The 115,343-nt window shown below is 69.4% G+C and carries 98 protein-coding genes, 2 tRNA genes and 3 pseudogenes (1 of these 103 running past the window's edge); 64 read left to right on the forward strand and 39 right to left on the reverse strand.

What is annotated here, in order from left to right:
* Positions 1–873: hypothetical protein (locus AB0368_RS32895; RefSeq protein WP_366158019.1), on the reverse strand; the 873-nt coding region annotated here is incomplete at its 3' end.
* On the opposite strand from AB0368_RS32895, the gene AB0368_RS32900 reads away from it, so the two are divergent.
* Complete coding sequence (locus AB0368_RS32900) at positions 778–1,833, forward strand: hypothetical protein (RefSeq protein WP_366158009.1); 1,056 nt, start codon at positions 778–780, stop codon at positions 1,831–1,833. The genes AB0368_RS32895 and AB0368_RS32900 overlap by 96 nt on opposite strands.
* On the forward strand, positions 1,830–2,813 hold the full coding sequence (locus AB0368_RS32905) for an HAD-IIA family hydrolase (RefSeq protein WP_366157918.1): 984 nt from the start codon (positions 1,830–1,832) through the stop codon (positions 2,811–2,813). The genes AB0368_RS32900 and AB0368_RS32905 overlap by 4 nt, the downstream gene beginning before the upstream one ends.
* Positions 2,814–2,900: 87 nt before the next feature.
* Here the strand turns inward: AB0368_RS32905 and AB0368_RS32910 are convergent, their stop codons facing one another.
* Positions 2,901–3,236, reverse strand: a complete 336-nt coding sequence (locus AB0368_RS32910; RefSeq protein ID WP_366157919.1) for an alkyl sulfatase C-terminal domain-containing protein — start codon at positions 3,234–3,236, stop codon at positions 2,901–2,903.
* A gap of 118 nt (positions 3,237–3,354) precedes the next feature.
* Between AB0368_RS32910 and AB0368_RS32915 the strand changes: the two genes are divergently transcribed.
* The 20 genes from AB0368_RS32915 to AB0368_RS33010 all read left to right on the forward strand — a co-directional run bounded on the left by AB0368_RS32915 (position 3,355) and on the right by AB0368_RS33010 (position 26,295).
* On the forward strand, positions 3,355–4,188 hold the full coding sequence (locus AB0368_RS32915; RefSeq protein ID WP_366157920.1) for a hypothetical protein: 834 nt from the start codon (positions 3,355–3,357) through the stop codon (positions 4,186–4,188).
* Complete coding sequence (locus AB0368_RS32920; RefSeq protein WP_366158020.1) at positions 4,185–4,565, forward strand: hypothetical protein; 381 nt, start codon at positions 4,185–4,187, stop codon at positions 4,563–4,565. Before AB0368_RS32915 ends, AB0368_RS32920 begins: the two co-directional genes overlap by 4 nt.
* Positions 4,566–4,596: 31 nt before the next feature.
* Positions 4,597–5,457, forward strand: a complete 861-nt coding sequence (locus AB0368_RS32925) for a TlyA family RNA methyltransferase (RefSeq protein WP_366157921.1) — start codon at positions 4,597–4,599, stop codon at positions 5,455–5,457.
* Positions 5,458–5,515: 58 nt separating this feature from the next.
* Positions 5,516–6,403: an NAD kinase gene (locus tag AB0368_RS32930; RefSeq protein WP_366157922.1), complete on the forward strand. Its 888-nt coding sequence runs from the start codon at positions 5,516–5,518 to the stop codon at positions 6,401–6,403.
* A gap of 52 nt (positions 6,404–6,455) precedes the next feature.
* Entirely contained in the window at positions 6,456–8,204 is a 1,749-nt protein-coding gene (gene recN / locus AB0368_RS32935) for a DNA repair protein RecN (RefSeq protein WP_366157923.1), read from the forward strand.
* Between the two features lie 74 nt (positions 8,205–8,278).
* On the forward strand, positions 8,279–9,457 hold the full coding sequence (gene steA / locus AB0368_RS32940) for a putative cytokinetic ring protein SteA (RefSeq protein ID WP_366157924.1): 1,179 nt from the start codon (positions 8,279–8,281) through the stop codon (positions 9,455–9,457).
* Positions 9,458–9,472: 15 nt separating this feature from the next.
* A complete protein-coding gene (locus AB0368_RS32945; protein WP_366157925.1) occupies positions 9,473–10,402 on the forward strand; it encodes a copper transporter in 930 nt (309 codons plus the stop codon).
* A 107-nt stretch (positions 10,403–10,509) separates the two neighbouring features.
* Entirely contained in the window at positions 10,510–11,370 is an 861-nt protein-coding gene (locus AB0368_RS32950) for a hypothetical protein (RefSeq protein WP_366157926.1), read from the forward strand.
* Positions 11,367–12,941 carry a lipid II flippase MurJ gene (locus tag AB0368_RS32955; RefSeq protein ID WP_366157927.1) on the forward strand — a complete coding sequence of 525 codons (1,575 nt, stop codon included), beginning with the start codon at positions 11,367–11,369 and terminating at the stop codon, positions 12,939–12,941. The genes AB0368_RS32950 and AB0368_RS32955 overlap by 4 nt, the downstream gene beginning before the upstream one ends.
* Complete coding sequence (locus AB0368_RS32960) at positions 12,938–14,068, forward strand: glycosyltransferase family 4 protein (protein WP_366157928.1); 1,131 nt, start codon at positions 12,938–12,940, stop codon at positions 14,066–14,068. Before AB0368_RS32955 ends, AB0368_RS32960 begins: the two co-directional genes overlap by 4 nt.
* Before the next feature lie 134 nt (positions 14,069–14,202).
* Positions 14,203–16,341: a hypothetical protein gene (locus AB0368_RS32965; protein ID WP_366158010.1), complete on the forward strand. Its 2,139-nt coding sequence runs from the start codon at positions 14,203–14,205 to the stop codon at positions 16,339–16,341.
* A gap of 132 nt (positions 16,342–16,473) precedes the next feature.
* A complete protein-coding gene (locus AB0368_RS32970) occupies positions 16,474–18,198 on the forward strand; it encodes a CTP synthase (protein WP_366157929.1) in 1,725 nt (574 codons plus the stop codon).
* Positions 18,195–18,794, forward strand: a complete 600-nt coding sequence (locus AB0368_RS32975) for an NUDIX hydrolase (RefSeq protein ID WP_366157930.1) — start codon at positions 18,195–18,197, stop codon at positions 18,792–18,794. The genes AB0368_RS32970 and AB0368_RS32975 overlap by 4 nt, the downstream gene beginning before the upstream one ends.
* A gap of 238 nt (positions 18,795–19,032) precedes the next feature.
* Positions 19,033–20,148: an alanine dehydrogenase gene (ald, locus tag AB0368_RS32980; protein WP_366157931.1), complete on the forward strand. Its 1,116-nt coding sequence runs from the start codon at positions 19,033–19,035 to the stop codon at positions 20,146–20,148.
* Between the two features lie 35 nt (positions 20,149–20,183).
* The gene (locus AB0368_RS32985) at positions 20,184–21,086 is read left to right on the forward strand and encodes a site-specific tyrosine recombinase XerD (protein WP_366157932.1); all 903 of its coding nucleotides are present in this window, start codon (positions 20,184–20,186) and stop codon (positions 21,084–21,086) included.
* Positions 21,087–21,185: 99 nt separating this feature from the next.
* Positions 21,186–22,118: a ParA family protein gene (locus AB0368_RS32990; protein WP_366157933.1), complete on the forward strand. Its 933-nt coding sequence runs from the start codon at positions 21,186–21,188 to the stop codon at positions 22,116–22,118.
* Position 22,119: 1 nt separating this feature from the next.
* On the forward strand, positions 22,120–22,788 hold the full coding sequence (locus AB0368_RS32995) for a hypothetical protein (RefSeq protein ID WP_366157934.1): 669 nt from the start codon (positions 22,120–22,122) through the stop codon (positions 22,786–22,788).
* Positions 22,789–22,908: 120 nt separating this feature from the next.
* Complete coding sequence (locus AB0368_RS33000; protein WP_366157935.1) at positions 22,909–24,699, forward strand: hypothetical protein; 1,791 nt, start codon at positions 22,909–22,911, stop codon at positions 24,697–24,699.
* Between the two features lie 43 nt (positions 24,700–24,742).
* A complete protein-coding gene (locus tag AB0368_RS33005) occupies positions 24,743–25,108 on the forward strand; it encodes a PadR family transcriptional regulator (protein WP_366157936.1) in 366 nt (121 codons plus the stop codon).
* Between the two features lie 218 nt (positions 25,109–25,326).
* Positions 25,327–26,295 (forward strand): aldo/keto reductase, encoded by a 969-nt coding sequence (locus AB0368_RS33010; RefSeq protein ID WP_366157937.1) that lies wholly within the window; start codon positions 25,327–25,329, stop codon positions 26,293–26,295.
* Between the two features lie 21 nt (positions 26,296–26,316).
* Here AB0368_RS33010 and AB0368_RS33015 read toward each other — a convergent pair whose 3' ends face one another.
* Together AB0368_RS33015 and AB0368_RS33020 are read right to left on the reverse strand one after the other, a co-directional pair.
* Positions 26,317–27,057, reverse strand: a complete 741-nt coding sequence (locus tag AB0368_RS33015; RefSeq protein WP_366157938.1) for a class I SAM-dependent methyltransferase — start codon at positions 27,055–27,057, stop codon at positions 26,317–26,319.
* Positions 27,058–27,139: 82 nt separating this feature from the next.
* A complete protein-coding gene (locus tag AB0368_RS33020; protein WP_366157939.1) occupies positions 27,140–27,967 on the reverse strand; it encodes a DUF72 domain-containing protein in 828 nt (275 codons plus the stop codon).
* A gap of 324 nt (positions 27,968–28,291) precedes the next feature.
* On the opposite strand from AB0368_RS33020, the gene AB0368_RS33025 reads away from it, so the two are divergent.
* The 4 genes from AB0368_RS33025 to AB0368_RS33040 all read left to right on the forward strand — a co-directional run bounded on the left by AB0368_RS33025 (position 28,292) and on the right by AB0368_RS33040 (position 32,469).
* On the forward strand, positions 28,292–29,401 hold the full coding sequence (locus AB0368_RS33025; RefSeq protein ID WP_366158011.1) for a segregation/condensation protein A: 1,110 nt from the start codon (positions 28,292–28,294) through the stop codon (positions 29,399–29,401).
* Positions 29,402–29,808: 407 nt separating this feature from the next.
* Positions 29,809–30,804 carry an SMC-Scp complex subunit ScpB gene (scpB, locus tag AB0368_RS33030; protein WP_366158012.1) on the forward strand — a complete coding sequence of 332 codons (996 nt, stop codon included), beginning with the start codon at positions 29,809–29,811 and terminating at the stop codon, positions 30,802–30,804.
* Positions 30,791–31,531: a pseudouridine synthase gene (locus tag AB0368_RS33035; RefSeq protein ID WP_366157940.1), complete on the forward strand. Its 741-nt coding sequence runs from the start codon at positions 30,791–30,793 to the stop codon at positions 31,529–31,531. Before scpB ends, AB0368_RS33035 begins: the two co-directional genes overlap by 14 nt.
* Before the next feature lie 158 nt (positions 31,532–31,689).
* Positions 31,690–32,469: an alpha/beta hydrolase gene (locus tag AB0368_RS33040; protein ID WP_366157941.1), complete on the forward strand. Its 780-nt coding sequence runs from the start codon at positions 31,690–31,692 to the stop codon at positions 32,467–32,469.
* Here AB0368_RS33040 and AB0368_RS33045 read toward each other — a convergent pair.
* A complete protein-coding gene (locus AB0368_RS33045; RefSeq protein WP_366157942.1) occupies positions 32,426–33,292 on the reverse strand; it encodes a TetR/AcrR family transcriptional regulator C-terminal domain-containing protein in 867 nt (288 codons plus the stop codon). The two genes, AB0368_RS33040 and AB0368_RS33045, sit on opposite strands and share 44 nt — an antisense overlap.
* 330 nt (positions 33,293–33,622) lie before the next feature.
* On the opposite strand from AB0368_RS33045, the gene cmk reads away from it, so the two are divergent.
* The 9 genes from cmk to AB0368_RS33090 all read left to right on the forward strand — a co-directional run bounded on the left by cmk (position 33,623) and on the right by AB0368_RS33090 (position 43,252).
* Positions 33,623–34,303 (forward strand): (d)CMP kinase, encoded by a 681-nt coding sequence (gene cmk, locus AB0368_RS33050; RefSeq protein ID WP_366157943.1) that lies wholly within the window; start codon positions 33,623–33,625, stop codon positions 34,301–34,303.
* Positions 34,304–34,338: 35 nt separating this feature from the next.
* Positions 34,339–35,724 (forward strand): ribosome biogenesis GTPase Der, encoded by a 1,386-nt coding sequence (gene der, locus AB0368_RS33055; RefSeq protein ID WP_366158013.1) that lies wholly within the window; start codon positions 34,339–34,341, stop codon positions 35,722–35,724.
* An 86-nt stretch (positions 35,725–35,810) separates the two neighbouring features.
* Positions 35,811–35,887 (forward strand) — tRNA-Pro (locus AB0368_RS33060).
* 169 nt (positions 35,888–36,056) lie between these two features.
* Positions 36,057–37,184, forward strand: a complete 1,128-nt coding sequence (locus AB0368_RS33065) for a tyrosine-type recombinase/integrase (protein WP_366157944.1) — start codon at positions 36,057–36,059, stop codon at positions 37,182–37,184.
* Between the two features lie 190 nt (positions 37,185–37,374).
* Positions 37,375–37,623 (forward strand): helix-turn-helix domain-containing protein, encoded by a 249-nt coding sequence (locus AB0368_RS33070; protein WP_366157945.1) that lies wholly within the window; start codon positions 37,375–37,377, stop codon positions 37,621–37,623.
* 63 nt (positions 37,624–37,686) lie between these two features.
* Positions 37,687–38,364, forward strand: coding sequence for a hypothetical protein (locus AB0368_RS33075; protein ID WP_366157946.1), 678 nt, complete (start codon positions 37,687–37,689; stop codon positions 38,362–38,364).
* 115 nt (positions 38,365–38,479) lie between these two features.
* Positions 38,480–38,546 (forward strand) — tRNA-Ala (locus AB0368_RS33080).
* A gap of 1,058 nt (positions 38,547–39,604) precedes the next feature.
* Positions 39,605–42,049: a phage/plasmid primase, P4 family gene (locus tag AB0368_RS33085; protein WP_366157947.1), complete on the forward strand. Its 2,445-nt coding sequence runs from the start codon at positions 39,605–39,607 to the stop codon at positions 42,047–42,049.
* Positions 42,050–42,295: 246 nt separating this feature from the next.
* Entirely contained in the window at positions 42,296–43,252 is a 957-nt protein-coding gene (locus AB0368_RS33090) for an MBL fold metallo-hydrolase (protein WP_366157948.1), read from the forward strand.
* Between the two features lie 9 nt (positions 43,253–43,261).
* Here the strand turns inward: AB0368_RS33090 and AB0368_RS33095 are convergent, their stop codons facing one another.
* Complete coding sequence (locus AB0368_RS33095) at positions 43,262–44,149, reverse strand: helix-turn-helix transcriptional regulator (RefSeq protein WP_366157949.1); 888 nt, start codon at positions 44,147–44,149, stop codon at positions 43,262–43,264.
* A gap of 265 nt (positions 44,150–44,414) precedes the next feature.
* Positions 44,415–45,182: a methyltransferase domain-containing protein gene (locus AB0368_RS33100; protein WP_366157950.1), complete on the reverse strand. Its 768-nt coding sequence runs from the start codon at positions 45,180–45,182 to the stop codon at positions 44,415–44,417.
* A gap of 303 nt (positions 45,183–45,485) precedes the next feature.
* Between AB0368_RS33100 and AB0368_RS33105 the strand changes: the two genes are divergently transcribed.
* The 3 genes from AB0368_RS33105 to AB0368_RS33115 all read left to right on the forward strand — a co-directional run bounded on the left by AB0368_RS33105 (position 45,486) and on the right by AB0368_RS33115 (position 49,181).
* Positions 45,486–47,753, forward strand: coding sequence for a LuxR C-terminal-related transcriptional regulator (locus AB0368_RS33105; RefSeq protein WP_366157951.1), 2,268 nt, complete (start codon positions 45,486–45,488; stop codon positions 47,751–47,753).
* A gap of 271 nt (positions 47,754–48,024) precedes the next feature.
* On the forward strand, positions 48,025–48,729 hold the full coding sequence (fabG, locus tag AB0368_RS33110) for a 3-oxoacyl-ACP reductase FabG (RefSeq protein ID WP_366157952.1): 705 nt from the start codon (positions 48,025–48,027) through the stop codon (positions 48,727–48,729).
* A gap of 230 nt (positions 48,730–48,959) precedes the next feature.
* Complete coding sequence (locus AB0368_RS33115) at positions 48,960–49,181, forward strand: helix-turn-helix transcriptional regulator (protein WP_366157953.1); 222 nt, start codon at positions 48,960–48,962, stop codon at positions 49,179–49,181.
* A 55-nt stretch (positions 49,182–49,236) separates the two neighbouring features.
* Here the strand turns inward: AB0368_RS33115 and AB0368_RS33120 are convergent, their stop codons facing one another.
* Positions 49,237–49,926, reverse strand: coding sequence for a hypothetical protein (locus AB0368_RS33120; protein WP_366157954.1), 690 nt, complete (start codon positions 49,924–49,926; stop codon positions 49,237–49,239).
* Between the two features lie 1,126 nt (positions 49,927–51,052).
* Between AB0368_RS33120 and AB0368_RS33125 the strand changes: the two genes are divergently transcribed.
* A complete protein-coding gene (locus AB0368_RS33125; protein ID WP_366157955.1) occupies positions 51,053–52,306 on the forward strand; it encodes a cytochrome P450 in 1,254 nt (417 codons plus the stop codon).
* Between the two features lie 142 nt (positions 52,307–52,448).
* On the opposite strand, the gene AB0368_RS33130 is transcribed toward AB0368_RS33125, so the two are convergent.
* Both AB0368_RS33130 and AB0368_RS33135 read right to left on the reverse strand, forming a co-directional pair.
* The gene (locus AB0368_RS33130; protein ID WP_366157956.1) at positions 52,449–53,156 is read right to left on the reverse strand and encodes a hypothetical protein; all 708 of its coding nucleotides are present in this window, start codon (positions 53,154–53,156) and stop codon (positions 52,449–52,451) included.
* A gap of 465 nt (positions 53,157–53,621) precedes the next feature.
* Entirely contained in the window at positions 53,622–54,545 is a 924-nt protein-coding gene (locus AB0368_RS33135) for a hypothetical protein (protein WP_366157957.1), read from the reverse strand.
* 328 nt (positions 54,546–54,873) lie between these two features.
* On the opposite strand from AB0368_RS33135, the gene AB0368_RS33140 reads away from it, so the two are divergent.
* The gene (locus AB0368_RS33140) at positions 54,874–55,962 is read left to right on the forward strand and encodes a hypothetical protein (protein WP_366157958.1); all 1,089 of its coding nucleotides are present in this window, start codon (positions 54,874–54,876) and stop codon (positions 55,960–55,962) included.
* A 93-nt stretch (positions 55,963–56,055) separates the two neighbouring features.
* Here AB0368_RS33140 and AB0368_RS33145 read toward each other — a convergent pair whose 3' ends face one another.
* Positions 56,056–60,069, reverse strand: coding sequence for a hypothetical protein (locus AB0368_RS33145; protein ID WP_366157959.1), 4,014 nt, complete (start codon positions 60,067–60,069; stop codon positions 56,056–56,058).
* 972 nt (positions 60,070–61,041) lie between these two features.
* Here AB0368_RS33145 and AB0368_RS33150 point away from each other — a divergent pair.
* From AB0368_RS33150 to AB0368_RS33235, 18 genes are all read left to right on the forward strand, one after another.
* Entirely contained in the window at positions 61,042–61,890 is an 849-nt protein-coding gene (locus tag AB0368_RS33150) for a hypothetical protein (RefSeq protein ID WP_366157960.1), read from the forward strand.
* Positions 61,890–62,261, forward strand: coding sequence for a hypothetical protein (locus AB0368_RS33155; RefSeq protein WP_366158014.1), 372 nt, complete (start codon positions 61,890–61,892; stop codon positions 62,259–62,261). Before AB0368_RS33150 ends, AB0368_RS33155 begins: the two co-directional genes overlap by 1 nt.
* A gap of 104 nt (positions 62,262–62,365) precedes the next feature.
* Complete coding sequence (locus AB0368_RS33160; protein WP_366157961.1) at positions 62,366–64,507, forward strand: hypothetical protein; 2,142 nt, start codon at positions 62,366–62,368, stop codon at positions 64,505–64,507.
* Positions 64,508–64,534: 27 nt separating this feature from the next.
* Positions 64,535–66,052, forward strand: a complete 1,518-nt coding sequence (locus tag AB0368_RS33165) for an SCO6880 family protein (RefSeq protein WP_366157962.1) — start codon at positions 64,535–64,537, stop codon at positions 66,050–66,052.
* On the forward strand, positions 66,049–67,617 hold the full coding sequence (locus AB0368_RS33170) for a hypothetical protein (RefSeq protein ID WP_366157963.1): 1,569 nt from the start codon (positions 66,049–66,051) through the stop codon (positions 67,615–67,617). The genes AB0368_RS33165 and AB0368_RS33170 overlap by 4 nt, the downstream gene beginning before the upstream one ends.
* Positions 67,617–69,473: a TraM recognition domain-containing protein gene (locus AB0368_RS33175; RefSeq protein ID WP_366158015.1), complete on the forward strand. Its 1,857-nt coding sequence runs from the start codon at positions 67,617–67,619 to the stop codon at positions 69,471–69,473. The genes AB0368_RS33170 and AB0368_RS33175 overlap by 1 nt, the downstream gene beginning before the upstream one ends.
* Positions 69,473–70,087 carry a hypothetical protein gene (locus AB0368_RS33180; protein ID WP_366157964.1) on the forward strand — a complete coding sequence of 205 codons (615 nt, stop codon included), beginning with the start codon at positions 69,473–69,475 and terminating at the stop codon, positions 70,085–70,087. The genes AB0368_RS33175 and AB0368_RS33180 overlap by 1 nt, the downstream gene beginning before the upstream one ends.
* The gene (locus AB0368_RS33185) at positions 70,084–70,392 is read left to right on the forward strand and encodes a hypothetical protein (RefSeq protein WP_366157965.1); all 309 of its coding nucleotides are present in this window, start codon (positions 70,084–70,086) and stop codon (positions 70,390–70,392) included. The genes AB0368_RS33180 and AB0368_RS33185 overlap by 4 nt, the downstream gene beginning before the upstream one ends.
* 45 nt (positions 70,393–70,437) lie before the next feature.
* Entirely contained in the window at positions 70,438–70,674 is a 237-nt protein-coding gene (locus AB0368_RS33190) for a hypothetical protein (protein ID WP_366157966.1), read from the forward strand.
* The gene (locus tag AB0368_RS33195) at positions 70,671–71,120 is read left to right on the forward strand and encodes a hypothetical protein (RefSeq protein WP_366157967.1); all 450 of its coding nucleotides are present in this window, start codon (positions 70,671–70,673) and stop codon (positions 71,118–71,120) included. Before AB0368_RS33190 ends, AB0368_RS33195 begins: the two co-directional genes overlap by 4 nt.
* Positions 71,121–71,202: 82 nt before the next feature.
* Entirely contained in the window at positions 71,203–72,192 is a 990-nt protein-coding gene (locus AB0368_RS33200) for a hypothetical protein (protein WP_366157968.1), read from the forward strand.
* 229 nt (positions 72,193–72,421) lie between these two features.
* Complete coding sequence (locus tag AB0368_RS33205) at positions 72,422–73,357, forward strand: alpha/beta hydrolase (protein WP_366157969.1); 936 nt, start codon at positions 72,422–72,424, stop codon at positions 73,355–73,357.
* Between the two features lie 265 nt (positions 73,358–73,622).
* The gene (locus AB0368_RS33210) at positions 73,623–74,153 is read left to right on the forward strand and encodes a MarR family transcriptional regulator (RefSeq protein WP_366157970.1); all 531 of its coding nucleotides are present in this window, start codon (positions 73,623–73,625) and stop codon (positions 74,151–74,153) included.
* Positions 74,150–74,848: a DUF981 family protein gene (locus tag AB0368_RS33215; RefSeq protein WP_366157971.1), complete on the forward strand. Its 699-nt coding sequence runs from the start codon at positions 74,150–74,152 to the stop codon at positions 74,846–74,848. Before AB0368_RS33210 ends, AB0368_RS33215 begins: the two co-directional genes overlap by 4 nt.
* Positions 74,849–74,889: 41 nt before the next feature.
* The gene (locus AB0368_RS33220; protein ID WP_366157972.1) at positions 74,890–75,537 is read left to right on the forward strand and encodes a hypothetical protein; all 648 of its coding nucleotides are present in this window, start codon (positions 74,890–74,892) and stop codon (positions 75,535–75,537) included.
* Between the two features lie 234 nt (positions 75,538–75,771).
* Complete coding sequence (locus AB0368_RS33225; protein WP_366157973.1) at positions 75,772–75,963, forward strand: hypothetical protein; 192 nt, start codon at positions 75,772–75,774, stop codon at positions 75,961–75,963.
* Complete coding sequence (locus AB0368_RS33230) at positions 75,963–77,282, forward strand: hypothetical protein (protein WP_366157974.1); 1,320 nt, start codon at positions 75,963–75,965, stop codon at positions 77,280–77,282. Before AB0368_RS33225 ends, AB0368_RS33230 begins: the two co-directional genes overlap by 1 nt.
* A 97-nt stretch (positions 77,283–77,379) precedes the next feature.
* A complete protein-coding gene (locus tag AB0368_RS33235) occupies positions 77,380–81,360 on the forward strand; it encodes a hypothetical protein (protein ID WP_366157975.1) in 3,981 nt (1,326 codons plus the stop codon).
* Between the two features lie 52 nt (positions 81,361–81,412).
* On the opposite strand, the gene mobF is transcribed toward AB0368_RS33235, so the two are convergent.
* The gene (mobF, locus tag AB0368_RS33240; protein ID WP_366157976.1) at positions 81,413–85,837 is read right to left on the reverse strand and encodes a MobF family relaxase; all 4,425 of its coding nucleotides are present in this window, start codon (positions 85,835–85,837) and stop codon (positions 81,413–81,415) included.
* 89 nt (positions 85,838–85,926) lie between these two features.
* On the opposite strand from mobF, the gene AB0368_RS33245 reads away from it, so the two are divergent.
* On the forward strand, positions 85,927–86,370 hold the full coding sequence (locus tag AB0368_RS33245) for a hypothetical protein (protein ID WP_366157977.1): 444 nt from the start codon (positions 85,927–85,929) through the stop codon (positions 86,368–86,370).
* 36 nt (positions 86,371–86,406) lie between these two features.
* Here the strand turns inward: AB0368_RS33245 and AB0368_RS33250 are convergent, their stop codons facing one another.
* From AB0368_RS33250 to AB0368_RS33345, 20 genes and pseudogenes are all read right to left on the reverse strand, one after another.
* Positions 86,407–86,529: a hypothetical protein gene (locus AB0368_RS33250; protein ID WP_366157978.1), complete on the reverse strand. Its 123-nt coding sequence runs from the start codon at positions 86,527–86,529 to the stop codon at positions 86,407–86,409.
* Positions 86,529–86,729 (reverse strand): hypothetical protein, encoded by a 201-nt coding sequence (locus AB0368_RS33255; RefSeq protein WP_366157979.1) that lies wholly within the window; start codon positions 86,727–86,729, stop codon positions 86,529–86,531. The genes AB0368_RS33250 and AB0368_RS33255 overlap by 1 nt, the downstream gene beginning before the upstream one ends.
* A 364-nt stretch (positions 86,730–87,093) precedes the next feature.
* Positions 87,094–87,435: a hypothetical protein gene (locus tag AB0368_RS33260; protein ID WP_366157980.1), complete on the reverse strand. Its 342-nt coding sequence runs from the start codon at positions 87,433–87,435 to the stop codon at positions 87,094–87,096.
* 537 nt (positions 87,436–87,972) lie between these two features.
* Positions 87,973–88,137, reverse strand: a complete 165-nt coding sequence (locus AB0368_RS33265) for a hypothetical protein (RefSeq protein ID WP_366157981.1) — start codon at positions 88,135–88,137, stop codon at positions 87,973–87,975.
* 710 nt (positions 88,138–88,847) lie between these two features.
* Positions 88,848–89,993, reverse strand: coding sequence for an FAD-dependent monooxygenase (locus tag AB0368_RS33270; protein WP_366157982.1), 1,146 nt, complete (start codon positions 89,991–89,993; stop codon positions 88,848–88,850).
* A gap of 482 nt (positions 89,994–90,475) precedes the next feature.
* Positions 90,476–90,886, reverse strand: coding sequence for a hypothetical protein (locus tag AB0368_RS33275; protein ID WP_366157983.1), 411 nt, complete (start codon positions 90,884–90,886; stop codon positions 90,476–90,478).
* A 382-nt stretch (positions 90,887–91,268) separates the two neighbouring features.
* The gene (locus AB0368_RS33280) at positions 91,269–91,490 is read right to left on the reverse strand and encodes a hypothetical protein (protein ID WP_366157984.1); all 222 of its coding nucleotides are present in this window, start codon (positions 91,488–91,490) and stop codon (positions 91,269–91,271) included.
* Positions 91,491–91,624: 134 nt separating this feature from the next.
* Positions 91,625–92,095, reverse strand: coding sequence for a hypothetical protein (locus tag AB0368_RS33285; protein ID WP_366157985.1), 471 nt, complete (start codon positions 92,093–92,095; stop codon positions 91,625–91,627).
* Between the two features lie 76 nt (positions 92,096–92,171).
* Positions 92,172–92,609, reverse strand: a complete 438-nt coding sequence (locus AB0368_RS33290; RefSeq protein WP_366157986.1) for a single-stranded DNA-binding protein — start codon at positions 92,607–92,609, stop codon at positions 92,172–92,174.
* A gap of 486 nt (positions 92,610–93,095) precedes the next feature.
* The gene (locus AB0368_RS33295; protein ID WP_366157987.1) at positions 93,096–94,034 is read right to left on the reverse strand and encodes a bifunctional DNA primase/polymerase; all 939 of its coding nucleotides are present in this window, start codon (positions 94,032–94,034) and stop codon (positions 93,096–93,098) included.
* 672 nt (positions 94,035–94,706) lie between these two features.
* Positions 94,707–95,519 (reverse strand): hypothetical protein, encoded by an 813-nt coding sequence (locus AB0368_RS33300; protein ID WP_366157988.1) that lies wholly within the window; start codon positions 95,517–95,519, stop codon positions 94,707–94,709.
* Positions 95,520–95,933: 414 nt separating this feature from the next.
* A complete protein-coding gene (locus AB0368_RS33305; protein ID WP_366157989.1) occupies positions 95,934–97,754 on the reverse strand; it encodes a ParB N-terminal domain-containing protein in 1,821 nt (606 codons plus the stop codon).
* Positions 97,755–98,085: 331 nt separating this feature from the next.
* Positions 98,086–99,003: a DUF4192 domain-containing protein gene (locus AB0368_RS33310; protein ID WP_366158016.1), complete on the reverse strand. Its 918-nt coding sequence runs from the start codon at positions 99,001–99,003 to the stop codon at positions 98,086–98,088.
* A 191-nt stretch (positions 99,004–99,194) separates the two neighbouring features.
* Complete coding sequence (locus AB0368_RS33315) at positions 99,195–100,613, reverse strand: hypothetical protein (protein ID WP_366157990.1); 1,419 nt, start codon at positions 100,611–100,613, stop codon at positions 99,195–99,197.
* Between the two features lie 90 nt (positions 100,614–100,703).
* Entirely contained in the window at positions 100,704–101,855 is a 1,152-nt protein-coding gene (locus AB0368_RS33320; protein ID WP_366157991.1) for a DUF932 domain-containing protein, read from the reverse strand.
* A gap of 415 nt (positions 101,856–102,270) precedes the next feature.
* Positions 102,271–102,891: a hypothetical protein gene (locus tag AB0368_RS33325; protein WP_366157992.1), complete on the reverse strand. Its 621-nt coding sequence runs from the start codon at positions 102,889–102,891 to the stop codon at positions 102,271–102,273.
* A 90-nt stretch (positions 102,892–102,981) separates the two neighbouring features.
* Positions 102,982–103,470 (reverse strand): hypothetical protein, encoded by a 489-nt coding sequence (locus AB0368_RS33330; RefSeq protein ID WP_366157993.1) that lies wholly within the window; start codon positions 103,468–103,470, stop codon positions 102,982–102,984.
* A gap of 110 nt (positions 103,471–103,580) precedes the next feature.
* Entirely contained in the window at positions 103,581–103,919 is a 339-nt protein-coding gene (locus AB0368_RS33335; protein WP_366158017.1) for a hypothetical protein, read from the reverse strand.
* Between the two features lie 208 nt (positions 103,920–104,127).
* Positions 104,128–104,775 (reverse strand): annotated as a pseudogene (locus AB0368_RS33340) (GGDEF domain-containing protein).
* 404 nt (positions 104,776–105,179) lie between these two features.
* The gene (locus AB0368_RS33345) at positions 105,180–105,374 is read right to left on the reverse strand and encodes a hypothetical protein (protein ID WP_366157994.1); all 195 of its coding nucleotides are present in this window, start codon (positions 105,372–105,374) and stop codon (positions 105,180–105,182) included.
* On the opposite strand from AB0368_RS33345, the pseudogene AB0368_RS33350 reads away from it, so the two are divergent.
* Positions 105,286–105,621 (forward strand): annotated as a pseudogene (locus AB0368_RS33350) (hypothetical protein); the annotation flags it as partial. The gene AB0368_RS33345 and the pseudogene AB0368_RS33350 sit on opposite strands and share 89 nt — an antisense overlap.
* A 131-nt stretch (positions 105,622–105,752) precedes the next feature.
* On the forward strand, positions 105,753–105,959 hold the full coding sequence (locus AB0368_RS33355; protein ID WP_366158021.1) for a hypothetical protein: 207 nt from the start codon (positions 105,753–105,755) through the stop codon (positions 105,957–105,959).
* Between the two features lie 62 nt (positions 105,960–106,021).
* Here AB0368_RS33355 and AB0368_RS33360 read toward each other — a convergent pair whose 3' ends face one another.
* Entirely contained in the window at positions 106,022–106,978 is a 957-nt protein-coding gene (locus AB0368_RS33360; protein WP_366157995.1) for a hypothetical protein, read from the reverse strand.
* A gap of 300 nt (positions 106,979–107,278) precedes the next feature.
* Here AB0368_RS33360 and AB0368_RS33365 point away from each other — a divergent pair, with 300 nt between their 5' ends.
* Positions 107,279–108,301 carry an ATP-dependent DNA ligase gene (locus AB0368_RS33365; protein WP_366157996.1) on the forward strand — a complete coding sequence of 341 codons (1,023 nt, stop codon included), beginning with the start codon at positions 107,279–107,281 and terminating at the stop codon, positions 108,299–108,301.
* Between the two features lie 73 nt (positions 108,302–108,374).
* On the opposite strand, the pseudogene AB0368_RS33370 reads toward AB0368_RS33365, so the two are convergent.
* From AB0368_RS33370 to AB0368_RS33395, 6 genes and pseudogenes are all read right to left on the reverse strand, one after another.
* Positions 108,375–108,830: pseudogene (locus AB0368_RS33370) on the reverse strand (HAD-IIIA family hydrolase); the annotation flags it as partial.
* Positions 108,824–109,696: an SAM-dependent methyltransferase gene (locus AB0368_RS33375; RefSeq protein WP_366157997.1), complete on the reverse strand. Its 873-nt coding sequence runs from the start codon at positions 109,694–109,696 to the stop codon at positions 108,824–108,826. The pseudogene AB0368_RS33370 and the gene AB0368_RS33375, both read right to left, overlap by 7 nt.
* A gap of 212 nt (positions 109,697–109,908) precedes the next feature.
* Entirely contained in the window at positions 109,909–110,631 is a 723-nt protein-coding gene (locus tag AB0368_RS33380; protein WP_366157998.1) for a GPP34 family phosphoprotein, read from the reverse strand.
* Positions 110,628–111,632 (reverse strand): acetamidase/formamidase family protein, encoded by a 1,005-nt coding sequence (locus tag AB0368_RS33385; RefSeq protein WP_366157999.1) that lies wholly within the window; start codon positions 111,630–111,632, stop codon positions 110,628–110,630. Before AB0368_RS33385 ends, AB0368_RS33380 begins: the two co-directional genes overlap by 4 nt.
* Positions 111,625–113,079, reverse strand: coding sequence for an APC family permease (locus tag AB0368_RS33390; RefSeq protein WP_366158000.1), 1,455 nt, complete (start codon positions 113,077–113,079; stop codon positions 111,625–111,627). The genes AB0368_RS33385 and AB0368_RS33390 overlap by 8 nt, the downstream gene beginning before the upstream one ends.
* 98 nt (positions 113,080–113,177) lie before the next feature.
* On the reverse strand, positions 113,178–113,336 hold the full coding sequence (locus tag AB0368_RS33395) for a hypothetical protein (protein WP_366158001.1): 159 nt from the start codon (positions 113,334–113,336) through the stop codon (positions 113,178–113,180).
* Positions 113,337–113,597: 261 nt separating this feature from the next.
* On the opposite strand from AB0368_RS33395, the gene AB0368_RS33400 reads away from it, so the two are divergent.
* Positions 113,598–114,995, forward strand: a complete 1,398-nt coding sequence (locus AB0368_RS33400; RefSeq protein ID WP_366158018.1) for a helix-turn-helix transcriptional regulator — start codon at positions 113,598–113,600, stop codon at positions 114,993–114,995.
* Between the two features lie 14 nt (positions 114,996–115,009).
* On the forward strand, positions 115,010–115,343 hold the start of the coding sequence (locus tag AB0368_RS33405) for an aminoglycoside phosphotransferase family protein (RefSeq protein WP_366158002.1). Its footprint extends 557 nt past the window's final position; the window shows 334 of its 891 coding nt (coding positions 1–334); the start codon lies at positions 115,010–115,012; its stop codon lies beyond the right edge, outside the window.

The following is a 115,343-nucleotide window of genomic DNA, read 5'->3' on the forward strand; positions in this document are numbered from 1 at the left end:
GACCGTGACCGTGGCGGCTATCAGGGTGGCGCTCCGCGTACCGGTGGCGGCGACCGTGGTGGATATCAGGGTGGCGGCGACCGCGGCGGCTTCCGGGGCGGCGACCGCGACCGTGGCGGCTATCAGGGTGGCGGCGACCGCGGCGGCTTCCGGGGCGGCGACCGCGACCGTGGCGGCTATCAGGGTGGCGGCGACCGCGACCGTGGTGGCTACCAAGGTGGCGGCGACCGTGGCGGGTTCCGGGGCGGCGACCGGACCGAGGGCGGACCGCGGAGCAGCTTCCAGGGTGGATCCGGCGGCTTCCGGGGCGACCGTCCCGGCGCTCGCAGTGGGGGCTTCCGTAGCGACCGGCCCTCCGGCGACCGGCCGCAGGGCGACCGGGGAGCACGTGACGGCGGTTTCCGTGGACCGCGCGACGACCGTGGTCCCGGTGGTGACCGCGGGCCTCGTGACGGCGGTTTCCGTGGACTGCGCGACGACCGTGGACCGCGCGACGACCGTGGTCCCCGCGATGATCGTGGTCCCCGCGATGACCGTGGACCTCGTAGTGACCGTGGACCCCGCGAGGGCTTCCGTGACGACCGGGGACCGCGTGAGGATCGCGGGTTCCGGGATGACCGGGGACCGCGTGAGGACCGCGGCTTCCGGGACGACCGTGAGTCGCGGGAGGACCGGGGGTCGCAGGACCGGCGGGACGCGCTGCCCGCGTTCCAGGCGCCCGAGATCCCTGAGGAGGTCGTTGCTACCGACCTCGACAAGGAGGTTCGCTCCGAGCTGCTGAGCCTGTCGCGGGACACCGCTGACCGGGTTGCGCGGCACCTGGTCGCTGCCGGGACGATCATTGACGAGGATTCCGAGCTGGCGTTGCAGCACGCTATCGCGGCTCGGCGGCTGGCGTCCCGGATCGCCGTGGTGCGGGAGGCCGTCGGGCTGGCCGCATACGCCGCGGGGGACTGGACGACCGCTATCGCTGAGCTGCGGACGTACCATCGGATGACCGGGCGGCAGACCCACCTGGCTGAGCTGGCCGACTGTGAGCGGGCCTTGGGGCGCCCGGAACGGGCGATCGATCTCTTCCGTGGTGCCGACCGGGAGACGCTCGACAAGGCCGGTGCGATCGAGCTGCTGATCGTGGCGGCCGGCGCGCGGGGTGACCTCGGCCAGCACGATGCGGCCGTGGCGATGCTGCAGGTCAAGGAGCTCACGTCGGAGGACGACGCGGAGTGGGCGGCGCGGCTTCGGTACGCGTACGCCGACGCCCTGCTCGCCGCTGGTCGCCGGGACGAGGCGCGGGAGTGGTTCTCGCGGGCCGCGGCCGTCGACGAGGACGACCTGACGGATGCGGCCGAGCGGCTGCTGGAGCTCGACGGGGTCACCATCGAGGGTGACGACGACGAGGATGAGGACGGCCCGGCCGGCGCGGCGCAGAGCGGCGCGGATCTCGACGACGAGGACGACGACGCGGACGTCGACGGCGAGGACCAGGACGACGAGGACGACGCGGCCTACCGCCGGGAGGCGTTCCTCGACGACGACGTGGACCACGGCGACGACGACGAGGACGACGAGGACCGGGACGAGCTCGGTGCCGATGGACTCGACGACGAGGACGAGGACCGGGACGAGCTCCGTGACAGGCTCGACGACGACGATGAGCCCGCCGACGATGAGCCCGCCGACGGCGAGGACATCGACGTCGACGCCGGGATCGACGCGGCCGAGGACGGCAAGGGCGGCGGTGACGAGTTCACCGCCGGGCTGCCGGACGACGGCGACGACGAGACCGGCGAGGACGACGACCGGGAGCCGCGCGCGATGGGGGACCAGGCGTGAGCGATGCCCTGGCCGACGGGTACGACCTCGTCATCTTCGACCTGGACGGGGTCATCTATCTGATCGACAAGCCGATCGACGGCGCCGCCGAGGCCGTCGAGCGTTTGCGGGCTGCCGGTACGGCTGTGGCGTACGCGACGAACAACGCCTCCCGGCGTGCGGGGGACGTGGCGGCGCTGCTCACCGGCATGGGTGTCCCGGCGGCCGCCGGCGAGGTGCTGACCTCGGCCGGCGCCGCCGCCGCGATGCTCGCCGAACGGCTGCCGGCCGGGGCTCCGGTTCTGGTGGTCGGGGCTGAGGCGTTGCGGGCCGAGGTACGCGACGCCGGCCTTACACCGGTCGAGCGCCTCGACGACGAACCGGCGGCCGTCGTGCAGGGCTACGGGCCGGACGTCGGCTGGAAAATCCTCGCCGAGGCGTCGCTCGCTGTGCGGGCGGGCGCGCTGTGGATGGCGACCAACACCGACCGGACGCTGCCCAGCCCGCGCGGGCCGCTGCCCGGCAACGGCTCGCTGGTGTCGGTGCTGCGTACGGCGCTGAACCGGGAGCCGGACGTGGTGGTGGGCAAGCCCGCCCCGGCGCTGTTCGAGACCGCGGCGTCGCAGTCGGGTTCCCGGCGTCCACTGGTGGTCGGCGACCGGCTCGACACCGACATCGAGGGTGCGGTCGGCGCCGGCATGGACAGCCTTCTCGTCCTGACCGGAGTCAGCGGGCCGGCCGACCTGCTCGCCGCCCCGCCGTCGCGGCGGCCGGCGTACGTGGCTGCCGACCTGTCCGGGCTCTTCGGTCCGGCCGAGGCGGCCCGCGTGCCCGCCGGCGCCACGGAGCTGGGTGGCTGGAAGCTGGCGGAAGGACGGCTTTCCGGGGCCGGGGCTGAGGTGGACGCGCTGCGTCTGCTCACCGGGTTCGTGTGGGACGGCGGGAAGCCGCAGGCGGGTTCGGACGAGGCGGGCAAGCTGCTCGGGGAGTGGCTCGGCTGACCGCCCGGGCCTGGCCTCGCTCGCGGAGCAGGGGCCAGGACCCGCTGGAGCAGGCCGCGCTGATCAGCGCGGCCTGCGGCCTGCGCTCTACAGCAGCTTGCGGAGTTTGAGCAGGTCGAACGGGTTGGCCTTGACCGACACCTGCCGGGCGGCGATCGCCCGGGTGACGTCCAGCCGGCCGCTCACCAGGGCCACGAGGTCGTCGCTGTTCGCGGTCAGGGCGATCTTCGCCTTCGGGTCGTCGCCGTCGGCGATGTCGATCAGGCGGCCGCCGGTGAGCCGGCCGTGGAAGGCGGTGCCCAGGTCGGGCACGCGACAGGCGAGCGTACGGTCCAGATCCAGCTTGCCGCGGGTCTCGGCGTTGGCATCGAGCCGAGCCGCCAGCCCCTGCAACGCCTGACGGCACTCGTCCACGCTGGCCACTACGGCACTCCTTCCGCGACACCCGGCGACGTTCCGCACGGTACCCGACGGGCGTGCCGGGTATGCCCGGTAGCGTGACACCAGCACGATCGTGGCGCGAGCGCGAAGGGAGAGGCTCATGCAGGACGCATGGCGGGCGTATCTGGAGATGGCGCTCGGGTTGACGGAGGCACCGCGCAAGAGGGCCCAGAAGGTCGCGGGCGAGCTGCTGAACAAGGGTGGCGCGACCGCCGGTCAGCTGCAGGGCCTGGTCGAGGACCTGATGTCCACGGGCATGGCCAACCGTCAGGCGCTGACCAACCTGGTGCGCTACGAGGTGGATCGGGCGCTCGGGCTGGTCGGGCTGGCCACCGCCGAGGAGGTTTCCGACCTCACCACCCGCGTCCGCGACCTGGAGAAGGAGCTGCGGTTGGCGCGGGCGAACGCGGCCGGCGGCGAGGCGGCCGGGGACCTGACCCTGGCCGAGCCCGGTCCCGTGTCGGTCGAGGCGCCCGCGAAGAAGGCCGTGGTGAAGAAGGCGGTGGCGAAGAAGGCGGCCAAACCCGCCACGCCGAACGCGATGCCGGCGGCCGCCACCACCGCTACGCCGCCGCGCAAGGCGGCGAAGAAGGTCACCCCGGCGACCACCGGGCCGGCGAAGGCGGCGCCCGGCAAGGCCGTGCCCGCCAAGGCCACGAAGGCCGCCAAGGCCGCGCGCAAGACCGCCACGCCGGGCGGCGAGCCCGCCGGAAGTGCCGGTACGCCCACCGCGCCGGCCGGGACCGTCGCAGCGCCCAATGCATCGGTGAAGGCTGCCGCCGCTGAGACGGTGCTGCCGACGCCGGCGAAGAAGGCGGCTACCAAGAACGTGGGCGCCAAGAAGACGGCCGCGAAGAAGACCACCCCCGCGAAGAGCACGCCGGCCGAGAACGCGGCCGGCGCGGACACCTCGACGCCGGAGGTCGCCCCGTGACGTACCCGAATCAGCAACCGCCGCGCCCGGGCCCGCCGCCCGGCGGCTTCCGGCCCGGCCCGCCGCCGGCACAACCGCCGGGACAACAAGCCGCGCAGCCGCCGGGGCATCACGCCGCGCAGCCGCCGGGGCATCACGCCGCGCAGCCGCCGGGGCATCACGCCGCGCAGCCGCCGGGGCATCAGGCCGTGCAGCCGCCGCGGGTGGAGACGACGCCGGGCCTGCTCGACGGCTCGGAGAAGACGGGTCACCCGGCCGTGGACGCCGTGCTGCAGGCGCTGGCCAACGCCGCGACGCTCGCCCCCGCCGACCAGATCGCCGAGTACGAGGCCGCGCATCAGGTGCTCCAGGAGACCCTGGCGAGCATCGACCGTTGATGAGCCGTACCCGCGAGAAGGTTGTGCACTGATGGCCCGTCGCGCGCGACTGGACGCCGAACTGGTCCGTCGCAAGCTGGCCCGGTCCCGGGAGCAGGGCGCCGCGCTCGTCGCGGCCGGCCGGGTCCTGGTCCGGGGCGTCGTGGCGGCCAAGGTCGCGACGATGATCGACCCGGCGGACCCGGTGGTGGTGACCGGCGAAGATCCCGCCGACGAGTACGTTTCCCGCGGCAGTCACAAGCTCGCCGGGGCGCTGCGGGCGTTCCCGGAACTGGTGGTGAAGGGCCGGCGGTGCCTGGACGCGGGCGCCTCCACCGGCGGCTTCACCGACGTGCTGCTGCGCGAGGGCGCCGCCCACGTGTACGCCGTCGACGTCGGCTACGGTCAGCTCGCCTGGCCGCTGCGTACCGATGAGCGGGTCACGGTGATGGAGCGGACGAATGTGCGGACGCTGACCCCGGCCATGCTCAGCGGTCCTGTGGCGCTGACCGTGGCGGACCTGTCGTTCATCTCCCTGCGACTGGTGCTGCCAGCCCTGAGCGTGTGCACCGCATCGGACGGGGATTTGGCGCTCATGGTGAAACCTCAGTTCGAGGTGGGCAAGGAACGTGTCGGCTCCGGCGGGGTGGTCCGCGATCCGCAGCTGCGCGCCGAGGCGGTTCTGGACGTCGCGGCGGCCGCCGCCGAGCAGGGGCTCGGGGTCGTGTCGGTGGCGGCCAGCCCGCTGCCGGGGCCCAGTGGCAATGTGGAGTTCTTCGTGTGGTTCCGTCGTGGCGCGCCACTCGCCGACGCCGCGCGGGTACACGCTGTGGTCGCCGCCGGCCCGTCCGGCGCGGTAGCCTCCGGCGGGCCGGCACAGACGCCGGATTCGTCCCCGTTGGAGGAAACATGACCGCGTGCACGTTGGCCGCGGCCGGCTTGGCCGGCGAGCGTATGCCGGAGAGCGTGGCATGACCCGCTCCGCGCTCCTGGTGACCCACACCGGCCGGCGGCAGAGCACGCAGCACGCGCAGACCGTCGCCCGGGACCTGGTGGCGGCCGGCTTCGAGGTGCGGGTCATCGCCGAGGAGGTCGACGACCTGGAGCTGCCGCCCGGCGTCACCCCGGTGCACGGGCTGTCCGCGGCCGAGGGCGTGGAGATCGTGTTCGCGCTCGGCGGGGACGGCACGTTCCTGCGCGCCGCCGAGCTGGCCCGGCCGGCGAAGGCGCCGCTGCTCGGCATCAACCTCGGCAAGGTCGGCTTCCTCGCCGAGGCGGAGCTGCAGAACATCGACCAGACCGTGCGGGACATCGTCGCCGGCGACTACACCGTGGACGAGCGGCTCACCCTCGACGTACGCGCCGAGTACGACGGCCGGCTCATCGCCGACTCGTGGGCGCTCAACGAGGTCAGTGTCGAGAAGGGGCAGCGGGCGCAGATGCTCGAGCTGCTCGTCGACGTCGACGGGCGGCCGCTGTCGCGCTACGGCTGTGACGGTGTCGTGTGTGCCACACCGACCGGCTCCACGGCGTACGCGTTCTCCGCCGGCGGGCCCGTGGTGTGGCCCGAGGTCGAGGCGCTGCTGCTGGTGCCGATCAGCGCGCACGCGTTGTTCAGCAAGCCGATCGTCACCGCGCCGACGTCGACCTTCGTGCTGACCGTGGACCCGTACACGTCGTTCGCCGTGCTCTGCTGCGACGGGCGCCGGACGTGGGACCTGCCGCCGGGTGCTCAGGTGACGGTCGAGCGCGGGCAGCTTCCGGTGCGGATCGTGCGGCTCAAGCCGACGCCGTTCACCGACACTCTCGTGGCGAAGTTCGCCCTGCCGGTGGAAGGCTGGCGAGGTAATCGACGCTGATGAGCGTGGGGCCAGTGGGCAATTGTCGGGGGGCACCGATACTGTTCGCCCTGTGCTGGAGGAACTGCGGATCACCGGGCTGGGCGTCATCGACGACACGACGCTGCGGCTGACCACGGGCATGAACGCCATCACCGGTGAGACCGGCGCGGGCAAGACGATGGTGGTGACCGGGCTCGGGCTGCTCTTCGGCGGCCGGGCCGACGCCGGGCGGGTGCGTGCCGATCCCGGCCGCGCGATCGTCGAGGGCCGGCTGCGGCTCGAGGGTCCGCTGGCCGACACGGTGCAGACGCGCATCACCGACGCGGGCGCGGAGGTCGACGACGACGGGTCCGTGCTGCTCAGTCGCACGGTGACGATCGAGGGGCGGTCGCGGGCGCACGTCGGGGGACGCAGCATGCCGGTGGCGATGCTCAGCGAGGTCGGCGAGCAGGTCGTCGCGGTGCACGGGCAATCCGACCAGCTGCGCCTGCTGCGCCCGGCCGAGCAGCGTGCCGCGCTGGACCGCTACGCCGGCCCGGAGCACGAGAAGCTGCTGGAGACCTACCGCCAGGCCTACACGCAGTGGCGCACCGTGGTCGACGACCTGGCCGGCCGCCGGCGCAACGCGCGCGAGCGCAGCCAGGAGGCCGACCTGCTGAAGCTCGGCCTGGACGAGATCAGCCGGGTCGACCCCCAGCCGGGGGAGGACGACGAGCTGCGCACCGAGCTCCAGCGGCTCGAGCACGCCGAGGGGCTGCGCACGGCCGCGGCGCTCGCGGCGCAGGCGCTGGCCGGCGGCGTCGAGGCGGCCGACGAGGCCCCGGACGCCACCCAGCTGCTGGGCACGGCCCGGCGCACGCTCGAGGCGCAGACCGGCGTGGATCCGGCGCTGGGCGAGCTCGCGGCGCGGTTGGAGGAGGCGGCCACCCTGATGGGCGACGTCTCCGCCGAGCTCTCGGCGTATCTGGACCAGCTGGACGCGGACCCGGCCCGGCTGGAGGCGATCTACGAACGGCGGGCCGCGCTGCGAGCGCTGACCCGTAAGTACGCGGACGACATCGACGGCGTCATTGCGTGGGCCGACCATGCCCGTTCCCGGCTCGCCGCGCTGGACACCTCCGACGAGCTGCTCGAGGAGCTCGACAAGGAGCGGCTGCGCCTCGCCGGGCAGGTCGCCGAGCTGGCCGGGCGGCTCACCGCGGCCCGCACCGACGCCGCCGGGCGCTTCGCCGCGCAGGTCAGCGTCGAGCTGGCCGGTCTGGCCATGCCGCACGCGCGGGTGGAGATCGTGGTGTTGCCGCGCAGCGCCGGGCGGGACGAGCCGGTGATCCACGGCCTCGCGGCCGGCCCGGACGGCGCCGACGACATCGAGCTGCGCCTGATCGCGCACCCCGGGGCTCCGGCGCTGCCGCTGCAGAAGGGCGCCTCCGGCGGTGAGCTGTCGCGGGTCATGCTGGCCATCGAGGTGGTGTTCGCCGGCGCGGGCGGCCCGCCGACGCTGGTCTTCGACGAGGTCGACGCCGGTGTGGGCGGTCAGGCGGCGGTCGAGATCGGGCGGCGGCTGGCCCGGCTCGCGCGTACCCATCAGGTCCTGGTCGTCACCCACCTGCCGCAGGTGGCCGCCTTCGCCGACCGGCACCTGGTGGTCGCCAAGGACACCGGTGGGGCGATCACCACCAGCGGCGTCAAGATCGTCGAGGAGACCGAGCGGGCCCGTGAGCTGGCCCGCATGCTGGCCGGGCTGCCCGACTCCGACCTGGGCATCGCGCACGCCGAGGAGCTGCTGGCGGTGGCCGAACGGGAGAAGCGCGGCGGGTGAAATGCCCCTTTCCGGGGGTGACCTTGTGCATGTCGGGTGCGAACCGCTCGATCGGGCGTGTCAGGATGGCCGGGATGCGACTTCCCACCTTGCGCCGGACCCGGAGCGTCGAACCCGGGGCTGTTTCCGGCACCGCTCGTCTCGACCGCCGGACCAAGCGCCTGGTCGGGCGGCTGCGCCCCGGTGACATCGCCGTCATCGACCACGTCGACATCGACCGGGTGGCCGCCGACTCGCTGGTCGCGGTCGGCGTCGCCGCCGTGCTGAACGCCAAGCCGTCGATCTCCGGGCGCTACCCCAACCTCGGCCCCGAGGTGCTGGTCCAGGCCGGCATCGTGCTGATCGACAACCTCGGCGAGGAGGTCTTCGACCGGCTCAGCGAGGGCGTCGTCGTCAGCCTGGACAACGACACGGTGCTGCTCGACGGCGAGCCCGTGGCCACCGGCATCCGGCAGAACGCCCAGACCGTCGCCGCGGCGATGGCCGACGCCCGCGAGGGGCTGTCGGTGCAGCTCGAGGCGTTCGCCGCCAACACCATGGACTACCTCAAGCAGGAGCGCGACCTGTTGCTGGACGGCGTCGGCGTGCCCGACGTCGAGACCCGGGTCGCCGGGCGGCACGTGCTCATCGTGGTGCGTGGCTACGACTACAAGGCCGACCTGGACGTGCTGCGGCCGTACATCCGGGAGTTCAAGCCGGTCCTGATCGGCGTCGACGGCGGTGCCGACGCCCTGGTGGAGTCCGGCTACACCCCCGACATGATCATCGGGGACATGGACTCGGTCACCGACGACGTGCTGCGCTGCGGCGCCGAGGTGATCGTGCACGCGTACCCGGACGGCCGGGCGCCCGGACTCGCCCGGGTGCACGGGCTGGGGGTGCAGGCCACCACGTTCCCGGCCGCCGCCACCAGCGAGGACCTCGCGATGCTGCTCGCCGACGAGAAGGGCGCCTCGCTCATCGTCGCCGTCGGCACGCATGCCAACCTGGTCGAGTTCCTGGACAAGGGCCGCGGCGGTATGGCATCGACCTTCCTCACCCGGCTCAAGGTGGGCGGCAAGCTGGTCGACGCCAAGGGCGTCAGCCGGCTCTACAAGCAGAACATCTCCGGGTCGTCGCTGCTGCTGCTCGTGCTGTCCGCGGTCGCGGCGATGGCCTCCGCCGTGGCGGTGTCGACCGTCGGTCAGGCGTACCTCGCCGTGGTGTCCGAGTGGTGGGACAATCTGGTCTTCCAATTAGGACAGCTCTTCTAGCAGAGGCATTTTGGCGTGATCAACTTCCGGTACCACGTGGTGTCGCTCACCGCGGTCTTCCTCGCCCTCGCCATCGGGCTGGTGGTGGGCACCGCCGCCCTCAACGGGCCGGTGGTCGACACCCTCAAGGACCGCGTCGACGCGCTGAGCAAGGACAACGGCAACTACCGCGAGCAGGCCAACCAGTACCGCGAGGAGCTCGGCCGTACCCAGGAGTTCGCCACCGAGCTCTCCCCGGCGCTGCTCAACGGCAAGCTCACCGGCCGCAAGCTCGTGGTCGTGGTGCTGCCCAGCGGCAAGGACTACGCCGACGGCGTGACGTCCATGCTGAAGGTCGCCGGCGCCACGATCACCGGTCAGGTGACGGTGCAGGACAAGTTCTTCGACCCGGCCAACTCCGTGGAGCTTCTCGGCCTCGCCGAGCGGGCGTCGCAGCCGACCGTGTCCGTCGACGGTCTGCCGCTCAACAGCGACGGCGTGGAGACCTCCAGCGCCCTGCTGGCCCGCGCGCTGCTGGAGAAGGCGCCGGCGGTCGCCGCGCAGGATCTGACGGCGGTGCTCACCGCGTACACGGAACCGGGTTATGTCGGGGTTTCCGATGAGATGGCGCCGGGCGCGGAGGCCGCGGTCGTCGTGTCGGGTCTGCCGCCGGTCGACCGGGACGCGGGCAAGAAGAACCAGAACGCGGTCACCCTCACCAGCCAGTTCGCGACCGTGAAGCCGGTGGTGGTGGCCGGGAACGGCATCGGCGAGGGCAACCTCGTCTCGGAGGTGCGCGGGGACCCGAAGCTGGTCCAGGACGTCTCCACGGTGGACAACGTGACCACGACGCAGGGTCAGCTGGCGACCGCACTGACCGTGGTCGAGCGGGTGGTGGCCGGCAAGGTCGGCCAGTACGGTCTGTCGGCCGGCGCCTCCTCGCAGGTGCCCAAAGCCGCCGGCTGATCCGGCGCGCCCCGGCGGACGCGTCCGTGCTCGGGAGGCGGCCAGCCCCTAGACTCGGCGGTCGGCCACCGAGGGGGCGGTCCCCGGTGAGTCAGGAGAGCAGACGCATGGCCAGCAGGGTGAAGTCGTCCGGCCTCGGCGCGCTGGCCGCCCGCGCGGCGCTGACCTGGATCCGCCGCGACCCGCACGCCGGCGTCCTGGAGCGCACCAACTTCCACGGCCGTACGGTCAGCCTCGCCGGCGGCCCGGCCCTCGCGGCCGGCGCCACCCTGGCCGCCGCGGTGGGCGCACCGACGGTGGCCACCACCGCGGCCGCGATCGCGGCCGGCGCCACCTCCGGAGCGGTGGGCCTCTACGACGACGTCGTCGGCAACCGGCCGGAGCAGAAGGCCAAGGGTTTCCGCGGCCACCTCGGTGCTCTCCGGGAGGGACGGGTCACCAGCGGCCTCGTCAAGATCGCCGGGGTGGGTGCCGCCGGCCTCGCCGCCTCGGCGCTGCTCTCGCGCGATGCCGGGGTGCGCGCTCACCGGCGCCGCCAGGACTCGGGCGCGGTGCGCCGCGCCACCGACGTGTTGCTCGGCGCGGGGGTCATCGCCGGCACGGCCAACCTGCTCAACCTGCTCGACCTGCGCCCCGGCCGGGCGATCAAGGCCGCCACGATCATCGGTACGCCGCTCGTCGCCGGCCGCGGCGGCGCGCTGACCGCCGGAACGCTCGGCGCGAGCGCGGCGCTGCTGCCCGCCGACCTCGGCGAGGAGATCATGCTCGGTGACGCCGGGGCCAACGCCCTCGGCGCCCTGCTCGGCGTGGCCCTCGCGGCGAAGACCGGGCCCGCCGGGCGCGCGCTGGCCCTCGCCGTACTCGCCGGGCTGACCGCCGCCAGCGAGAAGGTCAGCTTCACCAAGGTCATCCAGGACACGCCCGGGCTGCGCGAGCTGGACGCGCTCGGCCGCCGCCCGGCTCCGTGACCTCGGCCCGCACCCGCGCGGGGGTGGCCGGGGCCGCCGCCGTCATCACCGTGCTGACGATCCTGTCCCGGATCGCCGGCTTCGGGCGCACCTTCGTCTTCCTGCGTACGGTCGGCCACCACGGGCTCGCCAACGCGTACAACGCCGCCAACGTCATCCCGAACATCATCTTCGAGGTGGTCGCCGGGGGCGCCCTGGCCGGCCTCGTGGTGCCGCTGATCGCCGGGGCGGTCGAGGCGGAGGACCGCGAGCGGGTCGGAGCTGTCGCGTCGGCGCTGCTCACCTGGGTGCTGACGCTGCTGGTGCCGCTGGCCGTGCTGGTCGCCGTGCTCGCCGGGCCCATCGCCGGACTGTTCGACCTTCCCGCCGCGGACCAGCACGTCGCCGCGCGCATGCTGCGGATCTTCGCCCCCCAGCTGCCGCTGTACGGCATCGGCATCGTGCTGACCGGGGTGCTGCAGGCCCACCACCGCTTCGCCTGGCCGGTCATCGCGCCGCTGCTGTCCAGCGTGACGGTGATGAGCGCGTACCTCGGCTATGCCGTCGCCGACGGGGCCCGCAGCGACGTCGCCGGCCTCAGCCCCACCGGCGAGCTGATCCTGGCCGGCGGCACCACCCTGGGCGTGGTCGTGCTGGCGCTGTGCCTGCTGATCCCCCTGCGCAAGCTGCGCCTGCGGCTGCGGCCGGGCTACCGCTTCCCCGGCGACGAGGGACGCCACGCCCTGCGGCTGGGCTGGGCCGGGGCGGTCACCGTCGGATCCCAGCAGGTCATGGTGCTGGTGGTCGTCATGCTGGCCGCCAAGGGGCCGCTGACGGACTACCTGGCGGCGCAGACCGTCTTCCTGCTGCCCTGGGCGGTGCTGGCGGTGCCGCTGGCCACCGCCGTCTACCCGCGGCTGGCCGGGGCCGTGGCGCGGGGCGACGACGAGGCCTACGCCGACGCCCTGTCCCGGACCGCCCGGTCGGTCGTGCTGCTGGCCTGTCTCGGCGCCTCGGCCCTGGGAGCGCTCGCGTGGCCGGCCGCGTACCTCGTCGGGACCCGCGCCGCCGCGCCGGGCATCGTGGCGTTCGCTCCCGGGCTGCTCGGCTACGCCCTCTTCGCGCTGCTCTCCCGCGCCTTGTACGCCCGCGGCGCGACGGTCGCCGCCGCGTTCGCCACCGCCGCCGGCTGGGCGGTCGCCGCGCTGACCGCGGTCGTCCTCGCCGCCGTGCTCGGCGGCCAGTGGCAGATCGCCGGCTTCGCCGCCGCGAACTCGATCGGGATGTCGGCCATCGGACTGCTGCTCGTGCTGGCGATTCGCCGCCACGCGGGCCCGCAGGCGCTTTCCGGACTGCCGCGGGCGGCCGCCGTGGGTATCGTGGCGGCGGTCGTGGCCGGCTTCGCCGGATGGGCCACTACGGAAGGCGTGCGCCACGCTGCCGCGGGCACCCCGGGAGCCGGGGTGAGCATCCTGCAGGGCATGCTGGGCGGGGTCGCGGTCGCGGTCGTGTTCGCCGCTGTGGTCTACCCGTTCGACCGCCGCGACCTCCGATCACTGGTCTCGAGGTTCACCAGGAGGCATCGCCCGTGACCGACGCAGCGCAGGCGGCACCGTGGCAGGGTTCGGTCGCGCTCGTGCTGGGCTCCAGCACCGGCGGGGTCGGCCGGCACGTCTCCTCGCTCGTGCGCGGCCTGCTCGCCGCCGGCTGCCGGGTGCTGGTCTGCGGTCCCGCCGCCACCGACGACCTGTTCGGCTTCGCCGCCGCCGGTGCCGACTTCGCCGCGGTGGAGATCCCGGCCAGCCCCGGTCCCCAGGACTCCGGCGCGATCCGGTCGCTGCGGCGCGCCCTGGCCGGGCGGGACTTCGACGTCGTGCACGCCCACGGGCTGCGGGCCGCGTTCGTCGCCGCCCTCTCCCGGCCCGCCGCGCCCCTCGTGGTGACCTGGCACAACGCCGTCCTCGCCCGCGGCCTGCGGGCCAGCGCCTCGGCCCTGGTCGAGCGGATCGTCGCCCGCTCCGCGGACCTGACGCTGGGCGCGTCCGAGGACCTCGTGGCGCGCGCGGAGCTGCTCGGCGCGCGCGAGGCCCGCCTCGGGGCGGTGGCCGCTCCGGTCGCCGCCGCGCCGAAACGCAGCCGGGCCGCCGTACGAGCCGAGTTCCGCGTCGCCGCCGACGTGCCGCTGATCGTCTCGGTCGGCCGCCTGCACCCGCAGAAGCGCTACGACGTGCTGCTCGAGGCGTCCGCCCGGTGGCGCGACCTGGACCCGGCGCCGGTCACGGTCGTCGCGGGCTCCGGACCCAGCTACATGCTGCTGGCCCAGCGCGCGTCGGAGCTGCACGCCAAGTTCTACCTGCTCGGGCACCGTACCGACGTGCCCGACCTGCTCGCCGGCGCCGATCTCGCCGTGGTCACCAGCGACTGGGAGGCCCGCCAGCTGTTCGCCCAGGAGGCGCTGCGTGCGGGCGTACCGCTGATCGCCACCGCGGTGGGCGGGCTGCCCGGGCTGGTCGGCGACGCCGCGGTGCTCATCCCGCCGGGCGACGTGGACGTCCTCGACCGGGCCGTGCGCGAGATGCTCGCCGACCCGGCAAGGCGTGCGGATTACGCCGCGCGCGGTCCCCGCCAGGCTGCTAGCTGGCCCACCGAGCAGGACACCGTCGCCGATGTGCTGGCGGCGTACGCGTCGGTCGCGCCGGTCCGGGCGGGCCAGGGGTGAAGGCGACTGTGCTGGGCCGACTGCTCGCCACGGTCCGGCGCGGTCGCCGGCCGGACTCCGCGCCGCCGTCGCGGTCGCGCCGGGGCCGGGCCTGGGTGCCGTACCTGCTGGTGGTCCTGGCCGCCGCCGCCAGCCTGGCCGGGCTCGTGGTGCGCCCGGCCACCGGCGTGCCCGGCGACACCGCCGACTACGTCATCGTCGCCGGGGCGGCCGGGTTGCGCTGGGACGACCTCGATCCGCAGCGCACCCCGGCGCTGTGGCAGGAGGCGACCCGCGGCTCCATCGGCTGGCTGTCCGTACGCTCCGCGCACCACGCCACCTGCCCGGCGGACGGCTGGCTCACCCTCGGCGCCGGCAACTACGCCGTCTGGAACGCCCGGCGGGTCAGCGGGCCGTGCCCGGCGCTGGCACCGGTCGTGGAACGGCCCGACGGCATCGGCGCCAACCTTCCCGAGCTCGGCGGCGTGGTACGCGCCAACGCCGACAACCAGCCGTACGGGGCGGTGCCGGGCGCACTCGCGGAGTCGGTGCGCTGCACCGTCGCCGTCGGCCCCGGAGCGGCCGTCGCCGCCGCCCGGCCGTTCGGTCGCGTGGACCGCTACGCCCCCACCCTGCCCGACGACCCGCAGGGCCTGTTCTCCCAGTGCGCGCTGAGCATGGTCGACCTGGGCACGATCACCGGTACGGGCCCCGCCCGCCGCGACCGGGTGGCGCAGGCCGACGCGGCCCTGGCCCGGGTGCTGGCGGCCCGGCCGGAGCGGTCGCTGGTGATCGTCGCGGGCGTCTCGGACACCGACACGACCTCCCGGCTGCACCTGGCCATCGCCGAGGGTCCCGGCTGGCAGGGCGGCTGGCTGACCTCCGCCGGCACCGGCCGCGACGGCTACCTGCAGCTGGTCGACCTCGCGCCCACGATCCTGACCTCGCTCGGGCGCCCGGCCCCGGAACGCCTGTTCACCGGCCGCGCCGCGAGCACGGTGCCGGGACGCCCGGCGGCGCCGGACGAGTCGGTGCTCGGCGACCACGACGCCGACAAGCGGGCCGGCGCGCAGCTGGGCCTCGCGGGGTCGTTCTTCACCGGGCTGGGCGCCGTCCAGCTGGCGATCTTCCTGCTCGTCGTGCCGCTGATGATGCGGGCCCGCCGCCACGCCGGTCCCACCGGGCCGGCGTCGGCCCCCCGCCTGCTCGTCCGCGCGGTCGAGGTGCTGCTGATCGCCGCGGCGCTGGCCATCCCGGCCGCGCTGGTGGCGGACGCGATCCCGTGGTGGCGCTCCGGGCGCCCGGGCATCGTCTTCGCGCTGCTGGCCCTCCTGCTGACGGCGATCGGCACGGCGGCGGTGCGGTCGGCGCCGCGCTACCACCGCACGCTGTGGCCGATCGGCGTGGTCGCGTTGTCCGCCGTCGTGGTGGTCGGCGTGGATCTGCTGACCGGCGCGCAGCTTCAGCTCAACGGCGTCGCCGGGTATTCGGCCATCGAGGGCTCCCGGTACGCGGGCGTGGGCAGCGTCGGGCTCGGCGTGTTCGTGGCGGGCGCGCTGGTCGTCGCCGGCTGCGCCGCCCAATGGGTACGCCGTCCGTGGCGTCCCGTGATCGTCGTGCTGGTCGGCGGCTTCGCGGTGATCATGGTGGGCAGCCCGTACCTGGGCGCGGACCCGATCGGGGCGATCGCCGTCACGGCCGGGGTGTGCGTGGCGGCGGCGATCAGCACCGGCGGCTGGCTCACCTTCCCGCGCGTCGCCTGGGCGACGGTCGCGGGCCTGGCCGTGACGATCGGCTTCGCGGTGCTCGACCTGCGCCGCCCGGCCCTCGAGCAGGGCAGCGTCGGGCGCTTCCTGACCGCGCTGCTCGACGGCTCCGCGGGCCCGGCCATCCAGCGCGCCGCGACGGCCGGCGGGCACGCCCTGGACAGCCCGCTGACGCTCCTGGCCCTGGTCGGTGCGCTGGCCCTCGCGTTCAGCCAGTTCTCGCCGTGGGGCGGCCTCAACCGGGTCTTCGGCCTGCACCCGGCGCTGCGCGCAGCGCTGGCCGGCACCACGGTCACGGTCGTGCTGGCCGGCGTGCTCGGGGGAGCGGCCTTCGCCGTCGCCGGGGCGGCCGCCGCGATCGCGGTGCCGCTGTACGTGCTGACCACGCTGCGGGTGCTGGAACACGCGGCCGACCGCACCCGGCCCGACGGCGAGACGGACGGCCCCGGCGGCCCGGGCCTGTCCCCGCGCCGCACCGACGGCCCGGCGCCGGACAAAAGCGGCGCCGAGGGCGTGATCGTCCGTTGACACGCGCGCCGAGCAGCCCGAACGTGCACGCGCCGGCGTAGGTGTTACTGTGAAATCCCGTGGATGGCGCGATCGGAAAAGATGGTCGACGCCGGTCTGCAAGACCGAACTGACCGACCACGGGAGCAGGCCTTGGCACCAACAGTGCGCGAGACGCGGCACATCTTCGTCACCGGGGGCGTCGCCTCCTCGCTGGGCAAGGGCCTCACCGCCTCCAGCCTCGGCAACCTGCTGACCGCACGCGGACTGCGGGTCGTCATGCAGAAACTGGACCCCTACCTGAACGTCGACCCGGGAACGATGAACCCGTTCCAGCACGGCGAGGTCTTCGTCACCGAGGACGGCGCCGAGACCGACCTCGACGTCGGGCACTACGAACGCTTCCTCGACCGGGCGCTGACCGGCAAGGCGAACGTGACCACCGGCCAGGTCTACTCGGCCGTCATCGCCAAGGAGCGCCGCGGCGAATACCTGGGCGACACTGTGCAGGTCATCCCGCACATCACCAACGAGATCAAGGAGCGCATCTTCGCGATGGCCGCTCCGGACGACTTCGGCCGGATCCCGGACGTCGTGATCACCGAGGTCGGCGGCACGGTCGGCGACATGGAGTCGCTGCCGTTCCTCGAGGCGATCCGCCAGGTGCGCCACGAGATCGGCCGCGACCACGTCTTCTACCTGCACGTGTCGCTGGTGCCGTACCTGGCGCCGTCGGGCGAGCTGAAAACGAAGCCGACCCAGCACTCGGTCGCCACGCTGCGCAACATCGGTATCCAGCCGGACGCGCTCGTGTGCCGCAGTGACCGGGAGATCCCGGACAAGCTCAAGCACAAGCTCTCGCTCTACTGCGACGTCGACCGCGAGGCCGTGGTCGCCGCCCCGGACGCGCCGAGCATCTACGACATCCCCAAGGTGCTGCACCGGGAGGGGCTGGACGCGTACGTGGTGCGCCGGCTCGGCCTGTCGTTCCGCGACGTCGACTGGTCCACCTGGGACGACCTGCTGGAGCGGGTGCACCACCCGCGCCGCACGATCACCGTGGCGCTGGTCGGCAAGTACGTGGACCTGCCGGACGCGTACCTGTCGGTGAGCGAGGCGATCCGGGCCGCCGGCTTCGCCAACACGGCGAAGGTCCAGCTGCGCTGGGTGCCCAGCGACGACTGCGACACCATGGCCGGTGCCGCGGCCGCCCTGAAGGGCGTCGACGGCATCTGCATCCCCGGCGGCTTCGGCATCCGCGGGATCGAGGGAAAGATCAACACCTCCCGGTACGCGCGGGAGAACGGCATCCCGATCCTCGGCCTCTGCCTGGGGCTGCAGTGCATGACGATCGACGCCGCCCGCAACATGGCCGACCTCGAGGGCGCCAACTCGCTGGAGTTCGACGAGCGGGCGCCGTACCCGGTGATCTCGACCATGGCCGACCAGCAGGACATCGTGGCGGGCCGGGGCGACCTGGGCGGCACCATGCGGCTGGGGGCCTACCCGGCGGCGCTGACCGAGGGCTCGGTGGTGGCCGAGGCGTACGGCAGCACCGAGATCTCCGAGCGGCACCGGCACCGCTACGAGGTCAACAACGCCTACCGGGACAAGCTGGCCAAGGCCGGCCTGAAGTTCTCCGGCACGTCGCCGGACGGGCGGCTGGTCGAGTTCATCGAGTTGGACCGCGAGACGCATCCGTTCTTCGTGGCCACCCAGGCGCATCCGGAGCTGAAGAGCCGGCCGACCCGGGCGCACCCGCTGTTCGCCGCGTTCGTCAAGGCCGCCGTCGCGTACGCGGCCGCCGACGAGCTGCCGGTCGAGGTCGCCCCGTCGGTCGAGTCCGACAGCGACAAGACGGCGGTCGCCACATCGTGACGGCCTTCGCGCACGAGACGAGGTCGCGGACGGAGAAGTACGCCGGGCCGGTCTTCACCGTCTACACGGACGAGGTGACCATGTCCGGCGGTGGCACCGCCCACCGCGACGTGGTCGTCAACAAGAACGCGGTCGGCGTGGTGGCCGTCGACGAGGTCGGCCGGGTCGTGCTCATCAGGCAGTACCGGCACCCGGTCGGCGAGCGGCTCTGGGAGCTGCCCGCCGGCCTCTGCGACGTGCACGGCGAGGACCTCGTGGTCACCGCCCGGCGGGAGCTGGCCGAGGAGGCGGACCTCGTCGCCGCCCGCTTCGACCTGCTCGTCGACCTGCACACCTCGCCGGGCTTCAGCGCCGAGACGATCCGCATCTTCATCGCCCGGGACCTGGCTCCCGTGCCGGACGACGAGCGGCATCAGCGCCAGGAGGAGGAGGCCGACATCGAGATCGTCTGGGTCGACCTCGACGAGGCCGTGGCGATGGTCCTGCGCGGCGAGATCACCAACGCGGCCGCGGTGGGTGGGCTGCTCTGCGCGGCCCGCGCCCGCGACGATGGCTGGGCCACGCTGCGTCCGGCCGACACCCCGCCGCTCGCCTGACGCCCTGCGGCTAGCCTGGGGGGCGTCAAGGTCGGGAATCCGACGCAGGCTGCCGGGAAGGTCCGGCGGCCTGCTCGGCAAGGGGCCGGCGGGCAAAGGTCGTCCGCCGGTCGCCACTTCTTGATCTTCGAGCACCAGATCGGCAGTATCTTCCACTTGGTGGGACGGTAATCTGCGAAGCAGCCCCGTCTCGGGTATGAGCCATCGACGTCTCTCCCGGAAAGGACGGTGTCGACTCGTGAAGGTCGGCATTCCGAGCGAAGTCAAGAACAACGAGTTCCGGGTGGCGATCACCCCGGCTGGGGTCTTCGAGTTCACCCGCGCGGGCCATGAGGTCTACGTGCAGGCCGGCGCGGGCGCCGGCTCCTCGATCACCGACGCCGACTACGTCGCCGCCGGCGCCACGATCCTCGACACCCCCGACGACGTCTGGGGCACGGCCGAGCTGGTGCTCAAGGTCAAGGAGCCGATCGCGGAGGAGTACGCCCGCATGCGCGAGGGGCAGGTGCTCTTCACCTACCTGCACCTGGCCGCGTCCAAGGAGTGCACCGACGCACTGATCGACCGCAAGGTGACCGGCATCGCGTACGAGACTGTCGAGCTGTCCGACCGCTCGCTGCCGCTGCTGGCCCCGATGTCCGAGGTCGCCGGCCGGCTCGCGCCCCAGGTCGGCTCCTACCACCTGATGCGCTCCGGCGGCGGCCGCGGCGTGCTGATGGGTGGCGTCCCCGGCGTCTATCAGGCCAAGGTCGTCGTGATCGGCGCCGGCGTGTCCGGCATGAACGCGGCGGCGATCGCCCTGGGCATGCAGGCCGAGGTGCTGGTGCTGGACAAGAACATCGCGCGCCTGCGGGCCGCCGACGCCGACTACCGCGGTCACCTGCAGACGATCGCGTCGAACGCGTACGAGATCGAGAAGGCCGTGATCGACGCGGACCTGGTCATCGGTGCGGTGCTGGTGCCCGGCGCGAAGGCCCCGAACCTGATCTCCAACGAGCTGGTGTCCCGGATGAAGCCGGGCAGCGTGCTCGTCGACATCGCCATCGACCAGGGCGGCTGCTTCGAGGACTCGCGGCCCACGACGCACGCCGACCCGGTCTACAAGGTCCACGAGTCGATGTTCTACTGCGTGGCCAACATGCCCGGCGCGGTGCCGCACACCAGCACGTACGCGCTGACCAACGTCACCCTGCCGTACGCGCTCGAGCTGGCCAACCGCGGCTGGCGCGACGCGGTCATGGCGGACCCGGCGCTGGCCCTGGGCCTGAACACGCACGCCGGGCACGTTACCTACGGACCGGTCGCCGAGGCCCACGGCATGCAGGCGCTGTCGCTGGCCGACGCGCTCAGCTAGCGGCCCGCGACGCAAAGACGGTGTTGCGGCGGGCCGTGCAGACATACCTCGACCACCTCACGGTCGAGCGCGGCCTGTCGCGCAACACCCTGGAGTCGTACAGGCGGGACCTGGACCGCTATCTGGAGTCGCTGACCGCGGCCGGGATCACCGATCTCGCCGCGGTCACCGCGGCCGACCTCACCCGCCACCTCGGGCAGCTGCGCGAGGGTTCCGGGGAGCATCCGGCGCTGTCGGCGGCGTCGGCCGCGCGGGCGGTCAGCGCCGTGCGCGGCCTGCACCGCTTCGCCGCCCGCGAGGGCCTCGCCCCGCACGACGTCAGCCGCGACGTCAAACCGCCGGCGCCGCCCAAGCGGCTGCCCAAGGCTCTCGACGTCGACCAGGTGACCCGGCTCCTGGACGCGGTAACCGGCGACGAACCACTGGCCCTGCGCGATCGGGCCCTGCTCGAATTCCTCTACGGCACCGGCGCGCGGATCTCCGAGGCGGTCGGGCTGGCCGTCGACGACCTCGACGACTCGGTCGTGACCCTGCACGGCAAGGGCGGCCGGACCCGGCTGGTGCCGCTCGGCTCGTACGCCCGTGCCGCCCTCGACGCGTACCTCGTCCGGGCCCGCCCGGCGCTGATCGCCGCGGGGAAGGGGACGCCGAAGGTGTTCCTCAACGCGCGCGGGGGAGCGTTGTCGCGGCAGAGCGCCTGGACGATCCTGCACCGGGCGGCGGGCGCCGCGGGGCTGCCGGTCGACGGGCCGCACGCCGTGTCGCCGCACACGCTGCGGCACTCGTACGCGACCCACCTGCTCGACGGCGGCGCGGACGTGCGAGTGGTGCAGGAGCTGCTCGGACACGCTTCCGTGACCACCACTCAGGTGTACACCCTGGTGACAGTGGACCGGTTGCGCGAGGTCTACGCCACCGCGCACCCGCGCGCTCGTTAGGCGTTGGGCACCAGTGGACGACACGCCGACGGGTGACCCCGGATCGACGGCTTGCGTGGCGTACAGTCGGGCAGCGGGCGAGAGGGGGGCGAGCGGGACATGGCGGGAAATCAGCAGCGTGCGGAGGCCTGGACCTCGGCACTGCGCGAGCAGCAGAGCTCCCTCGACCTGGGTGCCGACCTCGGCCCGGCCGATCCGACGGCGTACACGATGCGCCGCCCGATCCCCGAGCCGATGCCGACCGACCGGCACGGCCCGGCGCGGATCATCGCCCTCGCCAACCAGAAGGGCGGCGTCGGCAAGACCACCACGACGATCAACCTGGGCGCGGCACTCGCCGAGTACGGCCGCAAGGTCCTGCTCGTCGACTTCGACCCCCAGGGTGCCTGTTCGGTGGGCCTGGGGGTCAACCCGCACAACCTCGACCTCAGCATCTACAACCTGCTCATGCAGGACGACGTCGCGGCCGAGGACGTCATCATCAAGTCGGACGTGGCCGGCCTGCACCTGCTGCCCGCCAACATCGACCTGTCCGCGGCCGAGATCCAGCTGGTCAACGAGGTCGCCCGGGAGATGGCGCTGGCCCGGGTGCTGCGCAGCGTGCGCAAGGAATACGATTTCATCCTGATCGACTGCCAGCCGTCGCTGGGCCTGCTCGCGATCAACGCGCTGACCATCGCCCACGGCGTGCTCATCCCGCTGGAGTGCGAGTTCTTCAGCCTCCGCGGCGTGGCGCTGCTGCTCGACACGATCGACAAGGTCCGCGAGCGCCTCAACTTCGACCTCGAGCTCGAGGGCATCCTCGCGACCATGTACGACAGCCGAACCACCCACTGCCGCCAGGTGCTGCAGCGCGTCGTGGAGGCGTTCGGCGACAAGGTCTACCAGACGGTCATCACCAAGACGGTGAAGTTCCCGGAGTCCACGGTGGCCGGCGCGCCGATCACCACGCTGGACCCGGCCTCGTCGGGCGCCCGCAACTATCGGCAGCTCGCCCGCGAGGTCATCGCCGCGAAGGCGGAACGAGGCTAGCTTGCTCTTCGCCCTCGGCGAACCGGTCGCGTTCGTCGCGCTGGTCGTCGCCTTCCTGCTCGCGCTCGTGCTGCGCGCCGTCGCGATCCGGTTCACCGCCCGTACCCTCGGCCTGGTCGACCGCCGGGAATCGCTCAGCCCGCGCCCGCGCGAGGACATCGACCCGTTCGGTGCCGTCGCGGCCGGGATCGGCGGCATGGGCTGGGGCAAGACCATCAGCGTGGACGAGGTGCCGCGCTGGCGCGGCCGGGGCCGCGCGGCGATGGTCTTCCTGGCCGGTCCGCTGTCTTGCATCGTCGTGGCCCAGCTCTTCTTCGCCGGGTACGCGCTCAGCACGCCGGAGAACGCTCTCGGCTGGATCGACCCCTCGATGGTGCTGCGAGGCTTCCCGCTGCCGCTGGTGGACCAGGTGCTGGTCTCGGCCGGAGCGGCCCTGCTGACCTTCGGCCTGCTGGCGCTCATCCCGATCCCGCCCCTGGACGGCTTCGGCGTGCTGTGGTCCGCCCAGCGCAAGCCCGGCCCGGGCATGCAGTGGATGCGACTGTGGTTCGAGGACAAGAACATCGGTGTCCTGATCCTCCTGATCTTCTGCTTCTTCCCGCTCGACTTCCCGGTCCTGCTGCGCATCCTCGACGTGCTCGGTGTACTTTTCCTGCGTCTCTGGGGATGATCGACCGGTGTCGACCCTCAACCTTTCGCACCGGCCGGGACGTCACCACAGCAGGGGCGGACGCCCGCAGCATCGACGGGGGACGGGAATGGGGCGACCGCAGTGTCACTGCAGCCGACGTTGACGACCACATCGCCCGACGTCGCGGAGCCTTCCGCGCCCACGGCGGCGCCGGAAGCGGGTGCCCGGCCTGAGCGCCGCTGGCCGGTGCACCTGGTCGCCGTGCTCGCCTACGTCGGGCTCGCGCTGGTCGTGATGGCGAACTTCGCCGCGCACCCGATGGACCGCGTCTCCGACCACCTGGCCAACGACAACACGTGGTTCCAGTGGTTGCTGTCCCACGCGGTCTACTCGGTCCGGCATTTCGAGAACCCGCTTTTTTCGGTACGCCAGAACTACCCGGTCGGCGTGAACATGATGGCCAACACGTCGGTGCTGGGCGTCACCCTGCCGCTGGTGCCGGTCACGATGCTGTTCGGCGCCCGCGTCGCGTACGTGGTGTGGATGGTTCTGGGCCTGGCCGGCACCGCCTTCTCGACGTACTACGTCTTTCAGCGCTGGGTGGTGCGCTCCCGGGTAGCCGCACTGCTGGGCGGCGCCTTCGCCGGGTTCGCGCCGGGCGTCGTGCACCACGCCAACGGGCAGCCCAACTTCGTCAGCAACTTCGCCCTGCCGTTCATCGTCGTCATGGTGATGCGGCTGGGCGTGTCCGGGCGGTGGCTGCGCGACGGGATCATCCTCGGGCTCCTGGTGACGTACCAGGTCTTCGTCAACGAGGAGATCCTGGTGGTCGCGGCCGGGGCGTGCGGCATCGCCGTGCTCGCGTACGCGCTGCTGCAACCGCGCGCGGCCCGGGAGCGGGCGAAGCACTTCGCGACGGCGCTGCTGGTCACCGCCGCCGTGGCGACGACGCTGTGCGCCTACCCGCTCTGGTTCCAGTTCAACGGGCCGCAGACGTTCACCGGGCTGCCCGTCTTCCACTCGTGGGGCGAGGACCTGACCACGTACGTGACGTACTCCCGCGACACGCTCGCCGGCGACGCGATCGTGGAGAAGACGCTGGGCCGTACCGAACAGAACAGCTGGTTCGGCTGGCCCCTCACGATCGTCGTGCTGCTCGCCACGCTCACGCTGATGTGGCGTTCCACCGTCGTACGGGTCGCCGGCCTCACCGCCGTGGTGCTGCTCGCCTTCTCCCTCGGGCCCGAGATCAGGTGGGCGGGCAAGATCACCGAGGTGCCCGGAGTGTGGCACTGGATCCCCGACGACCTGCCCGTGTTCGGCCTGCTCACCCCGAGCCGCATCACGTTCGGCGTGGTGGGGATCGTCGCGCTGATGATCGCGCTGGGCTACGACGCGGCTGCCCGCGTACGGGAGAAAGCCATGCCGGGCCGCATCATCTCCGTGGCCGCGATGCTGGCCATCATCGCGGCGCTGGTGCCGCTGATCCCGAGGCCGCTGCCGGTGCGCGCCGACGACCGGCCGCCGGTGTTCATCACCTCGGGAGCGTGGAAGGCCTACGTGCCGCCGGGTCACGCCCTGGTGCCGCTGCCGCCACCGAGCAAGTCCGCCGGGGCGGGGCGCGACGCGCTGAGCTGGAGCGCCTGGACCGAGCACGAATTCCCGGTGCCGGAGGGGTACTTCCTCGGACCGGACGACCGGGGCATCGGGCACGCGGGCGTCGCGCCCAGCACGCTGACCAAGCTGGTGACCAGGACGGCCAAGGACCACCGGGTCCCGAAGATCACCCCGGAACTCCGGGCCGCGGTCCAGGCCGACATCCAGCGCTTCCGCGGCTCGGTGCTGGTGCTGCGGGCCCGGGCCGGGAACGAGGAGGTCCGGCGGACGGTCGAGCTGCTGGTGGGCCCGGGGGAGCAGCACGGCGACGTGTGGCTGTGGCGGGTGGGCTGACGGCGCTGTCGCATATACCTGCCATCGGTATATGCTGCCCGTCATGACCGATGGACCACTGCGCGAGCCGACGTTCCTGGTGCTCACCGCGCTCGCCGAGCGCCCGCAACACGGCTACGCGGTGATCGAGGACGTCGCCCGGATGACCGACGGCCGGGTACGGCTGCGCGCCGGCACCCTGTACGCGGCCCTCGACCGGCTGCGCACCGAGGGGCTCATCGAGGTCGACCGCGAGGAGGTCGTGCAGTCGAGGCTGCGCCGCTACTACCGCCTGAGCGGCCTGGGAGAGCAGCGGCTGGCCGCCGAGACCAGCCGCCTCCGCCAGCAGGCCACACTCGCGGAACGCCGCCTCAGCGCCCGCCGCCACGTGGGCGGTGCTCCGGCGCCTGCTGGGGGCGTACCCGGCTGAGCACCGCCGCGCCCGCGCCGAGGAGATGCTCGGCGTGCTCCTCGCCGGCGCACCCGGGCCGGCCACGGCGTCAAGGCGCTTTATCTGTCAGTTCTGAACCGACCCGATATGCCGCATGTCGTCCGCTCGACCGGTGCTGTCCGGCACCGCGTGCGAGGCTGCGTGTTATGGCCGCGATCGCGCTCTACGGCGCGTCCGTTCTTGCGGGAGGTAGTGCGGTGGAGTTCACACGACTGGGTCACACCGGGCTGACGGTGAGTCGCATCGGGCTGGGGTGCATGAGTTACGGCAAGGCCGCGGCCGGCATGCATCAGTGGACCCTGGACGAGGATGCCGCGGCGCCGTTCTTCCGGCAGGCCGTCGAGTTGGGAGTGACGTTCTGGGACACCGCGAACGTCTACCAGGGCGGCACCTCGGAGGAGTTCGTCGGGCGGGCCGTCACCCGGTTCTCCCGCCGGGAGGAGATCGTGCTGGCTACCAAGGTCAGCGGCAAGATGCACGACGGCCCGGGTGGCAGCGGCCTGTCCCGCAAGGCCATCCTCGAGCAGGCTGACGCCTCGCTGCGACGGCTGGGCACCGACTACGTCGACGTCTACTACATCCACCGCTTCGACCCCGGCACACCGGTCGAAGAGACCATGCAGGCCCTCGACGACCTGGTCAGGGCAGGCAAGGTGCGCTACCTCGGCGCGTCGTCGATGTGGGCGTGGCAGTTCGCCAAGCTGCAGCACGCCGCTGTGGTGAACGGGTGGACGACGTTCCGGGCGATGCAGGACCAGTACAACGTGCTCAAACGCGAGGAAGAGCGGGACATGATCCCCATGTGTCTCGACCAGGGTGTCGGTCTGACCCCTTACTCGCCGCTGGCGAAAGGCCGGGCCGCGCGGCCCTGGGGCCGGCAGACGTCCCGATCGTCGTCGGACACCGTGGCCAAGGCGTTCGACCGCGACGCCGACGAGCAGGTGGTCAACGCGGTCCAGAACGTCGCCGAGGCCCGCGGCGTCGCGATGGCCCAGGTGGCGCTGGCCTGGGTGCTGTCCAAGGCGGTGGTCTCCTGCCCGATCGTGGGTGCCACCAAGCCGAACCACCTGCAGGACGCCGTATCCGCCATCGAGCTCCACCTCACCGATGGTGAGATCGCCGAGCTGGAAGCTCCCTACCTGCCGCAAGACAACTACTGGTGGTGATCGAAGGTACGGTCCGCCACTTCACCATCTCGGTGCGGCGCCGCGACGGGTGATGAACACGTACTCGCGCCCGGGGCGGTCCGGCGCCTCCCGCACGTCGAGGACCTGGAAACCTGCTGCAGCCAGGCCCGTCTCGATCTCGTCGCGCTCGCGGAATCGCAAGGTCGAGTCGGAGAGCAGGACAGCGCCGTCCGTGCGGAACCGGTAGGCGTACCGGAAGGAGACCAGCGGCAGGTCGACCGCGGTGAGCGCGAACGTCCGCTCGACCGGCCCGACTCCCTGGACGTCGCGGATGACCGTACCCGTGTCCGCGGCCCACTCCTCCCATGCCCGGAAGCCGGGCCGCCGCGTCTCGAAGACGAAATGGCCCCCGGGGCGAATCGCGCCGCGAACACCGCGCAGGGCCGCGAGCCAGTCGTCGTCGGTGAGGAAGACCTGTGCGACGTTGCCGGTCATGACCGCGAGATCCGCACCACACGCCGGCACGCCGCCGGCGTCACCGAGGCGCCACTCGACGGCCGCGGCCCCGTCTTTCGCCCGGGCCACGTCCAGCGAGGCGGCCGCCGGATCAACCCCGATGACGGTACGCCCGGAGCGGGCGAGCACCACCGCCAGCGACCCGGTCCCACACCCCACATCAACCACCCGCCGAGCCCCCACCTCGTCGGCGATCGCTAGGTAAGCGGGCAGATCCCCACGGTCACCGTCGAAGACGTCATAGACAGCGGCGAGCCGCGGATCCGCGAAAATGGCATCCGGCACACCCGGACCCTAGGCCCGCCACGGTGGCCTGCACTCCTGGATTTCGCCGCCGGCTTTCTGCGCCTGGCGCCGGTCTCCGTGACTAGAAGAGGGTGTCGGGTCCGACCGGCGCCGGCTGTGGCAGGGGCTCGAGCTGGGGCAGGCGCGCGCGGACCTCGTCGTGGAAGCGGCGGGCGAGGCCGGGGGCGTCGGCGTTGTCCGGGGTGTGGACGAAAACCGTCGGGGAGCGGCCTTCCCGCAGCCATTCCGTGACGGCGTCGACCCAGTGGCGCCAGCCCTCGAAGGTCCGCTCAGGATCGTCGCGGCCGAGGTAGCGGACGATCGGGCGGTCGGTGAGGGCGAGCGTACGCAGGGGCATGCGTGGCTTCTTGGTCCAGGCATCGCGTTCCGCGTCGCTGGTCGGTGGGCTCCGGAACAGCGCGGTGGTGTCGAACGGCACCCATTCGGCGGCGACGGGAGCGAGGGCCTTCTCGAGCATCGTGGTGGCGGCCGGGTCGTCGAAGAATGCGGGGTGGCGCACTTCCACGGCGTACCGGTGAATTCGGGGTAGGTGGGTCAGGAACTCGGCGAGCGAGGTCGTGTCGGCGGGGGAGAAGGAACCGGGTAGCTGGATCCAGAGGGCGTGGGTGCGCGGGCCGAGGGGTTCGATCGCGTCGAGGAAGACGCGCAGGTCCTCGTCGGCGCCGACCAGGCGGCGTTCGTGGGTGATGCGTTTGGGCAGCTTGATGACGAACCGGAAGTCGGCGCCGGTCTGTGCCGCCCAGGTCTGCACGGTCTCCCGCGAGGGCGTCGCGTAAAAGGTGGTGTTGCCCTCGACCGCATTGCACCAGCCGGCATACGCGCGCAGGCGTTCCGTGGCTGCCAAGGGATGCGGCACGAAACGGCCCTGCCACGATTTCAGATTCCACATCGCGCATCCGACGTGAAGACGCATGAATGTCGTCCCTCTCCACCCGCTCGGTCGCGACGTTACCGCACCGCCGGCGAGGGCCTTCGCCGCGAATTGATGATCTCTCCGTCAGTTACCCGGCGCGCGCCGTGGCGTTTGACCCACGAGAGGCTGTTCGCGAAGGTTGTGGGGGTTGCACGAGTGAGCCGGGAACAGCTTGTCGGGCCCGTGGTCTACGGTCAGCACGTGCCTGAAGAGCCTGCTCTCCCCGCGCCCGGCGAACCGGGCGGTCCCGGTCCGGCGCCGACCGGCTCCGTCGCCGACCCGCCGGCGCCGACGGCTGCCGTGGACACCGCGGCCCCGTCCGACGGTCCGGGCACGGCGGTCGAGAGCGAGGCGGACACCGGCAAGTTCACGGTACGGCTGACGAACTTCACCGGCCCCTTCGACCTGCTGCTCCAGCTCATCGGCAAGCACAAACTCGACGTCACCGAGGTGGCGCTGCACCGGGTGACCGACGACTTCATCGCGTACATCCGGGCGATGGGCGACGACTGGGATCTCGGCGAGGCGAGCGAGTTCCTGCTGGTCGCCGCCACCCTGCTGGACCTCAAGGCCGCCCGGCTGCTGCCCGCCGCCGAGGTGGAGGACGAGGAGGACCTCGCCCTGCTCGAGGCCCGCGACCTGCTCTTCGCGCGGCTCCTCCAGTACAAGGCCTTCAAAGAAGCCGCCGCCCACATCTCGGATCTGGAAAACATGGGGGCCCGGCGCTGGCCGCGCGCGGTCTCCCTGGAGCCACGGTACGCCGAAGCGCTCCCCGAACTGGTCCTCGGCATCGGGGCGGAGCGCCTGTTCATGCTGGCGCTCAAGCAGTTCACGCCGAAGCCGGGGCCGCCGGAAGTCTCGATCGCGCACATCCACCAGGTGCGGGTCAGCGTGCGCGAACACGCCAACCTGATCCGCGAGCGGCTGCGGCGGGCGGGATCGTCGACGTTCAGCCTGCTGGTCGCGGACTGCGAGAACACCCTCGAGGTGGTGGCCCGGTTCCTGGCGCTGCTGGAGCTGTACCGGGAGGGGCTCGTCGACTTCGAGCAGCCGGTGTCGCTGGACGAGCTGACGATCCGGTGGATCGGCGGGGAGGACGCCGAGGTGGACCTCGACATCGACGACTACGAGGGCAGCAAACCCGAGCCGGACACCGCCGCCATGGAGCTGGACGACGCCGCGACCGAGCCGGATGCCGCCGATGCCGAGCGGGAGACCGCTGGCGTCGAGCTGGGCGCGGAGGGCGACGACCCGGAGTGGGGTGGCGGCCCGGAGGTCGGCGGCGGCCTGTCGTTGGGTGACGTTCCGGAGTTCGGCGGCGGGTCGGTTGGGGATGACGACGGGCTTGATCAGGACGGTCCGGGGGCGGAAACCGGGCCGGAGGATTCATCGGAAGAGGACAAGGCATGACCGACGAGCGCCCCGATTCCCTTGCCGCGCAGGCGGCCTCTTGGGTTCCGCCGTGGGAACGCCCTCAGCGCCCGCCGGATCCCGCCTACGCGGACGCGCACCGGGTGGAGGACGAGGAGCAGCTCCTGCCCGAGGCAGCGCGGTCGGACGACGACCTGGACGCCGAGGCTGAGGCTGCGGGCGCGGCCGAGGTGGCGCAGTCGAACGATGACTTCGGTGTCGAGGACGCAGCCGACGTAGCGCGCTCGGACGACGACTTCGACGTCGAGGTTGCGGGCTCGGCCGAGGGCGACGGTTCTGCGCAGGACGACGGGCTCGTGGGGGCTGCCGCTTCGGCGGTGGCCCGTGCCTCTGGTGAGGACGCCGGCTCGGGTGATGACGCTGAGTCGGCCGGTGGTGACAGCGAGGTGCCGCCGGAGCTCCCGCCGGTTCCGGGTGAGGTGTCGGGGCCGGCGACCGTCGATGCCCCGCAAGAGCTGCCCGGGGAGGGTGAGCTCGATCCGACCGATGTCGGGGTCGGGCCCGAGCTGCCGTTGCCGGGGGCGATCGAGGAGGCTTCGGAACACGAGGACGAGGCGTCGCCGCTGGTGGATGCGCCACTGCCGGTCGGTGGGGACGACGCGGGGGACGTGTTCGATCACGCCGCGGATGATGAAGTGAGCGATGGCGGCGAGGTGGATCTGCAGGTCGCCGAGGAGGTGCCGGGTCCGGAGGAGGACGCCGACCTTTCGCCGGGGGCGGGGGAGGCCGGGGCTGGTTCCGGGATTCCTGCTCAGGGCCGTCGGGTCAAGGGAGGGGGTGCTGCTTCCGGTGGGTCGTCGACGCGTACCGAAGAAGAAGTAGAGCTCAAGCCCCTCGATGACGGTGAGCTGCGCGCGGCGCTTGAGGCGATCTTGCTTGTCGTTGACGAGCCGGTGGCGGAGATGCAGCTGGCGCAGATCGTGGAGCAGCCGACCGAGCGGGTTGCGGCCATGCTCGAGGACATCTCGGCGCGGTACACGGCGGCCGGGCACGGGTTTGACCTGCGGCGGGCCGCGGGTGGGTGGCGGCTTTACACGCGGCCGGAGTACGCGCCGTACGTGGAGCGGTTCGTGCTGGACGGGCAGTCCGTGCGGCTGACGCAGGCCGCGCTGGAGACGGTGGCCGTGGTTGCTTACAAGCAGCCTGTGACCCGGTCGCGGATCTCGGCCATCCGCGGTGTGAACTGTGATGGCGTGATGCGTACCCTTGTGACGCGCGGCCTCATCGAGGAATGCGGCACCGAGGGCGAGACCGGGGCATTCCTGTATCGGACCACGGCGCTGTTCCTCGAGAAGCTGGGACTCAACTCGGTGGATCAGTTGCCCCCGCTGGCCCCGTTCCTGCCCGACGATGTGGAAGAAGTGCTCGATGCCTCAGGCTGATCCGGACAGTTCCGTACGGCTGCAGAAAGTTCTGGCAACCGCCGGAGTCGGATCCCGGCGCGCGTGTGAAGATCTGATCTTCCGGCGGCGCGTGACCGTCAACGGCCGGGTGGCCAAGCTGGGTGACAAGGTCGACCCGGCGACCGCGGAGATCCACGTCGACGGGCAGCGCGTCGTCACCGACACCAAGCTGGTGTACCTGGCGATGAACAAGCCCCGCGGCGTCGTCTCCAGCATGGACGACGAGAAGGGCCGCAACGAGCTCGCCGACTTCCTCGGCACGTTCGAGCAGCGGATCTTCCACGTGGGCCGGCTCGACGCGGACAGCGAGGGCCTCCTGCTGCTCACCAACGACGGGGCGCTCGCGCACAAGCTGATGCACCCCTCGTTCGGGGTCTCGAAGACGTACCTGGCCGAGGTGGCCGGACCACTGCCGCGCAACGTGGGGCGGCGGCTGCTGTCGGGCATCGAGCTGGAGGACGGGCCGGCGAAGGTCGACGCTTTCAAACTCGTGGACGCGATCGGCAAGACGGCGCAGGTGGAGCTGACGCTGCACGAGGGGCGCAAGCACATCGTGCGGCGGATGATGGAGGAGGTCGGGCACCCGGTGTCGCGGCTGATCCGTACGGCGGTGGGGCCGATCCGGCTGGGGGACATGCGGCCGGGTGGGTTCCGGCACCTGTCCAACGCCGAGGTGGGTTCGCTGTTCAACGCCGTCGGGGAGTAAGCGCGGGCCCGCGCCGGGCGCCGGGCCCCGAAAACCCGGGAGCACAAGGCCCCGGGCCGGGGGCCGGAGCCGGGGGTTTGGGGCCGGGGTTCGGGGCCGGTCACAGGTCACTGGTCTGGGACGAATAGTTGTCACAGTCGGGTGGCAGAATCGCGGTCGTGGACGGTGATCTCCGAGTGCTGAGGGGCGGCGACGGGGAGCCGTTGCTGATCCTGCTGCACGGGCTGGGCGCGACCGCTGACGTCTGGGCCGGATGGCGGCCGGTCCTGGCCCGCCGGTGGCCCGGGCGGTGGGTCGCGCCGGACCTGCCGGGGCACGGCAGATCTGCGCCGCTACCCGAGTACACGTTCGATAACCTGGCCGCCGCGGTCCGGCCGCTCGTGGAGCCCGGTCGCACGGTCGTGCTGGGACATTCGCTCGGCGGCGTGGTCGCCCTCGCGCTGGCTGCCGCCGGGGCACCGGTGGCCGCGGTCGCCGGCCTGGGGATCAAGGTCGCGTGGAGCGACGAGGAGCTGGACCGCGCGCAGGCGATGGCCCGGCGGCCGGTGACGTGGTTCGCTACGCGGGACGAGGCGGCCACCCGGCACCTGCGCGTGTCGGGGCTGGCCGGACTGATCGACGCCGGCGACCCGGCCGTGGAGGCGGGGCTGTCCGAAGAGGACGGGCGGTGGCGGCTCGCGCTGGACGGCCGTGCCTTCGGGGTCGGGGTGCCGGACATGGAACGGCTCGTGATCCACAGCCCGGCGGCGGTGACCCTGGCGCGGGGCGAGCACGACCCGATGAACACCGACGAGCAGCTGGGGCGGTACGGCGTACCGGTCGTCACGCTGGCCGGGCTGGGTCACAACGCCCACGTGGAGAGCCCGGAGCGGTGCCTGGCGCTCCTCGAGGACATCACGGCGGCAAGCCGTCCAGGAGCTGGTCCAGACCCCAGATGAATTGCTCCGTCGTGGTGTAGCGAGCCATGACGCCCGCGCTCGCCGCGGTGCGCGGATACTGCGCGGCGGGGACGGCGTCGAGGCCCGCCTGCCGTGCGGCCACGCGTTCCTCCTCCGGGGGTGCGGGCCGGGCCGGGTCCAGCTCGGCGGCCTCCAGGGCGACGAAGCCGAGCAGGTAGACGATGACGAGGTAACTGGCCCGCGCGGCGTCGTCCTGGTCCAGGCCGGCCTCGGCCAGCACGTCGAGCAGCCGTTCCCCCAGCGCGAGCGCCTGCGGGCCGTCCATGGGCGCGCCCAGCAGGAAGCCGGCGGCGCCGGGGTGCCCCAGCAGGCCCGCGCGCAGCTCGAGCGCGAGGTCGTGGAGGCGTTGCCGCCAGGGTCGCCGGGTGTCCTCCAAAGCCGCGAGGGCATGGTCGCCGATGAGCCGGTCGACCACGGCGCGCAGGACGGCCGCCTTGTCCGGGGCTGCTGGCGCCGGTCGCCCTGCGGCTGTCGCGGCTCGCCGGACCCAGCCGGCCATCCGGACCCAGCCGGCCATCCGGACCCAGCCGGCCATCCGGACCCAGCCGGCCATCCGGACCCAGCCGGCCAGCCGGACCGAGCGGGCTCGCCCCGGCAGCGAGCGGGCCAGCCGGACCCAGCCGGCCAGCCGGACCGAGCGGGCCCGCCCCGGCAGCGAGCGGGCCAGCCGGACCGAGCCGGCCCGGACCGAGCTGGGTGGCCCGCGTGGCGGCGGGCATCGGCGTGGCGGCGGCCGTGGTGCAGGTCGTCGGGCTGCTGCGGTGCCTTTCGGTGTGCCCGGAGCCGATCTGACCAACTTCATCGGGTACGTCGCGTGGAGTCTGTGGCTCGTCGCGGTGGGTGTCGGGCTGATCCGGCGTCGATGAGGCTGCGTGTGTGCGTCCGGCCGTGGTGGGACGGGCTGGGCGTGGGGCTGGGTGTGGTGTCCCATTTGTGCCCGGCCTCTGACGCCCGTCGGTGGTTCTCTGCGGTTGGGATGGGGTGGTCGCCGTACTTTCAGAATTAGAGTCGGCACCCTCACTTGCGGGAGGAATACGACGGGCCTGACCAGCCTTGTGCCTCCGGACGAAATCCTGTCGGAGGGACCGGGCACAATGGGGAAGGTTGTCTTCCCCCGACGTTGGAGGTAACGGTGGCGCAAGCAGTACGGCCCGAGCGGTGTGTGGTGGCCGTCGACGGTCCCTCCGGATCGGGTAAATCCACCGTTTCCCGGCGTCTCGCCACGGCGATCGACGGCGTCTACCTCGACACGGGCGCGATGTACCGGGCCGTCACCTGGTCCGTGCTGCAGGCCGGCGTCGATCTGACGGACGTCGACTCCGTGATCAAGATCGCCCAGGAGACCGACCTGTCGATCGGCACGGACCCGCGCGCGCCGCACTTCGAGGCCAACGGGGTCGACGTCGACGCGGCCATCCGCGGGCCCGAGGTCACCGGCGCGGTCTCGGCCGTCGCTGCGATTCCGCAGGTACGCGCGATGCTCGTGCAGTTCCAGCAGGACATCATCTCGGGCGCGCCGCGCATCGTCGTGGAGGGCCGTGACATCGCGTCGGTCGTGGCGCCGGACGCCGACCTCAAGGTCTACCTGACCGCGTCGGCCGCCGCCCGCGCCCAGCGCCGCAGCGCGGAGGACGCCACCGACGTGACCGCGACCGAGGCCGACCTGGCCCGGCGCGACAAGCTCGACTCGTCCCGCGCGACCGACCCGCTGCGGCAGGCCGACGACGCGACCGAGCTCGACACCACGGGCATGGGGATCGACGACGTCGTGAACCGGCTCCTCGACATGCTCAACAGCAAGGTGAGTTCGTGACTGACTTTCCCGTCGATCTCTCCGAGTTCGACGACGTGACCTTCTCCGACGGCTCGACCCCCGACGGGGAGGAGCCGGCGGGTCCCCAGCCGATCGTGGCGGTCGTCGGACGACCCAACGTCGGCAAGTCCACCCTGGTCAACCGCATCATCGGCCGGCGCCAGGCGGTGGTCGAGGACGTGCCGGGCGTCACCCGCGACCGCATCCCGTACGACGCACAGTGGAACGGCCGCCGCTTCACCGTGGTCGACACGGGCGGCTGGGAACCGGACGCCAAGGACCGCGCCGCCGCGATCGCCGCCCAGGCCGAGATCGCCGTCCAGACCGCCGACGTGGTCGTGTTCGTGGTCGACGCCACGATCGGCTCCACGGACATGGACGAGAAGGCCGTCCGCATGCTGCGCCGCAGCGCCAAGCCGGTCCTGCTGGTGGCGAACAAGGCCGACAACCAGGCGATCGAGCTCGAGGCGACGTCGCTGTGGTCGCTCGGCCTCGGCGAGCCGTTCCCGATCTCGGCCCTGCACGGCCGCGGCTCCGGCGACCTGCTCGACGCCATCCTCGCGGCGATGCCCCCGGCACCCCCGATCATCGAGGGCGGCCCCCGCGGCCCCCGCCGCGTGGCCCTGGTCGGCCGCCCCAACGTGGGCAAGTCGTCCCTGCTCAACCGCCTCGCCCGCGAGGAGCGAGCGGTCGTCGACTCGGTCGCCGGCACCACCGTCGACCCGGTCGACAGCCTGGTCGAGATGGACGGCGACATCTGGCAGTTCGTCGACACCGCAGGCCTGCGCAAACGCGTCAACCAGGCATCTGGCACCGAGTACTACGCATCCCTGCGCACCGCCGGAGCAGTCGAAGCCGCCGAGGTCGCCGTCGTGCTCCTGGACGCGGGCGAACCGATCAGCGAACAGGACCAGCGCGTCCTGACCCAGGTCGTCGAGGCCGGCCGCGCCCTGGTCATCGCCTTCAACAAGTGGGACCTGGTCGACGCCGACCGCCGCTTCTACCTCGACAAAGAGATCGACCGCGAGCTGAAGCGCATCCCCTGGGCGATCCGCGTCAACATCTCGGCCAAAACCGGCCGAGCAGTCGACAAACTAGCCCCGGCGATCCGTCGTGCGCTCGCAAGCTGGGAGCAGCGCATCCCGACCGGTGCCCTGAACCAATGGCTGACCGCCCTGACCCAAGCCACCCCCCACCCGGTCCGCGGCGGCCGGGCGCCACGAGTGCTGTTCGCCACGCAGGCCGGAGTCGCGCCGCCGCGCATCGTGCTGTTCACGACAGGACCGTTCGACGCGGGCTACCAACGCTTCGTGGAGCGCAAGCTGCGCGAGCAGTTCGGCTTCGAGGGCAGCCCGGTGGAGGTGGCGGTCAAGCCCCGCAAGAAGCTCGGCCCGGGCGGACGAGGCAAAGCACACGGGTGACGCCCCGGCATGCCGGTGTGAAACCGGTTGAGGGACTGGGGTAGGGTGATGGTGTTGCCGCGCACTGGGTATCCGGGGCGTGGCATCGGGCTGTAGCGCAGCTTGGTAGCGCACTTGACTGGGGGTCAAGGGGTCGCAGGTTCAAATCCTGTCAGCCCGACCAGGGTTTTCGAGCCGCTGGCGAGGACGAAAGTCCTGGTCAGCGGCTTTTCTCATGGACGAGCGTCGTTCGACCAAGATCGCTCTAGTGGATCTTGTGGTCACAGGTGTGGTCACAGACGGGCCTACCGTTGATGAGGTCAGCTCAGCTCTGTGACCACGGGGGTGCCCAGATGACCGTCGGCTCGTACCAAACTTCCACCAAGACGCTCTGGTTCTTCGTCATCGACCTGCCGGTCGGCGACGACGGGAAACGGCGGCAGCACAAGCGACGAGGCTTTCCCAGCAAAACCGCAGCCGAGAAAGCCGAAACCGAAGCACGCAAGGCGTACGGCGAGGCCGCCATCGGCGCGGACGGCAGTGTCGCCGCCGAGCTTTCCGGCTGGCTGTCGGAACGTGAGCTCGACATCGAAGAGACCACTCTGGACAACTACCGCAACCTGTTCCGGATGTACGTGATCCCGCACATCGGTGGGCGGCAGCTCTACAGCCTCGACAAGCGCGTCGTCCAGGACATGTACAAGACGCTCGTGAAGGAAGGCGGCTCTGGCAAGAAGCCGTTGTCGGAGACGACCGTCCGGACCGTGCACCGGGTGCTGATGAAGGCGTTCAAAGACCTCGGTATCGACCTCGGCGCGGTGCGGCAACCGCGGCCGGCCCAACGCGAGGATCAAGGGCGCAAAGGGGTGTGGACGCCGAAGCAGTCGAAGCAGTTCCTCCAGTTCCATCGTGACGCTCGCCTGTATGCGGCATGGGCGCTCGCGGTGGTCGCTGGAACTCGGCGCGGTGAGATCGCCGGCCTGCGCTGGTCCAAGGTCGACCTGGAAAACGGGGTCGTTTACATCCACTGGCAGCGCACGATCTCCGGCAACAAGGTCATCGAGAAGGCGCCGAAGGGCAAGAGCCGGCGCCCGATCGCGATCGGGCCGGCGATGGTTCGTGTTCTGCGCGAACACAAAGCGCGCCAGGACGAGGAGAAGGCAGCCGCCGGGCTGCTTTACCACGATCATGACTGGGTCTTCCCGCGCGAGGATGGCGAGCCTTACTACCCGCGCTACTACACCGATCAGTGGGAGAACGCGTGTATGGCGGCCGGTGTGCCGGTCATCGTGCTGCATGACGCCCGGCACACCTCGGCCACGGCCGGTGCGGACGCCGGTGTTCCGGAGCACGTTATGCAGAAGCGGCTCGGTCACGCCGACGCCCGGACAACGCGCGAGGTCTACACCCACGTCCTGCCCGAGAGCGAACGCAAAGCCGCCGAACTGATGGACTTCGCCCTCGGCGAAGAAGCCGCCTGATGATCCGGGGCGCGCAAGCGTCCCGCCCATCACGTCGCTCGCTCTAGTGGAACAGTCGGTGACAGCCCCGGACAACTGCCGCCGTTGTGCTCGTTGTGGTGCGCTTTATCAAGGAGCGGACCTCCCTGCTCGTCCCGAACGATTACAAGAAATGCGGGCCGGGGAGTGCCACGTCGGGAAGGGGAACCGGATGCCCAAGCGCGCATGGACGGTGGCGCAGGTGCGAGAACTCGGAATGGCGACGGACATCGAGACGGCGGCGTCGGTGCTGGGCATCGGCCGGACCACCGCCTACACGCTGGCGCGGTCCGGCGACTTCCCGGCGCCCGTCATTCGGATCGGCCGGCGCTACGTCGTCTCCGTCGAGGGCCTACTGACAGTCCTCGGCGCGACCGGTGCGGCCAGGCCGGTCGACGACGGAGTTCCATCGCACGGATGAATCGCCGCAGAGGTCGAAGAGCGGGCGTCGACGTAGTTCGCTTATGAGCGGAAGGATGGATAGATGAGTGACTCGCAGGCGCAGGAGCCCGGGGTCGACTGGCACAAATGGACCATGAACCACGCTGGGCTGGTCCGGGCCTTCGAGCCGGCCACCTTCGCCGCCGACGGCGACGAGGACGCGCCGCGGCTGGCGGCGGGAGCTCTGATCATGGCTGCTACGCAGATCATCGACGAGCTGTTCCAGGATATCGAGACGCTGGCCAGGGACGGCGGCGGCAGCGTTCCCGACAGCGAAGGTGCCTACTTCGTTCTCGAGGACCTGCCGCAGCGATTCGCTCACCAGTACAACGGTCGCTTCGCTCGCAACTTCCACGTCGCGGCAGTCATGGTCACCGGCCGGTTGTCGGCGGAGCAGTGGATGCCGCCGGCCTCGGTCGGGGAAGCTCTCGCGCTGTACCTCGTCATTCAGCGGGCGCAGTACCTGCTCGTGGATCACGAGATCTTCGACCGGGACCAAGCCCGCGAGCTGTACCTCGGATTCGAGGACGCTGCGTTCGAGGACGTGGACCACGAGTGGCTTTACCGGGCAGACATGGACGGCTTCGAGGACGACGACAAGTTCGCCGCTCGATTCGGCACGGCCGACATGCGCGTGCAGTCATGGTTCCAGCCCACCAGCCACGGGCCCGCACACGTTCACGCCTTCTCGATCGACTTGGAGGCACCAGAGCAAGCCTGATGCCGAGGCAGTCACTGCCCAGAGCGAACGTGCCGAGGACATCGAGTCGATGCGGGGAAGGGTAGGGAGAGGGCTGCCCAGCCCTAGAGTGGACCTCAAGCCCAAGGACTCCGCGGGATGCACCGGCAGTGACTGACACACTGGCAGTGTGGGGGTCAGGGGTTCGAGTCCCCTCAGCTCCACCCTTCTGAGCAGGGCAAGCGCACCGTCTGACTCTCCAAGTTAGACGGTGCGATTTTTTTTGCGCACACATGTGCACACCTAATGATCTTGAGGTCCTGTCCCAGCGGCGCCGCCGGAGGGCCGGATTCTAGGCCCTAAACCGCCTCTGAGCTGCGCAAACTTCCAAGAATGACGGCGTTTTACCTCGAAACGGCCGCTGGCGAGGCTGTCTAAATCCTGGGCTCCAGTGGCCCAAATCACACCCCACTTCTTGGGTGGCCCGTCCTTCCCGTGGCGGGATTGGACCCCCGCCGACCACCCCTAGGCCGCCTCCAGGGCGACCGCTCGCCCTCAAACGAGACAGCCCCGGACAGCGTCAGTTAGGGCCTCTGCGGCTGTCTCCAGCCGCCAACCTCGGCAAGGCTCGGAAGAGCCAGCACGAGCCCTCCTCGAGGCTCCGACTGGCAGCCGCGGACACCTCCGTAGCGGTCCGGCCCTACGGCTGGCCTCCACTGGCCGCACCACAGGCGTCCACACGACGGGGAGGAACGAATGCCACAGCACGATGCCCAGCAACCGCAACACCGGGACGCCGACCAAGATCTCTACTTCTCCGTGGAACAGGTGGCCGCCCAGCTGAAGGTCTCAGCACGATGGCTCGCCGATCAGTGCCGTGATGGCCGAGTTGAGCACGTGCACCTCGCAAGGAAGCGCAAGTTCACTCCCGCGCAAGTTCAGAAGCTCCTCGACAGCCACACAGTCAAGCCGGCAGAGGTTCGAGAGAGAGAACGAGGGCATGAGCGAGCGGTGCAACGCGTGCGCCGGGAACGCGCGCGACAGCGCCGCTAGAGCCGCCTAATGCGCGTCTGAGTGGCTTCGGGAAGGGTTTGACTCCCACAAGAATTTCTGTGGGGGTCGCCCCTCCCTGGCTGCAATCAAATTGCGCTCTGACCTCCCGAAGAACTGTATCCCAGCGGCGCCTACACCGCCAGCGGCTCGACAGCTCTATGTCGTCGATGCGCGCAAGTAACTCAATGGGGACTAAGTGAATAGCACACCAGACACCCTCTCGGCAGCAATGGTCTGGCTCGACGCAGGCTGCGCAGTTATCCCGATCCGCGCAGACGGGAGCAAGGCTCCTCTCGTCCCGTGGCGCAGTTATATGCACGCGCCGCCAGATCGAGGACAAGTCGAGGAATGGTTTACGGGCAATCCCCCGGGAATGGCGATTGTGTGTGGCAGCGCCTCCTCGAGGCTTGAGATGCTCGAGCTGGAAGGCCGCGCAGTCGACGAGGGGTTAGGGCAGGCGCTGATTGAGCTTCTAGTCGAAGCTGGCCTAGCCGATCTATGGAGACGTATAACGTCCGATGGCTACTGGGAGAGGACACCGTCCGGAGGGGTCCATATCCTCTATAGGATCGCCGATGCCGCAGTCGATAGAAACCTCAAACTTGCGCGGCGACCCGCGACCGAGGACGAGCTCTCGATCAATGCGACTGACAAAGTCAAGACGCTTGCCGAAACCCGAGGCGAAGGCGGCTACACCATCGTCGCTCCGTCCTACGGCACGGTGCACGAAACACGCCGCCCGTGGGTGGCCCTGAACGGATCGACGCCAGCGCGGATTCCGGCCATCAGCGTGATCGAACGTGCGGCGTTGTTGGACGCGGTTCGAGCGCTTGATGAAATGCCACCCCCGCCACCCGCCGTGCAGCATCGTTCGTCTGCGCCGCTAACTGGACAGGACGTCACACCAGGGGATGACTTCGAGCGACGAATGGATTGGAGCGACCTATTGGTGCCTGCGGGGTGGACGCTCGTACACAGCATGGGACGTACGCGGTATTGGCGACGGCCCGGGAAGAGCGCTGGAATTTCTGCGACAACGGGCCGCGCTGACGACCGTGACCGCCTCTTCGTATTCAGCAGCAGTACGGAGTTCGAGACGGAGACGCCGCTGACGAAGTTTCATGTCTTTACGGTGCTGCACCATGGCGGTGACCATCGCGCTGCCGCCCGGGCGTTGCGCCATGACGGATACGGCCGACGTTTGGATGCGCAATCGGGGTCAGGTGGCTCGGCTACCGGCTCGGGGGCCTGGGGGTCTCGGGACGCGGCGCCAGTTCGCGCCGGTGTCGTACGCGAAGCGGTGTCGCCGCCGGCGGCATGGGGACCGACGGAAGACGGACTGGCTCGCGCCCTGGTCGCGCACCACGGTCACGAGCTGAGGTATTGCCCTCAGCGAGGAGCTTGGCTGTTGTGGTCGGGGCATCGGTGGGTCTGGGACGACGCGGAGCGTCACCGGGAGTACGTGAGGGGGCTGGCTCGGCAGTTGCCCACCGCCGGTGGATGGCGTCGTTTCCGATCTCAGGCGTTGTCTGCTGGCGGGGTATCTGGCGTGGTGCGCCTGGCGCGTTCGGACCCCGCGGTGACCGTGTCTTTGGCTGCGTTGGACGCCCGTCCTTATGAGCTGAACACACCAGCAGGTGTCGTGGACCTTCGGACCGGTGAGGTAAGTTCCGCGGATCCCACGCTTCTGCATACGCGATCGACCGCGGTGGCGCCGGACTTCGAGCGGCGGTCGGAGGTTTTCGACGCCTTCTTGCATGACACCTTCGGCGACGATGACGAGCTGGCCGGATATGTGCAGCGGTTGATCGGCGTTTCGGCCATCGGCAGTGTCCTCGAGCAGCTGCTTCCGTTCGCGGTGGGTCCTGGAGCGAATGGCAAGTCGACGCTGTTGGAGGCGGCGATGCATGCGCTGGGCCGTGGTGATGACGGCTATGCCCGGGCGGGGTCGTCGGAGATGTTGATGGTGCGCAAGCATGCCGAGCATCCTGCGGAGCTGGCGCAGCTGTCCGGTGCTCGGCTGGTGGTGTGCGCTGAGCTGGATGAGGGGCAGCGGTTCGCGGAGGCCCGGGTGAAGCAGCTGACCGGCCGGGACTCGTTGTCGGCGCGGTTCATGCGCCGGGACTGGTTCACGTTCGAGCCGAGTCACACACTGTGGCTGCTCGGCAATCACCTTCCGGTCGCCCGGGCGGGCGGGCCGGCGTTCTGGCGTCGGATTCGGGTGCTGCCGTTCAACCGTGTGGTGGCGCCCGAGCGGCAGGACAAGAAGCTGGGCGAGCGCCTGGCGGAGAACGCGCCCGTGGTGCTGGCGTGGATCATCGCGGGTGCCGCCGCGTACCACGAGGGCGGGCTTCGTGAGCCGGCGTCGGTGTCCTCGGCGACCGCGGCGTATGCGCGGGATCAGGACACGGTCGGGCGTTTCGTTGAGGAGCAGTGCCGTGTGCAGGTGGCTGCGGGGCACTTGCGCACGGCGGTGAGTGTGCTGCGGGACGCGTACGAGCAGTGGTGTGAGCAGCTAGGCGAGCGGCCGGTGTCGGCCAAGCGGCTCACGCAGGAGCTGCAGGGCCGCTTCGCGGTGGCGGACGCACGGGGAAGCAAGGGCCGGCGCTTCTACACCGGCGTTGCGCTGGTGAACGGCGAGGACGGGCAGGCTGCTCTGCCGGTTGAGTCATGATCGCCCGACGCTCGCCCGCCGGGTCGGGGTGACGGGTGACAGATGTTCCGCGTTTTCCCGGTTGAGCGCTATACGCGCGCGGGCGCGCGCGTACATGGTGCGCGCGCGTTGCTGGTGAACTGGATTGTGGGGTTGATCTGTCACCTGTCACCCGTGGGCTACTGTCACCTACCCGACACCTTTCTGAGTGATAAACGTCGATAGGCGGTGTTGTGCGTGTCGTGGATCTTGCACAAAGATGGCGGCATGGGGGGTTCGCTCTATACGCGAGGACTGCACGCACTCGACCGGGAGACGTTCGCCTATCTGAGTCCGCCGGGGACGTGGGGCTGGAGCAACTGTGGGCTGGTGGTCTCCGGTGACCGGGCGCTGCTGGTCGACACGCAGTTCACCGTGGCGCTGACCCGGGAGCTGCTGGACGCGATCGGGGCGCAGTGTCCGGGCGTGGTGATCGAGACGGTGGTGACCACGCACGCGAACGGCGATCACTGCTGGGGCAATCAACTGCTCAGTGACGCGGAGGTCATCGGCTCGGCCGCATTGGCGCATGGCCTAGCTGACGAGGTGCAGCCCGAGCAACTGGCGGCGCTGAGCGGGCCGAGTTCGCCGGACACGCCGCTGGGCGACTATATGCGCCGGCACTTCGGCATCTTCGACTTCACCGGCGTGCGCGTCACTGCGCCGACGCGGACCTTCACCGGCCGGCTGGAGGTCCCGGTGGCGGATCGTACCGTCGAGCTGATCGAGGTCGGCCCGGCGCACACCGACGGTGACGTGATCGTGCACGTACCCGATGTCGGGGTGCTGTACGCCGGGGACATCCTGTTTGTCGGTGGGCACCCCATCATGTGGACCGGGCCGGTCGATAACTGGATCGCCGCTTGCGACCGGATCCTGGCCACCGGAGCAGACTGCATCGTGCCGGGGCACGGCCCGGTCACCGACCCGGCCGGCGTGAAGACCTTCCGGGCCTATTTGGAGTGGGTGGCGCAGCGCGCAGAGCAGGCATACGCGGCGGGGCTGTCGTACTGGGAGGCCGGGTCTCCGGCAGCGATTCCCCTGGCGTACGGCGGGTGGGGTAACCCGGAGCGTTTGGTGATCACCATGGCGGCGGCCTATCGGGCCCTCGGCGACGGCGCGCATGATCTCACGGAGGTTCTGGCGCACGCGGCGGACGCGGAGCCGCGGAAGGTGTCGCGGTAGCTGCCGTGATCAGTCTTGGGAATCGATCGGGATCAGCATCATGATGCGGCTACCGGGTGCGCGCATCGGTGCGAACGCGACCAGCTCGATGGGCTGCACCTTGCGGTGCAGCGGCAAATGCAACGAGCGGCGGTCGCCGTCGGGATGCGGGTAGGTCAGCGGCTGCTCTTTGTACCGTCGGGCGTCGGGGTTCAGCGCGAGGATCTCGTCTATGACGGCGGCGAGGCGCTTGTTGTCCGGGGCTCGGGCCTGCGCGAATTGCATCTGGGCGAACATCTGCGGCGCCCAGTCGGTGTCCCAGCGGTGCAGTTGGGTGCGGGCCTCCGGGAACGTGAAGACCCACCGCATGATGTTGTTCTCGTGGCCGGCCACCCAGGGGAACCACTTGCGCATTTCGCCGTTGTACGCGACTAGGTCCCATGCCTCGTCGCTGACGTAGGCGGGCCAGGGCTGTGCCTCGAGGATGCGCCGGATCGTCGGGGTGCAGCGCATCGTCGACTCGTCCGCGGCGGCAGTTAGCGCATGCCCGGTGGCGAGGAAGAACAACAGGCTCTTCTCGGCGGGGCTGAGTCTTAGCGTGTACGCGACGCGGTTCAGGAAGTCGTCGCTGTAGTTCTGCGGCTCACCCCGCTCCAGGGCGCTGTACCAGCCCACGCTGCAGCCGGTCAACGTGGCCACCAGTTCCTTGCTGGCTTGCCGTCGGCGCCTCGTCCGGTGGTAGTCCAGACCTGGGAAGGCGTCTTCGGGCTTGAGCCGGAGCCGCCAAGCCTTGACGTGGCGGGCCAGCTCATTCGGTTCGGATGTGGGCCGACGTGGCGTCGCTGCGCTGCCCCTGTACGCAATGCGAGGTGCCGACGGGTGCGGACCTGAGGTTCCGGTAGTTTCTGGGGCTGTCATGGGCGGTTTTCGTCGGTGACGTGTCGACGGTTCGAATCCGTGTGACGGTCAACCACGTATTCCGGTTGCAAGGTGCAAAGCCTCCAAGGATTTACTTCAACCTTCGCTGTCTGCGCTCTCGCTCAGCTATTGACTCGCCCCTACTGGAAGTTCATACGTCGCTGGCCGCGGCCATGGATCCGCTCCGGCAACCTGATGACCAATTGAAGCGGCCGGTTCTCCTAGCGCAACGGAGTCCACGGCGGAGCTTCGCCGTCGTAGAGGGTCAGGTACGTAGGGCGGACCACCACCCCACGGTGAAGACGCCGGCGGCGCGAGCGGCGTCCAGCGCTTGCTTGCCGATCCTGATGAGCTCGCCGGATCTGCCTTCGTACGTCATCCAGACGTCGGGTGCCTCGGTGCTGCCCATGCAGAGTTCACCGGCGAACTCGTCTTCGGCGTGCGTGACGTCGAAGCCTGCGCTGCGCATCATCGCCGTATACGAGTCGAGGGTGCCCATGGGCCGCGCCAGGCGGAAGTGTTCGCAGACGGGATCGATGAGCGAGGCGATGTCGTCGCTTGTCTGGTACTGGCCGTAGGGTCGCTGGATCCAGTCGAGACCGACGAGGCGGCCGCCTGGCTTGACGATCCGGTGGGCGGCCTTGAAGAAGGCCTTCTTGTTGGACAGGTGACAGACGGACTCCATGAACAGCACCGCGTCGAAGGACTTGGAAGGCCACGCGGCCAGCTTCTTGTAGTCCTCATCTCCGACCGTCACAAAGGCGGTTAGGTCGCTCACCCCGCGCTCGGCTGCCAGCCGGCGGGCGCGCACGGTGAGTGAGTCCGTGTTCGATAGCCCGACGACGGTCGCTCCGGTCATGGCGGCCATCTGCACGGCGCCGCCGCCTGCACCGGCTCCGAACTCCAGCACGCGGCTGCCAGGGCGCAGTCCAGCGTGGTCGGTGAGCCGGCGCAGCATCGCCGTGGCGGCTTCCTGCGCCGATCCGCCGGCCTTCTGGACGGCCCAGTCCCCATGGAACCAGGTGTCACCCATCATCGCGATGTAGGCGAGGGCTGCCGCTTCTCCGTCCGGGCCCTCGTCGTAGAAACGCCGTACCTGTGACTCGTGAGTTACATGGACCGTGGCGGCCTCGCTAGGAAAATGCATTTCTGTCCAATTCGTTTTACAGCCGGATTGTGAATGCGACCTCGATCACACCAGGTGGTTTTTAGTGTTGGCCGCAACGGGGCAACTAAGGGCAAACAACGATCCTTGCCGATGCAGCGGCCGAGATGCATCGCCATGACGGGGTAATCGGCGACGCGGTGGTTACCTACTTCGGGGTAATCTCCGTCGATGGTCGCCGGGGAGATCAGGGGAAATCTGCCGCTGGACATTGGGCCGTTCGTCGGCCGTGACGCTCTACTCAAGAAGGTTCGTCGTCTGCTGAGTCATGTCCGTCTGCTGACGCTGACCGGCCCCGGGGGTGTGGGCAAGACGCGTCTTGCCCTGCGCGTCCTCAAGCAGGAGTCAGCCGACGGCACTTGGATGATAGATATCGAATCGGTGGCTGCTCAAGCCGACCGAAGCCCGGCAAGCTTCTACGCTCATCTGGCTTTGGAGCTCGGCATTCACCGCAACGGTGTCGCCGGGCTGGACACCATCCTCGACCATCTGCGCGGCCGACGTGTCCTGCTCGCTCTGGACAACTGCGAGTCGTTGGTTCCTGAGGTCAGGGCGTTCGTGCGGGCGCTTCTGGTGGCGGCACCGCACGTGCGGATTCTGGCGACATCACGGCAGGTGCTCGGCTTGGAAGGCGAACACACGCTCGTCGTGCCGCCGCTCGATCTGCCCGCCGCGAGTCAGCTGTTCATCGAACACGCCGCCGCGGCCGGCGCGGACCGCAAGGCACTGGACGCCGACCCCGGTGTGGAAGAGCTGTGCACTCGCCTTGACGGTCTGCCCCTGGCTGTCCGGCTGGCCGCGGCACGCATGTCCGTGCTGTCGGTGAGCGACCTGCTCGATCGCCTCGACGACCGGTTCCACGTGCTCAAGGGCATCGAAGGCGTCGTGGCGTGGAGCTACGAGCAGTGCAGCGATGACGAGCAACGCCTGTGGGCCGTGGCGTCCGTCTTCGCCGACGCCTTCGATCTGGAAGCCATTACGGCGATCGCCGCCGGAGCCGGCATGGATCCTCTGCAGGTCCTGGACAACGTAGCCGGGCTCGTACAGAAGTCGGTACTCACGGCGCACACCTCGACCGCAACCACCCGCTACGCGATGCTCAACACGGTGCGTGAGTACGGCGAGCGCAGACTCGCGGATACCGGTGACGTCGAACGGCTGCGCGACCTTCACTGCGACTACCACCGCGATCTGGTCGGTCGCGCCGCTGCGTCGTGGCTCGGGTCGGCCGAGCTCGACGTCATGGCGGCAGTCCACCGGCAGCTTCCCGACATCCTGGCCGCCATCGAGCACGCCCACGCCGGAGGTGACCTCGCCGCAGCCAGGGCGATCTGCCGCGCTCTCGTGCGCTGCCGAGCCCCGTTCTTCTTCGGCTTCCTGGAACTGGTGAGCCAGCACTTGCAGCGCGTGATCGACGCTTCCGCGGCCGCGATCTCGAACCCGGCAGAGGCCGCTGACGTGGCCGCCGTCGCCGCCATGGCCGGCTGGATCGCCGTGACGGTGGGACGCGCTGATGACGCCGACAAGCTGATAGCAGCCGCCAACGACATCCTCGAGCAGTGGCGCGTGGGCGCGATCCCCCCGCTGCTGTTCGCCGAAGGCGGCCGCAAGGCCCTTGGCCTCGGTGCGCGCGAGGGCTTCGGCATGCTCGCCGCGGTACGAGCGCTGTTCAGCGAAGAGGAATACGCGGGGGACCGGCACATGGCCACCATGACGTGGGCTATGGGCTTCGCCTTCGCAGGTGAGCCGGAAGCCGCCGTCGAAGCCACTGCCGAATATCTGCGGCAGGCCGAGGCGGCGCAGGCTCCCTGGGCGATCTCCTGGGCGCTGTGGACCTCCGCCCTATCAGCCTTGCAAGCCGGCGATCTCCGTCAGGCCTCGACGTATCTTGATCGATGCCTGATCTTGCAGAGGGACATGGATGATCACTGGGGCCAGACTTGGTCTATCGAGCTGGCAGCCTGGGTCGCCGCCGCCGGGCTCGAGCTGGCCGCGAAGCCGCGCGATCGCGCGCGGCGTGCCGCGTGGCTACTCGGCGCCGCTCAGGCTCGTCAGGACAAGATCGGCGTGCTGATGGCCGGCCTCAAACCCTTCGCGGACCGGCGCGCTCTCGCCCACGAGCAGATCGCCAGCGTCCTGGATGAGGTCGCTACCGCTGCGGCGTCGGCTGATGGCAGACGTGCCCATGCCCATGCGATCCGAGTGGCGCTCGGCGACCCGATGCCGCGCGGCCCCCGGGCGGTCATGCGTGACGGATTGACTAGACGCGAACTGGAAATCGCCGAGCTGGTTGCCCAAGGCCACACCAGCGCCGCGATCGGTAAAGAACTCCACATCGCCTCGGCGACCGTGGACGCCCACGTGAAGCGGATCCTCGCCAAGCTCGGCCTGCGCAGCCGCAAAGCGCTAGCGGCCTGGGTGGCGTCTCGCCAGACGTAGACCCGTGCGGTCTCGGTGAGCCACGCGATTGGACCACAGCTCGTGGTTCATGGCGCGGCGTGCGCCTTGGCCGCCGCTGCATGAAAAGCGTCGCAATGCACCGCAAAGCACTGCCTTAACTCGACAGTGACAATGCCGCAATCGCAGTGTGTAGTCAAAGATCGTCAGCGCGTGCACGATGTTGACTTCGTCGACGCGAAGCCGTCCTCCCAGGACGGCATGAGCCGCGAACCAACGGCTCTCACCCACCGCGTCCTGTGGAGAGGAAGTCATGACTCGAACGGCGCTGGTCATCGGAGGAAGCCGCGGCATCGGGCATGCCACCGCACTGCTGCTTGCACAGCAGGGACATCGCGTGGCGATCACTTACCGCGACGCGGCACCGTCGTCGAGCCTGATGTCGGTCCGCTGCGACGTCAATGACCCGGAGACGGTGGAAACGGCATTCGCGGCGGTCGAAACGGAGCTGGGCCCGGCCGAGATGGTCGTGATGAATGCGGGCCTCACTCGGGATCAGCTTCTGGTGCGGATGGCCGAGGAGGACTTCGCGTCCGTTGTCGACACCAACCTGACGGGGGCCTTCCGTATCGCCAAGCGGGCCACCCTACCGATGCTGAAGGCCAGGTGGGGCCGGCTGATCTTCATCTCGTCGGCGGTGGCGCTGCGCGGTGAAAAAGGACAGGCGAACTATGCGGCCTCCAAAGCAGGATTGGTCGGCTTCGCGCGCTCACTGACGCGCGAGCTCGGCAGCCGCAACATCACCGCGAACGTTGTCGCTCCCGGCTACACCGAGACGGACATGACCGCGTCCCTGACCGACGCGCAACGTGAGCACATGCGATCGCAAATCCCGCTCGGCCGCGCAGCTCAGCCTGAGGAGGTCGCGGCGGCGGTCGCCTTCCTCGCCAGCGACCAGGCCGGCTACATCTCCGGGGCGGTGCTGCCCGTCGACGGCGGCGCCGGCATGGGTCACTAGCAATCCCAGCAGGGCGCTAGCCAACACACATCACCATGGGGGAGAAGGGCGTGCTGAACACCCGCGACCAATCCACATATGTGACGGGCGCCGACCGAACGGAGCGCCCGCGAGCCGGAAGGACGAGATTCCGCACGGAAGGGGGCGAAGCGATGGAGCCGGCCCAAGCGCAAGCGCACGACGGGTCGGAGGCAGCCTTCACCTTCGGTCGATGCCTACGCCGTGCCCGGATGGCCAAGCAATGGTCGCAGCTACAACTGGCGCACCGGATGCGTGAGGTCGGGGCCGGGCACCATGGCGCTGCCACCATCGCCTCCCTGCTGATCATGCTCAGCAAGTGGGAGAACGACCGGAAGCATCCCAACCAGTACAACCTGCATCTGCTGGCTGCGGCGCTGGACATCCCGGTGGAAGGCCTGCACCTGCCGGTCGATCCCGACTTCGTCTTTTAACAGCACGCGCGCCGGTGCAGCAGCCTGCGACGTTCTGCGGCGGCCCGTGCAAACCTCAGCGGCCCCCAGCAGTGCCAGCGTGCTCAGGATGCACTCCGCTGAAGACGCCGAGCGCCCATACCAGAACACCGGCATAGACGTGCAGGGCATCGGCGAACTCGACCAGTCGATTGACGCCACCGACATCGCTCACGGTCACGGTCGCGATGTCGTCGTATGCCGACGCTGGATCGCCCTGCATGCGATCGGTGATCAATTCGCTGAGTGTGCGCCGGGCATGAGCCACGGTCTCGTTCTGCTCCGACGCCACCCGGTCGTCACCGTCGCTGCTAAAACGCACCTCCGGCAGGTAGTGGCCCCACGCGGCAATCACATCGGACGGAAGAATGACACTGGAGCCCGGTGGCGGCGGCATCTCATCGGCCACTACAGCCTGGGCGACCTGAGTGGCATAGACCGCGTAGACCGTCGCGGCCCGGGCAAGCACCACGATGGCCTGTTCGAAATGCTGATCGGTGAGGCGCTGTAGATCGGTGAACGCTTGCGGTGCCGGCGTGCCCGCGCAGTCGGCGGCGCGTTGGGCCTCCAGGATTGCTTCGATTTGCATCCCCTGGGCCGATACGGCTTGCAGGTAGACAGCGGACTGGTTGCACGCTGTTCCCATCGCGATGAGCGACCGGCGTACGTCCGCTGGCAAGCGCACTCCCATGTGCGGCTGCAACAGCTGCTGCGTGGTCACACCCATGCGCGCCCGTCTCCTGTCAGTCGGCTGCCCGATTCGCACGCCCCGCGGCGGCATCCCGTTCGGTTGCAAGCTGCATATCGGGCGGCGCGTCGCGCGTCAAGGCGGCGCAGCAGACAGCCCCGGACAGCCCCAGACAGCTACCTCGGCGAGGCGATCTCGCGGAGGGTTGAATCCGTGGTCGAAGTTTCCCAAACTGTAGACGCTGAGCAATCCGGCGCCCCTTCCTACCTTGGATCGCGCGCTGAGTCTCAGGCACCGCTAGCCCGCCCGGCTCGCCTGCCGAGCCCGGTCTGGAGCCTGGCCGAACTGCCCCGGCACCGCCGCAAGACACTCGCCCGGCGCCTTCTCGTCCTCGCGTGCCGACGTGCCGAGGCGACAGCGCCCGACGCGGCTACCTGACCGCTGCGCTCCATCTCCGCGTCGCTATCCCGCGGCGCTGTCTCTGCGAGAGGTTGTTTCCTCATGCATCTGCGTCACCTCACGGCGTGCCTGCTGCCGCAGCGCCGATCGCCGATGCAACAGCTGCTCCAGCCGCGGCCTCGCGGTCCCGGCCTGACATCGCAGCACCCACCGTCGGCTCTGCAATCATCGGCATGTCGGCTAACCGCATTACCGCCGGTCGCAGCGGCATCGCTGCGGCGGCCGGGCTGGCGGCTGGACTCGGCACCTTGCTTAGGTTCACTGGCCGGCGCCGCGCGTGGGCCCGTGTCCGGCTGGCTCAACGCCACCCGCGTCACGAGCGCAGCAAGCCGCCAAGAAATCCACGTCCACCTGGGTACGGCGCAACTTCAGCTGCTGCATGACGGCCGCCTGACTAGCACCTGGCTTATCGCCACCACCCCCAGGATCGCGCTTCCCGCAGGACGCACGTTCCTGCTCGCCATTGTCCGCCGCACACCCCCACACGCGGCCCCCGATACTGCTGAGCCTGGCCGCCCGCGGTTGAGCGGACCAGCCGCGGCTGGTCACCTTCTACCCCCAGCCCACGGCAGGCGCGGAGCTCCACAACGGTGTGCCCGCCGCTGCGATAACCGCCCGCACCGCCGTCGCCCCGGCTGCCTCGTGAGCATCTGCACCCGCTGATTCGAGGGGCGAAGCCCACTCCACAATCGCTCAAGGAGCGCCCATGCGACTCGATCCGTTCAGCGAGCCCTACAGCCGCGATCCCGCCGCGACCTGGCGGCGCATGCTGGCCACCTCGGCACCCGTCAGCTACGACCCGAAGCTCGGCATGTGGCTGATCGCCGGGCACGACAACGTCCGCGATGTTCTGTCCGACACCATCCAATTCAGCAATGCGATGACTCTGGTCCCCATCACGCAGGTCAGCGCACTGGCGGGCGCGATCCTCGCCGCACTCGATGCCCCGGCCGTGGCCGTCACCGCCGACCCGCCGCAACACCTGCGCACCCGCGCGATCTTGCGCGCGCTGTTTCCCACCACGACCCTGCGAGCGCAGCAGCAATGGGGGGCGCTCATCCAGGTCCGCGTCGACCACCTGGTCACCGACCTGGAGCAGCAGAGCACCGCGGACCTGATGGTCTTCGCCGTGCACCTACCGCTGTACGTCATCCTCGACGTCCTCGGCCTGCCCCTCACTGACGCCGCCGTTGTGCGCGCCTGGACGGACGACTTTGCCCAGCTCCTCTGGGGCAACCCCACCCCGCAAGCGCAGATCGCCTACGCCCACTCGAGTGTCGCGCTATGGCGATACTGCGTCGACGCGGTCACCGCCCGCGCCGACAGCGGTGACTACGGCAGCGGGCTGATCGGCGACCTGCTGCGCTACCGCCACAACCACGACGCCAACCTCACCGTCGCCGAGATCGCCGCACTGGCCCTCAACCTCGTCGGCGCCGGCTGGGAAACCACCGCCGGAGCCCTCGGCCACGCCCTGGACCACGCCCTCACCGAACCCGAGCGCTGGGCCCGGCTGGCCGACGACGAGCACTCCCTGAGCCTGCACATCGAAGAAGCGCTGCGGCACAGCCCCGCCATCGACGGCTGGCTGCGCCACACCACCACCGACGTCACCCTCGACGGCGTCACCATCCCGGCGGGCAGCCGCTGCCTCGTGCTCATCGGCGCCGCCAACCACGACCCCGCCGTCTACGACGAGCCCTACGCCTTCGACCCGCTGCGGGTCCGCGCCGGTCAGCACCTGGCCTTCGGCGCAGGACCGCACTACTGCATCGGCGCGGCCCTGGCCCGCCTCGAACTGACCACCGCGTTACGGACCCTCGCCCGCCGCCTGCCCGACCTCACACTCGCCGCCGGCTACCAGCGACAGTTCACACCCAGCGCCGCCCTGCGCCAGCACACCGCATTACCGGTGCAGCAGCGACCGGCGCGATGCCCTGTGGCCCGCTACAGCTCCTGAGGCACCGCCACATCGCGGCGAATGTCCGATCGATGACGTCTGATCATGCAGCCGTCAGGGCGGAACCGATCTCAACGGATGCGCAGGACGCTGCGGTGGAGGAAAGCAGGCCTGCCACGGGCGAGGCAATAGTTTGCGCTAATCACCCGTGCCCAGCGCGAGCAGTATCCGCCTTTGTGCTGCACGGGTCCATGGTGGCCTGGGCCGACGACTCCCACTTCACCGTCTTACAAAGACCTTGAGGTACGTGGCGTCGCACAAGCCCGACGCCTCGCTCGTGGCGCCACAGTGGCACCGGCACGGCCCGCGGTTTCGAGCCGGGCCCAGCCCATGCCGTCCGGCGCCTCCCCGCCACGCCGCGAGCTTTGTGACGGCGATCCGGAGCAGCCTTCCATGGCCCTTCCCAGACGTACCGCAGGTGGCACGCCAGTGCGTGCTGGCGGGCGGCATCGAGCGCGCCCGGGTTCCAACCGCGTATTCGTGCCAGTTGACAGCACGCTTCGTGGGCGGAATCGAGCGCCCAGATGCGCTGCCGCGCCGCCGGGAGCGCGGCGAATCTGGCCGGCACCCGGACGTGCCCGCTGTCGTACGTCGACATCGCGACCGCGGCGCTCACCGGATCCTCCGGGCGCGGCGGCGCGACGCCGACATGGGCCGTGTGCTCACGATGACAGAACAGCCACAGCAGTGAATTCTTGCCCTCCAGTTGCAGCGGTGGCAGCGCCTGGCTGTAGACCTCGCACACGCCCCGCGCGGCCCGGACAAAGGCGTCCTCATCCGGCTCTGACGGCCACGGCCGGTCGGCGAAGCCGCCATCCGGCCACACCTCAACTCCACGGAAGATCGCCACGATCGAACCCTAGCCTCCGTCTTTCAAATACGGGCGGTGGTTGGGTGATGGGTTCAGCTCGGCGGACTTCCAGGGATGGTCTCCTGTTTGCCCAGCGGGTATTGCCCGGCCCTAGGCCGGGTTCTCCGTGGGTCCTGGGCGTCACCAGGTCTTCGCCACGGATACACCGCACGCGCCGGCTCGATCGAGTTCCTCGAAGTCCACCACAGCGTCGAGGACCGCATCCGCACCGGCAAAACCACCGGCGTCGGCCGGGCTCTCGTTCCCGCCAGTTCGCGATCGACGCCGCCTGGCTCGAACTCGTCCTGACCTGGATCGACCTGCCCAGCCACGGTGCTTGCAGCCCCTGGTGTGCAGCGTCCAGCTGACCCAGGCCGGGTTCACGGAACCCGTTCGGTTCGCGTTGCAGCCGGAATTGAGCCAAAGCCTGCGGCGCGTACACGCTGCGTACCTCGCGAGGATCCTCTAACTGAACTTGGGGTGGTGGGGACCGCCCAGTTTGACGGAGATGGCGTCCACCAGCGTGCGGTAGGCGGTACCGTCCGGCGCTGACGGGTCGACTTCATCGCTTTCCTCGTCAGCCTCGTCTGCAAGGACGGCCGAGTCGCTCAACTGGAGGAGCAGGTCTGTCCAACGGGGGCCGGTAAGCGTCATCCGGGAACTGCTCCGACCGCTGTTCGTGCCCTTAAGGAGCAGGTGCTGCTGCTGACTGGTCAAGTTGATTGTGTAGTTTCGGTCGGGGCGCAGATTCAGCTCGTTCAACGCTTCGAGGCTGACGTCGCCTAGCCCGCGGTAGTCGATGGCGTCAGCAGAGACGGCGAACTCGCACCAAGACGACCAAGCCTGTTTGTCGTTCGGGTTGCCGAAGGCCGCCGGGTTGAGGTCCTCTTCCTCCGGGACGTCGACTCCGGCCCGCCAACGGTAGCTTCCGCCCGGTGCCAGGTCGCCCGGACTGAACTCAAGGACCTGGGAACCGGACGTGTTGATGGTCTCGCCGCCGTCGAGCCGTTGGTACTGGTAGAGGATTGCTTCGCCGGCACCGGCTGTCGCCGAGACGCTGATCAGCGTCGTGTCGACCACCGGCCGTCCGGGACCGGTGACACAACCTTCGTGACCGGCCGTGATCGTCTGGGTCGGCGCTGACCCTATCGGCGTAGCGGGCAGCCACAGCTTCGGATCCACCAACGTGCCCTCTGGCCCTTCGCAGCCCAGGTCGGTAACGACGTTCTTAACGTTGCGGTACTTTTCCGCTTGCTCCTGCAATGCCTTCCGGCATTGCGCGTACAGGGTCTCGTCATCGTCGCCTGGCCCGGCCTGCGCGTACACCGACCCAGCTACGGCTAGCACGCTCACGAGAGCGGCGAGCCCCACCAGCCAGCGCAGCCGCATACGCGTTCGTCTCGTACCAGCCACCGGGACCCCCAACTTGATATCAGACCCCACCTTATCGGCGGCACCGCGCCTGACTAAAGGGGTTTCGCCTGGCTTTTGTGGCGTCCAGCCGTGTAGGTGATCGGCGATCCGGCCCGGACCGTAACGCTCCTGTAGTTTTCGGAAACAGTGAGGTGTCCAGGAGTTGGCAACCTCGTCATACACCGGACATCCACGTCCGCATTAGCTCGACTCCGAATAACCCATGTCGCGCGTTGTCCCACACTACTGGCCTGCCTAGGGTGACTATGGGAGGGATGTGCGCGGCCCGACTGTGGAGGTGGTCATGCCAGCCGAGGTACTGCTGGACCGTGCGGTCCAGGTCAATTACGGGCAGCTCTATGTCCTGCACGATGGTGGTGGCGTGGAGGCGGAGGAGGCATTCCGCGGACAGGTCAACGGTCTGTGCGGCGCTGCTGATGACGGCGCGTTGTTCTTGGTTACCGGCTTGCGTAGTGGGCCCGTGGGTTTTGTCGTAGAGCGGCATTCGGCCGAGCCGGCGATCGACGGTTCTTGGGAAGAGATTGTCGAGTCGTCGTTCAGGGCAGCCTCGGATGAGGTGGTACTGCAGGAGTGGAGCGGTATCCGTTATCCGTTGGATCTGGATCCAGGGCCGTACCGTGTTCGCTATTGCGCGAAGGGCATGGATCGCGGCTGGGACGTCGAGACCTTAGGTCTCGACGATGAGGTCGTCGACACCTACCTTCTGCAGATCTGGCCGGGGCCACCGCTCGCCGATCGCATCGTCCGGCAGACCAGCGATGCCGCTGGCTACTGGCATCGCGAACACGGCGGCCAATCGACCGTGGAGCACGATGACGAGGCACGTCAACAAGCGGCCGAGCAGGAGCTCGAAGATCGTAGACGCTTCGGTGACCGGACGCCCAATGAACGTCTGCGGTCGGTAAAAACCAGCGTGGCCGCTATTCGGCGGCTCGATGAGGAGCTCATGCACGCCCTCGCCGACGTGGACGACCCGCTGCATCGTGCCGTGGCTCGGTGGGCGGCGCTGCGCGCGCTCACGGCTGCCGGAATGAATGATGTGCCGGCCCTGGCACCGGCGATCGCGGCGCTAAGGCAAGGGCAGCCGACGCCTCCCCCGTTCGACGACGAGTACGCCGCCATGACTGCGATAGAAGACGCCGTGCCGCTTTCGACGGTACCGAGCATCGCCGTACTGCGCTCTGAGGACTCTGACCGGCGGGAATCTGTTCAACAGTGGAACGCGATGCCAGCGTTAGCTGCCACTGCGCAGGAGGACTCACTGGAGGCGGCACTCGACGCGGTGGTGTTCGCAACGATCGTCCACGGCAATGAAGCCTACGAGGAGTTCCTCGCACAGCTATGGGACGCGTTCCCACAACTGCGTGGCTGACGACTGGCTCGATATGTTTATTTGCCGGACGATGACAGATGTGTGGGCCCCGCAACCGGCACTCGGTCGCGGAGCCTACACACAGCATCCCGCTTAGGGATCAATCCTTACATAGAACCCGTCGCCGTCAAGAAGGCGCATGCCAAAATACCTTCCCTCCTTGTCTTTCCGCTCACTGTAGAAGTGTCCGAGCGCGCTTCCGCCCGTCGAGTTCTGGGTGGCATTGATGAAGCATCGACTGAAGCCGTTAGGTCCAAAATCCTTATCCACTTCACGGAAGTGGCAGAATTTGAATGTGCGCGGGTTGTTCACCGGCCTGTTGACGACGTAGGCGCCTTGGTACGTGGACGCGAAGGGATATTCGTCGCAGGATGTACTCTTCGGCGCACCTTCCTTGTCCCGGAGTCCGCTCGGACATGATCGACGTCGGTTCTTGCCAATTAGGGAGTCGTCGTAGAGGCGGGTGAGCTTTCGCTCGGAACCCGGTTGACCATCAAGAGCTGGTCCTGGCCTACCGGCAAGCTGGGACTGCTGGGCGGCGTAAATGTGGTTTGCCAGGTCTGGGTACTTTCCGGTTTTGTGGTACTTCAGCGACGGGATGAAATTCGGCACCACGCACCCCACCGTGGACGACCCCTTCAATGCCTGGTCGCATCGAACATAATTCGACAACACGGTTACGGTCTTTACAGCCGCCGACAGAGGCCTAGTAACTTTGAAGGTCAGACCAACCTGGGCGACGCGACGCTTGTTGGACGACCATTGGGGCGGCATGTCCACGAGTGCAGTGAGTTCCACCCAAAGATCGAACTTATCGAATGCACCTCCTGCTTCTGGGCGATAGACGGCACAGCTCTGCGGGCAGGACGCACTCACCGATTCAGCCCGCGCGCCCGCCACGCCACGCGTACCCTTTGCGCTATACACACTCAAAACGTGTAGATAGACGTGATAGTCCCAGGTCTTCTTCGTCGGCGACTGCCGCGCATACCGATAGACATCGAACGTAACAAATCCAGCGGACACGGTGACGCCATTCACAATGTCCGTGGGGAAGTAGAAAGCCTTTTCCCTAAAGCAGGCAGTGTACCTGCTGACCCTCCACTCGAGATAATGCTGCAGCCTGCAACCGGACGGAATAGGGAGATTGCCCGTGGTTCCTGGCTCCGGGTACGACATGGTGCTGTACGACTCTGCCGAGGCGGTCGCAACGGAGTCCAACTCTTCGGCGTCCACCTCGCTGTCCTCGACCGCCACGGCGGGAGCCTCCTCCACCGAGGGCGGGATGTCCAAGCAGTCGTAGCTGCCGTCCGGCGCGTCTACCGTTACACCCTCCGGGCTAGAGCAAACCTCGCTGAGAGCATCCGACATCGCCGATGCTTGCGGGTCTTCTGGTAAAAAGGCAGACGTGTCCAATGCGGATTCAATCTGCTGTGCCTCAACCGGGATACCGGTTTCGTCGGGATCTGCTTCATCGGCGGTCTCGCCGGTGTCGGGCGTAGAAACGTAATCTGGCTGGTCATCGACGCCCGGGATGAAATCGTTGGCCGGAGCACTCTCGGGCACCGAGTCCACGGCGAGCGGGTCAAGATCGAATAGCGGTTCGTATCCGTCACCCTCGTTCGACGCCAGATCCGGGGTGGTGAAGACGGCCCGGACGGCGAACTCACACCAACCGGAATACGGCGCGGTGGCGTACGAGCCGGGGTCGTTCGCCCGGACCCGCCACTTGTACGACTCGCCCGAGACCAGTTTGTCCTGGGGAATCCACACGCCGGCCCTCTGGCTCGTGGGTGCCCCCGCAATCTGTTCAGTGCCCAGTACGGTGCCGTCGAGGCGCGCGTACTCGAACTCCGCACTGACCGTGCTCAGCGTGGAGTGTGAAAACGTCGCCCATAGCTGCGGGGTGAGAGTGTTGACCACCGGCCGCGACGCCCCACTGACACAACTCGTGCTCGGCTGTGTGCCGTCACCATCGATGTACACGCCACGAGTGGTCAGCGTCGGTGCCTGATTGAGCACGGAGAACGTGTATGCGGTGGTAGGGGACAGGTTTCCCGCCCTGTCACGCGAACGCACGTACAGTATGTGCGTTCCCGCGGTGAAGGGGATGATTGACGCGGTGGCGCTGCCGCCTACCCCAGTGGCGTTGACCACCGTTGTCGGAGGATTGGCGTCCAGCCCGTACTGGAACGATGCCACATCGCTGATCCCGTTGGCGCCGAAGGTAAAACTGCCCGGAACGCCAGGGCCGCCAGCGGTGACGCCGGCAGGATAGGTCGACGAGGAGACGGTTGGGACGGCGGTCGGGGCAGTCGTGTCAACGGTGAACTCACACCACGACGAGGGCGACCACCCGGTGGTGTACTTGCCGTCGTAGGACTTGACATGCCACTTATAGGTGCCGCCACTGGAGAGTTGGCCCGCCGGGACAGCAATCGTCGCGGTGCTCCCAGCCGGGACAGAGGATTGGGAGGCGGACCCGATCGCCGCCGAACCGGAAAGGGCCCACCACTCGAAGGTCGTCGTGAGTGGGTCGCCGTCGTCGTCCTGGTAGCTCGCGCGGAGTGTCGGGGTGGTGGTGGCGAGGAACGGGCGGGTGCTGCCGGACACGCAGCTGCCGGTGGTGCCGGTCTGCTGGGCGATTGGTTGCGGAATATTGTTGTAGATGACCGAGATCTTGGGGTTGTTCTCGAACCGTTTCCAGTAGGTGAGCTTGGTTTCGTCGGGCGAGCGCAGCCCGATGGTGATGTTCGTACCGTTGTTGGCGGCCTGCTGGGTGATCGGCGTGATGTCCATGCGGACCTCGCCGGCGGGGCAGGCCGAGGCGCCGCCCATGCCGCTCGTCGAGTAGCCCTTCGCCACGGTCTGGGTGTCCTGCTTGGTGCTCCAGGTCGGCTGGTTGTTCCACGTCGTGGTACTGCCGCCGGCGTAGGTGGCGTAGGCGTCGAGCGGGGTGGCCGTGCAGGAGCCCGACCACTTCTCCTGAAGCCGAAGGTCTGCCGACGTCACCTGCTTGCCGACGAACGGCGCGGTGGCGGTGGAGAAGTTGAAGAAGGTCCGCCACTTGTTGACGCCGTTGTTGCTGCCGACCAGTGCGTCGTCCGCGGTGTTGAAGTAGGTGCTGGTGGGGTTGCTGGCGGTGACCATCACGAACCCGGTGCGGTACGTCGTGAAGCTGGGATCGACATACACGGGGAACTTCGTGGCTGGGGCGTCCAGCATCTTCTGGTCGGGGGTGATCGACATCGTGTCGTCCCCGACGGTGACGGGCATACGGGCCTTGTCGCTATCCGACGCGGTCTCCGCGGACGCTGCCGCCACCGGAGTGGTTCCGGCGGCGGTGTCGGAGTCCCACATGACCGGCGTGCTCGCCGTCAACGCAAGACGCCCGGTCTCCTCATCCACGACTTTGAGGTTGCCGGTCTTGTTGGCCGCGACGACTAGGCCGTCGGTCTCCATCTCGAAGTTCAGCTTGTTCAGCGCCGGGTCTTTCGCCGCCTGGCGCGTCTTGACCACGAAGACCTGGGAGAAACCGTCGACGTCGGCCGTGAGGCGCAGGTCGATACCCGGGCGAACCTCACGGTACGTCGCCGTGTTCCCGGCAAGGGTCGGCGTGGGAAGCGCACCCCACGGCGACGACAACGCGACCTCGCCGTCGTTGTTCTCGACGCTCACCATCGGGTCCGTACCGCCACCGGAGAACGCCACATCGGCCGCGGCGGCCTTGGGAGCGACTGACCCGTCGGCCTGAATCTGCAGCGTCGTGTCGACGGGAACCCAGTCGCCGTCTCGTTCCACCCGGACCGGCCGGTACCGGTGCTCGAACTCCACCGTCCCATTGGGCAACGCGAAGGCCTCGTCCGTCTCGTTGGTGGCGTCGGCGATCTGCACCCGGGTTTGACACCGCAGCGCGATAGCGATGGCGTCCGCCTCAGTCTCCGTCGCCACCAGGCACTGGTCGGGCGCCGTCGCGGAGACGTCGGCCTGGGCCGCGCCGGGACTGACGAACGACAGACCGCCCGCAAGTACGGTCAGCGGCAGAGCCCAAGCCAGGCCCGCGCGCACCGGCCGACTTCGGCCGGTAAAAGCGGATGTCAAGCGCATGGGAGTTCCCAAATCACTGCAACCTCTCGTGATCTACGCACACAACAAGGCCGGTCTCATCGACCGGCCTTGCACAGACAGGAGCAATTCGGTTGCAGAGAGAGATCTCTCACCCTCCCATCCGCAGAAGCATGCGTTGAGCAATGAGACAAACACGCTCCGTAGTCAATGACGGTGGTTCCCGGGTCATCACCGGTTCCTCCAACATGAAATTCGCGAAGGCGTAAGGGCCGCAACGCGAGCCAACGGCGTGGCCTCCTGGGGTGTCTCGGAGGCCGATCTCTCCTCGTCCAAGGACTTCGGCTTGACGCCGTAACACCGTGACCGCATCTGCGCCCGGTTGCGCCAATAGCGTCGGGACGAAAGACCATTTCGGCTCCGAGCAGCTGCATTTCGCAGCGCGGCCTTGCACCCCGTCGCCGTATGACCACGTCCCGGCAACTACATGAAGTTCCGAGTGGCGGCACCTCTCTTCGCGGCGACGGTGCATCCCGGCTCGAGGGGACAGCGGTAGACAGTGCCGGTCAGCTACCGGCCTGGTCGCGGCGACGGCATTGTCGAATATGTAATCGACAGACAGTCTCCGTCATGCGATTCGCATGTGAGAGAGAATGACGGCCGACGGATTTGTGTCCGAGCGGGGCGCCGGACGTACCGAGAATCGCGATCTCATCCGCCCAAAAACGGCGCCATATTGCGTGCCCTTCCGGCTCTGTTGATTGACGGCCGGGCCCCGCCGGCTGATGCCGAGCCGGCCACGTGCGGCTGCCCCCATCAGCCGCCGTGGTCGGCCGCGCATACCGACACATTCCTACGTCCGGGAGAAGTATGGTGCTGTCCTTTTCCGCCGCGGCTGCGCCGGACACCTCAACGAATGCGTCCGCTGAGGCCGCCGACCGATCGCTGCCCCCGGAACGCGGCGGCGAAGGATCCGACTCGCATGCGGCGGCGATCCCCGTGCGGGCGCGTCCGGTGCCGCATGAGTTCGGCCCGGCGGACGTCGCGGAACGTGTGTGGTTGGGCGCCGCTGCCCTGCGACCGGCCGCGGTGGTCGCGGTGTCGTCGGCTGACGGCGGTGTCGGCCGTTCCACGCTGGTCGCCTCGCTCGGTGGCCTCCTCGCCCTCGCGGTGCCGGGTCCGGTGATCGCCGTGGACATGCACCCGGTGCCATGGGGTGGCCTCGTCGAACGGGTCGGCCGTTCGAGCGCGGGAACGATGTGGGACGCCGTCCGCGACCTGCACACCCTGACCAGCCGCCGTGAGGTCGAGCGGTGGACCCAGCACAGCCCGTCCGAATTGCTCGCGCTGGTCGGCGAGACCGAAGGGCGAGGCCGTCGCCCGCCGCGCCACGACGAGGCGGCAGCGGTCGTCAACGCCCTGCGCCGGCTCTATCCGCTGACCGTCTGCGACGTCATGCCCGCCCTGATCGCCGGGGTGTGGCGCACCCTCGCGGCCGCGCACGCACCGGTGCTGGTCGCTCGGGCCACCACCGACAGCCTGCACCACACCATGCGGCTGGTCGCCCACCTGCGCGCCGCCGGGTACGGCCGGGTCGCCGACCGCGGCGTGCTCGCGGTCGTGGCGAGCTCACCGGCCACCGACCGCGGCGTACGCGCCGTCATTCAGCAGGCCACCACATCCGTCCCGGCGGTAGTGCCGATTCCCTTCGATCCGCAGCTGGCCCGCCCGGAACCGATCGACGTGCGCCGCCTGCGCAAGCCGACCCGCCACGCCTTGGTTCAGCTGGCGGACGCGGTCATCCAGCGATGCGCCGATCCCCGAGCCGAGTTGCCCGTCGGTGCAGGTAAGGAGCGTTCGTGATGCTGACATCTGCGACAGCGTGGCTCGCCGTGCGGCTGCCTGCCGCAGTTCAGGAGGTCCTGGCAGCGCCTGCGCCGACTCCGGCGCCGTCGAACGGCCCCGGCGGTTTCGATTGGAAGCGCGTGCATCCCGACGGCTCCGCGATCCCGAAGTCCGGCATCTTTTACACGATCATGAACGCCGTCATGTGGCTCGGCATCGTGGCCGCGTTCTGCGGCCTGGTCGCCGGGGCTATCGCCTTCGGCGTCGGCCCCATTTTCGGTGCCCACATCGTGTCCGACCGCGGCAAGAGCATGATGTGGCGCAACGGCCTCGTGGCGATCATCGTCGGCTCTGCCACCGCCATCATCGCCGGGCTGCTGGTGCTGTGACCGCGGCCAGGAACGCGACCCGGGCGGCCCAAGCCGGTACCGATCCCCGCGTTTCCCGCCGGACGCCCATCGCGCGCGGGCTACTCCTTCTTGCGCTGACGGTCGTGATGCTGGTCGGCGGCGCGGTCCGCGCCCATGCGGCTCCCAGCCCGAGCCCTGCACCGTCGAGCCCGGTCGTCGACGCCGCGTGCGCGGCGAAAGCACCCGGTTCGGTCGCGTGGTGCATGCCGTGGGCCGTGCACGTTGACAAGCCCACCGAGCAGGGCCGCTCGCACTGGGTCACCCAGTGCAGTAAAGCGACCAGCGACGCCGACAAGCAGTCCTGCGCCGCCGCATCGATCACCTTGAGCGATAACCCGCCCGACGGGACCGCCTCAGTGCTGATGGACGGCCCCAGCACTGGCGCCGGCCCCACCGGACTGATCAATTGTGCCGCGCAGCTCCCTGTCGGCTATAGCCCCGAGTCCCACACGCAGCCGGCCGTCGACCTCAAGTACAACCTCTGTCAGCAGCAGGTTTCAACGTGGGCTGCGCAGCTGTACGACCCGGACCCGAAACAACCGGACTGCCCGATCTCCGACGTCAACTGCAAGGTGCAGCATGGCGCCCAGGAAGCGCTGGAAACCGGCGTGCGCACCGGCATCCAAGGGCTCGTGGACGCGGCGGTGCAAGGCGTGGTGTTTCTACTGTCCAAGCTGGCCAGCTGGGTCTTCACAGTCACCGCGATCTCGTCGCCGGACGCCGCGTTCTACTCCACCTACAACTCTCTCGCCGGCGTGATGGTCGGGCTGATCTTCGTCTTCTTCGTGCTCTCTACGGTCATTAACGGGCTGCGCACCAGCGCCGGGCCTAGCCCGGTCGCGTCGCTGGGTGGTCTCGTGCGGGCGGTGCTTGGCGTTACCTTCGCTGGCGGACTGGCCTACACCATCGTCGCGGCGTGGGACCAGGCCACCAACGCGGTCATCGAGGCGAACGCGCGTACCCCGTACGACCCGTCGCTACTAGTGACCAGCTTCAGCAACCTCACCGGCGGCGCCGGGACCATGTTCATCGCCCTGCTGCTGGCCGTGCTGGCGACCATCGGCCTGCTCCTGCTGTTCGTGATCATGCTGTTCCGGGGGCTGCTGGCTACCGGGGCCGCACTGTTCGGCGCGGTCGCGATGTCCGGGCAGGCCATGCACGAGACCCGGCATTGGGGGCGCCGCTGGTTCTGGACGGTGAACGCTCTGGGCAGCAGCAAGTTCTTCATCGCTGAGCTGTGGATCTACGGTTCGCGGTCGGCGTACGGGTCGGACGACCTGATGAACGCGCTGCGCGGGGTGCTGCTGATCTGGCTGATGGTGGTGGCGCCGTGGATCCTGTTGCGGCTGACAACGCTGTGGGACGGATACCTGTCCGACGTCAACGCCCACGGCATCCTGTCGAGCGCCGGGGGCCCGCTGCAGCTCGGCGCTGATTTCGTCGACGGAGTCCGCGGCGGGGCCGCCGACGCAGGCGATGGTGGCGGCAGTCCGGCGTCTGGTGCAGCTGGACTTATGGACGAGAACGCCGCGAGCATGCCGACCAGCCCGGTCGAGGCAGCCGAAGGGGCAGCCGAAGGGGCAGCCGAAGGGGCAGCCGGCATCGGTGACGGCACCGGCCGGCAGGTGGCCGACGCCGCTTCGACCGGTGCCGACGGCGGGCAGGTCGGTGAAACCGCCAAGGACGCCAGTAGTGACGGCCAGGACGGGGCCGGTGAGACCCCGAACGGCGAGGAAGCCGACGGCATCCACGCAGGCGCGCAAAGCGCGCAGCACGACGTGGCGTCCGGACAGCTCACCGCTCCCGGCGATGCGACCGGCTCTCAAGGGTCGCTGCCGGTAACCCCGGGCGCGGCGCAGACCGCCGACCCGACCGGTGGCGTCACCAGCGACCTCACCGGCACCCCGACCGGCGTCGGCACGGGTGGCGGACCGGGCGACAGCAGCACCGGCACTGGAGCGGATGTTAGCGGCCCTGAAGCCGGTACCTCCCCGATGCCGGACTCCGCCGGCACGCCGTCACCCGCCGCCGCGGGTGGCGACCCGGCGGGCGCCTCGTCGGCGAGTGAGCCATCAGCGGCCGCACCGGCAGCGGGGCCGGACACCTCGCCACAGCAGAACCCATCGGCCGACAGCGAGCAGTCCGGTGGCCGCTCGGGCGCCGCAGCGAACGGCGGCGACGGTGCTGCCGCCGTAGCCGCCGAAGTGCCCATCGTGCCGATCTAGCCAGAGCTTGACGAAAGGGAAGATCCGATGAAGTTCCAGTTTCCGCCGCGCTCGACGCGCGGAGCGGTCCTCGGGTTCGCCTGGTCCCAGATCGCCCTGGTCATGGCGGGTGTCATCGCCGCCGTGGTGGCCCTCAACTTGCTGGTCGCCGGCCATCGCGGAGCCGCGCTCGGCGCGCTGGCGGGCTGCCTGCTGCTGGTGACGCTGGGCCTGCTGCGGTTCAAGGGCCGCCGCGTGACCGAGTGGGCGCCGGTCGTCGCCGGAGCTCTGCTGCAGCGCCGTGCCGGGCAGAGCGAATACCGCGGTGGCCCGTACGCGCCGAGCAGCGTCGAGCAGTGGATGGACCTGCCCGGCCCGGCCGCCGCCTACGTGTGGCTCGAAGCGACCGCCTCGGATGGCACCAAACAGATCGGCCTGCTGCGTCACCGCCGGGAGAAGACGGTGACCGCGGCCCTCACGTGCTACGGCACCAACCTCATCCTGGCCGACCGCGACGTGCAGAGCCAGCGGCTGACCGACTGGGCGCAGCTGCTCAACATCCTCGGCAGTGAGTACGCCGACGCTGGCCTGATCCGCTGGTCGGTGACCTCCCGCGCGGTGCCGGACACCGGCAACGCAGCCCAGCGATACCTGGTGAACCGGGCCGTCGACACCAGCAGTGACGCCTACCGGTCGCTGGCGCAGCTGACCGCCGCGGCAGCGCCTGCGGCGCAGCGTCACGAGATCTACCTGTCGGTGGTGTTCGACGTCGCCCGGCTGTCCGGGGAGATCGCCCAGGCCGGCGGGACGGACACGGCGATCGCCGCGGTGGTGCTGGACCGGCTGACCGGAATCGAGTCCGCCGTGATGGAAGTCGGGATTACCACCGGTGGCTGGCTGTCGCCGCGCGCCTACGCCGCCATCATCCGGACCCAGTTCGATCCCGACGATCAGGAGGTCGTCGACCTGCGCGCCAGCACCACTCCGACCGAGAACGGCCCGACGGCGGCGGGAGTCGAGCCGCGGCTGGCCGGACCGGTCGCCGCCCGCACGGTCGGCTGGAACACCTACCGGCACGACTCGGCGTTCTCCCGCACCCTGTGGGTGGCGCAGATGCCGCGGCAGCTGGTCGCTGCGACGTGGCTGAGTCCGCTCTACATGCGCACCACCTGCCGCCGCACCGTAAGTCTGGTCGCGCAGCCCGTCCCGGCGGCGGTGGCGCAGCTGGCCACCCGCCGCGAGAAGGTGTCCCGGGCCGGCGACGAGGTCACCAAACGCAAACTACGGCTGGTCCGGACCGCGCGGGAGGATGACGAGGCCCGCGCGGTCGAGCAGATCGACCGGGAGCAGGCCGCCGGGCACGTGCGGTACCGGTACGCGCTGCTGGTCACCGTCACCGCGCCCACCATGCCCGATCTCGACCGTGATGTGCGCTCGGTGAAGCGGATCCTGTCGCGGGCCGGCTGCGAGGCCATCGTCTTGGCCGGGGAGCAGGACCAGGCGTTCGTCGCCGGGGCGCTGCCGTTGGCGCGCGGGTTGAAGCCGGCCCGGGGGTGGTCCGCGTGAGCCGCAGGGTCCTGCGCCGAGAAGGATCCCTCGCGGACCGCATCGAGCAGCGGGCCGCCGCTCGCGACCTCGCCCGCGCGCAGGCCGCGCTCGAGCGCGAACAGCACGCGGTGGCCCGGCAGGAGGACCGGCTGCTCGGCCCGGTGCCGGTCGGCCGGCGCGGCGCCTATGGCCGGGCGGCAGGGCGGGTGTTCTGGCAGATGCAACTGCCGCCGCTGACCACCACCTCCGCCCAGCTGTGCAGCGTGTATCCGTTCGTGTCCGACCCGGGACTGCCCGTCGACGGCCCGCTGATCGGCCTTGAGGTGTACTCCCGCTCGGCGTTCACGTTCAGCCTGCACGAGCTGTACCGGGCGAAGGTCATCACCGCCCCGAACATGGTCGTGACCGGTGAGATCGGCTCGGCGAAGTCGTCGCTGCTCAAGACTCTGGCGTTTCGGGGGATCCCGTTCGGCACAAGGTTTTACGGCACCGACTACAAGGGCGAATACGAACAGCTCGCCGCGGCTGCCGGCATCACCCCGGTGCGGATCGGCCCCGGCCTCGGGGTGATCATGAACCCCCTCGCGGGGATTCGCCGCTATCCGCAGCAGACCGAGCCCCAGTGGCGGCAGTTGCAGCGCTCACGCCGGCTGCTGCTGCTCGAAGGACTCCTGGAGATCCAGCTCGGCGGGCCGCTGCAGGAAGCCGAACGTTCTCTGCTGGAGTACGCCGTCGACGCGGTCACCCGCGAACACGACGCCTCCGCCGGCCGGCTGGCCACCCCCACCCTGTCCGCGGTACTCGCCGCGACCGGCGACCCCGGGCTGTGGCAGCACCGCCTCGACCAGCTCGCCTACCCCGTCGACACGTTCGTCACCGACTCGCGCCGGGTCCGCCTAGCCCTCGAACGCTTGATCAGTGGAGCGCTCGGTGGGGTGTTCGACGGCCCGGTCGAATCCAATGCCCGCCTGGACTTCACCCAGCCCGGCGCGATCCTGGACCTGCGCACCATCCGCGCCTCGGATCAGATGACCGCGATGGCGATGACCTGCGCGCAGTCCTGGCTGGAAACGGAACTCTCGGCGCCGGACGCCCCGCCGCGGGTCTGCTTCTACGACGAATTCGCGCTCATCGCCCGCCACCTGCCGCTGATCCGGCGCATGCGCGAACAGTTGAAGCTGGCTCGGGCGCTAGGCATCGCCAACGTCCTAGCCTTCCACCGCTTCAGTGATTTGGCGGCGTCCGGATCGGCCGACTCCGAGCAGGTGCGGATCGCCCGTGGCCTGATCGAAGACTCCGGCGTGCGGGTCTCCTACCGTCAAGCCACCGGCAGCCTGGAACAGGCCCGCGAATTCCTCGGCACCTCCGACGTCGAGACCGACCTGCTGAGCTACCTGCGCCAAGGCGTCGGTCTGTGGAAGGTCGGCACCCGCTCCTTCGTCGTCAAACACCAGCTCTCTCGGCTGGAGACGGCGATGGTGCACACCGATAGCCGCATGGAAGCCGACGAGCAGGCCGCACCGGTCGACGGCGCCGACTACGACGCCCGGCTCGCCGCCGCGACCGACGGAACGGCCGCGTGATGGCCCGCCCGCCGCTGTCCTCGCCCGGTCACCGCCCGCCCCGGCAAGGCCGGGCCCGCGCCGACATCCTCGGCCGCGTGGTCCTGCTCGTGCTGTTCACGGTGGTCGCGGTGGTTGGCGTGGTTTCGTTGTGGACGGCCGGTCAGCTGTCCGCCCTGCTGGCGCACCACCGCTGGGCCGACACCACGATCGGCGAAACGCCCGGGGTCGTGGTGCGGCTGACCGCGCATCTGAGTCAGCCGGCCGACGCGTGGCCGGCCACCGCCCGCCCGGTTATCGGGGGCGGGTGGTTGCTGTATCCGTTGTGGGCGCTCACGTTCTTCGGCATCCTCGCCGGGATCGGCACCCCGGCACTGCACCTGGCCAAGACTCGGATGCGCCGAAGCGGCTTCGCCACCCACGCCGACCTGCACCGCACGCTGACCGCCGACGCGGTCCGCGCCCGCGTCGACGTGGTGCGTCCCGGGCTGACGATCGTCGACACCGACGACCAGCTGAGCCGTGCCGCGAAGACCGCTCGGCGCCGTGACCCCCTCGAGGTCGCCCGGTTCCTGGGCAACGACGCCACCAGCGGCCGGCCGCTGTACCTGGCCAACGAATACACCCTGCTGGGCGCTGCGGTGCCGCGCTTCGGCAACAAAACCACCCGCTACGTGATCCCGGCGGTCGCTGACGCTCGCGGCGCGGTCATCACCACCTCCACCCGCCTGGACGTCGCGGAGATCACCTACGACCGCCGGGCCACGATCGGACCGACCCACATCTTCGAGCCGCAGGGCGAGATCCGTGGCGTGCCTCGCATGGCGTGGTCGCCGATCGAAGGAGCGGACGACCAGATCGTCGCCATGCTCAGGGCCAACGGCTTCGCCGCCGGCTCCGGCATCGGCGACGAGTCGGTGGAGAACGGCAAATGGTTCCGCGACCAGGCCGCGACCATCCTGCGAGGTCTGCTGCACGCCGCCGCTCTCGACGAGCACGCCACCATGCTCGACGTTCTGGCCTGGTCGCAGAACCCAGCCAACTCGCGGCCGGAACGGATCCTGCGCGCGCACGGCGTCGACTCGTGGGCCGACCGGCTGGCCCGGCACCGCGAGACCAGCGGTAGGGCCCGCGACACCATCCAAACCGTCGTTTCCGGCGCCCTGGATGCGTTCAACGACCCCCGGGTCCTGGTGGCCTGTTCGCCGCCGCGCGGCACCCAGTTCAAGCCCGTCGACTGGCTGCGCGAGTCCGGCACGATCTATTTGGTCGGCACCCGCGACGCCCAGGCCCTGATCGCGCCGTTGCTCGCTGCCCTGTCCGAGGACATTCTCTACCAGGCCAAACGCCTGGCGTTGACCGCGCCGGGTGGGCGGATAGAGCCGACGCTGTACTTCATCGGCGACGAGATCACCAACATCGCCCCCCTGCCGTCACTGCCCAGCTTGATGAACGAGGGCGGCGGCTCCGGCATCGCCGTGTCGATCTTCGCGCAGAACCTGCACCAGCTCCGCGAACGCTGGGGCGACAAGGGCGGGCGGGCCATCGCCGACTCCGCCAGCGCCCGGCTGCTCATCGGCGGCAGCAGCGACGTCACCGGCATGCGCGACGCCCAAGCCCTGGCCGGGCAGGTCAGCCACATCACCTCCAGCCACTCCTGGGGCGGCGGCCGGGCCTCGGTCAACGAAAGCACCCGCCGCGAGAACCTCCTGGATTTGGCCGACCTGCGCACCCTGCCCGAAGGCCGCGCGCTCGCCCTGGTCGGCAACCTGCCGCCGGTCGAGCTCGCCGTACCGGCGTGGTGGGAACGACCGGACGCCGGGGAGCTGACCGCCGGCCGCGACGCCTTCCGCAAACGACTCGCCGAGGCTGCCTGATGGACGCCCTCGACTTCCAACTGCCCGACGACCCGCCGCCGGACATGGTCGCCGTCGCCCAGCTCGCCGCGTCCTTGGCGAAGCTGACCGAGGCCGTCGACACCCTGCACCAGCAACACCTCGCCCTGGCCGACACCGTCTCCCGCGGCTCCAGCGCCGGACCGCGCAAAGCCTCGTCGAGCATCCCCTGGCCGCTGCGCTGGACCGACCTGGACCGCGACGCCGCCGCGCTGGTGTGGGCGTGGTTGATCGACTGGGTCGACTGGGCCGTCGACCGCTACCAGCTGGCCGAAGAGATTCCGGCCTGCTGGTACCAGCATCCGCCGCTGATCGAGGAACTGTCCGCGCTCGCCGCCGCGTGGCACACCGCATACGACGACGCCGCTCCGGCGGACGGGCCGCTGCTGTGGCACGAACGCTTCGCCCGCGCTCGCCTGCGGCTTCGCGACTGGGACGACTACACCCGCTGCCGCAACGGCACCCACACCGACCGGCACCTCGACCTCACCTGGCCGAGCGCGTGGCGTGAGGCCGCGGTGCTGGTCGCGGACGCCGATCTCACCAACCGGCCGACCGCCGTGCCGGTCGCCCGCCCGCAGGAGCCGACGTCATGACCATGCCCGCCGAAGTCACCTCGGACGCCGCCTGGGACCGCCTCAACACCATCTTGCGGGCCATGTACCGCGACGTCGACGACCTCTACCAGCGCATCACCGAACCCGACGCCGACCAGGAAGCACCGCAGACACAGGAGAACGAACCCGTGAGTGATCTTGACGCCGAATACGAAGCCGACGCTGACGACCGTGCCGCCGAGTACGCCGACGAGGAACGCGAGCGCCTCGACGCAGAGACCGACGGCCGCCTCGACGGCGACTACGACACCGACGTCTACGACGAACCCGGCTTGGAGGACTGATGGCCGCCTACACCACCCTCGCCCGCGACCCCGACGCCAGAGACTGTGCGGCCGCTGGTCACTCGGCCAGCGAAAACTATCTACTCTACGTCGACATCCTGCGCGAGCTCGACGGCCAAGGCGCCGCCGTCAACCAGCGCGCTGCTCGAGGCGCACACCGCCGACACCGCCCACCAACGCCATACCGCACTGACCACCCTGCACACCCGGCTGCGCGACATGGCCGCCACCGCCAACGACGCCATCGGCAGCTGGCCCGAACACGGCGACGTACCGGCATGAGCCGCCGGCGACTGGCCGCCGCCTGCGGGCTCGCCTTCGCCGTGATGGCGGGGTGCAGCCCCGCCGGTGGCTCCTCCGCGCCGGCCGAGCCAGCGGCGGTGACGAGCAGTGGCCATGCGGCTGCGGTCAGCGGGCCACGCCGCAACGCCGCTCTGCTCGCCGCCCTGACCTACGTCCGGCTGTGGGCCCGGCCCACGCTCGACCGCACAGCCTGGTACACCGGCGTAAAGCCGATGGTGACGCCGGCCTACGCGCAACTGCTCGCCGACAGCAGCCCGGCGCAGGTTCCCGCCCGAGCGGCGACCGGCAGCCCCCGCCTGGTCACGGCAGACACGGCCGTGGTGGTCGCGGACGTGCCGACCGACGCCGGGCTCATCCGCGTCACCGTCGCCAGCACCGGCGGACGGTGGCTGATCGACGACGCCCGTCCGGTGTCGGCACCATGACGCAGCAGACCCCGATGACCGACACCGCTGGCCTTGGGCTCGCATCGTCGGGCACTGCTGTCTCCCTGCAGAGACGGCGGCCATGAACCGCGCCGTCGCCTTGGTGGTGGGCGCCTTCCTGCTTGTTGGCTGCTGCCTCGCCGGGCCGCTGTTGTTGCTGACCACCGTCAACGACGAGTGCGCCCCCACGCCGACGACGTCGGTAGCCAGCCGTCAACCTGTCGGGCAGTGGGACGCCGAGCAACTGGCCAACGCCCGCACGATCGTCAGTGTCGGCGCCGAACGGCGCATCCCGGCACGCGGCCAGATCATCGCGCTCGCGACCGCCATGCAGGAGTCCGGGCTACGTAACCTCGCCGGCGGTGACCGCGACTCCATCGGCCTGTTCCAGCAACGCCCCAGCCAAGGCTGGGGAACCCCGGCCCAGATCGGCGACCCCGTCTACGCCGCCGGCAAGTTCTACGACAAACTCGCCACCATCCGCGGCTGGCAGACCATGCCGCTGACCGAGGCCGCGCAAGCAGTCCAAGGCTCCGCTCTGCCCAATGCCTACGCGAAGTGGGAAGACGACGCCACCGCTCTGGGCCAACAGCTCGGAGCAGATCCCGGCAGCGCTGCGGACTGCTCCGCCGCCTCGGGCGGTACGGCCGATGCGGTCAAACGGAACCCTGACGGGTCCTGGCCGGATGAGGGCTGCACCATTCGCCCCGATCCGACCACCGGTTCTGGCTGCCTGACACCGCGGACGTTGCACCTTGTGCAGCAAGCCAAAGCCGCTGGCTTCCCGGAACCGGGCTGCTACCGCGTCGACGATCACGGCGAGCACCCCAAGGGCCGCGCCTGCGACTTCATGATGACCTCCGGCGGCGAAGCCTCCGGCGCCCAGAAAGCCCGAGGCGACGCGATGGCCGCCTGGGCTGTCGCCAACGCCGATCGCCTCGGCATCAAGTACGTCATCTGGTTCCGCCGCATCTGGACCCGCTCCGAAGGCTGGCACGCCTACAACAACCCCTTCGGCGGCGACGACCCGAGCGGATGGCACACCAACCACGTCCACATCAGCGTCGAGTGACACCACCGTCACTCGACCGCCTCCACCCACAACCTCGAAGGAGCAACACATGCTGCCTCACACCGCACCGGCCGCCATCCCAGACGCGCGGCCTCGGACCCGTCAACTCCTGGCACCGCTCATAGTGGCTCTAGCGCTCATTCTGGCTGGCCTGACGATGGCCACGCCTGCCGCGCATGCGCAGCCGTCATCAGTGGCGCGACCGGGATGTGCCCGGCACGACCTGGCCGTGACCCTGACCTCCAATCCCGGTGCAGCGCAGTACCGGCTCGCCGGATGGCTGTGCCGGCCAGCCCGCACAACGACCACGGTGCAGCTGCTGATCCCCGGACTGACCTACACCCACGGCTACTGGACCGGCCCCGACCCGCACAGCGACTACACCGCCGCGGCGCTCGCCGCCGGGGACGCCGTCTACCTCATCGACCGCATCAGCACCGGCTCCAGCGACCGGCCACCCGCCGACCAGGTCACCACCACCACCGAAGCCACCGTCACCCACCAGGCGGTCCGCGCGCTGCGCGACGGCACCATCGGCCGGTTCACCCGCGTCGTCGGCGTCGGACATTCCTACGGCTCGGTCATTTCGATGGCCGAAGCCGCCACCTATCACGACGTCGACGCACTCGTACTCACCGGTCTGCTGCACGACATCCGCATCGACGAGATGACCCGCTTCACCACCGACCTGTACCCGGCCGCCTCCGACCCGAAGTTCACCGACAGCACACCGCCGGACGGCTACCTGACCACCCGGCCCGGCAGCCGACCCCGGTACTTCCTCGACCGGAGCACCGCCGTCCGCAGCGCCGCCAGCTGGGACGAGCAAACCAAGACGACCGCCACCACCGGCGAACTCACCTTCACCCCGGACGACGAGCTGGCCTACAGCCGCGCCATCACCGTGCCCGTCCTATTCGTAATGGGCACCACCGACGCCCTGTTCTGCGGCACCGGCCAGCCCTGCACCACACCGGCCGACATCTGCCAACGCGAACACACTGCGTTCCCCATCGGCACCCCACTGGCCGCGGCGACCATCTCGCGGACCGGCCACTCGATCAACCTGCACCGCACGGCACCGCAGGCGTTCACCGCCATCGCCGCCTGGCTCCACCACCAGCGCACCGCCCCGGGCACGCCGCTGGTCGCGTCGTGCCGGTGATGACCGGCATGGGCTTGCAGACCCACCACGACAGGCGAACCTCTGTGGAAAGGACCCCGACCATGCCCCGATACACCGCCAGTCACCGCCCCGCTCGGCACACCCGGCGCCTGCCCAGCACGGTGGGCGCGCTCGACGACGCTCACCAGTTCTGGCCCGTAAACCCGCTGGCGGGCTGGACCAGCGGTGACCACCATCGCCACAGCAAGACCCGGGCCCGGCCCTACCCGCCAGCACTCTACGAGCCGACAACCAGAGCCCGACGATGAGCGAGAAGCCATCGGGTGACGCCCACCTCGCCACCCTGGCGGCGACGGTGGCGCCAGGTCTCGCAGGCGCCGAGGCCGGCCCAGGACGGCTGGACCACGTCGCCCAACTGTGCCGCACCGCGAACTTCGCCCGCCGCCACCTCGAGGTCACCGTCCTCTACGAAGCCAACCTGACCTGGACCAGCTACGACGTGCTCCACCTGACCGTCATGCACCGACCCGTCGACACCGGAGTCGTCGCCGCCCTGGCCCACGTTTCCAAAGGCTCCGTCACCCGCTCCGCAACCGCACTCATCAAACGCGGCCTCCTGCGCCGCAGCATCCCCGCCACCGACCGGCGCCGGTCGCTGCTCGCACCCACCACCGCCGGCTGGGCGCTCAACCAGCAAGTACGCGCGCAGCTCATCGCCGAACTCAACACCCTGCTCGACAACCAGGTCAGCGCTGACCGGCACGACATTGACGTCCTGCGGCACCTGATCACCGCATACCACCGCGACCCCTCACTGCCAGGAGCAACCGCATGATCATGTACAACACACTCATCGGCGTCTCCGCCGGCGCGGCCCTGATCCTCGTCCCGCGCTACTGGGCCTGGCCGCGCAACGAACGCATGCCCCTGCGCCTCGTGCGAGCGCCAGCCGACCACAGCGGCTGGGCCGCCGCATTCGGCGTCCTCGGCCTCCTGCTGACCGGGCTCGGCTTCACCATGACCGTCACCCACCCGCTCGCCGAGGCCAAGCCCTACATCGACACCATCTTCGGCGAGCCTGCCCTGCTGCTCGGCGTGCTCCTGCTGGCCGCCGCCTGGCGGATCAGCCGCACCAAGTCGGCCCTTGACCCCGACCGGCTACCGGACGCGCTGGGTCCCATCGGGATCATCGTGTTCATCCTCGGGCTCGTCATGACCTGGTGCACCCTGGCCATCGTGCGCTTCGACGTCATCAGCGCCGCACCCGCCGAGGAACCCATCACCGGGCTGCTACACCAGCACCCCGCCATCGAAAACACCTTCTTCGCCGCAGTGCTCTACGGCCCCGCCGCGCTGGGTTGCCTGCTCTTCCCCTTCGCGGCCCGGCCCGGTAGCCGCCGCAGCTGGCAAACCCTCTACTGGGCCTGGACCGTCGCCGGCATCGGTTTCGCGTTGTTCTCCGCGATGAACTTTTACACCCACACCGGCATGGTCATTAACTCCGTCAATGGCTCGGACTACCGGTGGTAAGGCCCATGACCGTGACTCCCTCAGCCGGAAGGAGGCGACCCATGTCCCTTTCACCGACCACCGCGATGCTCCGTACCGCCTGCGGGATCGTGGCCGTGCTCCTAGCGCTCGGTGCAGGAGCATGTCGCGACACAGGCAGCACCCAGCCCCCGGCCAGCATGCAAGCGAGCGCCTCGGCGTCTACCGCTGCTCAGTCGTCAAGCTCGGCAGCGCCGCGGGCCACCACCGCAGCGCGCTACGTCAACCGGCGCGACATCTGCAGCGCACTGGACGGCGCGCGCCTCACCCAGGCGCTCGGCGTCGACGCCGGCAACCTGGGACAACCGCGATTCAGCGACACCAGGACCTCATCTCTCGCCACCTGCAGCCATCAGTACGGCCCTGCCGGAATGCGCAGCTTGATCTCTCTGGAGGTCATGACCAGCCAAGAGGGATCGGTGCAGGGCTTCTACGAAGGCATGCGCGGCGCCCAGCAGAGGTCCACCACAGTGACCGACGTGCCCGGCGTCGGCCAGCAGGCCGCGGCCTACACCGACCCCACCACCGGCCCGCACCTGATGGCCTACGACGGTAACCTCTACCTGAGCATCGCCCTCATCCCGGTCAACAGCGCCGCCACCGAACAGCTGAACACTCAAGAATTGTTGATTGGCTGCGCCCGGCACGTCCTTGACCAATTACGTCAGTAGCTACGGGCGGCCTCGGTCTCTCCAGCCACCTCCTCGAGGGGCCGAGGTCCCGTCAAGGGAGGGGCCGAGGCCCCGTCAAGGTTAGTTACACGGGTTTGGAAGCGCTGATAGGCGAGGCAAATTCGTCGACTTTCCGGCAATTGCAGTTGCACCCAAACTCACGCTCCGACAGACTGACCGACTGGCCTTCAGCCAGCCCGCTGCCAGGCGGCACGCCAGTACGAGGACTCGACGATGCACGTCTCTCAGCTTGAGCTAGCCAACCCCGCTGATCTTCGCACCGCGGTAGCCACTCTGATCCACGAAGCTTTCGCCCGTCTTGCCGCCGACGAGGGCATGCCCGATTTCGGTGACCAACTCGACACCAACGGCTGGAACCGCTTTGGCCAGCGCGAATTCGGTGCGAAGAAGCGCATACCTGGGTGATGCCAACTGCGGTCTCGACGCTTGGCTGGCTCGACCGCCTTCCCGCAATGCAGGCGGTACGGAAGGAGTTCGCCGCCGACCCGCTCTTGAGTAAGCGGGTCGACTGCGGAGTCGGAGTTGAGTTCTCCCTCCAGACCCGACAGCTTGAGTGGCTGCTGGTCAAGGAACTGCTCGCGCCGATGGTCGGTCGGTTGCGCGCCTACCGCTTCGAGTCGGCCGAGTTCGATGAGGCATATGCCCGCTTGGAAGCCGGCCTGCGCGCAACTCATGTCCGGGTGGTTGAGTTCCTGCCGCTGAATGCGCTGCAGGTCTCCAGTGAAGTGAAACGGCTGAACCTGGATAGCGGCGTCGCCCTGGAGCAAATGACGGACAGCCAGGTAAGTCTGGCGATCGCACGCGGCGCCGTTCCTGCTGAGTTCGCCGGTGGACCGTTGTTCGTCAACCTCGAGCCCGAACACCAGTGGGCGATGACCGTGACAACGCCGTATCCCATTGTGTCGGCCGCTGACCTTCCCGAGCAGCCAGCAGCCCCTGACTTTCCGTCATTGCTAGAGCCAGGTCAGCGATTCGTCACAGCTTTGCGGATTGTCTGCGGCGGCTCAGCGGTGGTCACCCGCGCGATCCTGCAGCAACATGACGACGACTTCCCGATCATCGGCGGCGGCTCGGCGGTGCTGTCGGCAAAGGAGGCCGTCGACTACGCCCGGCCGACTCTGCTGACGGGCGGCCAGCTGGCAGACCTTGCCAGGGTTTACGGCTGGCTCGGCGCCCCCACCGTCACAGACGATGCGATGTTCCAGCGCGCGTTGCGTCGACTGGTCTTTGCCGGCGCCCATCGCTACGCAGAAGATCGGCTCGCCGACCTCATGACCTGCGCGGAGATCATTTTTATCAAGCGGCTAGGACATCAGCACACCCGCACGAAGGGAGATCGAGTCGCGGACGGCGCCGCAGACCTCCTACGCGATGACTCCTTCCTCGGAGTAGAGCCGCAACAGATCCGGTCATTCATGTTGAAGGCCTACGGCGTACGAAACGACCGGATCCACGGCGATGACCCATCTGCCGGCACCCTCTTCAATCTAGATGGGTCGTCGACGTCCTCGCTGAAGCGGATGGTCGATGACGTCGAAATCGTCGTCCGCCGCTGTCTTCACCTTCTCCTTAGCGGACGGACGCCCAACCCAGCAGCGGGCGGTTTGAACGCATCGGGCAGTCAGCTGGGACCCGGACGCCAAGAAAGTCGAAGGCTAGGACGTAACGGAAGCGGGCCGGCTGGACCAGGAGCAGGGTCTTTCGGCCAGGAGGCACCACGTTGATGTCGACTGCTCAACCCTGAGGTAGGTGACTGGCCGCCGGACCTTCTTGCCCGCGGGTCGCGCTCATGCTTGGGCGCAGCCTCGTTAGAATGCGACGGTGAATCCGCCCAACCGTGCTGAACTCCGGCGGTACTGGCGGCCACGAAGCCTCTTCGGGCACTCCGAGAACGACGTTGAGGCTGCTCGGGCGGTAGGGCAGGAAGCCGCAGCCGGACTGAGCCCGATCGCTGAAGCGACCAACGGATCATGCACGGTCCTGCTGGCGCCACCCGGAGCCGGTAAAACTACCGATCTTTACCGCCTCATCGACTCCGGCGGGCGACGTGCCCGCCGGGTGCACCTCCCGAGCCTGGTCGGCGACTCCCGCATCCTTGACCTCATTGCCGGGATCATCGCTGAAATCACCGCCCCTGACAGCGTCGAGAACGGCCCGGCAAGCTATGCGCCGGAACCGCTGCTGGCCCTCGACAGCATTGACGAAGCCCCATTGGACGGTCCGAATCTCATCGAGCTCGTCCGCGAAGTCGCCAAGGCTGCCCGGCGGGCGAATGTTCGACTGGTGCTGGCATGCCGCAGCGCGAGCTGGTTAACAGGGGCCGAGGAAGCCCTGTGGCGCACGTTCGACACGGTCAACGTGTTCCTCATTGAGCCGTTGGACCAGGAGAACATCGCCGAATATCTGCGATCCGCGGATGTCGATGTAGACGCCTTCCTCGACGCTGTCCGAGACGCGGGCATCATCGACCTGGTCACCAGCCCGCACACCTTGAGACTCCTCGTCGACGACTACCTCGAAGGCGGCGGCGCCCTTCCCTCAGAACAGATCGAGCTGTTCCGGCGCGCCAGCCGGCGCCTGCTGACCGACCCTGCTCGGCAATACAGTCCGAGCCAACGTGCAGCCGCAGAACCCCTACTGGAGGCAGCACGGTGGCTCGCCGCGCTGAGCATTCTCGGTGGGCGCCCACTTCTCACCCTCACGGACGTGCCTGGGCCTCACCACCTGACGGACGCTGACTGCGCCGCGGTGATCAACTCGACGGACTACGACGCTGTACTACACACGGCGTTATTCGCCTCGGCGGACGGTCGCCGCCATTTCTTCGCCTACCAGACGGTCACCGAGTTCCTGGCCGCGGAACACCTAGTCAACTCTGGTCTGCCAGCCGATCGGCTGACCCGCCTCCTCGCGGGACCCGGCGACCGCCCGGCCCCGCAGCTGCAGGCAGTAGCAGCCTGGATGATCTCGATGGCGCCTGAACGGTTCCAGGCACTCCTCGGGAGCGACCCCGAAGCTTTCCTGGGCAGCAACATCGAGCTGCGTGACGCGCGTTACCGCAGCGTGCTCGTCGATCGACTTCTGGAGATGGCGCAGCGCTACGAGACGGGGCGCATCGAACACCTCAGGCTCACCAGGCTCCATTACGACGGCATCGAACAGCGACTACGTGCCGTATTGGACGACCAAGCTAGCACCTCTGATGCCTGCGACCTCGCGGTTCGCATCGCCCGCCTGAACAGCCTCAACGGGATGCACGATGCTCTGCTGAACACCACACTCGACACGACCCGTTCGGTGGCTGTCCGCTCTGCGGCAGGTCGCGCCGCGCTGGAGCTCGGACCACCGATTCCGGACAGCCGGCTCGCCACGCTGGCAGACCCGGCTCTTCAGCAGAGCGGGGATGAAGACGAACTGTTCGGCATCGGCCTGCGCGCCCTGCTCCGCTCCGGCACCTCACCCGCTGCCGTGCTGTCCCGACTGAAGCCCGCCGAAAACCCTGACCTGTACGGGAATTACCGCTCGTTCCTCACTGGGACGCTGCCGTCTGCGTTCCAGTCGACCCAGATGACGCCCGCAGAGGTCCAGGAATCGCTCAGGTGGGTCACCGAGACGGAACAGCAAGCCCCGATACGCGGACCTCAACTCGGCGGCCTTGCCGAGCAAACAGCAATGGTCTGCGACGCGATCTTCGTGGTTGGGCTTCAGATGCTCGCCGATCCGACGGTGCGCACCGGAGTTGCTGACGTCATCGGTGGCAGAGCGGTACGACACCTCAATGTCATCCGCGATCGGCTCACCGAGCTACCGCAGATGGAGCCGGTCGCACGCCGTGAACTCTTGATCGAGCTGCAGTCTCGGCCCTCCTCCGCATTGCTCGCGCTCAAGTTGCGCCAGGCTGGCCTTCTTGGTGCCGACGACTTCGTCTCACTACTGGCCCGCGCCGAGACCCTCACCACCAGCGTTGAAGAGGCTCGACAGTGGCGGCCATGGCTAGTCAACGCATACGACGCCACCCGCCTAGAACACCTCGCCGCGCTACGACAAGTAGCCCCCGACAGTCCTCTGTTCCAGGAGGTCGCGCGACACTGGCTCAATCCGCCCGACCCCTCAAGCCACGATGCGCCGCCCTTTCACGAGGACGAGAGCGACGAGGGCGAACCCGTACTCACCACGGAGGAGCTGCGGGCCAGACTACGAGATAGCCTGACCCAACCCCCCTCAGAAGCCTTTCACACGTTCTGTTACTGGGCGCAGTTCCGGCCCGATCAGCGATACGTAACAGAATCATTCGAGGTGAACGTCGAAAGTCTTCCGGGTTGGCAGACACTCGACGCCGTTGAGCAAGACGCTGCCACAGACTCCGCCATCGTCTACTTGAAGACCGCGACTTCCAATGGCGCGGACCTCCTCGGCACCGGAAGCTTCAATACGGGAGCGCTAGCGGCCGCCCGTGCCCTAGTGCTGATGTCGCACAGAAGAGCCCACGCTGTGCTCGAACCGTCGCGCTGGAGGTTCTGGGCACCGGCCCTGATCCGTGGGCCGTTCGTCACCGCAGACGATCTCCCCATGTTGCCCGCCGTCAAAGGTGCATACCAGTACGCACGACAAGAGCTACTGTCCGCGGCCGAACGTGACATGCGCGGCCGACCTGACTCCAGCCAGTTCACTCTTCGCCGCATCTCACCGGCGCTGACCGCTGAGGCGGCAGCGTGGCTGGAGACTCTGGTCACTGACACCACACTCGATGCTGCCACCTCAGGGATTGCCTTCCAGCGGCTCGTCGAGATCGATGCGCCCCGCGGCATCGCCCTACTTCGCCAATACATCGACAGAGGAGATAGCGCCTCGGTCCACAGGCTCGCCGCGAAGGCCCTTGAAGCAACCCCTGGAAACGTATGGTTGGTATTGCGGCCCCTATTCATGGCCAACGGCCAGCTGGCTACCGACGTCATCGAAGATGTCGCCTACGGTCAAGTTTTCGATGTACGACAACTGGCAGAAGAAGACCTCGTAGAACTGTGGAAGTTGACCACTACGCTGTTCCCGCCGCACCAAGACCCCACGGTGCACGGTATGCATATCGTGACTGCTCGGGAGAGTGCGGCGGATCTGCGCAACAGGCTTCTACCGGCCCTGGCCAGCCGCGGCACTGACGCCGCGGTCACGCAACTGCAACAACTTGTAACGGGCAACCCGCAGGATGTGGGGCTCAAACGGCTGCTGACTCTGGCACGCCGCGAACGGTCACGTACTCAATGGCAGCCGTGGCCACCTGATGAAATCATCAAGCTGCTGACCGCGAATCCCGGCCGTCGGCGGGCGATCGCCGTCCAGCGTGGGTCCCTCGGCGTCGTTCTCGCAGCAGCCGTTGCGGTCCCGATCGACACCGCCTTCTGGTCTCGCGATGGCCTGGAAACTGGAACTTGGATCTTTGGCTTAATCTCCTTTGTCGTCGGCATCATGCAGCTCGTGGTCGGTCGTCTGCACCCCTCCACAGGCGATGCGCCGGAGCCTGGCGTGTGGAGGAAGATTGTCGGCTTGCCGCTGACGCGTATCGACGTAGGCGTCGTCGTCGTGGCCCTCGCGATCTGTGTAGCCTTCGCAGCGTTCGCGGAGCGAGGCGACGAGGAACCGGCTAAGAAGGCACCGCTCCAGCCCGCTCCGAGTGTCACGACACCAAAGCAACAGCCCTCTGCCGCCGTGAAGACATCCGCCTCGACAACTCCTACCACGCAGACATCACCTCGGCCGGCGAACTCATTGTCACCGACTCCGCGCGCTCGACCACAAGGCACATGACGCTGCGCCTATCGAAGGGAACAACTCCGGTCTTCGGGTGATCAGCCGGGAGTCAGCCAAGATCGCGTTCCGCCGACTCGGAGGATACCGACGGTGCGTCGAGGTCGGCGTCCTCGAGGACGCGCTGCCGCGCAGCCTCGGCGTGCGCGGTGAGACCGTGGGGGACGGGCCGCGTGTGAGGTTGTGGGCGGGTGGCGTCGACGGCGCGGACGCGGGCCGCGGTGGCGCGGACAGTGTCGGCGAGGGAGTTGGCGTCGTCGGCGAGGTTTTGCGCGCGGCGTGCGGCTTCGGCGGCGGCGGCGAGGCCGGCGTAGCGGGTGGGTAGCGCCTCGGTGTACCAGCCGGTCCACGCCTGGTGCTGGCCTTCGAGTTCGTGAACGCGGTCGCGGGCGGTGCTGATGCGCCCGCGTGCGGATCCGAGCCGATCCTGCAGTTCGTCGACGGTGGCGGTGGCGCGCAGCGCATCTGTCCTGGCGTGCTGGTGTCGGATCGCGGCTTGGGTGTGCAGAGGGCCGGTGTGCCACCACCGCGGCTTCATGGTGTCGGCGTGCCGGACGGCAGATGCTGCGGCGGCCTGGGCGGTGGCCAGGTCAACGCGAGCATCCCGGAGGTTGTTTTCGGCGCCGACGAGTCGTGTGTGGGCGATGCGGAGCTGCCCGGCGACGTAGGCGGGGGCGTTCTGGTCGGCGTCGCGTTGCGCGGCGATGAGCGCTCGGAGCTGTCCGTCGGTGGCGGTGCCGATCTGTCCGGCGAGCGTAGCGACCCCGAGGACGGTCTGTGCGCGTTGCCAGGCACCCCACCGGCCGACGTCGCGAGGTGAGGGTTCGGGGCCGATCGGGTCGTCGCCGGTGATGGTGTATCGGTCGCGGTAGGCGGCGATGACTGCGGCGCGGCCGGTCCACTGCCGGCGCCCCGGGTCGTCGTCCGGCAGCGGACCGAGCTTGGTCGCCCATACGGGCCGTTCGGCGGCTGCCTGCCGGGCGAGAGCGTCGATGCGGGAGTCGCAGATGGTCGCGACCTGGCGAAGTGCGTCGCCGATATCGCCGTCCACGGCCGGTGCACGCTGGGTGTAAGTGCCCGCTTGGGCAGGGCTGAGGGCGACGGCGGGGTCGGGTTGCAGGTCGCGGTAGGCCTGGTCGATGCGCCAGGAGAGGACAGCGGCGGTGTCGTGGGCGCTGTTCAGTTCCCGCTCGGAGGCGACCGTGGCGAGAACATTCTCGGTGTTGTAGCCGGCTGCGGCGAGGGCGTGCAGGCGGGCGGCGAGTGCGGGCATGGCAGGGTTGGCGGCAAGGTTGTCCGCGACGCTTTGCCCAGCCACGCCGCGGACGACTGCGGCGTAGCGGTCGATTCCGGCGCGGGCGGCGAGGTCGTCGTAGATCGGCCCCCAGTGCCGCAGGGTGTCGGCGTCGGCCCACAGGCTCTGTTCGGTTTCGGTGGCGGAGCGGTCGCTGCCGTCGTCGCGAAGGATCCCGGCAAGCACGGTGACGCCGGCCGTCGGTGGTGCGGGTGGGTGGGCTTCGGGGGGTTCGTCGGCGGTGACGACGGCGAGTTGGTTGAGGAGCCGGCCGCGGGTGGCCATGACGTAGAGCCGGGCGCGGGTGGTGGCTTGGTCGATGATGGCGCGAGCTGAGTCGACGGTGCGGCCTTGTGCGGAGTCGACGGTGGCGGCGTAGGCGAGCTGGACGTGGGTGGCGACGTAGTCGCCGGGCAGTGCAGTGGTGGCCTGGTCGGTGGTGTTCTGCACGAGCAGGGCTCCGTCGGGGCCGAGTTCGAGGATGCGCCATTGGCTGCGGTTGGCGACGAATTGCTCGCCGGCAATCAGGGTGCGGTTGTTGCGGCGGGTGACGATCAAGTCGCCGACGCCGGCGTGGGTACCGTCGGCCAGAGTGACGGTAGGCCCGGCCTGCACGATGCCAGCCCGGATGAGCAGACGCCGGGCCTGGGTGGCGATGTCGGCCGCTTCGGCCTGGGTTTCTACCAGAATAAGGCTGGTCCGGTCTTGGAGAACGTCTGCGGCCCAACCGTCGAGGACGTGTGAGATGAGTTCGGCGCGGTGTCCGGCGATGACTCGGCCGCGGCGGTCGTATTCGGCGAGCACGGTGGTGTCGCCCTCGCGCAGCCGCAGGGAGGCCGGACCTTCCCACGGGTCGGTGAAGCGGCGGACCTCGCGCAGCTGCGTAGTCGTCCCGAGGGAGGCGAGGTAGCGGAACATTCCGCCCGGCCCGATCGCGGAGATCTGCTCGGGGTCACCGACCAGGATCAGCTTCCCGCCGACGGGTTCGAGAAGCTGACTCAGGCGGACCAGGTCCAGTGTTGAGGCTTGCGATGCCTCGTCGATGATGACCCACTGCCCGGGCTGGAACGCCCAATCGCCCGGGGTGGTGCCTTCGGGTGGCATCGTCTGGGCGTGCAGCCACATGGCGATGTTCTCGGTCCGGATGCCGGGCTGGCCTCCGTCGCGGGTGGCGTCGGCGAGGACGAACGCGGCGTTCTGCCCAACAGTCAGGCCGAGCACCGGCACGCCGGTCTGCCGCGCAGCGACACCGACTGCGCGCTGAAGGTACGTCTTGCCGGTGCCGGCCGGGCCGACGATGCCGGTGACCCGGCGGTCATCGCCGACGGCAAAGTGCAGCGCCTCGCGCTTTTCATCTGACAGGTCGAGCCGGTCAGCGACCGCTTCGAGCAGCGCCCGGGGTGCCGCGGCGGCGCCGTGGCCGGTGGCGTAGGCAACGAGTTCCTTTTCGGCGGCCAGGACCGGTTTGGTGGACAGCTTCAGGTCCCGGTGCCGGCTGTAAATGCTCTGCCGATCGGAGCCGCGGATCAGGGTTTCGCCCCACTCGAGCAACGCTGGCGGGGTCAGCACCCGTAGACCACCGGCCCGGGTCCGGACGGCGTGGGCGGCATAGCGCCGCACCTGCCGCCAGTCCGAACGGCGGTCGGCGGCCGGGTTGACATGCAGCTGCCGGCCGATGGCCAGCTCCAGGTGGTCGACGCTGAACACAGCGCGTTCGGTGCTGAGCTCGTCGATGGCGCGTTCGACGGCCAGGTGCGGCAGCCGCCGGATGGCGGCGGTGACGACCGGGAAGCGCTGCTCGTCGCGCTCCAGACCAAGCCGGACAGCAGCGGCCTCCAGGTCCTGAACCCGTACCGGTCGGTCAGCGCGGTGGCGTTGCGCGAGGCGGATGACCTGTCGTGCCTGCTGGTCGACAGGGTCGATCGTGCGGCCTGCGGCGATGCGACGCACCTCATCGGCGGTGTTGAAGCCTGCCTGGTGGTCCTCGCGTCGCCATCGGGTGACGGCTTCGAGCGTGGATTCGGGACCGTTCTTGGCGCGACGGGTGCGCAGCGTGGCGTCCTGCGCGGAGCGCCGCCATCGCCCGGTGGGGATCCACTCACGTCCGGTGCTGGGGTCGCTGTGGCGGCCGTCGAGCTCGGCTTCGACGGCGCCGCGTCGTTTCGAGTAGTGCTGGATCGCGCGGGGGTCGAACCCGACGATCTCGCGGATCGGTGAGCCGGCGCGGGCGGCGAACCGGACGCCGAGGCGTCGGCTGAGCTGGTGTTCGACGGCGCGTTCGTAGGCGATGCGGGCGCCGATGGTGGCCTGATAGAACGCTTTGCTGTCGAGCGCGAGCCACGTCTCACTCCCGTCGCGGACGATGCGGACCTTGGAGCTGACGATGATGTGGGAGTGCAGCTGCGGGTCTTTTTCCCGGGACATGCGGTGGTCGAAGACCGCGGCGGCGAGCCCGTCGGTGTCGACCTGCACGATGCCGTTGGTACCCAACCGGGTGAACGCCCCGTGCGCTCGCAGGTGCTCCAAAGCGGCGCGCACGCCGTCGTGGTGCGACGCCACCACCTCGCGCTTGACCTGGTCGTCTCCGAACGCCCACAGCAGGCTGACGCTCTTGACCGGGGAAACAGTGACGTCGAACCCGGCGACAGGGTGTCGTTCCGGGGCGGTCCAGATCCGCAGCCACACCTGCGCGATCTGCTCGTAGGTGGCGTCCTCGGGTAGCGCTTTCCACGCCTTTTCGACGGCGGCTTGGCGGGCGTCGTCGTCGTCGAAGGCCTCATATTTGCGCCACAGCCGGCCGAGTTGTTCGCCGGTGTCTGGATGGCGGCCTTCGCCGATGAGGTTCTGCAGCTGTTTCTCGGTGACCTGTCCTTGCACGCCGAACAAAGTCGGGCTTTGGCCGGCCCACCAGCCGGGCGCCTCACCGTGTGCGCGTGGGTCGGCGTGGTAGGCCACCGCGGCGCTCGGGCTGGCGGGGCGGAAGTCGTGTTGGCCGGTGGCTACCTGCTGGGTGAGGTAGGCGATCCCGGCCCCTGGCGAAATGCGGGTTACCGAGAGCATGTTGCCGAGCGTAGGCACCCGGCAGGCGCCTTTGCGACATTGGAATGCCAGGGGGTGTGCTAGTTGTGAGAAGAGGTTAGAGCGTGACCTGATATCTATGCTGATGAGAGATGGTGCGAGCAATATTGAACGATTGAGGGACCATTTACAACTAACATTCAACGATCGCTAGGTGTGGAGGGCTGGCCTGTGAAATAGGTAGCGTCGATGCTATGGCTAGCAAAGGAACAAACAAAGCTATTGAGGCGCTGCAGCGGCGGCATGAGGCGGAACGCGCCGCGTTGAAAGCGGCGACGGATGCCGGTGCGGCGGTCCGCCGCGCCCAGGAGCGACGCGCGACGGAGCTCGCGCGGTTGGATGCGGTCGTGGTGGAGGCGGAGCAGGGCGCGGATTTCGCCTTGGCGGTATTGGCGTCGCTGGTGGCTCCGGATGTGGCAGCGATGCTGACGGAGGAAACTCCCGCACGGGTGCGGCAGGGGCAGCAGCGGGCGTCGGCGCAGGAGGTCGCGGCGCGGGTGGGTGAGCTGACCGATTCCGTGGTGGCGGTGGCGCGGTGGCGGGGTCGTCCTCCGGGTGGTGCGGTGCGGCCCGGTCGCGGTGACGTCGAGAGCTCGGCGAGTGTTCCGGCGACGGGAGTCGAGAGCGCTGGCGGGTGATCGACCGGGGGCGGGCTGATCGGGTGCCCGGACTTGTCAGCGCAGCAACGCGACAGCGACGATCAACAGTAGGGCGGCAATGATGGCGAGAGCCGTGCCGCTGAGCGCGAGTATGTGACCGATGCGTGCCACGCGGCGGCCGGTCTTGTCGTTGTCCATCAGTGGCATGGTGCCTCCCGGTCCGGCACGGCGGGCGTATCGGTGAAGGCTATTCCGTAGCTGGCGAAGATCTCCTCGATGCGGCGGGTGGCCTGGGTGTCGCCAGGGTTTGCGGCTTGGGTGAGGGGTTGGATTTGTGCGGCAACGGTGGCTAGGACGTCGAGGGTAATCGTGGGGTACGGCTGCGGCGTGGTGGGCATGGTGGACTCCCGATCGTGAGTGCTTGTCGGTTGAACGGGGCGGCGCGGCGCGCTAACCTGGGCGCTGGTCTTCAGACCAGCGCGTGAGCGCTGGTGTGTTGCCTGTGTTGGGCCGACGGACCTTGCCCGGTACATCCCGCGAGGGGTGTCCTCCTTCGGGGGGCCGTCGGCCTTTTACGTGCGCGGGTCCAGCAGGGATGCGGGCCGAAGTGGTGCGGCCGTGAGCGGCCGGCGCGGCAGCCCGGAGCGGCGTGCTCGATGCGCGCCGATCCGGTCGCAGTCGGCGCGTGACTGCTCCGCTCGGGACGGCGGGCCTAGACGTGCGGCGGCCGGGGAGTCAGGGACTCCCCGGCCGGTGCGCGGGTTAGAACGGGATGTCGGACTCGTCGAGGTCGTACGCGGTCGACGCGCCTTCCTGGATACCGAGGATGGCGGGCAGGTCGCAAATGCCTTCGGTCTCGGCGTCAGCCGTGAGGATGGCGGCGAGGTTTTCCGGAACGTGCGCGTACGGGCGGACGAAGTCGATCACGATCGCGGGGTCCTTGACTTCGCGGAAGTCTCCGCCGATCTCCAAGCTCGGGCAGGGGTAGCCGCTGCCGTCGCCTGCGAGGTAGACGTGCGCCCAGAACGAACCGAAAGCTTTCTCCCACCCGATGACGACGCTGTTGACGGTCTCGCTGCACACGTCGATTTCGTGAGTGCTCACGCCTGGTCTCCTATGGTTTGTGTTTCCTGTGTCGTCAGCGTTTGCCCTCGCTGACAAATAGAAGCCTATCAGTATCAAGCGCTTTTTGTCTACCATTAACCGAAAAAGAGATGTTATTTCCTGTTTGTTCTTTGCTAGGGCCGCAACTCGCGATCGTTGGCCGTTGTGGCAGCTGGGATGGCGTGGGTTTTGGGGTTGAGGCGTTTTTTCGGCCGGTGGCGGCGAGCTTGCTCGCCAGGTTGCGTGGCGGCGGGAGCCAAATTCGGTGCGGGGGATTTCGGGTAGAGAAAATCTGTGGGGTGTGCAGAATTTCTTTACCCGCCCGTGGCGGATTTGGTGGACGTCGTCGCGCAACCTACCCTCCTGGCGTAGCCAGTGGCCGGAAAAGGGTCTCTGCAGTGCGGCCGAAGGCCGCTCCGGTCTACCGGCCCGCTAGGGTCGGCCGGAGTAAGCGTGAGCCAGGCGCCGGCCTGTACCTGCGGCCCGTCTTTGCCCGGCAGTCCGCGGAGGGCCGGTGGCCCTCCGCGGGAGGCCCGGCTATCGGCGCCCGTAGCCCTGGACGATGCGGTACTCCCGGTAGTCGGCGGGGTCGGCCGGGTTGAAGAACTCCTTCTCGCCGACCAGCACGCAGCGGCTGTGGTGGCGCTGGGGCCGGGCATCCTGGCGCTGACGGCGGTCGGCGAAGGGCGGGCTCTGGTACATGGCGTCGCCTCCTGGCGGTGCGATCGGTGTGCGACTGCCGCCGGTGAGTGCCTTGGGCTGCCGCGCTGACGGGCCGGTGTGGGATCGGCGTGCGCGGGCGGCGGCAAGCCAGCTCCTGAGTCAAAAGATCTTGGAAGCGCAGTACTCCTGGCCGACGGTGGATGACGGTGCTGCGCTTCCAAGATCTTTTGCCGGGCTTGCCACCGCCGGGCGGGTCGGTCATCGCTGCGGAATCGACGAGCGCGGCACCCGGGCACTCGGTGGCCGACCGCATCTCGATCGCCGCCAGGCGGCAGCCAAGGACCGGCCTGCCTCGCCAGCCGTCAGCACGGCACCGCCCCGAGCGTCACCACTGCTGCGTATCGACCGGCGAGGTAAGGGGGCCGAGCCCGGTGATCCCGACGGCCGAAGTGTTCCGAGTCGCACCGGGCGGCGCCTGCCCTACCCGGCATGGCCGGTGGCTGGGAAATGATCCCTGCAGTGCATACCTAGGCTGATGCGGCTCACCGACCTGTCAGGCGCCGCCGGGTCGCTGGCAGGGTCTTGAGGCGGCCGGTTGGGCTTGGCCTGAACATCGCGCGGTGGTCGCTGTCACCGGGAAACTGGCCTCGCTCGCACCGGACGCGAGGTCGTGCGGTGCGGGCCGGTCGGCCCGAGGCGGCAGCGCCATTATGCGCGGTCGCCTCTGGGCCGCCTGGACCCGGGAAGTCTTAGGCGCCGAGGCCGAACTTGTGGCCGAGCGCCGGGCCGAGTTGCACGGCGGCGACTGCGGCGGGCAGGTGGCGGTGTTGCCACCCGTCGAGGGCGGCGGTCAGGTTGGCGCCGTATTTGCGGTGCTGGGTGAGTGCCGCGGTCAGACCGGCGGCTTGCTCGATGCCGTTGTTGGCTCCGCGTGCGGTGTGCGGGCGGACCGGCGCGAGGGCGTCGCCGAGCAGCACCGCGTGACCGGCACCGATGGGCCACACCATGCGGGTCGGGGGGTCGATGTCCATGACCGCGGCAGCCATGCGGGTGCCGGTGGCGTGCACGAGGGCGGCTTGCTCGTCGGGCAGGTACTGCTGTGCGTTGGTGTCGACCGCGGCGCGGGCGGTGTCGGTGACGTGCTGGGGCAGGGCGAACACGCGCCTGGTCGGTGGGGCACCGAAGAAGTCGCTGTACTGAGCAGCGGTGGCACCCAGGTAGAAGGTCCAGTCGACGCCGCCGGGGACGGGCGCCACGTTGAACTGCATGCCGCTGTGGGAGGGTTCAAAGCGCAGGAAGTCTTGCAGGCCCGGCTGGGTGCTGCTGGTCTGGCCGCGGTGCGCGACGTAGCCGGCGTAGTGCAGCTGCCGCTGCGGGTCGAGCAGCCGCCGGCCGGTCGAGGCGCGGCCGTCGGCGAAGACCACCAGGTCGGCTTGCGCGGTGTCGCCGTCGGCGAAGTGCAGCAGGGGCCGTCCGGGCTCGCCGGTCAGGCCGGTGACCCGGTGGCCGGTGTGCAGGGTTCTGGCGGGCAAGCGGCGGGTCAGAGCCGCGTGCAGCAGGGTCCAGGTGGTGTTGCGGCCGGCGTACAGGTGGCGGTGTTTGGATTCGGGCCGGCGCCCGCGGACGGTGATGTCCATGACCGTCTCGGAGTCGTAGCGGACGAACTCGTCCTGGGGTACGCCGAGCTGGTCGAGGATGTCCAGCGACGAATGTTCCAGGCCGATCAGCCCGCCACCGAGGGGAGCACTGGCGGGGGCGGCCTCGTAGAGGGTGACGTCGTCGAATCCCGCGCGTCGCAGCAGCAGTGCTGCGGTCGGGCCGGTCAGCGATCCGCCGACGACTGCGACGCGCAGCCCGGGGGTGGCGCGGCAGCTGGCGGTGGTGTGCGTATTCATGCAGTGGCCTCCGTGGCGCGAACTGGCGCGACTCGCGCCGGTTGCACCGGCGCTGCCGCGTTGACGAGGCCACGGGGGAACGGCGCGGGCGGTGGCAGGCAAGCCAGTCCTCGGGTCAAAAGATCTTGGAAGCGCAGCGCTGCTGCCGGTAGTTGATGACTGGTGCTGTGCTTCCAAGATGTTTTGCCGGCTTGCCTGCCACTGCCGGGTCGGTCATCACTGCGGACCGGCGAACGCGGCGGCCCGCAGTGATGGCCGCCGCGTTCGCCAGTTCTGCTGTGCAGCGCAGAGACCTACGCCGATGCACCGTGTCAGCCGAGCACCGCGGCTTGTCGGATGTGCCGAGTCGTACGGCAGAGCGGTGTGCGGGATGGTCCAGCGGATGGCCGGTGCACGAAGTAGCGGCGCGGGTCCGCACCCGCTCCTGGCCGTGCCGCAGTGAGTTTGTGGCCGACGGGTACGACCTGGTTAGCGTCGCCCGGTTAGTACGCGCGGTCGATGCGGTCGGCGATCACCATGAGTACCGCGTGGGCCAGGTCAATCCCGCTGCCTTCGCGGTCGGTCCGCATGAGGTCGTCGTCGTGGAGTGGCTCGCAGCCGATCCAGAACCCATCGACCTTCACGCCGGCGACCATCCCACCGGCGTCGTCGTCACCGCCGTCCTCGTCGACCTGGGCGAAGAGTTCGGTGACGCCATCGCCGAAAGTCCACCCGAAGGCGGCCGGGTTATTGGCGACCGCCTGCATCAGGTCGCAGACGGTTTCGACCGTCGCCGTCCACTCGGCTCGTTCCTCAGGGTCGGCGCCTAACACGTGGCTTCCGGTCAGCCACGCCTGCTGTTGGTCTTGGTTGACGATGACCAGCGTGAGTGAGGGTTGGTGCTGCGCTTCCAAGATGTTTTGCCGGCTTGCCTGACCGTTGCCGGGTCGGTCATCACTGAGGACTGGCGAACGCGGCGGCCGGGTGTCGCCGCCGCGTTGCCGGGCCGGCTGCGCCGGTTGGTTCGTCGAGCTGACACATCCGGTGAGCGCCGGGGGCGGCTGCACCGCGCTGCGCCGGGTCCGGCACGAGTCTCAGACTCCACGCGGTGATGTCGGCGGCGCAGGGCCTTTACCCGGCGGGCCGGTCGTGGCAACGCGCAGATGCCGTGGGCCTGTCCGTAGGCCGCCGGGCGCCAAGAGGTACCGGGTGGCGTCGTCGGAGGATCGCCCTACCTTGACGAGCTTCGCTGGGCGGCGTAGCTGAACGGTCTCTCGTCCGTGACGTGGGGGCGGGCTACTCGGCGATGGCGTGGCCGGGCCAGCGGGCACCATCGGGCCACAGCGCAGTCTCGTCCGGGCCCTCGATCGGTTCGACATCGAACCAGGAGCAGCACGGGTAGATGTGTGCGCTGCCGGGATCGGCGTAGCAGTCGCTGCACGGCCGTGCCACGTGCGGTGTACGGCACTCGGCGCTGTGCTCGAAGTACCAGCCGCGGCAACAGGTCACCACTCGCACATGAACCGGCGTAAGCCGGAGCGGCGCGGCGGATCTTGCAGGGCCAGGGGGGTCGATCGTTGCTGTCATGCGGCGGACCTCTTGAACGACGAAAGGCCGGCCCGCGTGTGCGGGCCGGCCTGGACGCCATCGGCTTAGCGGTGATGCACGAGCTGCGGGTCCGTCACGACGTCGGGCCACGCGTCCGCAGCGATCTTCTCGCCGTGCGGGCTGACGATCAGGTCGCCCCTGCGCTGCGGGCGTGGTGCGCTGGGTGCGGGCGCGTTGGTGCTGGGCAGGGGCGTGATGTTGGCCGGCGTGATGTTGATGATGGGTTCTTCGCCCTGGTCGAGGTACGGAGTCATCTTCTTGACCGTGACGAGGACGTCGGTGCCGGGGCGTAGGGAGCGGGCGAGCAGCATTTGTTGTTCGTCCCAGCAGGTCACCTCGAACTCCATCGGCGGGGTGGCTACCCACTTGCCGCTACTGAAGTAGCCGGTGCGGTGCACGATGCGGAACTTGACGAAGGCCCGCCCGCCGCTGGTGGTGTGCCCCTGCTCGCTGCGGCCACGAACGGTGCCCTGGATGAGACTGGTGAAGATCTGCTTCGACGGTTCCTGGCTCATGATGAGACTCCCTGAGATTGATCGGATCTGTCAGTGGGAGACCGGGGCCGGCCGGGTGGCCGGCCCCGGAAGCCGGTCAGGCCGCCTGCAGCTCACGCTCTGACTCAGCCGCGGTGGACTCAGCAGTGGTGGGGTCCCAGGTGTTAGCCGACGACCGGTCGTCGGCCACCGACTGGGCACCGGCGAAGCGCATGGACAGCGCCACGTTCTCGGCGGTGACCTCGAGGACGCCGCCGGCGGTGCCGTCCTGCCGGATGAACGGCCACACGTTCAGGTCGTCGCGGGCGTTGACGGTCACGGTGTCGCCCTTGCCCAGCTCGGCGCACCGTTCGGCGAGTTCACCCCAGACGGTGACCTGGGCCCACATGGGGGTCGTGTCGACCCACTGGCCCTCGGTCTTGCGGCGGCGGTTGTGGGCGACCCGCAGCCGGCACAGCGCTTGTCCGGTGGCGGTGTATTCGAGTTCGGGCTTGGCGGCGAGGTTGCCCTCGAAGGTGAGGGTGAACTGCGACATGGGCTGACTCCCGTTCAGGTAATGCGGTACGGCCCGTGACGCTGTTCGGATCGGGTGATCCGGGCGCCGTGGGGCCGCGCTGACGGGGCCGGTCAGAGCCCGCACGTGGGCCAAGGGGTGCAAGCCCCGTCTGAGTCAGAAGATCTTGGCGTCGAGCAACGCGAGACGGTGTGGCCAAGATGTTCTGCCGGGGCTTGCACCCCTGGCCTGGGTGGGCTGACCTTCGGGTCCCTCAGCAGCGGAACCAACCGACGTCCACGGACCGGCGCAGCCGGGATGCCAGGACCGCAGTCCGCCGCCGTCGCGGAGCAGCTGTCGTTGCCAGCCCCGTGCGGGCCGCCGCTGCGCCGGCTCGGAGCCGCACCGCAGATCCCGACATGACGGGCGAGCGGCGCGTTGTCTCGCCGCCCGCATCGAGGGCGGATGTCGTCCCACCGGTGGCCATCCGAGCTGGTTGCTCGCGGTGGTGCCGGTTGGGCAGGGGCGTCAGTTGTGTGGTCCCGGCCAGGTGTGCACCGGTGCCCTCCTGACATGACGTCCGGCGGCACTCTGCCGGTCGCCGAGACGCCGGGGATGACGCAGCCCGGCTCGCCACCCGGACGACAGTGTGCGTTGGACCTCAGCGCGTCCCAGCCCTGTGCTGAGGGCGGCGTCGGTGAGTTCGCGGCGCACGGCCGTCTCGTCCATGGGGGTGTTCGCGGCCAGCTGCCCGAGCCGGAACGCGGCCCGGTTCAAGGCGTCGTTGCGGCCGCCGCCGCTGACGCGCCGGCCGCCGCTGAGTATCGGCCGTGGCGCGCGGCGCACGCGTTCGGCCTCGCCCTCGATCGCTGCTTGCACGTAGCGGTCCAGGTCCACGATCGATCGGGCTGGCTGTGGGCTGACCGGCGCGGGCGGTGGAGGAAGGACCAGGGCGCGTAGCTGCGGTGGACAGACCGGCAGGTCGGGGTGCTGCCAGGGTTGCTGGAACGTGTACCGGGTTCCGGTGGTGTGCAGTGACGGCGGGGCGACGACCAGGCCGCCGCGACCGCGCCAGTCCACCCCGGGTGCGATCGCGACCCGGCTGGGCAGCTCCCCGGCGGCGAACCACAGATGCCACCCGGACCCGGTACGGATCAGCGGGCCCGGTGGGCGGATGACGTCGAGCAGGTCGAGCACAAGGTGAAGGCCGCTGCTGGTGTCGATGTCGCAAACATCCAGCACCGTTCCGGTGACCAGGCCGATGTTCGCGTCCGGCCACCGCGACCACCACGCCCGGATTACCTCCGGGTGCCGGGAGGCATCGTGCAGGCCGCGACGCAGACGAGGGTGCTTGCCCGGTGAACCGCAGTCCGCACCGGCTCGGCAACTGCACATGCCAGCGGCGCCTGGGGTGTGCAGCGGCAGCACCGCTACGCCAGCCGCGGCGTAGCCGATTGCCGCAGCCACGAGGTCTGCTGTGGTCGGCGGCCTAGGTTCGACGCGGTCGACCGGATCGGTCAACCAGGAGGCATTCATCGTTCACCTGCACAGCGCTGGTACCGCCGGGCTGCGGGGCACACCTGCAGAGTTTGCCCTGCGGTATTGACGCGGTCGGGTGGCCGGCGACTTGCTATCAGCAGGCGCGGAGTCGAGCGTCCAGGTCGCTGGGACCGGACGGCGAGGTGCACGTGGGACACTCCGCTGCCGTAGGGCGCGGTGGGGCAACGGTGACCAGACATCGGCGCCGGCGCCGAACGCGGATCACAGATGCCAGGTCTGCGTGCGAGATGTGGGGTGTGAGGCACAACGGCTCCTTGGGTGACGGCGGTGTTGCACGACCGCGCAGATGAGCAGATGGATAGCGGTCCGTTCGCCTGCTGGGGTGACCGGTGGACGGTGGTAGTGGAAAGCGGTGGAGGCCGGGTTGGTGACGGTGACCGGCGGCGGTCACCGCGACGCGGGGATGCCGTGGTCGGCAGCCGTGCACGGCCGCCGACCACGGCACCTCACCCGGTGGTGTCGCCGCGCCGGCAACAGGCGCTGGTCTTTGCCGCCGGTCAGCCGAGCCCGTTGTCGGTACCTACGCCGGGGTGCGCAGCGAACCGGCCGGCGCTGCCGACCGGTGTTCCTGGCGGGCGGTCACGGTCGGGTTGTCCACCGACCGGGCTGTGGGCCGTCGGCCGGGTGGCTGGGCTGGTGGTCGTGCTCGATCACCGTGGCGTCGGGATGGCGCGGCTGCCACTGGCCGTCTGCCGCGCTCACGGCGTGGCAGCCCTCGACGGTGCAGTGCCGCGCGAGGGGGTCGAAGACGATGCCGTAGTGGCCGGCGTCGTCGGTGCTGACATACAGCGAGAGCGGTCCGTCTGGCTGCAGCACCCGGTGGGCGCCGGGCGGTGCACTGATCAGGGCGGTCAGTTGCCGCGACCAACTGGCTGCGGCGTCGCGGTAGAGGTCACTGTCGGTGCCGTACGCGTCGGCGAGCTCGATCAGGTGCTGCTGGCAGGCGGCGACGGTGGCGGTCGCATCACGGCTGATGTCGAGGCGCACCAGGTGAGGCTGATTATCGATGGGGTTGAGCAGCGGGGTGGATACGGCCGGGTCGTCATAGCTGGCAGGCAGCAGCGCGGCGAGGTTCATGCCGGTGGAGGTCGAGGCACCCCACGTGTACGCCCGATCGGTGACGGTGGTGACGATCGCGGTCCATTGACTGACCGGAATCGCGTAGCTGCTGCGGTCGAACAGCGCGCTGTCGTGGTGGTCGCGGTACGTGACCCCCTGGCCGGTCAGCAGGGCGTCGAACACCGCAGTGACGACGGCGTCGACCAACTCGTGCGGGCCGGACGCATCGCTGTGGATCCGCTCGCGAACGGTGTCCAACTCGCTGGCTGAGAGAGGACGCCGGACGGCGGTGACCGCCGGCGGCGGTGAGGTGGGGGTGAACCAAGGGTTCATGGCGCAGCTCCGAGGAAGAAAGACCGTCTGGCCCGTCCACAGGGACGCGCCAGACGGTGGGGTGGCAGATTGTGGTGGGCGGGACACGGAGATGCGGCTCGTTGCTGTGCAGGCATCGCAGGAGGCGGCCGTCAAACTGGTCGGCGGCGAATCGGCTCCCGGTGTCAGTGCGCAGGAGATCCGAAGCAGAGGGGTTTGCGCACAGCGCTCGTCAGGCACCCCGGGCAGAGACGGCCCGGCGGTGCGGTGCTCATGCGCAGCGTCCAAGGTCCGAGCCAGGTTCTCGACGGACGGCGAAGAATGGCCGGGTGGCGGCCAGGACCTGCGCGTCTGACCGTGCTCAGGCAGTGGCCACAGGCCGGGCCGCGCTGCATCTCCCGCGGTGCGGACGAGAGATGCAGCGCGGCGTCTGTGTCAGGCGGCGTCGGCGATTTCGCCGAACTCGTGCGGCTCGCGGGTGCCCTCGGCGCGTAGCTCGGTGCGGTCGAACGGCGCCTCGATCACTACGGCATCCGCCTCCTCGTCCGCCACCTCCTCGTCCGCCACCTGCTCGTGGGCCGCGAGGACATCGACGATCTCGTCCCGCTCGCCGGCATCGGGCATCTGCGTCACGTCGGTGACCAGCGCGGTGTCAGAGATATCGGTTCCCTCATCGTCGAGATCCTGAATCTCGTCGTCGTCGTCGACTGTCGCCGTCCACCCCCGGTAGAGCTCCTGCTCGTCGTCGGTCAGGGGGTACTTACGCTGGCGCAGCTCGTCGTACCAGGCGACCGCCGCCTCCTTGTCGATCCACATCTGGTGCGGCTGAGTGGTGCCGTTCAGGTTGTACTCCAGCGTGCAGATGTACTTGGCGACCAGGCTGCGGCGCAGCCGGTCCTCCCCGGCGCCGGCGAGGGTATCGGTGTCGGAGCCGCCGAGAGCCCGGTACAGCTCGTCCAAGTCGGCGGAGCGACTCATCGCCTTGCCGAGGGTGGCCGTTCGCAGCGCCGGCACGAACAGGGCGCGGGCCTCCTTGGCGGTGCCGAACTTCTCGACGATGAACTCGCGGCGCACCGTCGCGGCCAGCGTGAGGCGCTCGAGTCGCTCCTTCTCCTGCTGCTCGGCGAGTTCCTTGGCGGCGATCTGTTCTGGGCTGAGGCCACGGTGCGCCGCCGAGACCTCCTTGCGGCGGGTGTAGCCGCGCTGGTCCGGGTCGTCGCAGTACACGATGGTGCGCGCATGTCCGCCGTCCTTCTCCACGAAGGCGTGGAAGCCGGGCTGGGTCTTGACCGCGTCGACGTCGACCGGCCGCCCGTCGGCGTCCAGGAGCAGGTCCGCCCGGACGGCGGTGCCCTCGTAGCCGAACCCCCGCGGCTTGGGCGTCACGTCGACGCTCTCGAGGACCAGATGTGCCTTGGCGACGTCGCGGTTGCGGGCGTAGGCGCGCTTGTCCCGCAGCCGCGACAGCTCGTGCTTGAAGTCGTATTGGTCGCCCAGCTTGTTCAGCAGCTTGCTCTGGGCGTCCGGGTCGTCGGCGAACTCTTCCAGCGCGAGCGCCTGGTCCAGGGTGAGGGTGCCGGCGTTGAGCGCGCGCTGTGCGGTGGTCGGCAACGTGCGGGCTTTGATGGCGGTGCGGACCTGGGCGACGTCGACGCGGCGGGCGTCGGCGATCTGCTGGTCGCTGAGGCCGAAGTCGAGCAGCATCTGGTAGGCCTCGGCCTGCTCGATGCCTTCCAGGTCCTTGTGGTGGTCGTTGACCTCCAGCATTTGCAGGATGAGCTGGATGTCGTCGTCGGTGTCGGCGATGAAGCACGGCAGCTCGAAGCGTTCGGCCTCGATCGCCGCGTTACGGCGCCGGAGCCCGTCGACGACGGCGAAATGCTCGACCGGCTCAGCGTCCTCAATCGGCTTGCCGCTGGCGTCGACGGGCGGGAAGAGCCCGATCGAGCGGACGACCAGCGGGGCGCGTACGCCGAACAGCCGCACCGAGGCGATCAGGTCGTCCAGGTCACCCATCTGCGTGCGCTTGAAGCCCTGCGGCTCGTGCACGTGGCGGGCGTCGAGCAGCCCGGCGCGGAACGGCAGTTGCTGGCCGTCCTGGCCGGTGTTGAGGTGCACCGGACCGTCGACGACCTCACCGGTCAATGCGGGCGCAGCCGTGACCAGCTCGGTGCCGGGCTCGTCGGTGGCGGCGATGTCGTTGTCAGCAGCAGTCTCAGTTGCGATGGTGGTCGTGTCGTTGATGACGGTGGTCACGATGGAATTACCTCCACAGATAGAGCTGTGACGGGCTGCGCTCGGGCGGGCGCCCGAGCGGTGCTGGCCTGATCCGCCCCGGGCCGGCCGATCGACGTGAACCCGCAAGGGCCTACCCCGGCGATCACATCGACGGGGTAGTGGCTGGTAGGGGTGGGCTTGCGGGGGTGCGGCGCGGGCGGCCAGGATCAATGGCCAGCCCCGCCGGCCCCCGATCCGGGGCCAAGCTGACGAGACAGCCGACCTCTGAAAACCCAAGGCCGTAGTTTTTGTTGGCGCCGCCGTTGACGGAAGCGGCGTGGGCGGTGCGCGCGTTCAGCGACGACAGGCGTCAGTCAGCGGCGGGCCGGCGCAGGCGGTGCGCGGGCACGTGGGCCCGTACGACACTGGTCACGAGTCTGGTCAACTGGCTTCCCGGTCCTTCGCGGACGGCGCGCCTACAGGCCACGACGGCCATTGCGTGTTCGCCGCGACGCCACGCGCACCAGGCGGCCAGCGTCGCCGGGCCGCAGGCGTAACGGTCCGGGACGCGGCGGGTCACATCCAGCCACAGATCGCGTTGCCACATGCACGCGCACACGGCGCTCCACGCTGTCTCGAGGACGTCGCGGTGGGTCAGGGCGAGCGCCAGTTGCGCCAGCTGCGCGGCGGTGAGGCGCTGGCCGCTTTTCGCCGTGGTCAGAACGTCGTCGAGTAGACCGGGGACGGCGGCATCCGGCGCAGCTAGGGCCGCCACCGCGGCCTCCGTCTCTGCCTGTCCTACCAGGTCGGGGGCAATCAGAGTGTCCAGGTCCTGGCGCGACGGTAAGGCCACCATGCCGGCGTAGGTCAGCTGCGTGGCGACCGCGCTGGTGGCCGGGTCGATATCCATACCGCGGCTGGCCTGGCACGAACAGCTGTCGAGCAGACACACGCACCGTGATCCGGTGACCCACAGCAGCGTGTGCAGCGGCCAGAACAGATCGAGGATCCGGCCGATCGTGGTCAAGACAGGCCGTATCGGGGGTGGGCCGTAGCCGATGAGCGCGACCTCGGCGCACGGCTCGGCCGGCGCCTGCAGCATCAGGTGCTCGCTCAGCGCCTCGGCCGAGAACCGCAACGGTTCAGCGGCCACCCCCAGGATGCGCCGATCCGCGGCGAGGTACACCGCGACGATCTCGTCACCCGGGTGATAGCCCAGCAGGTACGGCACGGCACCCAGCAGGTCCTGCGGGCGGCGGACAGTGGTGTCAGGTGACGAATCGGCCATGATCACAGGCGCCTTTCAACAAGGGTTTGGGCGTGCGCCGCAGTGCCGGCACCGCTCCAGCGGCGTGGCAGGCGACCGGGGCGTGGAGGGCTTGGCGTTACGAAAAGCGGCGTCGGCATCGATGTGGGCGGTGGGCGTGTTGGTGCCGCGCGACGCTGCTGGCTCGGCCGGCGCGCACACGTGCCAACCGATTACGGCCCGTCGGGACAAGGCGGCTCAGCGATATCCGGCCTCGGCGGGAGCGCACCGAGCACCCGCACGGTGGTCGTGGCCCTGATCGGCTTGTCCTGAGGGCCTCGCAGATGCGGCCGTACGACGATCCAGTCCCGCAGCTTGCGGCCCGGCCCGTACGGCTGGTGGCGCCAGTGCGGTGTCACCCACCAGCGGTAACCGCGGTCGCTGCCGACGCCGGTGCCGGCGGGCCGGGCAGGCGAGGAGGTGGAACGCGCACCGCGGATCGCCACCAGCGCTACCTCGGGTTCCGGCCGCCGCGCGCGCCGGTAGGCCCGGCGAATCGACGTGTCGACCTTCGCCGGCGCTGTTTCGGCCAGACGCTGACGGATGAGCCGCCACGTCGTCAGCAATGGGGCCGCCGGGTGGGTGGCGGTGACGGGCTGCCCGGGGCGCAGCGTGACCGCGAAGACGGGGATCAGCCAGCCGACCTCACCGCGCAGCTGCTGCAACGGCACTGGCGCGAGGCCGTCACCGATGCTGCGGTACCCGACGAGCTGCACTACGTCGCCGTGGCTGCTCCACGACGCGGCCACACAGCGCCGACGGGCGTCGACCGCTTCGGCCCATGCGACGAGACCGTGCGCGGCCGGCAGATCACCCGGCACGAACCCCAGCCGCGGTAAGACCCGGGCGGCGTTACGCGTCAGGACGGTGAACTCCTGGTCGATCCAGTACAGGCGGGCGACCGTCAGACTTGCCGCCAGCGGTGCACGTAACGCGGGTTGGCTGAGCCCGAACGGCAACGCGACCTCACCGCCGATCAGCGCGGCCAGCCGGTCACGGACTTTCGGCAGCGTTGTGGCCGGCAGCGCGACGGCCTCCCATTGCCCGTCAACGTTCAGCGCCCGGCCGGGGCGCAGCGTGGCGAGGACCTGTCGCAGCATGGCGGCCAGGTGCGCCGCCACCTCAGCGGCGAAGGACATACCGTGCGTCAGGATCCGCTCCAGCAGGCCGGCCAGGTCGCGGGCCTCGACCAGCGCGGCGCACTCGACGCAGGCCGACCAGCGGGTGCCGTAATCCCGCACCACGTAGCCGTCCGGAGTGTCCACCCGGGCCAGGACCCGCTGGGTCGTTGCGTAGACGAACAGGATCTTGGGGTCGGTGCAGAAGTCGCAGAAGTAGGTGGCCTCGACGGCGTCAGCGGCCACCGGCACGGGCGGGTGGTCTGCGCCCTTCCAGATCGGATGCTCGTAGGACACGGTCCCGGAGGGCAGCTCGGCGTACCGATCGAGCGGACTGCCGCAGGTGCCGCACACGAACAGCGGCGTCTGCGTGTCGGCAGTGATATCGGGGCCGGGAGCATCAGGGCCGGTGCGGCGCGGCGGTGGCAGCGCGGCCTTGGACGTCGAGGGGAAAAGGTGCCGTTGAGCCGGCATGGGACTACCTCCAGAACGCACGGCAGGGCGCCCACCGATTCGGTGAGCGCCCTGCATGGGCAGCGGTGGATGCGGTGACGTGCGGCTCCGTCAGGCTGCGGCGGCGGCCAGGCGCAGCGCCTTCGACGCGGTGGTTTCCATCCGGTACGCCGCGTCCGCGTCGTCGATGCTGCGGGCCACGGAGGTGACGGCCTGCATGATGCCGCCGGCGCTCAGATCGGCCCCGGCGATGAAATGCGCCAGGATGGCGTCCTGCTGCTCCTGGGTGTAGTGCAGCTGCTGCGAGACGACCTTGATCGTGGTCTCCGGTCGGCGGACCGTGACCCCGGCGGCGCGTTCCAGATCGGCGACCGCGCGGGCGACGAAGTCGACGTTGAGGTAGTTGCGGATCGTGTCGACGGTCTGAGATGTGATCAGCTGCAGCAGGGCCTTCATCGTTTCGGCTGACGGGTCGACGATGCCGTCGTCGTCGGTGATGCGAGCACCGACGTGGGTGCGTCCGACGGTGCCGCGTTCGACGGTCTGCCCGTTGGTACACACCTCGATGCGCAGCCACGGGGCCAGTGAGTAGCGGCCGTAGCCGGTCTCCGAGTTCTTCAGCAGGAACCCGCCGGAGATGACCGGCAGGTCGCTGCCACGGCGCCCGTCGAACGGGCTGCGGTAGTTACGCAGCAGCTCGGGAGCCATGACCTGCACCTCGGGGGACACAAACCGCACGTACATGCGCCGGTCGGTCAGGTCGCAGGACGCGATGTTCACCGCGACGCCGGCCGTCTCGATGCCCCTGATCGCGGCCATCAGGACGTCGAGGTTGTCGATGCGCAAGTACCGGTCGGACAGGAACGCCCGGGCGGTGCCCTCGGCGCTGTCGATGTTGTCGCGCAGGCAGCGCACGAGGAACCGTCGGTCGTCGCGTTGCAGCCAGCTGTTGACGTTGGTGTCCAGCAACGGCACGTTCTCCGCCGCCAGGCGACGAAGGTAGGCAACGGGGATGTCGAGTTTCGCTCCGACACCGCCCAGCGCGACGTCGGAAAGACCGAAGATGCCCGGGGCGAGGTCCACGCCGGTCGAGGTGAGCAGCGGCGCCGTCCGCGGGATGATCAGGTTGCCGTTGTCCGCGTGCAGCGTCGCGGCGCCGGCGATGACGTCGACCGACCGGCTGTGCTGGTCCCTGAGCTTGGCGATCAACGTGTTCATGCCGATGTGGCGGTTCGGTGCTACGGCGAGTGTTGGCTGAGCCATGAGTACGGGCCTTCCGTGCAAGGCAGCCACCGTCAACGGTGGCGGCCGGCGGGTACGCCCGCCGCAGGCCGTAGTCGGCTGGGACGAGCGCGTGCTGGCCCGCGGTGCCGGGGCCGTGCCCGGCCGGCCGGAGCGGCAAGGCGGCAGGACGAGGAGATCTCTGGCCGAAGGCCAAGATGTTCTCGGACCGCCTTGCGCCCGGTGCCGGGTCGGCCACCGTGCCCGGCCAGCACCGCCGCCCTCGCCGGTGCCCGGACCGGGGAACCGTGGTCCTGGCGAAACGGTTCTGAACGGCGGCACCGCATCCCGGGGACAAGGCCACGCCATGTCCGATCGGGCGTGAACACGCGGGCGGGGCGGCGGTTCGCCCGCGCACCACCGCTCACCGGAGCCTTCTAGGTGCCCGGTGCCCGCATCAGGACGGACGCGGTTTCGGCGCGTCAAGAATCCAGGTAGCGCCGACGTGAGCTGGGTATCGGCCGGTGTTGGCGCGGTGACCCGGATACCACGGTGGTGAGGGATCATCGGTCCGTGAGCGACGGCGTAGCACTCGGCTCGGGCGATGTGCGGTACCTGCCGGGCAGTCGATGTAGCGCTCTGACACCAGTCGGACGAAGTCGACGTCCGATGCGAAGGCCACGTACTCCCCGCGCGCGACGGTGCCGCCGAGCCGGTCGCAGCACGACACGGACACGGGGTACCAGCCGGTCACGGCGAAGGTGACGACGTGGCCGCAGGACAGGTCAAGCGCGAACACGCAGCGCCGGTGCTGCTCGCGGGGGCCAGCCGGCGGTGGGGTGTTAGCCGTCGCGTGGTCGGCGTCGTGGCAGGGCCGGCAGATCGGCCCGAGGTCGGTGTCGTAGCCGGCGTCGCAGGTCTCGCACACGATCCGCAGGCAGCTGCGGCATTCGCCGGAAGCGGTGGTGCCCAGGTCAGCGTTGCAGAATCCGCATGAACCAGTCAGGCAGGTCGTGGTGTGCTGCCCCAAACGGTGGCGGTGGCACGGATGCTCAGTCATGGCGGCCTGCGCCGGCAACGGCGGAACCGTGGTCGTCTCGAGGCGGTAGCGCGTCGTTCGCGGCGGGTACCGGGCGCGGCCGGGCATGGCGGAGAACGCGGCGGCCGGTCATGATGCGCTCCCGGTGAGTTCAGCTGCGGTGCGCAGGAACTCGCGGTACGCGTGGTCGGCGATGTCGACGACCACGGCGAGCACCTTCCGCGGAAGATCGTCGGCGTCACGGAATGCTTCTGGGACCAGCTGACCAGAGGCCACGGAGATCTGGTCAGCGATGGTGACCATGACCAAGAAGCCACCGTCGCGGCAGTCACCGCTGACGGTCGCCTCGATACCGACAGCGGTGACCGGTGCCGCGAGGAGCAAGATCTGCTGTTCACAGCAATGGTCGATGAAGGTCGCGACGTCCGTGCCGAAGTCACGACCGCCGGGGTTCATCAGCGTGAACAGAGTCGGTAGATCATCGGTGTCGCCGGCCACGAGTTCATCCAGCCGGGCCAGATCAGCCCAGACGGTCAGGCCAGAGCCAGCCGAGGACACCGTCCGGTTTACGGCGCGCCGCCGTGCAAGCGCTGCGCGGACGAGGTCTGTAAGGAACATGCATTACTCCTGAACATCGAACAGGGCGCCCCCCCGCATGGATGAGCGCCCCGATTGGCAAATAGCAAAGTGGAGTAGTCGGCTTCACCAGGGCGGAGCAAGCCGAAGGTTCAGCTCGTGTGACGCCGCGGGTGATAGAGCTCGATGGCGGTGTCAACGGCATCCCGGTCGGGGCGGCCCGCACCGCACAGGTCACTGACCGTCCATGCGAGCCGCAGCAGCCGGCCATAGGCCCTCGGGCTCAGCTGGCCGGCATCGAGCAGCCGCCGCAGACCTTTCGTGAAGTCCGCATTGGCGGAGAAGCCCTCCTGCGCCCACCGCGCGGCGGCGGCTGCCCGGGCCGCGGCGATGCGCGCCGCGACCGTTGCGGGTGACTCACCTGCGGTGGCTGCGCCTGATGTCGCCGCGATGGTGACGGCGAGGTCCAGGCGGTCGGAGATGGCGCGCAGTGACGTGGACCATCATCGGTTGACCTGCGTCCGAGGTAGTGGCGTTGGGTGGCATCGAGCGCGCTGGTCAGCGCGGGCATCGAGTGGCACATGGCCTTGCGGTGTGGCCGCCCCGGGGGTCGAAAGGCTGCGTCTTGCGGCGGCTGAACTGCCGAGATCGCCCGTCCCGAGGACGGCCGCGTGCGGCACGCTTCCGGCGATACGGCAGCTAGCTCGTCGTGCGTACGTCACGGGCTCGCCGACGAGGCGCCGGAGGCTGGGGGTAGGTCATTCCCAGCTCGAACAGGGTGACCGTGCCGCGCTGCTTCGCGTGGTAGAGCGCGATGTCGGCGTCGGTCAAAGCGTCCGACCACGAGGTGGTCGTCGCCGCATAGGCGATCCCCGCGCTGCCGCGAACATGCACCGATCCGGTGCGACTGTCGGTGATGATCGGGGCCACCGCTTGCGTCGCGATCTGCAGCGCCTCGGATGCGGTGCAGTCGGCCAAGATCAGCGCGAATTCGTCCCCACCGAGCCGGCCCGCCTACCCGCGGTGCTGTGACGCGAGGTCGGCCAGGCGTGCGCCGAGAGCGCTTAGCACCCGATCACCGGTGGGGTGCCCATGTTCATCATTCACGGACTTGAAGGTGTCGAGATCCAGGACGATCACGAAACGTCCATGGTCGTTGCTCGCGGTGTACGCCTGCTCGAGCCCGTCTCGGCTCAATACGCCCGTGAGACGGTCGCTGCGGACACGCTCGGCGAATGCGTCGTTCTGTCGACGAAGGTGGCGGACGGTCGGCGTCGCACTGAGCCGGCCGGCGAGCGCGCCGACCAGCGCCGCTGCGGCAAGGGCGGCAACCAGAGTCTTACGCATGAAGAAATGTCCCTTCACGGTTGAGCCGTCTACGCGGAGCAGCCCAAGGGGCCGAGCACGTCGGACGGCAGAGACATAGGCGCCAAGCGGTGATGGCCGTACTGCCTGACTGTTTCCGGGCAACGGCGATCACGCCCGCGGAGGCGGATATGACCGCCGCCCGCGTCACTGCGGCTGCACCTCGAGGTCGACGAGGCGACGAGCGCGTGCTGGCCCCGCAGGCCGGGGCACGGCCTGGACTGGCGGGCGGCAAGGCATCAGGAACGAGAAGATCTCTGGCCGAAGGCCAAGATGTTCTCGGACCGCCTTGCGTCCGGCCCGGGCCGTGCCACCGTGCCTGGCCAGCACCGCCGTCCGCATCGTGCGGCGCCGGCCGCCCCGATGCGCTGCCGCCATGACGGCGCTCACCGGTTGTCGACGACTGCTTCGCGCCGCGCAGCCTGGACCGCGGTCTCTGTGTCCTGCCATGTGCTGAACCGACGGCCGGCCAGTCGCTTCAGGAACGTCGGTATGCGATTGGCCGACATCCCCACCAACGGCGGGCCCAACACAGCGAGCAGGTCGGAGGCACTCCGAGCCGCCCCGCGAGCCCAGTCCAAGATCGGTCGTAGTGCTGACCGGCGCGGGGAGCGTGTGCCCCTGACCGTGGAATGGCTGGCCCGGGCGGGACCGTGCCACGTCCCTCCGCTGCGCGCCCGCAGTCAGCGGGCCCATGCAGCGCTGCGGCATCTGCAGGACGAATTGACGCCGCTGGTCCGGGCGACCCCGCCGGTGCCGGACGTGCCCCGCGAGTTCGCTCGCCACGCCCGCTGGGTCGACCCGGCCCTGATCGGCGAGGTGGCCTTTCGGAACTGGACTTCCGAGGGCCGGCTGCGGCACCCGGCGTGGCGGAGACTGCGCCTCGACCGGGCGGCGTCATCGGTGCGGGGCCTTGCGCGGCCGTTCGTGCAGCCTTCGCCCGGCGTTGTTGTGGGGCGATGGCGACGCGCGACGGCCGGTGGCGCGTCGAGATCGTGCGCCGGGCATCGGGGCAGTTTTACCGGCTCGTGCACGGCGACAACGCCGTCGACGACCTGGTCATCGCCAGCCTCGAGCGCCTGCTGGCCGAGGCCGGCGTCGACATGACAGAGCTGGAGGATGTGCTCGCCGCCCCCGGTGCCCGCCCCGGTCGAGGTGTCGCTTAGCGGCGACGCTACGCGCTGCTCGGCTCGCATGCGGCAGGGGAACGGGGGTGTCTCTCGTCAGGTCAGGTGCGGGATACCGGTGGTGTCTCGCGCAGGCCCGCGACCGGCTGCTGGTATGAAGGGCGCCGGGGGTGCTGCACGAGCTCTTCCCAGGGGTCAACCGGTCGCGGCACGGCATGCAAGGTCGCGGCGGGTGGCTCCGGCGGGTCGACAGCCGGCGCCTCCGGTGTACCGACCGGATCGGGTGGCGGGGGTATCCGTAGACCGGGTGGGGGTCCGGCGATCGACGCTGGAGGTAGGAGCGTCTCGATGGTGCGGGGCCGCCCGGCCCGGCCTCGTCCCCGGGCTCGCAAGGTGACGGTGTGCTGACGCAGCCGGCCTCGTCCCTGGCCGAGCCCGCTCCAGCGTCCGTCCAGCCGTTCGATGGCGAGGTCGCAGCCGTTCCACGCGGTGGTGGGTAGCAGCACGCACCCTTTCTGACGGGCCCTGCTCATCAGGGCCCGCGTGACAGCGTCCGACGTCTGAGCCGGTGCGGCGACGACGACCAGGTCCACCCCGTCGATGAGGGCGCTGACGACGGTCGGCCAGTCGGGGCCCGGCTCGGGCACCAACGCCAACCGCTGCAGCGGGATGGTGAAGTCCTGCCCGGCGGCCAAGGCGCCGAAAGCAGGCAGGCCCACGACGGCCGCCCACGCGCCCTGCGTCATTCCTGCCGCCAGCAAGGTCATCACCAGCGACGTCGAGCCGACCGCGGCCACGGTGGCGCCTCGGCGAATCCCGAACGGCCAAGGAAGCAGCGGGGCGAGTTCAGCAACGACCGGCAGGATGCGCGTGGCGTCCGGTGCGGTGAGTGCCGCATCGTCGGCAGTCCGTACGAGGTCACGGGCCAATGCCGTGTTCTCGCGGTGCAGGCCGGCGGCGTTGATCTCGTCCAGGACACGCCGGACGTCGTCGACACCGTCGATGCGTCCGGACTCACGCCACCCGGAGCGGTCGGTAGAGACACGATGACCGGTCACGGCTGTTCCCCTCCAGGCTGTTCGCGCCGCGAGGGGAAGGCGCGGCTGGCTCGGCACGAGGCTGACTTCGCAGGATCAGCAACGTTCGAACACATGTTCTAGTGCATCAGCTTAGCGGGATGTTCGCACCGGTTGCTCGGAACCCATGCCGCGAGGTCGAGACGTTTGGACCCTGCCGGGCCAAGTCGACCCGCCTGAGTTGCTTGGGCGTCTTCTCGTCCTCGGCGAATTCGACGTTTTCGCAGGTCAACGCACCACTCGGCTCGTTAGCGTCGGAGGTCGTCGTGCGGGAGGATCGTGATGTTGCGCTGGCCTGTGGAGCCAATGCGAGCGGCCGGCGTCACCGAGCTGCCCGCCTCGGCTGCTGGGCGGGCGCGGTTCGAACCGAAATGGGACGGCTTCCGCGGACTCGTCTGGGTCGGTCAGGACGGCGTGCGATTGCAGTCGCGTCACGGCCGCGATTTGAGCCGTTTCTTCCCTGAGTTGTGCGCTGTGCTGGCTGATGAGCTGCCACCGCGGGTGATTCTCGACGGTGAACTGGTCATCTGGGATCACGCCCGAGGGCGGACCTCGTTCTCGCGGTTGCAGCAGCGCTTCACTGCCGGGCGCCGTATCGGGGCCGTGGCGGCGCAGCATCCAGCCCATTTCGTAGCTTTCGACGTGCTCCGCGACGGGCGCGGCCGGGAACTGCTCGATCAACCGTTGGCGGGGCGGCGGCGTCGGCTGCAGCGTCTGCTGGCCTCGTCGTGCCCGCAGCTGACCTTGTGCCCGCAGACGGGCGACGAGAAAACCGCGCGGTCATGGCTGGCGGGCTGGTCGACTTCGGGCATCGAGGGGTTGCTGGTCAAGCCCTCGCACAGCGGATATGACGTGGGCAGGGCCGGTTGGATCAAGATCAAGACGCGGCACACCGAGGAATACGTGGTCGGTGGGGTGACCGGCAGCATCGAGCAACCGATCTCGCTGCTGCTCGGCCGATTCGACGAACGTGGCGTGTTGCGCTTCCTCGGCCAGACACACCGCGTGCGTGCCGATCAGCGGCGCGAGCTGGCCGGACTGCGGCCGATGCCGTTTCGCGGCGACGGCTGCGGGCACCCGTGGCCCTGCCCGCTGCCGGCAGGCTGGACAGTCGACCTGGCCGAGCGACATGCACTGCCGTACCTGCCGGTCGAGCCGATGCTGGTCGCCGAAGTCGAGGCTGACATCGCCCGCGACGGCCCGTTCGCCCGCCTGCGGCACCGCTGCCGGTTCCTGCGCAGCCGCCCAGACCTCCGCGCTGACGACGTCGTCCGAATCCGGTACGAGGCGCCCGTCGCGGTATGAAGCCGGGCCGCAAGGCACGTTCGGCTGTGACGGACCGCCAGAGGCCCAGCCGGGGTGGGTACCCAGTGCGTACCAGAATGGTGCGGGCACCGATGCGCGCGGCGGCTCGAAGGTCCTTGCTCGTGTCGCCGACCACCCATGAACGCGAAAGTTCGAGGTTCAAATCGCGGGCGGCTTGCTCGTACCGGGCCGTATCGGGTTTGCGGCACCGACAGTCGGCGCCCGCGGCGTGGGGGCACAGATACAGTCCGTTGATCTTGCCGCCGGTTTCCTCGACCTGCCGCTCGAAGTCGGTGAACCAGGCCCGATAGTCCTCCTCGCGGAACATGCCGCGACCGATGCGGCCCTGCACGGTGGTGATGACGCAGACGATGCTGGCGTGGTGGAGCAACGCCAGGGCATCCAGGCATCGGGTAGTGGTCGTAGCGGAGCTTCGGCGGCATTTCGGATCGGGTGTGCGAGCGTGCCGTTGAGGTCGAGGCAGGCGACGGTGGGCACGCGCAGATCCTAGAGTGCTCCGTGTCACCACCGCCGCTCACACGAGCGAACCAGTACCGCCTCCGGGGGCAGCCCAATGGTGGTCTCGGGTTTGCGGGCGATGCCGGCGTAGGCGGCTACCTGCTGGGCCGAGGCCGGTGTGCTGGCCGGTTCGGGCCGCCACTGGCTGGCGACGGTCAGCCCTGGCGGGACGAATTCGAGGCCGTCGAAGAAACGTTCCACTTGCTCGTAGGTTCGGCTGGTGAAGTCACCGCGTCCGGGAACGTCCCGGTCGGTGAGCGCGGTAGCGGTTTCGGCTGGCAGGAGTTCGACGGTGGCATGTGAGAGCACGAGGTAGCTGCCGGGGGCGAGCCGGTCGAGCAGGTTGGTGACGACGGTGTAGGGGTCGTCGTGATCGGTGAGGAAGTGCAGGACGGCGACGAGAAGCAGTGCGACCGGCTGGGTGAGGTCCAGGGTGGTCTTGAGCGCGGGGTCGTCGAGGATGGTTTCCGGATGTCTGAGGTCGGCATCGATGAATTCGGTGCGGCCCAGGGGGTGGCTGGTGAGCAGGGCGCGGGCGTGGGTGAGGACGATGGGGTCGTTGTCCACGTACAGCACGCGCGCGTCGGGGGCGTGGCGTTGGGCTACTTCGTGGGTGTTGTCGGCGGAGGGTATGCCGGTGCCGATGTCGAGGAACTGGCGGATACCGGCCTTGGCGGTCAGCCAACGCACCGCGCGTTGCAGGAACCTGCGGTTCTCGATCGCCGCGGTGCGGATGTGCGGGAAGATTTTCTCGATCGCGTCGGCGGAAGCGCGGTCGGCGGCGAAGTTGTCTTTGCCGCCGAGCCAATAGTTGTAGCGGCGCGCGGGATGCGCGTCGCCGATGTTGATTCTGTTTGCCGACGTTTCACGAGACACGTGGTGGCGACCTTTCCGGGGATGTCGGAGGCGAGGTTGGTGTGCCGCTCACTCGTGCTGCGCCCGCGCGCACGGGTGAGCGGCACACCACTGGCAGGGCCGGTACGCACGGGGGTTGACAGACCGGCCCTGGACCGTGCGGCACCGAAGGGTTCGGTGCCGCGATGGCGGGGCGCTGCGGTGTTCGAGTCGCTGCAGCACCCCGACCCGCATCAGAAGGCGGAGGTGGCGAGGTCACCGACGGCGTGCCGCACGGCGATGGCGAGGTTGGCGATGGCGGTGGCCGGCGCGTCGGGTCCGGCTCGGGCGGGTAGCTCGTCGACGATGGTGTGCAGCAGGGTGTCGGCTTCGGCGGTGCTGTAGGGCAGTACGAGGCGGCTGTGCAGGTTCAGCGCCCAGATCAGCGCGCAGAGCCCGTCCAGGGCGGCAGTCGCGGTGACCGGGCGATACAGCCGGCGGGTGAACTGCGCGCGCACCCAGCCGCTGGTGGCTGGGTCGTCGAGCCGGTAGCGGGTGCTGCGTAATGTGCGGCGGTGCTCGATGACGATCCCGGCCGCGATGAGCGCGGCGAAGGTGCGTTCGTATAGGCGCAAGCTCGGGTCGCGTAGGACGTCGGTGATGCGCACGGCGTGCAGTTCGCGGATCATGTACAGCACCGAGGCGGTCAGCGGGTCGGTCGTGGTGAACGGGGACTCGCGGGTTCCGCTGCGGGATCCGGCGGCGTGCCGGGCGGTGCGGGTCGGCTCCTGCTGTCGGGGATAGACGTAGCCGTCGTCAATGGTGATGCTGTCGGACAGCATCAGATCAATCAGGGTGGCGCCGGCCAGCCCGATCCCGATGGCCCGGCGGTCGATCAGCGGGCTGAGATCGCGGTCGTCGTCGTGGGCCAGCACCCACAGTTGCTCGCGAACGGACTCGACGCTCGGCGCTATCACGGCCGCTCCAGGGTCAGCGCCCGCAACCGCCGATGGGCACCCCGATACGGTTGCGCGCCGTCGAGCAGGTGTTTGTCGATGGCGGCGGCGATGGTGTAGTCGGTGTCGACGACGTTGCCGACGTGCGCGCGTCCGGCCTGTGACAGCAGTTGGTAGGCGTCGAGCTCGTCGAGGCCGGTCAGGTCGGTGACCAGGTGTACGAGGTCGGCGTGCGCGGCCCGGTAGGCGTCTTCGAGGGGCCGCGCGACGCCGATGGACATGATCCGGGTATCGGTCTCCAGGCGCGGCCATGCGGTGGTGACGTCGGAGATGATCTCGACGGCGAGGGTGACGTCCATTGGTACTTCGACCGCGACGCCGCAGAGTTCTCCGTCGCCTTGGCGGGCGTGGCCGTCCCCTAAGGCCAGCAGGGCGCCGGGTTCGGACACGGGCAGGTAGAGGGTGGTGCCGGCTTGCAGGAGCGGGGTGTCGAGGTTTCCGCCGTGCGCACCGCAGACGATCGACGCCCGGACCTCTGCGGCCGCGGGGGCGACACCGACGGTGCCGAGCATCGGCGCAAGCGGCAGGTCCACGGTGTAGGCGCTGCCCCGTGCCGTGTACCGGACGATGCTGGCGCCGTGGTCGATGGTGTACTGCCACACCCGCTCCGGCAGCGCCGGGTGCAGCATGGCCGTGGTGTGTGTGCCGGTCAGCGCGCCGAAGTGCGGGAACGTGCAGGAGAACCCGATGGGGCTGGCCGGGGTTAGGCTGATGAGGTGCACGGCGAGGGTGTCGCCGGGCCGTGCGCCGTCGACGTAGAAGGGCCCGGTGACCGGGTTCAGGTAGGGGAACTGGCAGACCTGGCTGGGCAGGTCGTCGACGGTGCGGACCTTGCCGGCGAAGCAGTCCCAGGTCCGCACCCGGACCGGCACGCCCGGGGTGAGGGTGGCGATGGGTTTGCGGCCGCCGAAGGTGTAGCCGACAGTGTCGGCGGTGGCGTCGATGAGGACGGGCTCAGACATGGCGGGTCACCAGCCCGGTGTTGTCGCTATCGCCTGCGGTGGACGCGGCAGCGTCGGCGTCGAGGCCGGACAGGTGCGGGCGCCGCCCGGTCGCGATCAAGATCAGGAGCACGAGCACGCCGAGGCCAAGCCAGGCCCCGCCTACGCTTTGGGCCAGGATGTTGGCGTGCACGATGATCCCTGCCAGGATCGCCACACCCAGGAGAGGCAGGATCCACTGGCGTAGCGCCGGTCCGGCAGCCGGCCCCAGCCGTCGGCGGCGAGCGAGCACGGCCAGGTGCACCATGATGAATGACAGCAGGGCACCGAAGTTGACCAGGCTGGCCAGCAGAGTGATCCCGTCAGCGCGCGAGGCCATGTACAGGCCGAGGGCGAGGGACACGGCGGCGGTGAGCAGGATGCCGTTGGTCGGTACCGACCGGGCCACGGACACCTTCGCCAGGAACGCCGGGAGTTGCCGGTCGCGGGCCATCGCGTACAGCAGCCGGGAGGTGGCCACCTGAGCGACCATGTTGTTCGCCAACCCCCACGCCAGCGCTGTAGCCAGGGCGGTGAGGGTAGCCAGCCACGGCCCGGCCGCGACGCGTGCGGTGTCGAAGAACGCCGTCCCGGCCGGATCCCCGTCCGCGATCAGGGTGGCCGGGTCCTCGACCAGCAGGGCGGCGAGGAAGGTCTGCGCGATGAACACCAGACCGGTCACCCCAAGCGCGGCGATCATCGCCCGGCTTACCTGCTTCGCGCCGCCCTTCGCGTCCTCGGCCAGGGTGGACAGGGCGTCGAAGCCGAGGAACGACAGGGTCGCCACTGATGCGGCAGTCGCCAGAACGCCGAGCTGGAATTGGCCGCTGGTGTAGATCGGCTCCCACGAGAAGCCCCGGCCCCGGCCCCTCGCCAGCGCGATGAGCGCCGCGACGATGTAGATGGCGAGGATGATCAACTGCCCGGCGAGGAAGATGTTGTTCGACAGTCGGGTGGATTTGATGCCGAGCAGGTTCACGCCGGCGTTGACGCTGACGAAGATGACGATCCATGCCCAGACCGGCACCGCCGTCACGATCGAGTTCATCGCCATCGCCGCGATCAGCGACAACAACCCCGGGACCAAGACGTAGTCGAGCAGGATCGTCCACCCGGCCAGGAACCCCACCCAGGGGGCGATGGCCCGGCCGGCGTAGGTGTAGACAGAACCGGCCATCGGGTACGCCTGCGCCATCACCCCGTACGACGACGCCGTGACCATCATCGCGACCATGCCGATGAGATACGCCAGGGCGACCATGCCGGCGGAGGCTTGGAACACGCTGCCGAAGATGCCCATCGGGGCGATCACGACCATGTAGATCAGCCCGTACACGACTAGATGGCCGAACCGCAGGGTGCGTCTGAGTTCTTGGCGATAGCCGAAGCGTTCCAAGCTCGGTGCGCCGTCCAGGGTCTGCGCAGCCATCAGCGTGAGGCCTTTCTCTGCGAGGGGGAAGAGATCGGGAGGGAGTGAAATACGGATCGGCTTCGCGTGCCAGCGGGGCGAGCCACGGTGCCAATCGGTCAGTTAGCTGCGTGAGCCTGATCGTGCACAGAGACTTTCAACTCGGGCGTGTGCGCGACCCGACCGCAGTCGATACACCAGGTGCTCGCTCTCTTCGCCAAAACGAACCCACCGACGGCGCCGGCCAAGAAGGCGGCAAAGACGACGGCGATGATCATCGGAACTCCTCCCCTCTCTGTCCTGGGGCGACTCAACGACAGTCAGGCGGCTTGATCCGATGTCCTCGGGGCCTGCCTTCAGTGAATGACAATGCTGATGTGCGGGCCGACGAGGAACCCGATCGGCCGATCAGCTTGACCCGTCGGCTCCTGATCGGCTGGACCGATCAGTTCTGCCGATGAAGTGCAATCTCGAGGGTCCCTCTACGGGCATCCAGCGCTATCCTCCTGCTTACTCACAGCGGAGATCGGGGGGTGTTCATGAACGTCCAGCCAGGCTTCGAGGGCCCTGTCGACCCGTCGGTATGGCGGGAGCGCCCCATGCGGCTAGCGTTGGCTCGCCGTGATCTTGGCGCCGTCTTTCGCCTTCTGAGCCGACGTGGCGTCACACAACGTCAGATCGCAACCCTGACGGGGCAGGCCCAGTCTGAGATCAGCGAGATTCTCAGCGGACGACAAGTCATGGCGTACGAGCTTCTCACTCGCATCGCAGACGGACTTGGCATTCCGCACGGCTACCTTGGACTCAGCTATGACCCCGAGACGTCCGCAATCCTTGCCGCAGCAGCCGGCGGGTGCCCCGAGGGCGATGACGTCGACACAACACGGGAACTGATCGCCCACGCCGCGCAGGTCACGATGGGCGCTGCTCGGTTCGACGTAGAGCACTGGTCGTCTCTTGTGCCGCAGGAACAGACCCCAGGGCGGCGGCGAATTGACACCGTAGACGTGGAGCAGCTGGAGGGCATCACGCAGGTCCTGCGGGCGTTGGATGCCCGCAACGGCGGCGGATCATGCCGAGATGCGGTGCTTGCGCAGGTAGCCTGGGCCCAACGGGGACTTCTCGGGGCGGAGTGCACTGACGACGTTGACCGCCGCCGCCATCTTGCGATTGCTGACCTTCACAATCTCGCCGGCTGGGTCAGTTTCGACATCGGTCTCTACTCTTCAGCAAATCGCCACTACCAGCGCGCGCTGGAACAGGCGAGCCATGCGAAAGACGCTTCGCTGGTCGCCAACATCCTGTATCGCATGGGACGGCTTCACCTGCACCTGGTCGATACGGTCCCGTCGGCAGAGCGGGCAACGCAGGCACGGCTAGCGCTCAAGCTGTTCCAGCTCGGGCAGATCGCCGCCCAAGAGTCCGGCTGTGAAGTAACGGTCGCCATGCTCTGCACCAATGAAGCTGCTGCGTACGCCGCCCTGGGCGACGAGCGGCAGACGCTGCGGTCCCTTGGCCGCGCCCAGGACGAGTTCGCCCGCGGCGACCTTGCGACCGCAGCGAAGTGGGTGCGCTTCTTCGGCGTTGCGGATCTCAACGCCACTACCGGCGTCGCCCATGCCGCCTTGGCCGATCACCTGCCGGACCGCCGGCGAGACGCCATCGAAGCCCTGACCAGAAGTCTCGCTAGCCGGGGAACTGACGCCGCAAGAAGCCAAGCCTTCGAGCTCACGGCCCTGTCGAGCGTGCATCTTCTCGATGGAAACTTCGCCCACGGCGCGGCGCTGGGCGACCAAGCCGTGGCACTCGCCGAGCGAATTCGATCGACGCGAGTCGTGGACCGGCTGCTGCCGCTGCAACGCTTGGCGCGACGCTACGCAGGCAACTCCGACTGCCGGGAGCTCACCACTCGGATCGCAGGACTGCGCGCCGCATGACTACCGTCAGTCGCATGGCCGATGGCACCCTCAGTCCAGCCCGACTCAGCACCGTGCTTACGGAGGTCTGCGCCGCAACAGGCATCGACCCCAACGATGCTCAATTGATCAAATTCACCAACAACGCTGTGTTCCGTCTGCCCCACGCGGGGGCAGTGGTGCGGATAGCGGGGTCGACGGCGGTCGAGAACCGCGTACCGAAGGTCATCCAAGTAGCGACGTGGCTCGCCGAGCACGACGTGCCCGCAGTAAGGCTTCTCCCCGGTGTCAAACAGCCCGTGACAGTAGCCGGGCAGCTGGCGACAGTGTGGGAACTTGTGCCGTCAGTGGGGCCTGTACCCACAGGAA

It is taken from the genome of Actinoplanes sp. NPDC051475 (assembly GCF_040689425.1).
In the GTDB taxonomy this organism is placed as follows: Bacteria; Actinomycetota; Actinomycetes; order Mycobacteriales; family Micromonosporaceae; genus Actinoplanes.

Coding starts and splice junctions, on each gene's coding strand:
- AB0368_RS33250 (WP_366157978.1), bottom strand. CDS start 86,529: ATGGACAACGACAAGACCGGCCGCCGCGTGGCACGCATCGGTCACATA.
- AB0368_RS33300 (WP_366157988.1), bottom strand. CDS start 95,519: ATGAACCCTTGGTTCACCCCCACCTCACCGCCGCCGGCGGTCACCGCC.
- AB0368_RS33125 (WP_366157955.1), top strand. CDS start 51,053: ATGCGACTCGATCCGTTCAGCGAGCCCTACAGCCGCGATCCCGCCGCG.
- AB0368_RS33175 (WP_366158015.1), top strand. CDS start 67,617: ATGGCCCGCCCGCCGCTGTCCTCGCCCGGTCACCGCCCGCCCCGGCAA.
- AB0368_RS32915 (WP_366157920.1), top strand. CDS start 3,355: ATGCAGGACGCATGGCGGGCGTATCTGGAGATGGCGCTCGGGTTGACG.
- AB0368_RS33165 (WP_366157962.1), top strand. CDS start 64,535: ATGAAGTTCCAGTTTCCGCCGCGCTCGACGCGCGGAGCGGTCCTCGGG.
- AB0368_RS33210 (WP_366157970.1), top strand. CDS start 73,623: ATGAGCGAGAAGCCATCGGGTGACGCCCACCTCGCCACCCTGGCGGCG.
- AB0368_RS33090 (WP_366157948.1), top strand. CDS start 42,296: ATGGGGGGTTCGCTCTATACGCGAGGACTGCACGCACTCGACCGGGAG.
- AB0368_RS33145 (WP_366157959.1), bottom strand. CDS start 60,069: ATGCGCTTGACATCCGCTTTTACCGGCCGAAGTCGGCCGGTGCGCGCG.
- AB0368_RS33200 (WP_366157968.1), top strand. CDS start 71,203: ATGAACCGCGCCGTCGCCTTGGTGGTGGGCGCCTTCCTGCTTGTTGGC.
- AB0368_RS33180 (WP_366157964.1), top strand. CDS start 69,473: ATGGACGCCCTCGACTTCCAACTGCCCGACGACCCGCCGCCGGACATG.
- AB0368_RS33120 (WP_366157954.1), bottom strand. CDS start 49,926: ATGGGTGTGACCACGCAGCAGCTGTTGCAGCCGCACATGGGAGTGCGC.
- AB0368_RS33330 (WP_366157993.1), bottom strand. CDS start 103,470: ATGTTCCTTACAGACCTCGTCCGCGCAGCGCTTGCACGGCGGCGCGCC.
- AB0368_RS33270 (WP_366157982.1), bottom strand. CDS start 89,993: ATGAATACGCACACCACCGCCAGCTGCCGCGCCACCCCCGGGCTGCGC.
- AB0368_RS33320 (WP_366157991.1), bottom strand. CDS start 101,855: ATGGCTCAGCCAACACTCGCCGTAGCACCGAACCGCCACATCGGCATG.
- AB0368_RS33225 (WP_366157973.1), top strand. CDS start 75,772: ATGCACGTCTCTCAGCTTGAGCTAGCCAACCCCGCTGATCTTCGCACC.
- AB0368_RS33070 (WP_366157945.1), top strand. CDS start 37,375: ATGCCCAAGCGCGCATGGACGGTGGCGCAGGTGCGAGAACTCGGAATG.
- AB0368_RS33395 (WP_366158001.1), bottom strand. CDS start 113,336: ATGATCATCGCCGTCGTCTTTGCCGCCTTCTTGGCCGGCGCCGTCGGT.
- AB0368_RS32990 (WP_366157933.1), top strand. CDS start 21,186: ATGGCGGGAAATCAGCAGCGTGCGGAGGCCTGGACCTCGGCACTGCGC.
- AB0368_RS33035 (WP_366157940.1), top strand. CDS start 30,791: ATGCCTCAGGCTGATCCGGACAGTTCCGTACGGCTGCAGAAAGTTCTG.
- AB0368_RS33095 (WP_366157949.1), bottom strand. CDS start 44,149: ATGACAGCCCCAGAAACTACCGGAACCTCAGGTCCGCACCCGTCGGCA.
- AB0368_RS33220 (WP_366157972.1), top strand. CDS start 74,890: ATGTCCCTTTCACCGACCACCGCGATGCTCCGTACCGCCTGCGGGATC.
- AB0368_RS33215 (WP_366157971.1), top strand. CDS start 74,150: ATGATCATGTACAACACACTCATCGGCGTCTCCGCCGGCGCGGCCCTG.
- AB0368_RS33400 (WP_366158018.1), top strand. CDS start 113,598: ATGAACGTCCAGCCAGGCTTCGAGGGCCCTGTCGACCCGTCGGTATGG.
- AB0368_RS32950 (WP_366157926.1), top strand. CDS start 10,510: ATGGCCAGCAGGGTGAAGTCGTCCGGCCTCGGCGCGCTGGCCGCCCGC.
- AB0368_RS33140 (WP_366157958.1), top strand. CDS start 54,874: ATGCCAGCCGAGGTACTGCTGGACCGTGCGGTCCAGGTCAATTACGGG.
- AB0368_RS33310 (WP_366158016.1), bottom strand. CDS start 99,003: ATGGCCGATTCGTCACCTGACACCACTGTCCGCCGCCCGCAGGACCTG.
- AB0368_RS33290 (WP_366157986.1), bottom strand. CDS start 92,609: ATGTCGCAGTTCACCCTCACCTTCGAGGGCAACCTCGCCGCCAAGCCC.
- AB0368_RS33135 (WP_366157957.1), bottom strand. CDS start 54,545: ATGCGGCTGCGCTGGCTGGTGGGGCTCGCCGCTCTCGTGAGCGTGCTA.
- AB0368_RS33255 (WP_366157979.1), bottom strand. CDS start 86,729: ATGCCCACCACGCCGCAGCCGTACCCCACGATTACCCTCGACGTCCTA.
- fabG (WP_366157952.1), top strand. CDS start 48,025: ATGACTCGAACGGCGCTGGTCATCGGAGGAAGCCGCGGCATCGGGCAT.
- AB0368_RS33075 (WP_366157946.1), top strand. CDS start 37,687: ATGAGTGACTCGCAGGCGCAGGAGCCCGGGGTCGACTGGCACAAATGG.
- AB0368_RS33005 (WP_366157936.1), top strand. CDS start 24,743: ATGACCGATGGACCACTGCGCGAGCCGACGTTCCTGGTGCTCACCGCG.
- AB0368_RS33285 (WP_366157985.1), bottom strand. CDS start 92,095: ATGAGCCAGGAACCGTCGAAGCAGATCTTCACCAGTCTCATCCAGGGC.
- AB0368_RS33390 (WP_366158000.1), bottom strand. CDS start 113,079: ATGGCTGCGCAGACCCTGGACGGCGCACCGAGCTTGGAACGCTTCGGC.
- AB0368_RS33195 (WP_366157967.1), top strand. CDS start 70,671: ATGAGCCGCCGGCGACTGGCCGCCGCCTGCGGGCTCGCCTTCGCCGTG.
- AB0368_RS33355 (WP_366158021.1), top strand. CDS start 105,753: ATGGCGACGCGCGACGGCCGGTGGCGCGTCGAGATCGTGCGCCGGGCA.
- AB0368_RS33085 (WP_366157947.1), top strand. CDS start 39,605: ATGGTCTGGCTCGACGCAGGCTGCGCAGTTATCCCGATCCGCGCAGAC.
- AB0368_RS33365 (WP_366157996.1), top strand. CDS start 107,279: ATGTTGCGCTGGCCTGTGGAGCCAATGCGAGCGGCCGGCGTCACCGAG.
- AB0368_RS33100 (WP_366157950.1), bottom strand. CDS start 45,182: ATGGGTGACACCTGGTTCCATGGGGACTGGGCCGTCCAGAAGGCCGGC.
- AB0368_RS33045 (WP_366157942.1), bottom strand. CDS start 33,292: ATGAAGTTGGTCAGATCGGCTCCGGGCACACCGAAAGGCACCGCAGCA.
- AB0368_RS33230 (WP_366157974.1), top strand. CDS start 75,963: ATGCCAACTGCGGTCTCGACGCTTGGCTGGCTCGACCGCCTTCCCGCA.
- AB0368_RS33245 (WP_366157977.1), top strand. CDS start 85,927: ATGGCTAGCAAAGGAACAAACAAAGCTATTGAGGCGCTGCAGCGGCGG.
- AB0368_RS33265 (WP_366157981.1), bottom strand. CDS start 88,137: ATGTACCAGAGCCCGCCCTTCGCCGACCGCCGTCAGCGCCAGGATGCC.
- AB0368_RS33020 (WP_366157939.1), bottom strand. CDS start 27,967: ATGTGGAATCTGAAATCGTGGCAGGGCCGTTTCGTGCCGCATCCCTTG.
- AB0368_RS33185 (WP_366157965.1), top strand. CDS start 70,084: ATGACCATGCCCGCCGAAGTCACCTCGGACGCCGCCTGGGACCGCCTC.
- AB0368_RS33155 (WP_366158014.1), top strand. CDS start 61,890: ATGCTGACATCTGCGACAGCGTGGCTCGCCGTGCGGCTGCCTGCCGCA.
- steA (WP_366157924.1), top strand. CDS start 8,279: ATGCGACTTCCCACCTTGCGCCGGACCCGGAGCGTCGAACCCGGGGCT.
- AB0368_RS32930 (WP_366157922.1), top strand. CDS start 5,516: ATGACCCGCTCCGCGCTCCTGGTGACCCACACCGGCCGGCGGCAGAGC.
- AB0368_RS33115 (WP_366157953.1), top strand. CDS start 48,960: ATGGCCAAGCAATGGTCGCAGCTACAACTGGCGCACCGGATGCGTGAG.
- AB0368_RS33315 (WP_366157990.1), bottom strand. CDS start 100,613: ATGCCGGCTCAACGGCACCTTTTCCCCTCGACGTCCAAGGCCGCGCTG.
- AB0368_RS32925 (WP_366157921.1), top strand. CDS start 4,597: ATGGCCCGTCGCGCGCGACTGGACGCCGAACTGGTCCGTCGCAAGCTG.
- AB0368_RS33065 (WP_366157944.1), top strand. CDS start 36,057: ATGACCGTCGGCTCGTACCAAACTTCCACCAAGACGCTCTGGTTCTTC.
- AB0368_RS33105 (WP_366157951.1), top strand. CDS start 45,486: ATGGTCGCCGGGGAGATCAGGGGAAATCTGCCGCTGGACATTGGGCCG.
- AB0368_RS33385 (WP_366157999.1), bottom strand. CDS start 111,632: ATGTCTGAGCCCGTCCTCATCGACGCCACCGCCGACACTGTCGGCTAC.